The 113,464-nt window shown below is 73.6% G+C and carries 100 protein-coding genes and 6 pseudogenes (1 of these 106 only partly in view); 61 read left to right on the top strand and 45 right to left on the bottom strand.

Going from position 1 to position 113,464, the window contains the following annotated elements; all coding sequences use genetic code 11:
• The 5 genes from ACGF1Z_RS00790 to ACGF1Z_RS00810 all read right to left on the bottom strand — a co-directional run.
• Positions 1-36, bottom strand: the 5' portion of a protein-coding gene (locus ACGF1Z_RS00790; RefSeq protein WP_392998422.1) for a hypothetical protein. 1,290 nt of this gene lie to the left of the window's left edge; the window shows 36 of its 1,326 coding nt (coding positions 1-36); its start codon is at positions 34-36; its stop codon lies beyond the left edge, outside the window.
• Between the two features lie 380 nt (positions 37-416).
• Complete coding sequence (locus ACGF1Z_RS00795; RefSeq protein WP_392998424.1) at positions 417-1,103, bottom strand: HAD family hydrolase; 687 nt, start codon at positions 1,101-1,103, stop codon at positions 417-419.
• 254 nt (positions 1,104-1,357) lie between these two features.
• Positions 1,358-1,846, bottom strand: a complete 489-nt coding sequence (locus ACGF1Z_RS00800; RefSeq protein ID WP_392998426.1) for a flavin reductase family protein — start codon at positions 1,844-1,846, stop codon at positions 1,358-1,360.
• Between the two features lie 275 nt (positions 1,847-2,121).
• Positions 2,122-3,120, bottom strand: coding sequence for a type I glyceraldehyde-3-phosphate dehydrogenase (gene gap, locus ACGF1Z_RS00805; protein WP_392998428.1), 999 nt, complete (start codon positions 3,118-3,120; stop codon positions 2,122-2,124).
• A 267-nt stretch (positions 3,121-3,387) separates the two neighbouring features.
• Positions 3,388-4,344, bottom strand: coding sequence for a GlxA family transcriptional regulator (locus tag ACGF1Z_RS00810; protein ID WP_392998430.1), 957 nt, complete (start codon positions 4,342-4,344; stop codon positions 3,388-3,390).
• 253 nt (positions 4,345-4,597) lie between these two features.
• Here ACGF1Z_RS00810 and ACGF1Z_RS00815 point away from each other — a divergent pair, with 253 nt between their 5' ends.
• Both ACGF1Z_RS00815 and ACGF1Z_RS00820 read left to right on the top strand, forming a co-directional pair.
• Entirely contained in the window at positions 4,598-4,744 is a 147-nt protein-coding gene (locus ACGF1Z_RS00815) for a hypothetical protein (protein WP_392998432.1), read from the top strand.
• A gap of 143 nt (positions 4,745-4,887) precedes the next feature.
• Positions 4,888-5,703, top strand: a complete 816-nt coding sequence (locus ACGF1Z_RS00820; protein WP_392998434.1) for a class I SAM-dependent methyltransferase — start codon at positions 4,888-4,890, stop codon at positions 5,701-5,703.
• Positions 5,704-5,804: 101 nt separating this feature from the next.
• Here the strand turns inward: ACGF1Z_RS00820 and ACGF1Z_RS00825 are convergent.
• Positions 5,805-6,143: pseudogene (locus tag ACGF1Z_RS00825) on the bottom strand (WhiB family transcriptional regulator); the annotation flags it as partial.
• 190 nt (positions 6,144-6,333) lie between these two features.
• On the opposite strand from ACGF1Z_RS00825, the gene ACGF1Z_RS00830 reads away from it, so the two are divergent.
• The 4 genes and pseudogenes from ACGF1Z_RS00830 to ACGF1Z_RS00845 all read left to right on the top strand — a co-directional run bounded on the left by ACGF1Z_RS00830 (position 6,334) and on the right by ACGF1Z_RS00845 (position 11,862).
• Complete coding sequence (locus ACGF1Z_RS00830) at positions 6,334-7,638, top strand: DUF2716 domain-containing protein (protein ID WP_392998436.1); 1,305 nt, start codon at positions 6,334-6,336, stop codon at positions 7,636-7,638.
• 170 nt (positions 7,639-7,808) lie between these two features.
• Entirely contained in the window at positions 7,809-9,773 is a 1,965-nt protein-coding gene (locus ACGF1Z_RS00835) for a hypothetical protein (protein ID WP_392998438.1), read from the top strand.
• A gap of 167 nt (positions 9,774-9,940) precedes the next feature.
• Positions 9,941-10,192: pseudogene (locus ACGF1Z_RS00840) on the top strand (saccharopine dehydrogenase NADP-binding domain-containing protein); the annotation flags it as partial.
• 161 nt (positions 10,193-10,353) lie between these two features.
• Positions 10,354-11,862: an APC family permease gene (locus tag ACGF1Z_RS00845; RefSeq protein ID WP_392998440.1), complete on the top strand. Its 1,509-nt coding sequence runs from the start codon at positions 10,354-10,356 to the stop codon at positions 11,860-11,862.
• A 15-nt stretch (positions 11,863-11,877) separates the two neighbouring features.
• On the opposite strand, the gene ACGF1Z_RS00850 is transcribed toward ACGF1Z_RS00845, so the two are convergent.
• A complete protein-coding gene (locus ACGF1Z_RS00850) occupies positions 11,878-12,636 on the bottom strand; it encodes a DeoR/GlpR family DNA-binding transcription regulator (protein WP_392998442.1) in 759 nt (252 codons plus the stop codon).
• 48 nt (positions 12,637-12,684) lie between these two features.
• Here ACGF1Z_RS00850 and ACGF1Z_RS00855 point away from each other — a divergent pair.
• Positions 12,685-12,876 (top strand): annotated as a pseudogene (locus ACGF1Z_RS00855) (DUF4406 domain-containing protein); the annotation flags it as partial.
• 50 nt (positions 12,877-12,926) lie between these two features.
• Positions 12,927-13,601, top strand: coding sequence for an NUDIX domain-containing protein (locus tag ACGF1Z_RS00860; protein ID WP_392998444.1), 675 nt, complete (start codon positions 12,927-12,929; stop codon positions 13,599-13,601).
• Positions 13,602-13,763: 162 nt separating this feature from the next.
• Here the strand turns inward: ACGF1Z_RS00860 and ACGF1Z_RS00865 are convergent, their stop codons facing one another.
• The 3 genes from ACGF1Z_RS00865 to sigK (ACGF1Z_RS00875) form a co-directional block, all read right to left on the bottom strand.
• A complete protein-coding gene (locus ACGF1Z_RS00865; protein ID WP_392998446.1) occupies positions 13,764-14,549 on the bottom strand; it encodes an alpha/beta fold hydrolase in 786 nt (261 codons plus the stop codon).
• A 127-nt stretch (positions 14,550-14,676) separates the two neighbouring features.
• Entirely contained in the window at positions 14,677-15,429 is a 753-nt protein-coding gene (locus tag ACGF1Z_RS00870; RefSeq protein WP_392998448.1) for an anti-sigma factor domain-containing protein, read from the bottom strand.
• Positions 15,426-15,950 (bottom strand): ECF RNA polymerase sigma factor SigK, encoded by a 525-nt coding sequence (gene sigK, locus ACGF1Z_RS00875; protein WP_393000251.1) that lies wholly within the window; start codon positions 15,948-15,950, stop codon positions 15,426-15,428. The genes ACGF1Z_RS00870 and sigK (ACGF1Z_RS00875) overlap by 4 nt, the downstream gene beginning before the upstream one ends.
• A gap of 521 nt (positions 15,951-16,471) precedes the next feature.
• Between sigK (ACGF1Z_RS00875) and ACGF1Z_RS00880 the strand changes: the two genes are divergently transcribed.
• From ACGF1Z_RS00880 to ACGF1Z_RS00890, 3 genes are all read left to right on the top strand, one after another.
• Positions 16,472-18,061 carry a molybdopterin-dependent oxidoreductase gene (locus ACGF1Z_RS00880; RefSeq protein ID WP_392998450.1) on the top strand — a complete coding sequence of 530 codons (1,590 nt, stop codon included), beginning with the start codon at positions 16,472-16,474 and terminating at the stop codon, positions 18,059-18,061.
• Between the two features lie 154 nt (positions 18,062-18,215).
• Entirely contained in the window at positions 18,216-18,800 is a 585-nt protein-coding gene (gene sigK, locus ACGF1Z_RS00885; protein WP_392998452.1) for an ECF RNA polymerase sigma factor SigK, read from the top strand.
• Entirely contained in the window at positions 18,797-19,705 is a 909-nt protein-coding gene (locus ACGF1Z_RS00890; protein WP_392998454.1) for an anti-sigma factor domain-containing protein, read from the top strand. The genes sigK (ACGF1Z_RS00885) and ACGF1Z_RS00890 overlap by 4 nt, the downstream gene beginning before the upstream one ends.
• A 133-nt stretch (positions 19,706-19,838) precedes the next feature.
• On the opposite strand, the gene ACGF1Z_RS00895 is transcribed toward ACGF1Z_RS00890, so the two are convergent.
• Entirely contained in the window at positions 19,839-20,492 is a 654-nt protein-coding gene (locus ACGF1Z_RS00895) for a fasciclin domain-containing protein (protein WP_392998456.1), read from the bottom strand.
• A gap of 388 nt (positions 20,493-20,880) precedes the next feature.
• Between ACGF1Z_RS00895 and ACGF1Z_RS00900 the strand changes: the two genes are divergently transcribed.
• On the top strand, positions 20,881-21,102 hold the full coding sequence (locus tag ACGF1Z_RS00900) for a hypothetical protein (RefSeq protein WP_392998458.1): 222 nt from the start codon (positions 20,881-20,883) through the stop codon (positions 21,100-21,102).
• A gap of 235 nt (positions 21,103-21,337) precedes the next feature.
• On the opposite strand, the gene ACGF1Z_RS00905 is transcribed toward ACGF1Z_RS00900, so the two are convergent.
• The gene (locus ACGF1Z_RS00905; RefSeq protein ID WP_392998460.1) at positions 21,338-21,784 is read right to left on the bottom strand and encodes an anthrone oxygenase family protein; all 447 of its coding nucleotides are present in this window, start codon (positions 21,782-21,784) and stop codon (positions 21,338-21,340) included.
• 91 nt (positions 21,785-21,875) lie between these two features.
• On the opposite strand from ACGF1Z_RS00905, the gene ACGF1Z_RS00910 reads away from it, so the two are divergent.
• A complete protein-coding gene (locus ACGF1Z_RS00910; RefSeq protein WP_392998462.1) occupies positions 21,876-22,454 on the top strand; it encodes a TetR/AcrR family transcriptional regulator in 579 nt (192 codons plus the stop codon).
• Between the two features lie 81 nt (positions 22,455-22,535).
• Here ACGF1Z_RS00910 and ACGF1Z_RS00915 read toward each other — a convergent pair whose 3' ends face one another.
• A complete protein-coding gene (locus tag ACGF1Z_RS00915; RefSeq protein WP_392998464.1) occupies positions 22,536-23,012 on the bottom strand; it encodes an SRPBCC family protein in 477 nt (158 codons plus the stop codon).
• 393 nt (positions 23,013-23,405) lie between these two features.
• Here ACGF1Z_RS00915 and ACGF1Z_RS00920 point away from each other — a divergent pair, with 393 nt between their 5' ends.
• Positions 23,406-23,879, top strand: a complete 474-nt coding sequence (locus ACGF1Z_RS00920; RefSeq protein ID WP_392998466.1) for a hypothetical protein — start codon at positions 23,406-23,408, stop codon at positions 23,877-23,879.
• 148 nt (positions 23,880-24,027) lie between these two features.
• On the opposite strand, the gene ACGF1Z_RS00925 is transcribed toward ACGF1Z_RS00920, so the two are convergent.
• From ACGF1Z_RS00925 to ACGF1Z_RS00935, 3 genes are all read right to left on the bottom strand, one after another.
• Complete coding sequence (locus tag ACGF1Z_RS00925) at positions 24,028-25,014, bottom strand: aldo/keto reductase (protein ID WP_392998468.1); 987 nt, start codon at positions 25,012-25,014, stop codon at positions 24,028-24,030.
• A 130-nt stretch (positions 25,015-25,144) separates the two neighbouring features.
• The gene (locus ACGF1Z_RS00930; protein WP_392998470.1) at positions 25,145-25,429 is read right to left on the bottom strand and encodes a hypothetical protein; all 285 of its coding nucleotides are present in this window, start codon (positions 25,427-25,429) and stop codon (positions 25,145-25,147) included.
• Positions 25,430-25,955: 526 nt separating this feature from the next.
• Positions 25,956-26,888 (bottom strand): hypothetical protein, encoded by a 933-nt coding sequence (locus ACGF1Z_RS00935; protein WP_392998472.1) that lies wholly within the window; start codon positions 26,886-26,888, stop codon positions 25,956-25,958.
• Between the two features lie 355 nt (positions 26,889-27,243).
• On the opposite strand from ACGF1Z_RS00935, the pseudogene ACGF1Z_RS00940 reads away from it, so the two are divergent.
• The 5 genes and pseudogenes from ACGF1Z_RS00940 to ACGF1Z_RS00960 all read left to right on the top strand — a co-directional run bounded on the left by ACGF1Z_RS00940 (position 27,244) and on the right by ACGF1Z_RS00960 (position 31,750).
• Positions 27,244-27,862 (top strand): annotated as a pseudogene (locus tag ACGF1Z_RS00940) (dihydrofolate reductase family protein).
• Between the two features lie 482 nt (positions 27,863-28,344).
• Positions 28,345-28,995: a DUF4360 domain-containing protein gene (locus ACGF1Z_RS00945; RefSeq protein ID WP_392998474.1), complete on the top strand. Its 651-nt coding sequence runs from the start codon at positions 28,345-28,347 to the stop codon at positions 28,993-28,995.
• A gap of 377 nt (positions 28,996-29,372) precedes the next feature.
• On the top strand, positions 29,373-30,647 hold the full coding sequence (locus tag ACGF1Z_RS00950) for a ricin-type beta-trefoil lectin domain protein (protein ID WP_392998476.1): 1,275 nt from the start codon (positions 29,373-29,375) through the stop codon (positions 30,645-30,647).
• A 244-nt stretch (positions 30,648-30,891) separates the two neighbouring features.
• The gene (locus ACGF1Z_RS00955) at positions 30,892-31,041 is read left to right on the top strand and encodes a hypothetical protein (protein WP_392998478.1); all 150 of its coding nucleotides are present in this window, start codon (positions 30,892-30,894) and stop codon (positions 31,039-31,041) included.
• A 319-nt stretch (positions 31,042-31,360) separates the two neighbouring features.
• Entirely contained in the window at positions 31,361-31,750 is a 390-nt protein-coding gene (locus ACGF1Z_RS00960; RefSeq protein WP_392998480.1) for a hypothetical protein, read from the top strand.
• Positions 31,751-31,819: 69 nt separating this feature from the next.
• Here the strand turns inward: ACGF1Z_RS00960 and ACGF1Z_RS00965 are convergent, their stop codons facing one another.
• Complete coding sequence (locus ACGF1Z_RS00965; RefSeq protein WP_392998482.1) at positions 31,820-32,656, bottom strand: endonuclease I family protein; 837 nt, start codon at positions 32,654-32,656, stop codon at positions 31,820-31,822.
• Positions 32,657-33,124: 468 nt separating this feature from the next.
• On the opposite strand from ACGF1Z_RS00965, the gene ACGF1Z_RS00970 reads away from it, so the two are divergent.
• Positions 33,125-34,273: a S1 family peptidase gene (locus ACGF1Z_RS00970; RefSeq protein ID WP_392998484.1), complete on the top strand. Its 1,149-nt coding sequence runs from the start codon at positions 33,125-33,127 to the stop codon at positions 34,271-34,273.
• A 135-nt stretch (positions 34,274-34,408) separates the two neighbouring features.
• On the opposite strand, the gene ACGF1Z_RS00975 is transcribed toward ACGF1Z_RS00970, so the two are convergent.
• A complete protein-coding gene (locus tag ACGF1Z_RS00975; protein WP_392998486.1) occupies positions 34,409-34,849 on the bottom strand; it encodes an SRPBCC family protein in 441 nt (146 codons plus the stop codon).
• Between the two features lie 161 nt (positions 34,850-35,010).
• Here ACGF1Z_RS00975 and ACGF1Z_RS00980 point away from each other — a divergent pair, with 161 nt between their 5' ends.
• The 8 genes from ACGF1Z_RS00980 to ACGF1Z_RS01015 all read left to right on the top strand — a co-directional run bounded on the left by ACGF1Z_RS00980 (position 35,011) and on the right by ACGF1Z_RS01015 (position 41,937).
• The gene (locus ACGF1Z_RS00980) at positions 35,011-35,493 is read left to right on the top strand and encodes a DUF427 domain-containing protein (protein ID WP_392998488.1); all 483 of its coding nucleotides are present in this window, start codon (positions 35,011-35,013) and stop codon (positions 35,491-35,493) included.
• Between the two features lie 35 nt (positions 35,494-35,528).
• Positions 35,529-35,966, top strand: coding sequence for a VOC family protein (locus tag ACGF1Z_RS00985; RefSeq protein ID WP_392998490.1), 438 nt, complete (start codon positions 35,529-35,531; stop codon positions 35,964-35,966).
• A 336-nt stretch (positions 35,967-36,302) separates the two neighbouring features.
• Positions 36,303-36,953, top strand: coding sequence for a hypothetical protein (locus ACGF1Z_RS00990; RefSeq protein WP_392998492.1), 651 nt, complete (start codon positions 36,303-36,305; stop codon positions 36,951-36,953).
• Between the two features lie 793 nt (positions 36,954-37,746).
• Positions 37,747-39,114, top strand: a complete 1,368-nt coding sequence (locus ACGF1Z_RS00995; RefSeq protein WP_392998494.1) for an ATP-binding protein — start codon at positions 37,747-37,749, stop codon at positions 39,112-39,114.
• 1 nt (position 39,115) lies between these two features.
• Positions 39,116-39,523 (top strand): roadblock/LC7 domain-containing protein, encoded by a 408-nt coding sequence (locus ACGF1Z_RS01000; protein ID WP_376633796.1) that lies wholly within the window; start codon positions 39,116-39,118, stop codon positions 39,521-39,523.
• Positions 39,520-39,876 carry a DUF742 domain-containing protein gene (locus tag ACGF1Z_RS01005; RefSeq protein WP_392998496.1) on the top strand — a complete coding sequence of 119 codons (357 nt, stop codon included), beginning with the start codon at positions 39,520-39,522 and terminating at the stop codon, positions 39,874-39,876. Before ACGF1Z_RS01000 ends, ACGF1Z_RS01005 begins: the two co-directional genes overlap by 4 nt.
• Complete coding sequence (locus tag ACGF1Z_RS01010) at positions 39,857-40,477, top strand: ATP/GTP-binding protein (protein WP_392998498.1); 621 nt, start codon at positions 39,857-39,859, stop codon at positions 40,475-40,477. The genes ACGF1Z_RS01005 and ACGF1Z_RS01010 overlap by 20 nt, the downstream gene beginning before the upstream one ends.
• Positions 40,474-41,937 (top strand): cytochrome P450, encoded by a 1,464-nt coding sequence (locus ACGF1Z_RS01015; RefSeq protein ID WP_392998500.1) that lies wholly within the window; start codon positions 40,474-40,476, stop codon positions 41,935-41,937. Before ACGF1Z_RS01010 ends, ACGF1Z_RS01015 begins: the two co-directional genes overlap by 4 nt.
• A gap of 23 nt (positions 41,938-41,960) precedes the next feature.
• On the opposite strand, the gene ACGF1Z_RS01020 is transcribed toward ACGF1Z_RS01015, so the two are convergent.
• From ACGF1Z_RS01020 to ACGF1Z_RS01045, 6 genes are all read right to left on the bottom strand, one after another.
• Complete coding sequence (locus tag ACGF1Z_RS01020; RefSeq protein ID WP_392998502.1) at positions 41,961-43,067, bottom strand: hypothetical protein; 1,107 nt, start codon at positions 43,065-43,067, stop codon at positions 41,961-41,963.
• A gap of 869 nt (positions 43,068-43,936) precedes the next feature.
• A complete protein-coding gene (locus ACGF1Z_RS01025; protein WP_393000253.1) occupies positions 43,937-44,734 on the bottom strand; it encodes an ABC transporter permease in 798 nt (265 codons plus the stop codon).
• A gap of 80 nt (positions 44,735-44,814) precedes the next feature.
• The gene (locus ACGF1Z_RS01030) at positions 44,815-45,921 is read right to left on the bottom strand and encodes an ATP-binding cassette domain-containing protein (protein ID WP_392998504.1); all 1,107 of its coding nucleotides are present in this window, start codon (positions 45,919-45,921) and stop codon (positions 44,815-44,817) included.
• Between the two features lie 414 nt (positions 45,922-46,335).
• Positions 46,336-46,491 (bottom strand): VenA family class IV lanthipeptide, encoded by a 156-nt coding sequence (locus ACGF1Z_RS01035; protein ID WP_376633781.1) that lies wholly within the window; start codon positions 46,489-46,491, stop codon positions 46,336-46,338.
• Positions 46,492-46,534: 43 nt separating this feature from the next.
• The gene (gene lanL, locus ACGF1Z_RS01040; RefSeq protein WP_392998507.1) at positions 46,535-49,207 is read right to left on the bottom strand and encodes a class IV lanthionine synthetase LanL; all 2,673 of its coding nucleotides are present in this window, start codon (positions 49,205-49,207) and stop codon (positions 46,535-46,537) included.
• Between the two features lie 842 nt (positions 49,208-50,049).
• Positions 50,050-50,193 (bottom strand): hypothetical protein, encoded by a 144-nt coding sequence (locus ACGF1Z_RS01045; protein ID WP_392998509.1) that lies wholly within the window; start codon positions 50,191-50,193, stop codon positions 50,050-50,052.
• A gap of 200 nt (positions 50,194-50,393) precedes the next feature.
• On the opposite strand from ACGF1Z_RS01045, the gene ACGF1Z_RS01050 reads away from it, so the two are divergent.
• Genes ACGF1Z_RS01050 through ACGF1Z_RS01060 form a run of 3 tightly spaced genes read left to right on the top strand, consistent with a single transcriptional unit; the run spans position 50,394 to position 54,304 of the window.
• Positions 50,394-52,967 carry an ATP-binding protein gene (locus ACGF1Z_RS01050; RefSeq protein ID WP_392998511.1) on the top strand — a complete coding sequence of 858 codons (2,574 nt, stop codon included), beginning with the start codon at positions 50,394-50,396 and terminating at the stop codon, positions 52,965-52,967.
• A gap of 1 nt (position 52,968) precedes the next feature.
• A complete protein-coding gene (gene amcB, locus ACGF1Z_RS01055; RefSeq protein ID WP_392998513.1) occupies positions 52,969-54,096 on the top strand; it encodes a cyclophane-forming radical SAM peptide maturase AmcB in 1,128 nt (375 codons plus the stop codon).
• Positions 54,080-54,304: a hypothetical protein gene (locus ACGF1Z_RS01060; protein ID WP_392998515.1), complete on the top strand. Its 225-nt coding sequence runs from the start codon at positions 54,080-54,082 to the stop codon at positions 54,302-54,304. Before amcB ends, ACGF1Z_RS01060 begins: the two co-directional genes overlap by 17 nt.
• Positions 54,305-54,375: 71 nt before the next feature.
• Here ACGF1Z_RS01060 and ACGF1Z_RS01065 read toward each other — a convergent pair whose 3' ends face one another.
• Genes ACGF1Z_RS01065 through ACGF1Z_RS01075 form a run of 3 tightly spaced genes read right to left on the bottom strand, consistent with a single transcriptional unit; the run spans position 54,376 to position 56,680 of the window.
• Entirely contained in the window at positions 54,376-55,248 is an 873-nt protein-coding gene (locus tag ACGF1Z_RS01065; RefSeq protein WP_392998517.1) for a hypothetical protein, read from the bottom strand.
• Positions 55,245-55,820, bottom strand: a complete 576-nt coding sequence (locus tag ACGF1Z_RS01070) for a potassium channel family protein (protein WP_392998519.1) — start codon at positions 55,818-55,820, stop codon at positions 55,245-55,247. The genes ACGF1Z_RS01065 and ACGF1Z_RS01070 overlap by 4 nt, the downstream gene beginning before the upstream one ends.
• On the bottom strand, positions 55,817-56,680 hold the full coding sequence (locus tag ACGF1Z_RS01075) for a hypothetical protein (protein WP_392998521.1): 864 nt from the start codon (positions 56,678-56,680) through the stop codon (positions 55,817-55,819). The genes ACGF1Z_RS01070 and ACGF1Z_RS01075 overlap by 4 nt, the downstream gene beginning before the upstream one ends.
• Positions 56,681-56,986: 306 nt before the next feature.
• Between ACGF1Z_RS01075 and ACGF1Z_RS01080 the strand changes: the two genes are divergently transcribed.
• The gene (locus ACGF1Z_RS01080) at positions 56,987-58,594 is read left to right on the top strand and encodes a multicopper oxidase family protein (protein ID WP_392998523.1); all 1,608 of its coding nucleotides are present in this window, start codon (positions 56,987-56,989) and stop codon (positions 58,592-58,594) included.
• A 106-nt stretch (positions 58,595-58,700) separates the two neighbouring features.
• Here ACGF1Z_RS01080 and ACGF1Z_RS01085 read toward each other — a convergent pair whose 3' ends face one another.
• The gene (locus ACGF1Z_RS01085; RefSeq protein ID WP_392998525.1) at positions 58,701-60,287 is read right to left on the bottom strand and encodes a phospholipase; all 1,587 of its coding nucleotides are present in this window, start codon (positions 60,285-60,287) and stop codon (positions 58,701-58,703) included.
• Positions 60,288-60,621: 334 nt separating this feature from the next.
• Between ACGF1Z_RS01085 and ACGF1Z_RS01090 the strand changes: the two genes are divergently transcribed.
• Entirely contained in the window at positions 60,622-61,869 is a 1,248-nt protein-coding gene (locus tag ACGF1Z_RS01090; protein ID WP_392998527.1) for a cytochrome P450, read from the top strand.
• A 144-nt stretch (positions 61,870-62,013) separates the two neighbouring features.
• Here the strand turns inward: ACGF1Z_RS01090 and ACGF1Z_RS01095 are convergent, their stop codons facing one another.
• Positions 62,014-62,436: a MerR family transcriptional regulator gene (locus tag ACGF1Z_RS01095; protein WP_392998529.1), complete on the bottom strand. Its 423-nt coding sequence runs from the start codon at positions 62,434-62,436 to the stop codon at positions 62,014-62,016.
• Between the two features lie 55 nt (positions 62,437-62,491).
• On the opposite strand from ACGF1Z_RS01095, the gene ACGF1Z_RS01100 reads away from it, so the two are divergent.
• Positions 62,492-63,463, top strand: coding sequence for an oxidoreductase (locus tag ACGF1Z_RS01100; RefSeq protein ID WP_392998531.1), 972 nt, complete (start codon positions 62,492-62,494; stop codon positions 63,461-63,463).
• A 437-nt stretch (positions 63,464-63,900) separates the two neighbouring features.
• A complete protein-coding gene (locus ACGF1Z_RS01105; RefSeq protein ID WP_392998533.1) occupies positions 63,901-64,461 on the top strand; it encodes a nitroreductase family protein in 561 nt (186 codons plus the stop codon).
• Positions 64,462-64,688: 227 nt separating this feature from the next.
• Here ACGF1Z_RS01105 and ACGF1Z_RS01110 read toward each other — a convergent pair whose 3' ends face one another.
• The 7 genes and pseudogenes from ACGF1Z_RS01110 to ACGF1Z_RS01140 form a co-directional block, all read right to left on the bottom strand.
• Positions 64,689-65,993 (bottom strand): MFS transporter, encoded by a 1,305-nt coding sequence (locus ACGF1Z_RS01110; RefSeq protein WP_392998535.1) that lies wholly within the window; start codon positions 65,991-65,993, stop codon positions 64,689-64,691.
• 106 nt (positions 65,994-66,099) lie between these two features.
• Positions 66,100-67,014, bottom strand: a complete 915-nt coding sequence (gene bla / locus ACGF1Z_RS01115) for a class A beta-lactamase (protein WP_392998537.1) — start codon at positions 67,012-67,014, stop codon at positions 66,100-66,102.
• A gap of 195 nt (positions 67,015-67,209) precedes the next feature.
• Complete coding sequence (locus ACGF1Z_RS01120; RefSeq protein ID WP_392998539.1) at positions 67,210-68,424, bottom strand: VWA-like domain-containing protein; 1,215 nt, start codon at positions 68,422-68,424, stop codon at positions 67,210-67,212.
• Between the two features lie 10 nt (positions 68,425-68,434).
• Positions 68,435-69,646 (bottom strand): AAA family ATPase, encoded by a 1,212-nt coding sequence (locus ACGF1Z_RS01125; RefSeq protein ID WP_392998541.1) that lies wholly within the window; start codon positions 69,644-69,646, stop codon positions 68,435-68,437.
• Positions 69,643-71,643, bottom strand: coding sequence for an ankyrin repeat domain-containing protein (locus ACGF1Z_RS01130; protein WP_392998543.1), 2,001 nt, complete (start codon positions 71,641-71,643; stop codon positions 69,643-69,645). The genes ACGF1Z_RS01125 and ACGF1Z_RS01130 overlap by 4 nt, the downstream gene beginning before the upstream one ends.
• On the bottom strand, positions 71,640-72,794 hold the full coding sequence (locus tag ACGF1Z_RS01135; protein WP_392998545.1) for a gala protein: 1,155 nt from the start codon (positions 72,792-72,794) through the stop codon (positions 71,640-71,642). The genes ACGF1Z_RS01130 and ACGF1Z_RS01135 overlap by 4 nt, the downstream gene beginning before the upstream one ends.
• A gap of 93 nt (positions 72,795-72,887) precedes the next feature.
• Positions 72,888-72,960: pseudogene (locus ACGF1Z_RS01140) on the bottom strand.
• 589 nt (positions 72,961-73,549) lie between these two features.
• On the opposite strand from ACGF1Z_RS01140, the gene ACGF1Z_RS01145 reads away from it, so the two are divergent.
• The 4 genes from ACGF1Z_RS01145 (at position 73,550) to ACGF1Z_RS01160 (ending at position 80,596) form a co-directional block, all read left to right on the top strand.
• Positions 73,550-76,852, top strand: coding sequence for a S8 family serine peptidase (locus ACGF1Z_RS01145; protein WP_393000255.1), 3,303 nt, complete (start codon positions 73,550-73,552; stop codon positions 76,850-76,852).
• Between the two features lie 191 nt (positions 76,853-77,043).
• The gene (locus ACGF1Z_RS01150) at positions 77,044-77,715 is read left to right on the top strand and encodes a HEAT repeat domain-containing protein (protein WP_392998547.1); all 672 of its coding nucleotides are present in this window, start codon (positions 77,044-77,046) and stop codon (positions 77,713-77,715) included.
• Between the two features lie 3 nt (positions 77,716-77,718).
• Positions 77,719-78,726: a HEAT repeat domain-containing protein gene (locus ACGF1Z_RS01155; protein WP_392998549.1), complete on the top strand. Its 1,008-nt coding sequence runs from the start codon at positions 77,719-77,721 to the stop codon at positions 78,724-78,726.
• Positions 78,727-79,183: 457 nt separating this feature from the next.
• On the top strand, positions 79,184-80,596 hold the full coding sequence (locus tag ACGF1Z_RS01160; protein ID WP_392998551.1) for a hypothetical protein: 1,413 nt from the start codon (positions 79,184-79,186) through the stop codon (positions 80,594-80,596).
• Between the two features lie 359 nt (positions 80,597-80,955).
• On the opposite strand, the gene ACGF1Z_RS01165 is transcribed toward ACGF1Z_RS01160, so the two are convergent.
• A complete protein-coding gene (locus tag ACGF1Z_RS01165) occupies positions 80,956-82,179 on the bottom strand; it encodes a saccharopine dehydrogenase family protein (protein WP_392998553.1) in 1,224 nt (407 codons plus the stop codon).
• Between the two features lie 137 nt (positions 82,180-82,316).
• On the opposite strand from ACGF1Z_RS01165, the gene ACGF1Z_RS01170 reads away from it, so the two are divergent.
• From ACGF1Z_RS01170 to ACGF1Z_RS01180, 3 genes are all read left to right on the top strand, one after another.
• Positions 82,317-83,078 (top strand): TetR/AcrR family transcriptional regulator, encoded by a 762-nt coding sequence (locus tag ACGF1Z_RS01170; RefSeq protein ID WP_392998555.1) that lies wholly within the window; start codon positions 82,317-82,319, stop codon positions 83,076-83,078.
• Between the two features lie 384 nt (positions 83,079-83,462).
• Positions 83,463-83,921 (top strand): rhodanese-like domain-containing protein, encoded by a 459-nt coding sequence (locus ACGF1Z_RS01175; protein WP_392998557.1) that lies wholly within the window; start codon positions 83,463-83,465, stop codon positions 83,919-83,921.
• 45 nt (positions 83,922-83,966) lie between these two features.
• Positions 83,967-84,914, top strand: a complete 948-nt coding sequence (locus tag ACGF1Z_RS01180) for an immunity 49 family protein (RefSeq protein WP_392998559.1) — start codon at positions 83,967-83,969, stop codon at positions 84,912-84,914.
• Between the two features lie 276 nt (positions 84,915-85,190).
• Here ACGF1Z_RS01180 and ACGF1Z_RS01185 read toward each other — a convergent pair.
• Positions 85,191-85,490: pseudogene (locus ACGF1Z_RS01185) on the bottom strand (winged helix-turn-helix domain-containing protein); the annotation flags it as partial.
• A gap of 374 nt (positions 85,491-85,864) precedes the next feature.
• Between ACGF1Z_RS01185 and htpX the strand changes: the two are divergent.
• Complete coding sequence (gene htpX / locus ACGF1Z_RS01190; protein WP_392998561.1) at positions 85,865-86,782, top strand: zinc metalloprotease HtpX; 918 nt, start codon at positions 85,865-85,867, stop codon at positions 86,780-86,782.
• Between the two features lie 5 nt (positions 86,783-86,787).
• Positions 86,788-87,528, top strand: coding sequence for a hypothetical protein (locus ACGF1Z_RS01195; RefSeq protein ID WP_393000257.1), 741 nt, complete (start codon positions 86,788-86,790; stop codon positions 87,526-87,528).
• A 114-nt stretch (positions 87,529-87,642) separates the two neighbouring features.
• On the opposite strand, the gene ACGF1Z_RS01200 is transcribed toward ACGF1Z_RS01195, so the two are convergent.
• The gene (locus ACGF1Z_RS01200; RefSeq protein ID WP_392998563.1) at positions 87,643-88,146 is read right to left on the bottom strand and encodes a GyrI-like domain-containing protein; all 504 of its coding nucleotides are present in this window, start codon (positions 88,144-88,146) and stop codon (positions 87,643-87,645) included.
• 185 nt (positions 88,147-88,331) lie between these two features.
• On the opposite strand from ACGF1Z_RS01200, the gene ACGF1Z_RS01205 reads away from it, so the two are divergent.
• On the top strand, positions 88,332-88,697 hold the full coding sequence (locus tag ACGF1Z_RS01205; protein ID WP_392998565.1) for a TetR/AcrR family transcriptional regulator: 366 nt from the start codon (positions 88,332-88,334) through the stop codon (positions 88,695-88,697).
• Between the two features lie 182 nt (positions 88,698-88,879).
• Here ACGF1Z_RS01205 and ACGF1Z_RS01210 read toward each other — a convergent pair whose 3' ends face one another.
• Positions 88,880-89,725, bottom strand: coding sequence for an SDR family oxidoreductase (locus ACGF1Z_RS01210; RefSeq protein ID WP_392998567.1), 846 nt, complete (start codon positions 89,723-89,725; stop codon positions 88,880-88,882).
• Between the two features lie 133 nt (positions 89,726-89,858).
• Between ACGF1Z_RS01210 and ACGF1Z_RS01215 the strand changes: the two genes are divergently transcribed.
• The 6 genes from ACGF1Z_RS01215 to ACGF1Z_RS01240 all read left to right on the top strand — a co-directional run bounded on the left by ACGF1Z_RS01215 (position 89,859) and on the right by ACGF1Z_RS01240 (position 96,077).
• Positions 89,859-90,434: a TetR/AcrR family transcriptional regulator gene (locus ACGF1Z_RS01215; RefSeq protein ID WP_392998569.1), complete on the top strand. Its 576-nt coding sequence runs from the start codon at positions 89,859-89,861 to the stop codon at positions 90,432-90,434.
• Between the two features lie 275 nt (positions 90,435-90,709).
• Positions 90,710-91,117, top strand: coding sequence for a YciI family protein (locus ACGF1Z_RS01220; RefSeq protein WP_392998571.1), 408 nt, complete (start codon positions 90,710-90,712; stop codon positions 91,115-91,117).
• A gap of 8 nt (positions 91,118-91,125) precedes the next feature.
• Complete coding sequence (locus ACGF1Z_RS01225) at positions 91,126-92,271, top strand: RNA polymerase sigma factor (protein WP_393000259.1); 1,146 nt, start codon at positions 91,126-91,128, stop codon at positions 92,269-92,271.
• An 801-nt stretch (positions 92,272-93,072) separates the two neighbouring features.
• A complete protein-coding gene (locus ACGF1Z_RS01230; protein WP_392998573.1) occupies positions 93,073-93,294 on the top strand; it encodes a hypothetical protein in 222 nt (73 codons plus the stop codon).
• A gap of 343 nt (positions 93,295-93,637) precedes the next feature.
• The gene (locus ACGF1Z_RS01235; RefSeq protein ID WP_392998575.1) at positions 93,638-95,272 is read left to right on the top strand and encodes an ABC-F family ATP-binding cassette domain-containing protein; all 1,635 of its coding nucleotides are present in this window, start codon (positions 93,638-93,640) and stop codon (positions 95,270-95,272) included.
• A 241-nt stretch (positions 95,273-95,513) separates the two neighbouring features.
• The gene (locus ACGF1Z_RS01240) at positions 95,514-96,077 is read left to right on the top strand and encodes a CGNR zinc finger domain-containing protein (RefSeq protein WP_392998577.1); all 564 of its coding nucleotides are present in this window, start codon (positions 95,514-95,516) and stop codon (positions 96,075-96,077) included.
• 20 nt (positions 96,078-96,097) lie between these two features.
• Here ACGF1Z_RS01240 and ACGF1Z_RS01245 read toward each other — a convergent pair whose 3' ends face one another.
• Positions 96,098-96,298, bottom strand: a complete 201-nt coding sequence (locus tag ACGF1Z_RS01245) for a hypothetical protein (RefSeq protein WP_392998579.1) — start codon at positions 96,296-96,298, stop codon at positions 96,098-96,100.
• A 672-nt stretch (positions 96,299-96,970) separates the two neighbouring features.
• Between ACGF1Z_RS01245 and ACGF1Z_RS01250 the strand changes: the two genes are divergently transcribed.
• From ACGF1Z_RS01250 to ACGF1Z_RS01260, 3 genes are all read left to right on the top strand, one after another.
• On the top strand, positions 96,971-98,629 hold the full coding sequence (locus tag ACGF1Z_RS01250) for a TROVE domain-containing protein (RefSeq protein ID WP_392998581.1): 1,659 nt from the start codon (positions 96,971-96,973) through the stop codon (positions 98,627-98,629).
• 116 nt (positions 98,630-98,745) lie between these two features.
• A complete protein-coding gene (locus ACGF1Z_RS01255; protein ID WP_393000261.1) occupies positions 98,746-99,273 on the top strand; it encodes an NUDIX hydrolase family protein in 528 nt (175 codons plus the stop codon).
• A gap of 707 nt (positions 99,274-99,980) precedes the next feature.
• Entirely contained in the window at positions 99,981-101,300 is a 1,320-nt protein-coding gene (locus tag ACGF1Z_RS01260) for a low temperature requirement protein A (protein WP_392998583.1), read from the top strand.
• A gap of 18 nt (positions 101,301-101,318) precedes the next feature.
• On the opposite strand, the gene ACGF1Z_RS01265 is transcribed toward ACGF1Z_RS01260, so the two are convergent.
• Positions 101,319-101,606 carry a DUF1905 domain-containing protein gene (locus tag ACGF1Z_RS01265; RefSeq protein ID WP_392998585.1) on the bottom strand — a complete coding sequence of 96 codons (288 nt, stop codon included), beginning with the start codon at positions 101,604-101,606 and terminating at the stop codon, positions 101,319-101,321.
• A 195-nt stretch (positions 101,607-101,801) separates the two neighbouring features.
• Between ACGF1Z_RS01265 and ACGF1Z_RS01270 the strand changes: the two genes are divergently transcribed.
• The 6 genes from ACGF1Z_RS01270 (at position 101,802) to ACGF1Z_RS01295 (ending at position 108,270) form a co-directional block, all read left to right on the top strand.
• Positions 101,802-102,395, top strand: a complete 594-nt coding sequence (locus ACGF1Z_RS01270) for a TetR/AcrR family transcriptional regulator (protein WP_392998587.1) — start codon at positions 101,802-101,804, stop codon at positions 102,393-102,395.
• Positions 102,396-102,418: 23 nt separating this feature from the next.
• Positions 102,419-103,606 carry an SGNH/GDSL hydrolase family protein gene (locus tag ACGF1Z_RS01275; RefSeq protein ID WP_392998589.1) on the top strand — a complete coding sequence of 396 codons (1,188 nt, stop codon included), beginning with the start codon at positions 102,419-102,421 and terminating at the stop codon, positions 103,604-103,606.
• A 144-nt stretch (positions 103,607-103,750) separates the two neighbouring features.
• On the top strand, positions 103,751-104,488 hold the full coding sequence (locus tag ACGF1Z_RS01280) for a hypothetical protein (protein ID WP_392998591.1): 738 nt from the start codon (positions 103,751-103,753) through the stop codon (positions 104,486-104,488).
• Positions 104,489-104,714: 226 nt separating this feature from the next.
• Entirely contained in the window at positions 104,715-106,400 is a 1,686-nt protein-coding gene (locus ACGF1Z_RS01285) for an FAD-dependent oxidoreductase (protein WP_392998593.1), read from the top strand.
• On the top strand, positions 106,397-107,920 hold the full coding sequence (locus ACGF1Z_RS01290; RefSeq protein WP_392998595.1) for an ATP-binding protein: 1,524 nt from the start codon (positions 106,397-106,399) through the stop codon (positions 107,918-107,920). Before ACGF1Z_RS01285 ends, ACGF1Z_RS01290 begins: the two co-directional genes overlap by 4 nt.
• Positions 107,917-108,270 (top strand): UBP-type zinc finger domain-containing protein, encoded by a 354-nt coding sequence (locus ACGF1Z_RS01295; protein WP_392998597.1) that lies wholly within the window; start codon positions 107,917-107,919, stop codon positions 108,268-108,270. Before ACGF1Z_RS01290 ends, ACGF1Z_RS01295 begins: the two co-directional genes overlap by 4 nt.
• A gap of 141 nt (positions 108,271-108,411) precedes the next feature.
• Here ACGF1Z_RS01295 and ACGF1Z_RS01300 read toward each other — a convergent pair whose 3' ends face one another.
• Positions 108,412-108,987, bottom strand: coding sequence for a hypothetical protein (locus ACGF1Z_RS01300; protein WP_392998599.1), 576 nt, complete (start codon positions 108,985-108,987; stop codon positions 108,412-108,414).
• 207 nt (positions 108,988-109,194) lie between these two features.
• Here ACGF1Z_RS01300 and ACGF1Z_RS01305 point away from each other — a divergent pair, with 207 nt between their 5' ends.
• Entirely contained in the window at positions 109,195-110,478 is a 1,284-nt protein-coding gene (locus tag ACGF1Z_RS01305; RefSeq protein ID WP_392998601.1) for a serine/threonine-protein kinase, read from the top strand.
• Between the two features lie 80 nt (positions 110,479-110,558).
• Here ACGF1Z_RS01305 and ACGF1Z_RS01310 read toward each other — a convergent pair whose 3' ends face one another.
• Positions 110,559-112,037, bottom strand: coding sequence for a glutamate--cysteine ligase (locus ACGF1Z_RS01310; RefSeq protein ID WP_392998603.1), 1,479 nt, complete (start codon positions 112,035-112,037; stop codon positions 110,559-110,561).
• A 105-nt stretch (positions 112,038-112,142) separates the two neighbouring features.
• Positions 112,143-113,435: an MFS transporter gene (locus ACGF1Z_RS01315; protein ID WP_392998605.1), complete on the bottom strand. Its 1,293-nt coding sequence runs from the start codon at positions 113,433-113,435 to the stop codon at positions 112,143-112,145.
• Between the last annotated feature and the right edge of the window lie 29 nt (positions 113,436-113,464).

A 113,464-nucleotide genomic window follows, 5' to 3' on the forward strand; every position in this document is an offset into this window, starting at 1 on the left:
GGGCTCCTGCGCACCGGAGTCGTGAGGTGCGCGCATGGGACTCCCTCCGGGACGAGGCCATCGGGGGCGCGCCTGGTTCCGCTGCTGGGCATCGGTGCCGGCTGCCGGGCACCGATGAGGTCACCCGCTTCCGACCGCCCCTGCTCCTGACGGACCGGCGCGGGCAGATGGAGGGAGCCCGAAGAGGCCTCCCTCCACCGGCCCGCGGTCGGCCCGGCCCCTTCGCGCGGGACGCGAGGGCCGGTGCCGGGGCGGGACCGTGGCTGGTGCCGGCGCCGTCAGGCGACTACCCCCTACGGCCCCGGGCATGCTCGATACGGCCTCGGGCAGGCCGGACGGGCCTCGGGCGTGCTCGGCGCCGGACATGCGGAGCTCGGAGCGGAAGCCGGCGCCAGGGCGGTGGGGGGCCGGCTGCTCTAGCCGCCGGGGAGGTGAAGGCCTCCGGTGTCGCCGAACGGACTGGCATCGAGGTGGGCGAGGAGATCGGCGGGGTCCCGGTAGACGGCCCGGGCCCCCGCGCCCTCCAGGTCTCCCCCGGGGATCCCGCCGCACAGCAGCCCGACGCAGGCGACATCGGCGCGGGAGCCCGCCTGCATGTCCCAGACCGTGTCGCCGACGAACACCGATCCGCGCGCGGGCGCGTCGACGAGGCCGAGGGCGCGGTGCACCGGATCGGGCGCGGGCTTCCCCTCGTCGACGTCGTCGGCACTGGCCGTGGCGGTGATCGCGTCGTCGGCGTCGAGGGCTTTCATCAGAGCGTCCAGTTCGGCCTGTCGTGCGGAGGTGACGAGCACCACGGCCCAGCCGCGCCCGTCGAGCTCGCGCAGCAGGTCGGCTGCCGAGTCCAGGGGCGGCAGCCGGTCGAAGTAGGTGCCGTAGAGGGCGTCGTGCGCCGCTGTCAGCCTGCCGTCGGCGTCCGTGTCCCGGTCCTCGCCCAGCAGATGCGCGAGGAGGTCCTCGCCGGGTAGTCCGATCGCGCGGTGGATGTCGTGCATGGCGACTTCGTGTCCGGCCTGCCGAAAGGCCTCCCACCAGCACGTCACGTGCAGGTGGTTGGTGTCGGCGAGGGTGCCGTCGACGTCGAAGAGCGCGGCCCTGTTCACGGCGGCCTCCAAAAGTGCGGTGCGCGGGCGTGCGCTCCCCGGCCGGCCTTCCCGGAGGAACGCAAGTGCAGGCAGAGCACGCGTGGAACGGCTGCGGAGCCGCTCGGCGTGCGCGTACCCGCCCCGCCCCGTCCCATGCCTCCGGCGCACGGCTGACGGCACGGCCCTGTCGCGCTCGCCGGGCACCAGGTCGCGACGGGGCGACGGTCAAGCGCGTGCCCGGTTCCGGGCGGGGCGCGCCCGTTCCCCGGGGCTCAGGCGGGGTGGCCGGGATCGAGGTCCGTCAGTTCGCTGAGCCGGAGCAGGGGCGGCGGCTCTCCCTCGTACGGCGGACACACCGCTACGGGTTCCAGGAGGAAGCACACGTGGTCGCCGCCCTCGACACGCCGTTCGATCCGGCCGGTGAACCACACCGGGAGCTGTTGCAGCACCGGGCTGCCCCCGTGTCCACGACGCCACGCGACCCGGGCGAACTTGTCCACCCGATCGCCCGTCTCCTCTCCGAAGAGCGCCGCCAGCGCCCGGTCGCCCTGATGGAGCAGGTGCACCGTGAGGTACTCGGCCTCGGACGCGACGCGGTACGTGTGGTTGGCGATCGACAGCCAGACGGCGAACCTCGGCGGATCGATGGAGCATTGCGACACGAAGCCCACCAGACAGCCCGCCCGCGTGGCACCGGACGCGGTCGTGACCACGTACATCGGGCCGTCGAGCACGTCGGTGAAGGGGTCGAGGTCCGTCACGGCGCCTCCTTGCGCTTCCTCGAGTTCCGCATGGTCCGCCGCCCCCTCCTCATCCCGCTACCCGTGGGCGCCGGCCGCCAATCGGCACAGACGCTCCCGCGCCCCGGCGCGGACCGGGGTCACACAGGGCGTGGGCGCGCTCGCGCTGCGGAGCCGTCCGGGCCCCGTCGCTCCGGCCGGGCGCTCCGGCCGGTCCGATCGGCCGGCCGAAGCGTGCCCGCCGTGGGTGCGGGGCCGGGGGGGGCACCGCACGTGGCGTACCGCGCGCCGTCCGGTCAGCGGGCGGCGATGAACTCGAGCGTGTCGATCACGCGGTTCGAGAAGCCCCACTCGTTGTCGTACCAGGCGACCACCTTGATGTGGCGCCCCTCGACCCGGGTGAGGGCCGAGTCGAAGATGGAGGAGGCGGGGTTGCCCGTGATGTCGGACGACACGAGCGGGTCGTCCGAGTACTCGAGGACGCCGGCGAGCCGACCCTCGGCCGCGGTGCGGTAGGCCTCCAGGACGTCCTCGCGGGTCACGTCCCGTGCGACGGTCGTGTTGAGTTCGACGATCGAGCCGACCGGGACGGGGACGCGGATCGAGTCGCCCGACAGCTTGCCGTCGAGGTTCGGCAGCACCAGGCCGATCGCCTTGGCGGCGCCGGTCGTGGTCGGCACGATGTTGACGCCGGCGGCGCGGGCGCGACGGGCGTCGCGGTGCGGGCCGTCCTGCAGGTTCTGCTCCTGCGTGTAGGCGTGCACCGTCGTCATGAAGCCGTGCTCGATGCCGGCGAGCTCGTCGAGGACCGCGGCCAGCGGGGCGAGCGCGTTGGTGGTGCAGGAGGCGTTCGAGACGATCGTGTGCACGTCCGGGTCGTAGGCGTCGTTGTTGACGCCGTACGCGAGGGTGACGTCGGCGCCGTCGGACGGCGCGCTGACGAGGACCTTCTTCGCGCCCGCGTCGAGGTGGGCGCGGGCGGCCTTGGCCGAGGTGAAGCGGCCGGTGGCCTCCAGGACGATGTCGACGCCGAGCTCGGCCCACGGCAGCTGCGCCGGCTCGCGCTCGGCGAGCACCTTGATCCGACGCCCGTCGACGACGAGGGCGTCACCGTCGACGGTCACCGGACGTCCGAGCCGGCCGGCCGTGCTGTCGTACGCGAGCAGGCGGGCGAGCGTGGCGGGCTCCGTCAGGTCGTTGACGGCGACGACCTCGAGGGCGCTGTCGCGTTCGAGCAGGGCGCGCAGCACGTTGCGTCCGATGCGGCCGAATCCGTTGATGGCGATGCGAGTCATGAGTGGTGTCCCTTTCCCTTGGTCACCAGGCTCGCTCGCGGCCGGCCCCGCTGACAGTGGCGTGATCGCCACGGTTCAAAAGGATCCCGCCACATCCCGCCACAGGGTCCGAAAGCATGCCGCCAGCGGTTTCACCCCCCTGCCCGCCCAGGTCCCGCCGCGGTCGACCAGCGCTTTCGGCACCCACCGCCCGGCGACCCGCCGCCCGCCACCGCCTCCGGCAGCCGCTGCTCTCGGCACCCGCCGCCCCGGCGGTGCCCGGGTCGTTCACTCGCCCCGGGTGAAGGTGCGCCGGTACTCGCTCGGCGTGGTGCCGAGGATGCGCTGGAAGTGCAGGCGCAGGTTCGCCCCGGTGCCGAGGCCCACGTCCGCGGCGATCTGCTCGACGCTGCGCTCCGACCGTTCGAGGAGTTCGCGCGCCAGGTCGAGACGCGCCCGCATCACCCACTGCATCGGCGTGTAGCCGGTCTCTTCGACGAAGCGCCGGGAGAAGGTGCGCGGCGAGACCCCGGCCTGGCGGGCCAGCGTGTCGAGGGTGAGGTGCTCGCCGAGCCGGTGCAGAGCCCACTCGCGGGTGGTGGCGAACCGCTCGCCCAGCGGCTCGGGGACGCTGCGGGGCACGTACTGGGCCTGGCCGCCGCTGCGGTAGGGGGCGGCGACGAGGCGCCGGGCCGCGTGGTTCGACGCCGCCACTCCGAGGTCGCCGCGCAGGATGTGCAGACACAGGTCGATGCCGGAGGCGGCGCCGGCCGAGGTGAGGACGCTCCCCTCGTCGACGAACAGCACGTTCTCGTCGACCTGGACGAGCGGATGGCGGGCCATGAGAGCCCGCGTGTAGTGCCAGTGCGTGGTGGCGCGCCGGCCGTCGAGCAGACCCGTGGCGGCCAGCGCGAAGGCACCCGTCGAGATCGCGGCGAGCCGTGCGCCCCGGTCGTGCGCGGCGACCAGAGCGTCGACGACGGCCTTCGGCGGGTCGTCGCGGTCCGGGAACCGGTAGCCGGGGACGAAGACGATGTCGGCCCAGGCGAGTGCTTCGAGGCCGTGGGCGACGTAGTAGGCGAGGCCGTCGCCGCCGGTCACGAGGCCGGGTGTCGCCCCGCACACCCGCACCTCGTACGGCATGCTCGCGCGGGTCGTGAACACCTGTGCGGGGATGCCGACATCGAGCGGCTTCGCACCGTCGAGGACGAGAACGGCGACGCGATGGAGGCGGGAGGCTGGCACAGGAGGAGGTTACGCGGGAGGTGACGCCGGGGCCTCCGGGCTGGTCGCCGACCGGCCGGAGGCGGAACCGGGGACGGGCCGCACGCCCCGCCCGAACGGGACCGCCGCCGAGCCGCGGCGTACGACCTCGCCCCACCGCCCGTCATGACCCCGGCAGCGGACGGCCGGTGCGCACCGCCGACGTCGAACGTGGCGGGCATCCCCGGCCCCTCAGCGGGTAAGCGAGCCCCAAGCACACCCAGAGGAGGACGACATGGCCGGATTGATCACGCGTCTCAAGGAGTACACCCGCACCCCGCAGGGACAGCGCGCCGTGGAGACGGTCCGCCGCGCCGCCGCCGACCCGCGCAAGCGCGACCAGGCGCGCCGGCTCCTCGGACGCCTGCGCGGGCGCAGATGACGGGTGACCGGCGCCGGTGACGGCTGACGGGTGCCCCGTGACGGCGGCGAGTGCCGCGTACGGGCCATGGCCTGGAAGGCGCCGGCAAGCGTGGGCGGGCTCGAAGCCCGCCCACGACCAGGTTCGCCCCTACCCTGTGCGGCATGCGCGATGACACGCCCGACGAGGCGCGCCGTGTCCGTCTGAGCCGGACCTTCGACGAGGACGCCGAACTGTACGACCGTGCCAGGCCCGGGTATCCGCCCGCGCTCTTCGACGACCTCGAAGCGCTGGCCGGCGCCGGTCCCGGCGCCCGCGTTCTGGAGGTGGGGGCGGGCACCGGCAAGGCGACCGTGCCGCTCGCCGCCCGCGGGTGCCGGATCACCGCCGTCGAGCGCGGCGCGGACATGGCCGCCGTAGCCCGACGCCGTCTCGCCGGGTCCGGGACGGTGGAGGTCGTGACGGCGGACTTCGAAACCTGGCCGCTGCCGGACGAGCCGTTCGACGTGGTCGTCTCGGCGACGGCGTTCCACTGGATCGACCCCGCGGTGCGGATGGTCAAGGCCGCCGACGCACTGCGGCGCGGCGGGGCTCTCGCCGTGGTCGCCACGCAGCATGTGGCGGGCGGCAGCGAGCAGTTCTTCGCCGACGTCCAGCACTGTTACGAGCGTTTCGACCCGGCGGCGCGCCCGGGGCTGCGGCCTCCCGCCGCGAAGGACGTCACGGCCGCGGACCACGCGGACGAGGTCGCTCGCAGTGCGCGGTTCGGCCCGGTGCTCGTCCGTCGCCACGAGTGGGACCTGGCGTACTCCACGGCGCAGTACCTGGAGGTTCTGCGGACGTACTCCAACCACCGGGCCCTGCCGCCGGAGGCACTCGAGGGACTGCTGGGCTGCGTCGCCGCGCTGATCGACGGGCGGTACGGAGGCCGGATCACCAAGCGTCATCTCACCGAACTGCGGGTGTCTCGAGCGTGGTGACGTCACGTCACGGGACGTCGGTCCGCTGTGCGGGGCTCCGGCTCGGGCGCCGTGGTGACGGCCCATCACGAGGACGGTACCGGCGGCGCGTGGGCTCCGGCTCAGGCGAGCCGTCGCCGGGAGCCCGGAACGTCAGCGTCGTACTCCCGCCGGGCCTCGTCCAGCAGCCGGGCCCAGGACCGCACCGTCGGTCGGCGCTTCAGCAGGGCCCGGCGTTCGCGCTCCGTCATCCCGCCCCAGACGCCGTGGTCCACGCGCAGATCGAGCGCGTACGCAAGGCATTCGGCCTTCACCGGACAGCCGGTGCACAGTGCCTTCGCGCGGTTCTGCGCCGCGCCTTCCACGAACAGGTCGTCCGCTCGCTCCGTCCGGCACAGGCCCGACGACATCCAAGTGGTTTCCACACGTCCCCCCCATCCCCGGCACGCCGCGTCTGCTCCGCCGCGACGTTCGACAGAGCAGGCACGCTACGGAGGCAAGTGCCGGAGGTCTACAGCTCGTTCCACCGTTCGCCCCATCGAGTGACCCCTTCGGTCCGCCTCCGGTCGGTCTCCGGCCGGAGCCCCGCGGATCTGCCCCCTCGGAGAAACCGGCTGCCGGTCGCAGCCGGCCCACCGTAGGCTGACGATCATGGAACGGTCGGAGCAGGCCAGGGTGTGGGGCGCCTATGTGGTGCAGGAACGCGGGCGGGTCCCCGAGTTCCCGCCGACGGGCGCGGTCGTCGAGTCGGACGGACCACTCGTACGGATCCACTACGGCACCCACGGCACGGTCGACCACCGGCCGCTGGTGACGACAGGACGCCGTGAGCTCGCGGACCTCGTCCGGCGTCAGCAGGAGGCCTTCGCCGCGCGCGGTGAGCCGGTCCGGTGGAAGGTGTACGGGGCCGATCCCCCGCTCCTCGCCGAGGAGTTGGAGGCGGCCGGGTTCATTCCTGACCCGCAGCAGTCCTTGTTGGTGTCGGAGTTCGCGGCCATGCCGCAGGGGCGGAGGCGGGGTCGGGTGCGGTCCGTCGTCCCCGACGCGCGGATCCGCGAACTGGCTGCCGCCGGCGGCCCGCACGCGAGACCGCTGGCCGAGGTCGAGGCCGACGGCTGGGCCGCGTACGGCCGGTCCGGTCGAGGGGAGACCGTGATCCTGGGCGGCGCCGACCGGGTGCTCGCCGTCGGCTGGGCCGGGCGGGCGGCGGACTCGGACTTCGTCGTGATCGGCGGGCTGACCGGACCCTGCCCCGAACTCGTGGCGGGCTTCGCCCCGCTGGCGAGGAAGGCCTACCTGATGGGGCGCGACGCGCCGTACTGCGTCGCCGAGGCGGCGGGCGACCTGCGCACCGCGCTGTCGCAGGCCGGGTTCGTCGAGCTCACGACGGTGCGTACCTACCGGTGGGCCCCGGCCTGCGAACCGGCGGGGACCCGGCCGGTCCGGGAGATCCGCGACGGGAAGGGCGGGGGCGGCCTGTGGCAGCGGCTCTACGACGAGTTCGGCTTCCGTCCCAGCACGCGCGCGTTTCCCGGGATCGACGAGCCGGTCCCGTCGGTCACCTGGTCGCTCGACGTCCTCTACCGGCCCGACCGGACGGTGGACGACGACCGACTGGACTCCTGCGAAGCGGTCGTCAGGGGCGCGCTGCGGGACCTCACCCGGCCCGGCGACCTCCTGAGCTTCCTCGACTGGCAGCACACGGGCTACGCCTTCGACCCGCACCGGGTCGGCGGACCCGGCATGCCGCCATGGCCGGGCGACGCCTACCCCGACGGGGACTACTACCTCAACGTGCATCCTGATCTGCGGTTCGGCACGTTCGGGCATCCCTGGGAGCACACCCTCTGCGTCTGGGGCGAGGACCTCCTCGCCGCCGTCGAAGGTCAGCTCGGCACCCTCCTGGGTGTGCCGCTCCGGCGCCGCGACCGCGGGGTCCCGTCCGCCGGGGCGTAGGTCCCCTGGGCACCACAGCGGCGGTCTCGGGCACGGCCGCGGAGGTCCGTGGTCCGTGCGCCCCCGCGTCCCGGTACGACGGGTGTCCGGCTGCTGCCCCGTGACGGATCCGGGCGAGGCCCGGTCACAGGTCCGGGGTGACGTCGCCCAGGCAGGGTCGTTTCCTCGGTATGCAATTCCTTCCGACGAACGGCAGCCGTGACCGCACCACCTCGATACCCGCCCCGCGACCGCCGTCCCGGGACGAGGCCGAGGCCGCACTCGTCGAGCACTACGCCGACCTCGTACGGCTGGCGCATCTGATCCTGCCTCCGGGCCTCGGCCGCCATCGCAGGGTGCTCGCCGCCCACGCCCTGGTCCAGCGCAGCCTCGGCCGGGTCGCCGGTGGCTTGCGTACCGGAACGGACCGGGAGGGCGCCGCCCCCGCCGGCGGGAGGTCCCGGATCCCGGCGGCCCGCACGGGCGAGGAGTCCGCCCGGTCCGCCCACGAGCGGCTCCGCGCCCGAATCGTCCGCGACGCCCTCCGGCCGCCGCTGCGGGTGTCGCGCGGCGCGGCGCTGCCCAAGGCGCTCGGCCTGCGTGTCTTCCCACGGGCCGGCGGAACGGACGAACTCGCCCTCGACCGTGCTCTCGCGGCGGCCGCGCCGGCGACGCGCGCGGCCCTCGGCCTGACGGTGCTGGAGGGCCTCGCTCCCGCGTCCGTCGTCGCCCTGCTCCGCGGGGCGGGTGCGCCCGCGCCGGAGCAGGCCGTGGAGGAGGCCGACCGGCTCCGCGGGCTCTGCTCGCCGGACATGGCCGAGCTGCTGAGGCGACCCGAGTTCGATCCCTGCACGGTCCATCTGCGGCCGACCGATCTGCTGCGCCGTGGCAGGCGCTTCCGCGTGACCGCCCTGGTGTGCGGCGTCGCCCTCCTCGCCGGGACCGCCGTCGGCGTCGTGGGCAGGTCGCCCGCGCCTCCGCCGCGTTCGGCGGTGTCCGAGGTCGCCACGGGGTCGGCCCTGGTCCGCGTCCCGGCCGAGCGGTGGGCCGACTCCTCACGCGTCGACTTCACCGCCTGGCCGGCTCGCGGAGACCGGACCGGCGACGAGGTCCTGATCCGGCGGGCGTTGGCCGCCTGGACCGGCGGCGGTCCCCCTGGCATCGGCTCCGCGCCTCCCTCCCTGCTGTACGCGGGCACCGTGGACGGGGCGGCCGTCGTCCTGCTGCACACCGGCCGGGAGCTCGTCCGCTACACGGATCGCCCGTCCGGGGACGGGCCGCCGTCGGTGGTGCGGACCCGGGCCGACGACAGCGACGTGACGACGGCGGCGGCCGTCACCCTCTCCCGTACGGGCCACCGGACCCGCTATCTCCTCGCGCCCTGGGTGGCGCAGGCCGGACGGCGGGACCTCCGCAATGCCGGGTCCGCCCTGCGCTCCCTCCAGGTGGCCGCGGACGGCACCACCGAGCCCGTGACGGACCCGGAGCCGGCGGCCCCCTCGCCGTGCGGCGGCGTGACGGTCCTGCAACTCCGCTCGTCCACGCGGATCGTGGAGGACCACGCCTTCCTCGTGGCCGATCTGGGCGGGCTCGTCCCGGCTCACCTGACCTGGACGCCCCTGCCCGTCCCCGGGGACCCGGCGCGGCGGCCACGCGAAGCCACGGGCCCTCTCGGACTCGCGGCATGGACGCACTCGGCGTGTTCCCTCGCCCGCCTCCGGGACAGTGGCGTCCGCTCCGTCAACCGCTGGGAGTTCGCCGCACAGACGCTCCCCGAGCACGCGGGACGCGCGTTGTGGATCTGCGCGCGGGCCGACACCTGGGACGGGCGGGGACGGGCGGTCGTCACCCTGGAGGTGCCGGGACGGACCGTCCCCGTCACGACCGTGCGCGACACCGCCGCCTGTGGGCGCTTCGGGCAGGACGTCCTCGCCGGGACCTGGTGGTCGGCGCCCGGCGGATCGCGCTACGTCCTGGCGGCGGGCAGCCGGCGGGTCGTGGGCATCGCCGCCGAAGGAGCCGTGCACGCCGGTGCGCGGGGACGGCTGCTCGCCGTACGCGGGAACGGCGGCGCACCCCTCCGGCTCGCCGGAAGACTCCCGGACGGCTCGTCGCTGCCCGGGTGGACGGCCCCTTCCGTGAAGGGCGGCGGGTGAGCGGGCGCACCCGCACACCGTGACGGGTGCGGGCGGGCCGGGCCCCGGCCCGCCCCGGCCGCGCGAAGGCCGCGCCTCGTGGCCGCTCCCGGTCCTGCCGCGGCGGCCGGTCCTCCCCCGCCGGGCACGACGTGCCGGACCGGGTGGGGGGAGGCACCATCGGCTCCATGCGCATCCTCATGGTGGGCGCGGGAGGTGTCGGCACGGCCATCACCAGGATCGCGGCCCGCCGTCCCTTCTTCGAGCACATGGTCGTCGCCGACCACGACCCGACGCGATCGGAGTCGGCCGTCGCCGCTCTGGGGACGGACGGGCCCCGGTTCACCGCGACCGGCCTGGAGGCCTCGGATCCCGCCGCGGTGCGGGCGGCTCTCGCCGGGCACCGCTGCGACGTCCTGCTCAACGCCGCCGACCCCCGCCTCGACCTGCTCGCCGACTACGGGTCGCCGTGGGGACTGCGCGAGCAGTGACGGCTCCGCCCGGCACCGGCGCGCTGCTGCGCATGCACGCCCGATCAAGCCTTCCTACGATGAACATCTGCACGTCGCTGTGCTGGCCGGCTCAACGGGAGCGAGGAAACATGGCCGCCGAGGATGCCGCGCCTGCCGGGCGACCCGTGGGCCTGAAGCCCAACGCGATCGGGTTCGTCGACGCACTCGTCATCGGGCTCAACGCCACGTCACCGGCGTACTCGCTGGCGGCCGTGATCGGCCCCGTCGTCGCGCTCGTCGGGATCTACGCACCCGGCGTCATGGTCGCTTCCTTCGTGCCGATGCTGTTCATCGCATCCGCGTTCTACTACCTGAACAAGGCCGATCAGGACTGCGGCACGACCTTCTCCTGGGTCACCCGCGCCATGGGTCCGTGGGCCGGCTGGCTCGGCGGATGGGCCATCACGATGACCGGCGTCCTGGTGGTCGGCTCGCTCGCCGACGTGGCCGTCAGCTTCGCCCTGCTCGCCTTCGGCCTCGACGGCTGGGTGGACAACACCTTCGTCCGCGAGTCGCTCACCGTCCTGCTCATCCTCCTGATGACGGCCCTGTGCGTGATCGGAACCGAGTTGTCGGCCAAGGTGCAGAACGCCCTCATCCTCGCCCAGGTCGCCTGCCTGCTGATCTTCGTCGGCGTGGCGCTCCACAGCGTCTACGGAGGCACCAGCAAGTACGACGCGGTCGAGCCGTCGTTCGGTTGGCTCAATCCGTTCGGAGCGGGCGGAGCGGCCCTCACCGGCGGGCTGCTCCTCGGTGTCTTCATCTACTGGGGCTGGGAGTCGGCGGTCAATCTCACCGAAGAGGTCGAGAACTCCGCGACCGCCCCCGGCAAGGCGGGGCTCTGGTCGACCGTCATCCTGCTGGTGACCTACGTGTCCGTCGGCTTCGCCGTGGTGGCGTACGCCGGTCCGGCCTTCCTGGCCGACAACGCGGACGAGGAGGAGTTCATCTTCGCCCAACTCGCCACGGACGTCATGGGCGGCTGGGACTGGATCCTGCTGCTCGCCGTCTCCACCTCCGCCATCGCCTCCACCCAGACGACGATCATCCCGGCCTCGCGCACCGCGCTGTCCATGGCCCGCCGCCGGGCCCTGCCCGCCCCGTACGGCCACGTCAGCCGCCGCTTCCGGACCCCTGACGTCAGCACGTGGTGGGTCGCCGCCATCGCCATCGCCTGGTACCTCGTGGTGAGCCACATCAGCTCCAACGCGCTCTTCGACTCGCTCACCGCCCTGTCGCTGCTGATCTCCTTCTACTACGCGCTCACCGGCGTCGCCTGTGTGGTCTACTACCGCCGCCACCTGTTCCGGAGCGTCCGCAACTTCCTGCTGATCGGGCTCGGCCCCCTGGTCGGCGCCGGGATGCTCGCGTGGCTCCTGGCGCGGTCGATCGCGGACATGTCCGATCCGGAGAACTCCTACAGCGGCACCTCGTGGTTCGGCCTCGGGCCCCCGCTGGTGATCGGCATCGGCATCAGCCTCGCCGGAGTGGTCCTCATGTTCGTGTGGCGCCTGCGGGCACCCGCCTTCTGGCGGGAGCGGCCGAGCGTGGTCGACCCGGCCCTGGTCGACACGCACACGCCGACCAGGACGCCCTGAGGCCCCGGCGCGCGATCAGCCGGCTGCCAGGACCGCCACGCCGAGCGCCGTGAGCTGCTGGACGACCGCGTCGTGGGGGTCGGCGTCGGTGATCAGGCCGGTGACCTTCTCCCAGGGCAGGACGCGATACCGCGAAGCCGTGCCGATCTTCTCGGACGAGGCCAGGATGTAGGTGTCCGCGGCCCGCGCGGACAGCGCGCGCTTCATCGCCGCCTCCTCGGCGTCCCCCGTGGTCAGTCCCGCCTCGGGGTGGACGCCGGTGACCCCCAGCAGGCAGAGGTCCGCCGAGACGTTCTGCGCGGCCTCGACCGCGGCGGCGCCGCACGTGACCGCCGAGTGCTTGAAGACGCGGCCCCCCAGCAGGAACAGCTCCGCCCTCGGATGGCCGAGCAGCGCCGCGGCGATCGTCGGGCTGTGGGTGATCACGGTGCAGGCGAGATCCTTCGGGAGCGCGCGGGCGACGGCGAGGGCGGTGGTACCGCCGTCGAGGATCAGCGCACCACCCGGCCGGACCAGTCCCGCGGCCGCCGAAGCGACCTTGCGCTTGCCGTCCGGGGCCACGGTCCGCCGGGCGTCGTAGGCGACCACTGCCGGGGACACGGGCAGTGCGCCGCCGTAGACCCGCTGGCACAGGCCCTCGGCCGCGAGGTCACGCAGATCGCGCCGCACGCTGTCCTCGGAGATGCCCAGCTCGACGGCGACGTCCTTGGCGACGATCTTGCCCTTGTCAGCGAGCAGACGGAGCAGGTGGTCGCGTCGTTCAGCAGCCAGCATTCACATTCCTTCCTGTTCTTGCACGGTTCTGCATGTATGTTAGCGCCCATGACCGACAAGCCCATGCTCATCCTGATCGCCGGGCCCTACCGCTCGGGGACCGGCGGCGACCCGCAGGCCCTGGCGGCCCACCCGGCCCGTCTCGAAACCGCCGCCTGGCCCGTCGTCGCGGCCGGGCACCTCCCGGTGACCGGGGAGTGGATCGCCCCGCCCGTGCTGCGCTCCGTGGGCACGGCCCCCGTCCACCACGACGCGGCCGGGCTCCCCCACCGCACCGTGCAGGAGACCGTATGACCGGGCGCCCCGGCATCGACGTTCCCGACCACCGCGGACGCACCGGGCTCGACCGGGCCGGACGCGACCTGGACCGCAACCCCGGCGTCCGCGTCCGCGAAGTCGAACTCACCTCCCGGGGCTGGCACGTCCTGCGCCGCACCACCTTCGACTACCGACGCCGCGACGGGCGCTGGGAGTCCCAGCAGCGCGAGACCTACGACCGCGGCAACGGTGCCGTCGTCCTGCCCTACGACACGGTGCGCGGCCGGGTCCTGCTCACCCGCCAGTTCCGCTACCCGGCCTACGTCAACGGCCACCCCGACGGCATGCTCGTCGAGGCGGCGGCGGGCCTGCTCGACGCGGACGACCCGGCCACCGCGATCCGACGCGAGAGCGCGGAGGAACTCGGCGTCGTGCTCGGCCCGCTCACCCACGTCCTCGACGCCTACATGAGCCCGGGCTCGGTCACCGAGCGCCTCCACTTCTTCGCGGCCCCCTACACCCCCGCCGACCGGACCGGCAGGGGCGGCGGACTCGAGGAGGAGGGCGAGGACATCGAGGTCCTCGAACCGTCCTTCACCGAGGCCCTCGCCATGACCCGCGACGGACGCATCACCGACGGCAAGACCATCCTGCTCCTGCAATGGGCGGCCCTGCACGGCCCCTTCGCCGAGCGGCGGAACCCGTGAAACCGGGCTCCCACCGGTACGGGCGGCCGCGCGGCGAGCGCGATACCCGGTACGACCCGGGTGCCTTCGGGAGCGACGGGCGTCCGCTGCCCGTACCGCCCTCGCGGCCCCGTCCTCGTGGCGGTGCGGCGAGTCCCGGCCAGGGCTCTCCCCCGGGTGCGTTCACAGCGAACCGAGGAAGCCGCCGACCGCCGCGGCGAACTCCTCCGGGACGGTCTCGTGCACGGTGTGCCCGGCGGGGAGTTCGACGAGCCGGGTACGGGGACGCCGCGCCACCATCTCCTTCGCGTGTTCGGCGCCGAGCACCGAGCTGCGGCTGCCGCGGACGAGCAGGGCCGGACAGTCACCGGCGAGCCAGTCGGCCCAGTGGTTCCCGTTGAGCTGCCGCTGTGAGAGGTCCATGTCCTTCGGGTCGAAGGCAAGGCCCCACCCGTCGGGATACTCCCGTACGGCGTCCCTGAGGTGGCTCGCCGAGGAACCGAGTCCTTCCAGGAGTTCGGCTCGCGTCGGCGCCCGGTGCGGCCAGGACAGAGCGAAGGACACGTCGCCGTCCACCTCGGCGCCGATGTCCTCGACGATCAGCGCGTCCACGAGTCCGGGGAACCGTGCCGCGAGCTGGTAGGCGTTGACGCCGCCCAGGGAGTGGCCGAGCACGGCCGCGCCACGGATCCCCAGGTGCGCCAGCACGGCCGCAGCGTCCTCGACGTAACCGGTGCGGGAGAACTCCGAAGAGCGGTCGGAGAAGCCGTGCCCCCGCTGGTCGGGCGCGATGATCCGCCAGGAGCGGCCCAGTTCCCGGGCCAGGCGCGCGAAGGTACGGCCTTCCCCGAAGTGTCCGTGGAGGGCGAGCAGCGGGCTGCCCGGACCACCGAAGTCGAGGAAGGACAGCAGGCGCCCGGCCACCGTCAAGGCCGCGCGCCTCGGCTCGCCCGGGACCGCTGATGTCATGGGCGTCAGTATGCGGGGCACCGGCGCCCGAGGTCACGGGACTGCCGGGTCCGGTGCGCGGGCGACCCCGCCGCCGGCCCGTCGCAACGGTCCGACGGCGGGCTTGCGGGCGGCGGGCCGCACGGCGTCAGGTCGGCAGCGCCATCAGCAGCAGGGGGGCGGTGGTGGGGTGCCGGGACCCTCCGTCGGGTTCGAGGGTCAGGCCGAGGGCGGTGGCGTCCGAGGGATCGCCGTCGACGAGTACGGTGCCGTCCTGCCGGATGAATCCGGCCGGGCGCATGACGCCGTCGTGGTCCAGCCACAGCTGGTAGGTCCGGCCGGCCGCCGGCGCGGGCAGCCCGCTCGCGGTGAAGACCGCGGCGTTGTGACGCGCGGAGGAGACGACGGTGGTGAGCGCTCCGTTGCCCATCCTCGCGTGAACGGCACGGGCGTCGGGCGCGGCCAGGACGGCGCTGAGAGCGTCGAGGCTCCGTTCGGCCTGCCGGGCCCGCTGCTCGGCGGCCTCCCTCTGCCCGTACTGCCAGGCTGCCACCCCGGCGAGCGGGACACCGGCGGCCAGACAGGCGGCCAGCGCGAAGGAAACGGCCCGGCGACGGCGGGGACCGCCTCGGCCGGCCGCGGGGGCGGTGGCCGTGACCCGCGGGGGCAGTTGACGCACGCCGTCGAGGGCGGCCATGGTCCGCTGCCTCAGGGCCGCAGGCGGCGCCTGGGCGATCGCACCTGCCAGCCGGGCCGCGGTCGCCTCGAACTCGGCGACCTCCTGGCGGCACGCCTCGCACTGCTCGAAGTGCTCGGCGAAGGCCTCCCGTTCGGTCGGGTCGAGGGCGTGGAGCGCGTAGGCGGCCGTGAGGGTGTGCACATCGGAGTGGTGTTGTTTCACGAGGTCACCCCCATGCAGTCGCGGAGCCGGATGAGCCCGTCGCGCATGCGTGTCTTGACGGTGGGAAGCGGAGTGCGCAGGGCCTCGGCGACCTCGCGGTAGGTCAGCCCCTGGTAGTAGGCGAGGGTCACCGCCTGGCGCTGAAGCTCGGTGAGTCCCCGCAGACAGCGACGGACCTGCTCGCTCTCCAGGCGGGTCTCGACCTGCTCGGCGACCTCGTCGAAGGCGGTGTGGTGCTCGCGAGCGGCCTGGCTCTGCTCCCGGTCCGTCGCCGCCTGGGCCGAGCGGACCCGGTCGACGGCGCGCCGGTGGGCGATCGTCGCGACCCAGGCGGTGACGCCGCCGGCCTCGGGCCGGTAGCGCGCGGCCTGTCGCCACAGCTCGATCATGACCTCCTGGGCGACCTCTTCCGACTGGGCCCGGTCCCGCACCACCTTGAGCACGATGCCGAACACGAGCGGAGCCACCGCCTCGTACAGGACCGAGAAGGCCTCCTTGTCGCCCCGTGCGACCTGGTCCATGACGGCGGCGAGGTCGCCGCGTCCGGTGTCGGGGGCGGTGAACGGGCGCGGCTGGCTCACCGGCCGGGCTCCGGTCGTGGCGACCAGACGGAGGAGCGGCCGGTTTCGGCCGGCCCCGGGCGGGGTGTCCATCGCATGCGCTTCCTTGTCCTTCGGGGTGGGCCGGCCCCCTCGCGAAGGGGCGCGGGCACGGATCCGTGTGGCATGTCCGAGAGGTCTTCGGAGCCCGGGCGCGGACGGATGGGAGGGGAACGGCGCTGTCCCGGCGGTGGGCGGGGGCGCTGCGGCTGTCGTCGCTGACGTCGCCGGCGGTCGGCACGGCATCGGCATCGGCATCGGCATCGGCGTTGTAGACGTCGTGGCCGTCGTGGCGAGAACGGCGGGTGCGACGGGTGCGACGGGTGCGACGGTGAGAACGACAGCTGCTGCGATGCCGGGGGCCGCCGACATCGCCATCGGCACCGTGGGCGTTCTCCCCCGTCCGGACCCATCCGGCGGTCGGCGGTCACCGAACTGGCAGCGTGAGCACCTTCCGTACGACCGCGACCAGGGCCGCCCGAGGCGCCCTCTCCGGTCTTCTGACCGGCTTCACCGCCCTGGCCGTCGCCGAATGCGTCGCCGGCCTCGTCCGGCCCGCAGCCGGGCCCGTGACCGTGGTCGGGGGTGCGGTCGTCGACCGCACCCCGGCCGCCCTGAAGGACTTCGCCGTCCGCACCTTCGGTGAGAACGACAAGGTCGTCCTGCAGCTGGGCATCGTCGTCCTCCTGGCCCTGTTCGCCGCCGGCCTGGGCATCCTGTCCCTGCGCCACCGACGCACGGCCGCTGCCGGAGTCCTGCTCTTCGGGCTCGTCGGCGCGGCAGCCGCCCTCGACCGGCCGGATTCCGCGGGGCTCGCCGACGCGCTGCCGTCGCTCGCCGGCGCGGTGGTGGGTCTGGGGGTCCTGTACGTCCTGGGGGCGCAAGCCGCCCGTACCGGCCCGGCCGCCCGTCCCGCCTCCGGCACGGGGGCATCGGGGGCGGCCTGGAACCGGCGAGGTTTCCTCGCGACCGCGGCCGTGACGGCCGTGTCAGCCACCGGAGTCGGGGTGCTGGGGCGCTTCCTGACCGATCGCCGCGCGCAGGGCGCCGTCGCCTCCCGCGCGGGCGTCGTCCTTCCCGCGCCCGCCTCACCCGCTCCGCCCGTGCCTCGCGGCGCCCGGCTCGACGTGCCGGGCCTCAGCGCGTTCACCACGGCCAACAGGGACTTCTACCGCGTCGACACCGCACTCGTCGTCCCCAAGGTGGACGCCGGGACCTGGCGGTTGCGGATCCACGGCAAGGGCGTCCCCCGCCCGCGCTCCTTCACGTTCGCCGATCTCCTGGCCCGCCCCCTGGCCGAACGGGACATCACCCTGACCTGCGTGTCGAACGAGGTCGGCGGCCGCTACGTCGGCACCGCCCGCTGGCTCGGCGTTCCACTCGCCGGCCTGCTCGCCGAGTGCGGGGTGAAGCCGCCGTCGCGGGGCGGCCCGGCGGATCAGCTGGTGGCGCGTTCCGTGGACGGCATGACGCTGGGCTCGCCGGTCGAAGACGTCATGGACGGCCGCGACGCGCTCCTCGCCGTCGGCATGAACGGCGAACCGCTGCCCTTCGACCACGGCTTTCCCGTCCGCATGGTCGTCCCCGGCCTGTACGGATACGTCTCCGCGTGCAAGTGGCTCACCGACATCGAGCTCACCACCTTCGACGCCTACGACCCGTACTGGGTCCGGCGCTCCTGGGCCCGGCGCGCGCCCGTCAAGACCCAGTCCCGCATCGACACTCCCCGGCCCTTCGCCCGCCCGGCCGCGGGCCCCGTGACGATCGCCGGGGTCGCCTGGGCCCAGCACCGGGGCATCAGCCGCGTGCAGGTCCGCGTCGACGACGGGCCCTGGCAGGACGCCGACCTCGCGTCCCAGGACACCGCGGACACGTGGCGCCAGTGGTCCTTCCCCTGGACGGCGACGCCGGGCGGGCACACCCTCAGTGTGCGTGCCACCGACGGCACCGGCCGGGTCCAGACCGAGCAGCGGACCCGCACCGTGCCGGACGGGGCGAGCGGCTGGCACAGCGTCTTCGTCAGCGTCAGCTGACCGTGCCCTCGTGATCGTGCGCTCGTCGTCGTCCGCTCGCATCCGGGCCCGTCGCGTCGGTCCGATGAGGCCGCAGCGGTCCGATGCGGTCCGATCCGGACGACGTACCGCTCCGAACTCCTCTTGCGTACGCTCGGTGCGGAAGGATGGAGCCGTGACAGAGCGCGCCCGACAGAAGACGCCCCCGGGCCTCGAAGACGATCTTCCCTCGCTGATGGGGAAGGTGGCTCAGGGCGACCGTGAGGCCTTCTCGGGGATCTTCACGGCGGTGTCCGAGCCCGTCCTCGGCACGGTCCTGCGTGTCCTGCGGGACCGGGCGATGTCCGAGGAGGTCGCGCAGGAGGTCCTGGTGGAGGTCTGGCGGACGGCGCCGCGCTACGACCCGGGCCGGGGATCCGTACTGACCTGGGTGCTGACGATCGCCCATCGAAGGGCGATCGACCGCGTCCGGTCGGAGCAGGCGGCGTCGGCGCGTGAGGAGCGCGTGGCGAGACTCGGCCGCGAGACCGAGTTCGACGAGGTGGCGGAGGAGGTCGAGGCCCGCGAGGAGCGCGCCGCCGTCCGACGCTGCCTCGACGGGCTGACCGAGCCGCAACGGCAGTCGGTGACGCTCGCCTACTACGCCGGCCTGACCTATCGCGAGGTGGCCGAGCGCCTCTGCCAACCGCTGGGCACCGTCAAGTCCCGCATGCGAGAGGGACTGATCCGACTGCGTGACTGCATGGGGGTGACGGCATGACGCCGGATGATGTGCACACGCTGACCGGGGCCTACGCCCTGAACGCACTCGGCGACGACGAGCGCGCGGAGTTCGAGGAGCACCTGGCCGACTGCGCCGCGTGCGCCCGCGAGGTGCGGGAGCTCAGGGCGACGGCAGCGCGGCTCGGGCTGGCCGAGGCCGCACCGGTGCCCCCCGCGATGGAGGCCGCGGTGATGCGGCGGATCGCATCGGTGCCACAGCTGCCGCCCGACCCGGTGGAAGACCCGGCGTCCCCGTCGTCGGCAGGTCCGGAAGCATCGCCACGGCAGCGAGGACCGGCGCGTCCGGAGGAATCCGCCCACCCGGCGTCGTCGGCGCGACCGGTGGACTCGGCACAGCAGTCGGCGCGACCGGCCGGCGAGCGGGAAGGGGCCGCTGCGCGGAGCGGGGTCATCGGGCGCGGACCGCGCCGGGTCCTGGTGTGGGCGCTGGCGGCGAGCGTGGCCGGGGTGGCCGCCCTGGCCGGTACGGCGATCGTGCAGTACCGGGCGGCGGAGGAGGCCCGACAGGACGCGGCGCGCGTCGAGCAGGCGGCGAACGAGGTCGCCGCCGTCCTGGCGGCGCCCGACGCCCGGCTCGCGGCGGCCCGTCTGCCGGACGGCGCGTCGGGCACCGTGGTGGTGTCCGACAGCCGCGATCAGGCGGTGTTCACGGCGACCGGTATGGCCCGCCCGCCGCGGGGCAAGGTCTACCAGTTGTGGTTCGACGACGGGGGCACGATGCGTTCGGCGGGCCTGATGGATCCGGACAGCACCACCACCGTGACCCTGCTCGACGGGCCGGTCGACCGGGCGACCGGTGTGGGGGTCACCCTCGAACCGGCCGGCGGGTCACCCGAGCCCACCACCGCTCCCCTGGCAGTCGTCGCCTTCCCGGCGGCGTGAGAGACGCGGCCGGAACGACGCGTACACCGTGGAGCGTGCCGCACGGGCAGGTGGCCGTACGCCGTGCGGCCGTACGGCCCAGGAACCCCTCTGGGCCGTACGGCTGCGCGTCACGACGCTCTCTGAGGACGCGTCACTTCGGCATCAGGACGGTGTCGACGATGTACACGGTCGCGTTCGCGGTGGGCACGTTGCCGCAGACCACCTTCGAGGTGCCGTTCACTGTGTAGTCCTCGCCCGAGCCCTTGGTGGTGAGGCTGCTCTTCTCCAGGGTGTCGAAGGTGCCGTTCTCCAACTGCTTCGGGGTGAGCTTCTGGCCCACGACGTGGTACGTGAGGATCTTGGTGAGCGTGGCCTTGTCGTTGAGGACCTTGTCGAGGTCGGCCTGGGGGATCTTGGCGAAGGCGTCGTTGGTGGGCGCGAAGACGGTGATGTTCTCCGCGTTGTTCAGGGTGTCGACCAGACCGGCCTTCTTCACCGCGGCGACCAGGGTGGAGAGGGCCGGGTTGTTCGAGGCGGCGGTCGCCACCGGGTCCTTGGCCATGCCGTCGAAGGAGCCGGATCCCTCCTTGGGCACGGAGGCGCACGCCGGTCCGAAGGGGCCGGACATCGCCATGTCGGCGCTGGTGTCCGCGGACGGCGAGTCCGGTGCCGCCGGGGCCTTCGAGGTCGACTCGGAGCCGGACGCCGAGTCGCCGCCGGCGTCGGAGCAGGCGGCCAGGGCGAACGGCAGGACGGCCGCTGCGGCGATGGCGACGGCGGAACGACGGACGCGAAGGGTGTTCATGGTGCTGTCTCCTTGAGGGGCCTGCCGGCAGGCCCGGGTCGGGGGCGCCTCCAGGCGGTCGGCCTGGCGCGTGCTCACGACCTGGATTCGCAGTGGACCGGCTGCCGGATGGGTCGTTCACCCGGACGAATGACCCGCGGTGAGTCCGGTTGTCGTCCGCGGGCCCGGCCCGGAGCCTTGTCGTAGCCGTCTCGATCGCGGCACCGAACCGTCTGGCCTGCGGAGATACGCGCTCACTCCGTCTCGTGGCGGGCCGGCCCAGGCGCCAACGGTCGCCGCCGCCACCTCCTGACGCGACGTCAACGGGCGGGGCGCCGCATGCTGTCCGGGCACCCACCGAGCCGACCGTCCGCGTGACCCAGGCCCGGCCGTGGTCGTTCCTCCGGACATGAAGAAGATCATCACTGCTGCGATGCTCACCCTCACCGGCATCGCCGTCGCGACTCCCGCGCACGCCTCGGGCATCGGCAACGTCGCCTCCGCCCTTCCCGTCGACACCGGGGCCGTCACCAAGACCCTGCCCGTCAAGCCGGAGGAGATGAGGCCCGACGGCGACGGGCTCATCCCCGTCGGTGGCACCATCAAGAACCTCCACGCAGGCAGGCCCTGACCGGCCGGGCCGACCGGTGACCGTCTCCGACGGGCGCCGGGCGCGGCGCCGCGGACGCGCCCGGTGCCGGAGGGCGGGCCGGACCTTCATGAGCGTGCCCCGCCGCGGGGGTGGGCAGGGGCGGCGGGGCGGGGGCGGGCGACGGAGCGGGGCACGAGGACCTTCCGTCCGGAGAACGGATCGGTCCGGGCCGCGAGTGGGGTGGTGCGCCATGGCCCCGCGTCGGTCCGGCGGCTCAGACGAGGGCCGCGACCAGCAGGGTGAAGGCGGCGACGATGACGGCGACGCGAGCGTAGTGATAGCGGTCCCAGCGGTTCATCTGCTCCTTCCAGTCGTCGGGCCGGTTCTCCGGGGTCCAGGTCTTGCCGCGGTTGTTGATCGGGACGAGCAGCAGGATCGACATGATCACGCTGACGACCAGCAGTGCGGCGGCGATGACCACGAGACCGGTGCCGGGGTCGCTCCACGCGGCGGCCGCCCATACGGCGCTCAGGACGAGCGAGCCGATGTACCAGACGGGCATCAGGGCGCCGAGCATCCGGCCCCCGTGGGAGCGGGCGAGTTGGTCGGCGTCCCCGGGGAGGGCGTCGAAGATCCGGTTCATGACGAAGGCGACGGCGAACTCCACTCCCACCATCAGGCCGACGACCACGGTGGTGAACACCTCGAGCGCGTTGAGCATGGCGACCCCTCCAGGTATCTAGCATTGCTAGTCGATGAGGCAACGCTAGACCTGCTCATGCTCGATTGTCTAGCGGTGCTAGAATTTCTGCATGTCGGTACAGGAACGCAAGCAGCGTGAACGGGCGGAACGCGAGCGCCTCATCGTGGCCACGGCCCGCGAACTCGCCGAGCGGCAGGGCTGGGACGCGGTCACCACCCGCCGCCTCGCCGAGCGCATCGAGTACAGCCAGCCCGTCCTCTACAGCCACTTCCGCGGCAAGCGGGAGATCATCGGCGCCGTCGCGCTGGAGGGTGCCGCCGAGCTGGCCGTGGCGGTCCGGGCCGCGGCCTCCGCCGCGGACGGCCCTCGCGCCCGGGTCACCGCCCTGGCCCGCGCCTATCTCGACTTCGCCGAGCACAACCCGGCGGTCTACGACGCCATGTTCCAGCTCGACGGCGGCCTGCCGTTCGCCCAGGACGACACTCCTGAGCCGCTGAAGAACGCGTTCGCCGCCCTGCTGGAGAACCTCGCCGAGGTCGCGGGTGACGGCGTCCACACGGGCCTGTTCACCGAGATGTTCTGGGCCGCTCTGCACGGACTGGCCACCCTGACCCGGGCGCGACGACTCCCGCCGGAGGACGCCGAGCGCAGGGTGGAGCTGCTGGTGGACCGTCTCGCCGTGGTCTGAGCCCACCACTCCGAGCCCGCCCGCCGCCGGCCTGCCACCGTCCCGTCGCCCCGTACCGCAGGTCCCCGGGACGCCGGCGCATCACCGTCCGGCGGCACCTGACAGGACGTCACCCGAGCCGGCATGCTGCTCGCGAACGGCGATCCGGGCGAGCTTGGTGAGCATCATGCCGTTGCGGATGGAGACGAGGTAGTCGACGGGAAGTCCGTGCATGCGGGTGCCCGGGCCCCGCAGAGGATGCCATTCCAGCAGGAAGAGCGTGTGCCCGCCCCAGGGGATCAGGTTCATGGCGATGCGGGCGGCCCCGAAGGGATCGGCCTTCGCCTCCAGCTCCAGACGGCGCCCGGGCTCGCAGATGCGGACGACGCAGGTGTCGTCGAGGGTGAGCGGACCGGCGCCCACCCGGACCCGGAGCCGGGCGCCGACCTCGGGCCACTGCGGGTCGACGGCGATGACCTGCTGCGTCCCCGAGACCCACTCGCCATAGCGACGGCCGTTGGCGAGCAGGCTCCACACCAGGGACGGCGGGCTCAGGATCAAGCGGCGATTGCGGGACACTGCGGCCGCCTTCTTTCGTCACGTCGGGAAGGGCCTCCGTAGCCTCGGCCGACGCTATCCGCAACGCACCCTCCCGGCACGCACAGCGGACCGTGTGTCGGCCGCGACGTCCACGACAGGGGTGACTTGACGACTCCCCGCGCTGCCGACGGACCCCGCGAACCGCTCCCCCGCACCCACCCCCCTTACGCCGAAGCCCGACCTGCACCGTGCCCGTAATCGTCGAAGAGGTCCGCGAAGCCCTGCAGGGACTCCGCAGGGGCCCGGCAGGAAGAGACCGCTGAACGGCGCCTTCGCTGAAATCCGCTCGCCCAGGACGCATCGTGAGGGGAACCATGGACGCGTGACGTCACCCGAGCAGCGGCCATCGCTCTCCGGAGGTAGAAGGGCGCAATGGACACCGCCGTACTCGAGCAGATGCTGGACGAGACCTTCGATCACGCCGTCGTGCACCACGGATACACCAATTACATGCGTGACTACGAGGTGATCGTCTACCTGACGGCTGATCCCCGTACCGGCATCGCACCGACCCACCTGCGGTACCTCTTCCGGTACTGCGTCGAGGCCAGGTGCGAGACATCGGTGCCGGCGGAAACCTGGCGGGTTTCGCTGGACGACCGGCTCATCGACCACGAAACCGGTGCCGACCTCGACGGATACGTCTGGGGTGTGAAGTGGCACGCCCTGTACCCCGGAGCCGGACTCCTTCCCGAGTCCGAGGCGACCCGCCGATGGTCAGAGGCCCTCGGGATCGACTTTCACGAAGTGCGCATCCAGACCAACGCACACAACGTGACCTTGGTCTTCTCCGACCTTCAGGTGAGCAGGGTCCCGGTCGGCTACGCCGCGTTCGACACGGAGTAGGGATCAGGCACGTCCCTGCGACGACCCGTATCCGGCACACCGTCCAGGAGAAGAGCGGCAGCAAGGCCGCCCGCCTGCGGACAGCCGGCTCGGGGCGAGGGTTCCGGCTCGCGCTCGGCGCGGGAGGGCGAAGGCGGCCGTGGTCGGTTCAGTTGTCGACGAAGGTCAGGCTGGTCTCGTCGTAGCGGGTGCCCGCGACCAGCTCGGGCGGGGCGGCCGCCTCGATGGCGGCCAGGTCCTCGGCCGACAGCTCGACGGTCAGGGCCGCGAGGTTCTCCTCCAGGTAGCGCCGGCGGCGGGTGCCGGGGATCGGCACCACGTCGTCGCCGCGATGCTGCACCCACGCCAGGGCGAGCTGGCCGGTGGTGATCCCCTTCGCCTCGGCGAGCTCGTTCAGCTTCGCGACGATCGCCAGGTTTCGTTCGAGGTTGCCGTCGGCGAAACGCGGCTGGCTGCGCCGCACATCGGTCTCGGCCAGCCCTTCGACGGAGCTGTACTGTCCGGTCAGGAAGCCGCGCCCGAGCGGGGAGAACGGGACCAGGCCGATGCCGAGTTCCCGGCAGACCGGCGCGATGTCCGCTTCGAGGTCGCGGGTCCACAGGGACCACTCGCTCTGCAGCGCGGCGATCGGATGGACGGCGTGCGCCCGTCGGACGGTGCGCGCGCCCGCCTCGGAGAGCCCGAGGTGGCGGACCTTCCCGGCCTGCACGAGCTCCGCCATCGCGCCCACGGTCTCCTCGATCGGCACGTGCGGGTCGACCCGGTGCTGGTAGTAGAGGTCGATGTGGTCGACGCCCAGCCGGCGCAGCGAGGCCTCGCATGCCTCCCGTACGTAGGCGGCGTCGCCGCGCACCCGGGTGGGCTCGCCCAGACGGTTGGCGAAGCCGAACTTCGTGGCCAGGACCACCTCGTCGCGGCGCCCGGCCACGGCCCGGCCGATCAGCTCCTCGTTGTGGCCGGCGCCGTAGAAGTCGGCGGTGTCCAGGAGGGTGACCCCGAGGTCGAGCGCGTGGCGCAGGGTCGCGATGGACCGGGCGTCGTCCGAGGCGCCGTAGCCGTGGCTCATGCCCATGCACCCCAGGCCCTGTGCGGAAACCGTCAGGTCGCCGAGGTGTCGGGTGGGAAGTCCGTTCATGCTGCTGCCTCCTGAGCTCGCGATCATGCCCAGGACGCTAGGGGTTGGAGCGCACTCCAAGTCAAGTGCGCTCCGGGAGGGCCGACCGCCGGGGGCGGAGGGCTGGGGATGCAGCGCGGCTCCGCCGCCGCTACCCCGCGGCGACGACCTTTCCGGCCGTGACCTGAGGGCGGTTCGGGAGCAGCTGCGCGAGGTTGTCCCGTACGAAGTCCGCCGCCCGCTCGACCGATTCCTCGGCACCGGCCCGGTCCTCGAAGACGCTGGTGGAGAGCATCACTCCGTCCCCGGCGTCGACCCAGTAGTACGCGACGAAGCCGGGGACCTGGCGGAGGAGGGGAACGAACCCCTCGTCCACCAGACGTCCGGCCTCGGCCGCGTCGGTCACCCCTTCGTATCGCCGAATGACTGCGTACACAGTTGTTCTCCTCGTGGATCCGGGGTCACCTCGTTCCCGTGCGACGTACCCTCCCCGGGCGCCGCTCGCTCGGGGGGCCGCCGGAAGTGACCCGGATAGGCGCAGGGGTGGAAGGGGCGACGACGGGCCCGGCTGCTGCCTGAGGCCGCGGCTCACGCAAGCGAGGCGATAGCTGCATCAATGCAACAAATAGAGCATGCGGATCAGACAGGGAGAAAGAAATCAGGTGGTGTAGGCGGTCGAATCGAGGGCAGGCGGGCGATGAGCGACTGGGACCGCTCGCACCGCCCGCCTCGTGGCCTCCCCCGACCGCGAGACCGGCGGCCTGCGCAGGGCCCGCACCCACCAGGGTGCGGGCCCTGCGCACGTCTCCTCCCGGCATCCGGAGGCGCACCGGCGCCACCCCTCCGCCTGCGGGCGCCGTAGCGCGCCCGACACCGACGCGCCGATCCCACGAGTCCCCGGCCTCGGGGACCGCGGGGTGAGCCGGCTGCCCGTCTCACCCGGCCCCTCGCGCACGCCGGGGCTACGGCCCTGCGGGCGGGAACGCGAGACCGGTCGGGGTGTGGAGGCCGGTCGACAGGACGGTGATCTGGCCGCCACCCGTCTCCCGGACCCGCACCACCCGGTCGTGGAAGCCGTCGGCGATGTAGAGGCCGCCGCAGCCGTCGAGCGCGAGGCCCAGCGGATCGGAGAGGTCTTCGGTGGCGACCGTCGTCTGACGCCCGCCGTCGGCGGCCACCCTCACCACACGGTTGTTGCCGCTGTCGGCGATGTACAGGTCGCCGGCGGGGTTCAGGGCGAGCCCCGTGGGCTGGGAGAGACCGGCGGTGGGCACGGTCGACTGGCCGCTCCCGTCCGCGGCCACCCTGACCACCCGGTCGTTGACGAAGTCGGAGACGTAGAGGTTGCCCGCCGCGTCGAGGGCGAGCCCCCAGGGATGGAGCAGGCCGGTGGTGGGGACCGTCGTCTGCCCGCCGGACGCGGCGATCTTCACGACCCTGTCGTTGAAGCTGTCGGCGACGAACAGGTCCCCGCCGCGGCCGACGGCGAGCCCCAGCGGGCGCGAGAGCCCATCCGTCGGGACGGTGGACTGGCCGCCGCCGTCCGGGGCCAGGGACACCACCCGGTTGTTGCCGGTGTCCGAGACGTACAGGCGCCCGTCGGCGTCCCACGCCAGGCCGGTCGGCCGAACGAGGCCCTCGAAGGGCGCGGTCGTCCGGCCGCCACCCGCCGGCAGGACGACCACCCGGTTGTCGCCGTAGTCGGACACGTACAGGGACGCTGCGGCATGCGGCCGTCCGGGCCCCGCGTCGGTCGCGCCCGCCGCCCCGGCCGGCAGCGCGTACAGGGCCAGGAGGCCCGCCGCCGTGGCCAGCCGGCGGACCCAGCGGCGTACCGCGGTCCCACCGAGGGACGGCGTGGCCGGCACGCGAAGACCGGCCGTCGTACGTTCCATGACTCACCCACCGCATCGACCGGCCGGCCCGCTGCCGCGCCTGGGCCGAGCTTAGGAAACGGCGTCGGCCGTGACGCGGACCACGCCGTTCACCCGCCGACGGACCACTCCGATGCCCGGATGACCGAGGGGTCCCCGCCGCATGACGAGCGCCCTGCCCGTGCCCCTCGGAGGACCCGGGGCCGCTGTGTCCCCGCGGCCCGGCCGTCGTTGTGAGGGCATGGCATGGCCCCCTCCCCTCTCCTGCGCACCCGCACCCCGGCCCCGCACCGACGGCCCGCGGGTCGCCCGCCGTGCCGGCGGACGGCGACGGCCGTGGCGAAGGCCCCGGGCGTCGCGGCGGGGCGGTAACCGCATGACGCGCGTCGTCGCCGACATCTCGATCTCGCTCGACGGATTCGTCACCGGGCCCGATCCGGGACCCGGGACCACCGGACTCGGCACCGGCGGGGACGCCCTGCACGCATGGGCGTTCTCCGACGGCCCCGACGGCCGGCGGCCGCCGGCCGAGGGGACGGCCCGCTCCGGCGCCGTCGTTCTCGGCCGCCGTCTCTTCGACCTCGTCGACGGGCCGGACGGCTGGGACGACACGACCGGTTACGGGGCCCGGGAGGTCGGCAGACCCGCGTTCGTGGTCGTGACGAGTGCGCCGCCGCAGGCGGTGCGTCTGACCGACCTCTGGACCGGACCTTCGTCACCACCGGTCTGACGGACGCCGTCACCGTGGCGCGCGAGCGCGCCGAGGCGGCGTCGAGGGCCTCGGGCAGGGAGCTCGGCGTCGTTCTCATGGGGGGCGGCGCCACGATCGGCTCCGCCCTGTCGGCCGGGCTGGTCGACGCACTGATGCTGTACCTGGCCCCCGGCGTGCTGGGCGCCGGGACGCCGCTGTTCACCCGGGGACACCCCTCGCACTGACACAGCGGAGCGTGAGGGCGACCTCGACCGCGGCACATCTCACGCACGACGTGCTCTGAACGGCGCGGCGAGGGTCGGCCCCGGCCGTCCGGACCAGGATCACCGACCCCTCGCCGTAACGGGCGAGGCGTCCGGGGCGGGTGGGGCCCCGGAGGCGCCACCCGTTGCTTCGCGCCAGAACAGGGCGCCCCATGAGGCGATTGTTGGCCTGGCACCACCCTGCCCCGCGGCGTCCGGGCTCCTAGCATTCCAGCACCCCCGCCGGTACCGGCGAGGACACGTCGGCGCCACGCTTGGCATGCGCATGATGCTTCAACCGTTGCCGGCTGCACCACCCTTCTGCAGGACCCTTCGGCACGACGGTGCCGCACGGCCCGTTTCGCGATCCGTCCGTACCGCGCTCCGTCCGTACCGAGATCCGCCGCACCACGTCCCGTGACAGGCATCCGCACCCGTGGCGCCCGAACCGCTCCCCCGCCACCAGGCGCCGCCGTGCGCCCGCGCCCCGCCTGGCACCCAAGCTCTGGATGGGAGAACGAACATGAGAGTCCCCCTGCTGGCCGGCGCAGCGAGCGCCGCACTGTTCGCCTCGGCCCTGCCCGCACACGCGGGCCCGTCGTCGATCGTCGACCCGCCCCCGGACCGGATCGTCATCGACATCGCCACCGTGAACGGCTCCGGCTGTCCCCTGGGCACCGCCGCCATCGCCGTGTCCGAGGACAACACCGCCTTCACCGTCACCTACAGCGAGTACCTGGCACAGGTGGGCGGAGACTCCGCCCCCACGGCCGCCCGGAAGAACTGTCAGCTCAGCCTCGTGGTGCACGTCCCCCAGGGCTTCACCTACGCCGTGGCCAGCGCCGACTACCGCGGGTACGCCTCGCTGAGGCCCGGCGCGAGCAGCACGGAGAAGGCCTCGTACTACTTCCAGGGCTCCCCGAGCACCGCCTCGCGCACCCACGCCTTCCGCGGACCCTACGAAGACAACTGGCAGGCCACCGACGACACCGACTGGGCACAGCTCGTCTGGGCCCCGTGCGGAGTGCAACGGAACTTCAACATCAACACCGAGCTCCGCGTCAACGCCGGCACGTCGAACCCGGCCCAGACCAGCTACATGACCATGGACTCCACCGACGGCGACATCAGCACGATCTACCACCTCGCATGGAAGGAGTGCCCCGGACGGTGAGTCCGGACCCTCGGCCTGCCTCGGTGCGGCCGGCCGGGGGTGCCGCCCGGGCGGGGGGATCCCGCCCGGGCACGGGCGCCGGCTCCCGGGCTCGCGCCCGAGGGTCAGATCGCCTCCCGCCCGCTCACCGTCGGCGGCTCCCGCATCCGCGGGCACGATCCACAACGTTGCCTCCCCCAAGGAGAGTTCAGGTCGCGACAGGGCCCTCTTCCCGCGTGTCCCCACCCTTGACGGGCCCTTAACTTACTTCTTAAATCATGGGGGCAAGGAATGAGCCGGGCTTTTCCGACGACGCTCGACATGTCATGGGCATGCCTTGAATGCCCTGGCCTCGGAAAAGCACACCCCTCCCCCCACACCCCGACGGAAGTGAGAGCATGCACTCCTCCCGCCCACCCCGCCGCCGCCTCGGCAAGGGCCTCGCCGCCCTCGCCGGCGCCGCCCTGCTGCTCGGTATCGCCGTCACGTCACCCGGTACCGCCGACGCCCCCGACACCCGCGTCGCCCCCGCGGCCCAGGCCGCCACGGTCACCTTCAACGAGGACTTCGACGGACCCGCAGGCTCCGCCGTCAACAGCGGCCGCTGGCAGATCGAGACGGGCGACAACGTCAACAACCACGAGCGGCAGTACTACACCGCCGGGGCGGCCAACGCCGCCCTGGACGGCCAGGGCCATCTGGTCATCACGGCGCGGCGCGAGAATCCCGGCAACTACCAGTGCTGGTACGGGCGTTGCGAGTACACCTCGGCGCGGCTGAACACCTCCGGCAAGTTCACCGCACAGTACGGTCGGGTCGAGGCCCGCATGAAGGTGCCGCGCGGCCAGGGCATGTGGCCCGCGTTCTGGATGCTCGGCAACGACATCGGTCAGGTCGGATGGCCCAACTCCGGCGAGATCGACGTCATGGAGAACGTGGGATTCGAGCCCTCCACGGTCCACGGCACCCTGCACGGCCCCGGTTACTCGGGCTCCGGTGGCATCGGCGCGGGCTACACGCTGCCGGGAGGCCAGGCGTTCGCCGACGCGTTCCACACCTTCGCCGTCGACTGGGCGCCCGAAAGGATCACCTGGTCCGTGGACGGGACGGTCTACCAGACCCGTACGCCCGCCGATCTGGGCGGCCGCACCTGGGTGTTCAACAAGCCGTTCTTCCTCATCCTCAACCTGGCCGTCGGCGGCTACTGGCCCGGCGACCCGGACGGCTCGACCGCCTTCCCGCAGCAACTCGTCGTGGACCACGTCCGCGTCACCACCGGGGACGCCCCCGGCACCGGCGGCCGCATCACGGGCATCGGCGGGAAGTGCGTGGACGTGGCCGCGGCGAACCCGGCCAACGGCACGCCCATCCAGCTCTACGACTGCAACGGAACCGCGGCCCAGCAGTGGACGGTCGGTTCCGACGGCACGATCCGCGCCCTCGGCAAGTGCCTCGACGCCGCCTCCGGCGGCACGGCGGACGGCACGCTCGTGCAGCTGTGGGACTGCAACGGTACGGGCGCCCAGCGCTGGGCCGTCAGCGGAGCCCGGGACATCGTGAACATCCAGGCGAACAAGTGCCTGGACGCGACGGGCAACAGCTCGGCCAACGGCACGCGGCTCCAGCTGTGGACCTGCAGCGGTGGCGCGAACCAGAAGTGGACGGTCGGCTGACCGGACCCGGCCCCCCTGCGGTGCGCTCCACCCGCTTCGCCCGCACCACCTGCTCCAGTCGCCCGACGCCTCTCGCGGTGGTCACCGAAGTGACCACCGCGAGAGGCGTGTCCGGACCTCCGGCGAGCTCGCCCGCGGCCTCCGGCCCCGACATCGCCCGCGCTCTCGTCCCGGCCCCGCCCGCCCGCGTCCCGGCTCGTCCCGATCACCGGAACGTCGATCATCCGGCCACGGAACGTGAGCCATGTTGGGCACCCGTGACGCCTCGTACACGGCCCCCGGCATGATCTCCGCGGCCCCGATCCAGGCCGTGGCCGACGCGCGTCCCGAGCGGACCCGTGCACGCCTCGAACCGTACAAGCGGGCCGCTGACCAGCACGGATTCTTCTTCTAGCCCGTTCCGGCGGGACGCCGGGACCCCGTTCCTGAAGAGAGTTATTCAGAGGCGATGCCTGTATGCAATTTTTCATACCCTTGCTTACTCGACGGTATATATGTTTACTGACGGCGGCGTTCCGGCCTCAGACACCATGAGGGCAACCCCACGTCCTCGCCGAACAGCCACCCAGTGCGCCACTCCTCCTCGGCGCACCCGGGTGATGGGCACGGTTCTCGAATCGGCTGGACGCCGCGGCGGCCTCGGTCACCCCTTCACCGAGGCCGCCGCGTCCCGACCTCGATCAGAGCTTCTCCACCCCTCGGAAGTGACGAGCATGCCCCAGACCGCCGCCCTCACGCGCAGTCCCGACTGGCCCCTCCAGGTCAAGGCTCCCGGCACGCACGACTGGGAACGCAGCGCCAAACGGTGGCTGAGGGACCTCCTCCCGGCGCGCTACGGCAGCTACGTGACGCTCACGCGCCATCCCGCGCTCCTCGTCCGCCACGTGCAGCTCCAGCTGCAGCACGAGATGCGCGCGGTGCGCGCGGCCCTGCAGACCAGCCGCGTCGAGCTTCCGGCGATCGGCGTGTCCGAGACGCTCATAGAGAACAGCATCCGGATGTACGCGATGGAACTCGAACAGCTGGGACGCCTCTCCCGGGGCGTGCGTCTCGTCTCCGAGGCCCTCCTCGGGCGGGCGCCGGGCGGCCGGCCCCGGTACTGACCGCGCCGGAACGCCGGGCGCCCCGGCCCGTGGGGCACGGACCGAGGCGCGGGGCGGGGCGGGGGATGGCTACGGCCAGATCTCCTTCACCCATTCCGGATGGTCCACGAACGGGTTCCGGTTCTTCTGGATGCCGTAGATCTTGTCGTTGCGCGCCTTCTCGAACGCGTCCGGCGGGTCCTGCTCGTGCCACCGCTTCAGCACCGACAGACGGCCCAGGGACGGCGCGGAGCCGTTGCCGACCCGGTCGTTCGGTTCGAGGTCGGGATGGCCGTCGCCTCCGTCGTACCGGACCCCCATGTACAGGATCATGCGGGCGACGTCGCCCTTGACCGCGTCACGGGGCTCGAACGAGTCCGCGTCGGCCGAGCTGCCCGGGGCCTCGTCGACCGGGTCGCCGCCCTCGTCGAAATCGAGGTTGCCGCGGGCCGCGTTGACGGACACGTCCTCGGGCCGCAGGTGGTGGAGGTCGGTTCCCGGGCCGTTCGCCGTGCCGAAGTCGCCGTGGGACTTGGCCCAGACGTGCTCCCGGTTCCAGTCGTCGGCACCGCCGCCGTTGGACCCCTTGGCCTGCGAGCGGCCCGAATAGAGCAGGACGACGTTCGCCGGATTGTCCGGGTCCTCGTCCGTGGTCTTCAGGGCGTCCCAGACCTCGTCGTACGTCAGGGTCGTCTGATTGCTGATGATCGTGTGCACGGCGGACCTGAGTTCGGCACCGGACTTGCCGAGCGCCCCGTCCCAGTAGGCGTCGTCCAGCGGTGTGGCGGCGCGGCCCGGCGGGTCGGCCGGACCGGACGACGGCGGGCCGCCGGCGGCGAACGCGGCTCCGGGTACGGCGAGGGCGGCGACGGCGGCCAGGGCCAGGACGGACCGCCGCCTGCGGCGGATCCTGCGGTGAGCGGACATGGTGTGGGGGGTGTCCTCTCCTTCTCGGCAGGCACGCGCGAGCGGCGTCGTGCGACGCCCGGCGGACCTGCATCGACGGGGGTGTCATGCTTCAGGGTCATCGAGCTTGTCATGTCCCGCGCATGCAGACATGGACGCGCCGCACCCATCCCGTGGCGACACCGTGAAGGGGTGACCGCCCGTCACACCCCGGGAACCGGACGGGCGGAGTCGCCGTTTCGCCGCCGGACCACCGGCGGACGCGGCCAGGGGGCCCGGGGAGCGGCCACGGGCTCACTACCGGGGGCGGCCCTGCCGGGGGGGGCGACCCTGCCGGGGTGCGCCGTCCGGACGGGACAGCCGTCCGGACGTAAGCTGCGCGACGGCCGAAACCTGGTATGGACCTGACAAGCCCAGAGCCGCTAGCGTGGCGTCCGCGCTCATTGAGAGCGCTCTCAGCGTTTGGCTCCCCCCACACCAGGAGGTCCCGTGAAACGCACCACTCCCCTGCGCGCAGCCGTCGCCGCCTTGCTTCTGACGGTCGGTCTGGGCGCCACCCAGGCCGGCGTGGCGAGCGCCGCGCCGCTTCCGGAGCCCGCCCGTCCGTCCGCGTCGGCCGGACTGCTCGACGCCATGCGGCAGGACCTCGGGCTCACCGCGGCGCAGGCCGAGGAGCGGCTGCGCGCCGAGAAGGCGGCCGTCGAGGTCGAGAAGGCCGCCCGGAAGCGCACGGGTGCCGCCTACGGAGGTTCGTGGTTCGATGCCGCTTCCGGCCGGCTCGTCGTCGCCGTGACCGACCGCGCCGAAGAGGCGGAGGTGCGGGCGCTGGGCGCCGACACCCGGCTCGTCCGGCACAGCGCCGCCGCGCTGGACCGCACCAAGGCCCGCCTGGACAGCCTTCGCGCACCCGCCGGAGTGGCCGGCTGGCACGTCGACCCCAGGAGCAACAGCGTCGTGGTCGACGTCGTACGCGCCGAGCGGGAGACCCCTGCCGTGCGGTCCTTCGTCGACCGGGCCCGGGCCGGCGGTCCCGTCACCGTCGCCGAGACGGCCCAGGCGCCCCGTACGTACGCGGCCGGCACGGTCGGCGGCGACCCGTACTACACCGGCAACGTGCGCTGCTCGATCGGCTTCTCCGTGTACGGCGGCTTCGTGACGGCCGGTCACTGCGCCCAGGCCGGTGCGGCGGTGCGCGGCTGGGACGGCTCCGCGATGGGCACCTTCCAGGGCTCGACGTTCCCCGGCGACGACTACGCGTACGTCTCGATCCACAGCGGCTGGTGGACCGTGCCCGTGGTCCTCGGCTGGGGCACCATCCCCGACCAGCTGGTGCGCGGCTCGGCCGAGGCTCCGGTGGGCGCGTCGATCTGCCGTTCGGGCTCGACCACGCACTGGCACTGCGGCACCGTCCTGGCCAAGAACGAGACGGTCAACTACAGCCAGGGCGCGGTGTACCAGATGACCAAGACCAGCGTCTGCGCCGAGGGCGGTGACTCCGGCGGTTCGTTCCTCAGCGGCGACCAGGCGCAGGGCGTCACCTCCGGCGGGTGGGGCAACTGCTCCTCCGGCGGCGAGACGTGGTTCCAGCCGGTCAACGAGATCCTCGGCCGGTACGGTCTGCGGCTGCACACCGCCTGAGGCGGGCCCTGCGACCGGGTCCTTCCGGGCAGAGGGCCCGGAGGGACCCGCCGTGCGTGCTCCCCGTCAGGTCCCCACGGGCCGGGCGGGGAGCCCGTCCTTCGCGTGACCGGCGCGCCCCGGGCCGGCCACCGGCTACGGGAAGCGCGCGGCGACGGCGATCGGAAGGCGCGCCGCGGTCTCGTCCGCGAGCCGGTCGAACTCCGCGCGCAGGAACGGCGAGGCGAGGCGCGCCAGCCCCTTGAAGCGCAGGGTGGCCCGGTAGGTGAGGCGGGTGACCGCGTCCGACATGGCCACGAACACCATGTCGTCGGTGGTGGCGGCGGTCTTGTTCTCTCCCTCGAAGACCAGCCGGTCGCCGGTTCGGGTCACCAACCGGTAGACGAGTTCGGTCTCGCGCCCACGGAACCGGGAGGTGTTCCGCCAGCGCGCCCCCACCCCGACGGGCCCGTCGCCGATGCGGACGCACTTCACCGTCCCCGGGTCCCATTCCTCCGCGTGGGCGAAGTCCTCCAGATAGGCCACCAGGCCGTCGAGGGGTGCGGCGACGACGACGGTCCGCTCCACGATGATCACCGCAGCGACCTCCAGCTTCCTGCCCCGCGGGGCTCCGGACGAGCCTCGGACACCCCTCCTTCCCGCGGACGGACCTCATCGGATGCACGCGACCGCATCCGCCGGCCGGGCCGCCGCGGAAGAAGGGGAGAAGGACGGCGCACCCACGGGAAGGACGCACGATGAACGACGTGACGGCCGCAGCGAGGGAGTCCGTCTGGGACTACCCGCGGCCCCCGCGCGTGGAGCGCGACACCCGCCGGCTGACGGTCGCGGTGGGAGCCCAGGTGGTGGCGGACACCCGCGCCGGCCTGCGGGTCCTGGAGACCAGCCACCCCCCGGCCTTCTACCTGCCCGTCGAGGACGTGCGCACGGAGTTCCTGCGCCCCGGAGCGGGCCGGTCCCACTGCGAGTGGAAGGGGGCCGCCTCGTACTGGCACGTCGTCGTCGGCGACCTCGTGATCCCCCGGGCGGCGTGGAGCTACGAGGAGCCCCGCGAGGCGTACGCGGCCCTGCGGGGCCGGCTGGCCTTCTACCCGTCCCTGGTGCGCTGCACGGTCGACGACGAGGTGGTGACGGCCCAGGAGGGCGACTTCTACGGAGGGTGGATCACGAGCGGGATCGAGGGACCGTTCAAGGGCGGGCCCGGTACCTGGGGCTGGTGAGCCGGACGGCCCACCGGCGGCACGAGGAGGCAATGATGAGCACGGTCCGAGCAGTCGAGGACGGAGGGGCCGTCGGCGGCCAGGTCGCCGACCTGCACGCGTATCTCAGCTACCGGGACACCGACGCCGGTCTGGCCTGGCTCTCGGCGGCCGGGTTCCGGACCGTACGGCGCGAGGACACGGAGGACGGCGCGCTCACCCATGCCGAGGTGCGGTTCGGGGACGTCGTCCTGATGGTCGGCCGCGCGCACGACGCGTACAGCAGGCCGGCCCTCTACGGCGTCAGCACGGGCAGCGGCCTCTACCTGTGCCTGCCGACGCCGTCCGCGGTCGACCAGTGGTACTTCCGCGCGGTCTCGGCCGGCGGGGTCCCCGTGATCGAGCCCGAGGACACGCACTGGGGCGCCCGCCGCGCCCGGGTACTCGACCCGGAGGGCCACGAGTGGAGCGTGGGGACGTACCGGCCGGGGTGAGACGCCGCGCGTCACCTCGCCGGGGCCCCGATCACCAACACCGCCGTCGACGGGCTGCCCCGCACGGGGCCGGCGTGGCAGGGGGGTGATCGCCTCTACCGCACGGCAGTTCGGCGCCGCCCTCGGGATCGCCGTCGCCGGTGGTCCGGTCACGGGCGTCGGCCCGGCGGGGCTCGCCCACGCGTCCCGTCCGGGCTGGATCCTGGTCACCGCCTGCGGTGGACCGCTCTTCCTCGTGGCCCATGGGTCGCGGCCGAGAGCCGCGACCGGCCGAGAGCCGGCGGCCTCCGCTGCCGCCGGCCCCGAGGGGACAGGCGCCGAAGGCACAATGGGACGGTGAGCTTCGCCGTACACGCCCGCCGCGTCCGTGACGAAGGCCTGAGCCCGGCCCTTCGTGGTGCGGCCCTGGGCAGCGCCGTCGTCCTGTACCGCCCGTTCGGTTTCACCTGGACGCACGCCTACCTGGCCCGGTTCGGGGACACGCGCCGGGACCCACGGGCCATGGTGCGGGCCGTGGACGTGCTGGAGCGCAGCCGGAACGCGCGGAAGGCCGAGTGGGCGGAGTTCTCGCGACGCCGGACCAGGGAGAAGCACGAGACGCACCGCCGCACTCCCTCGGCGGAGGACCGGGCCTGGATGCGGGCTCCGCGCTGGTCGGGCCGCGATCTGCACCACGCCCACCGGGCCATGGTGCTGCGGTGGTCCTGCCTGCCCGTGCCTCCGGCCGCGGAACTGCGCCGTGAGGGGCTGACGGAACTGGACCGGGCCGTGAGCGCCCAGGTCGACGCCTATCTGGCGGCGGACCGGCCGGACCCCGAGGCCTCGGCGGTCATGGGCGGACTTCTTCCCCGGCTGCGCGAGGCCGCGGCGCGGACCCGCGGCTCGCGGTCGAGGAGTCTCCTGGAAGCGCACGCCGACCGGCTCCGGATGACGGCCGAGCTCGTCCACTGGGACCGCCCCCCGGCTGACCTCTGGCCGGCCCCTTAGGGAATTCCGCCGGTTTCCGCAAGCGTTTGTTCTTTCTCTTTCGAGTGAATTCCCTTGCCGCACCGGCGGAATGCCCGCGAGGTTGCCGGCGCCGGAGAAATCCCCCGGCTTCCCGTGCCGCTCCTGCACGGGTGCATCCACCCCGTCCGGACGACGCCTCGAACGGATTTGTCGACAGAGACGGCTTCACGCCCGGCCCTTCGGCCATGGGCAGGCGTCGCCGGCCGCGAGGCGTGGGGCGGGAAACCCGCGCCACGGTCGCCCGGCCCCAGCTCCGTGGCGGTGCGCCCGGTCACGCCGGGGGCGCGGGCGCGGCAGGGGAACCTCTCCGGCCTCGGCCGTGACTCGCCCGGCCGTCCGGCCGAAACCCGGGCCACCAGATCACATCCGATCAGTTGATGCCCTTTTCAGAACACAAATCTGTCACTACGCGAGCGTGAATCGATTGAAGGGAACCTTCCTTTCGTCGAGGTCACACGCGAAACCCCAACTGACTATGCTCCCCACATGTGTTGCGCCGCGCCGCACGGCGAGCGCTCACGAAGACGGTCTCCTCGCGGGTCGCCTTCGAGAGCGTTGACGCATTCGATCGAAATGATGTTCCTTTGGCGCGTCGCACCAGTTCAGTCCGTTCATTCCAGACTGTTTAGGGACAACCTTTATGGTTCGTGCAGGTTCAACCTCCAGAGCCCGGCCTCGTGCGACGGCTCCGGTGTGGCTCATCCCGCCGGGAGTCGTGGCCTGTGCCTTCGCCATGGGGTTGCTCGTCTCGCCGGCGCAGATACGCACACCGATGGCAGGCTGGGCCGCCGTCGCGGTGTCCCTCGCGGCCGTCGGCTCGGCGGTGACCGTACGCCTGTCGCGCTCGGCGGAAGCGGCCCGGCACACCAGGGCGGCGGCCCGGGCTCGCGAGGCCCACGCAGAGCGCGAGGCGGCGCTGCTCGGGCGCCTGGCCGACCAGCGCACGACCACCGTGTGGCTGGCCGAGTCGCTCCTTCCCGCCGCCGTCGCCCGTCTGCAGAAGGGTGACCCCGCGTCGGAGATCCTGCAGTCCGTCTCCTTCGGAGTGCACCTCGACGACGAGTTCGCCGAAGCCCTCCGAGGTGCTCTGCGCACGCTCCTGGAAGCCGTGGAGGCCGAGGAGAGCACGCGGGACTCCTCCCAGCGGGCGCTCGTGGCCGTCGCACGACGGGTCCAGGCGATCGTGCACCAGCTCGCCAAGGACCTCCGGACCATGCAGATCATCCACGGCACGGACCTCGTGCTCTCCCGCGGCCTGCAGGACATCGACCACCGCAACGCGCTCATCGGACGCCTCGCGGCCAGCATCGCGGTCCTGGGCGACGCCCGGCCCGGACGGCAGTGGTCGAAGCCCATTCCGCTCTACGACGTCCTGCGGGGCGCCATGTCGCGCATCGTGGACTACCCCCGGGTGAAGCTGCAGTCCGTCACCGAGGCGGCGGTGATCGGTCCGGGGGCCGAGCCGCTGATCCATCTGCTCGCCGAACTGCTCGACAACGCGACGACGTTCTCGCCGCCGCACACCCCGGTGGAGGTGAGCGCGATCGAGGTGCCCTCCGGCATCGCGATCGAGATCGAGGACCGCGGGGTCGGACTCACGGAGGAGGTCCGCCAGCGCATCGCGCGGGTCATGGCGGACGCGTCCTCGGGCCGCTTCCTGGCGGGCCTGGGCGAGGTGACGCAGCTCGGTCTGCCGGTCGTGAGCAGGCTGGCCCGCGAGCACGGATGCGAAGTGGACCTGCGGACGTCCGCGTACGGAGGCGTGCGGGCCGTCGTCCTCGTGCCCCGGCGCCTGATCACCACGGTGGAGCAACTCGCGGTGAGACCCCCCGAGCCCGCCCGGAGGGGCATCGGCGGACCCGTCCGCCCGCGGCCGGCCCCGGTGGCCGTGAGCGAACCCCCGGTGCGCTCCGGCGAGGTCCCGAAGACCGTCAACGGACTCCCCCGCCGGCGCCGGGAGTCGCCCGTCCCGCCGCCGGTCGTCCGCACGGGCCCCACCCCGTCCGCAACCCCCCTGTCCCGGAGCGCCTCCGGCTCGGCCCACCAGCCGGGACTGATGTGGGAGGCGTTCAACGGTGACAGGACGTCGGGCGCCGAACCCTCCACTCCGTACAGCCAGCCGTCTGATGAGGTCGACTAACATGCAGCCACTGCCCAACATCGACTGGATGCTCAACGAGCTCGTGGGCGGCGTGCCGCACGTGCGGCACGTCGTCGTCCTGTCCTCGGACGGCCTCTGCATCGGCCAGGCCAACACGGCGCCCGACACGGCCGACGCGATCGCCGCCGCTTGCTCCGGGATCCAGAGTCTGGCCAGGGCCATCGCGCAGATGTTCCCGCACGGGGACGGATCGACGCGCATGGTCGGGATCGAGGCCGACGGCGGCTACTTCTCCCTGATGGCGGCCGGCCCCGGCGCGTACCTCGCGGTGCTGGCCGACCAGGAGGTGGACGCCGGACTGCTCGGCGACCGGATGCGCACCCTGGTGGTCCGGATCGGCCGCCACATGACCAGCCCGCCTCGTGAAGACGTCCGGCAGGCGATGTGACCTCGGAGAACCAGTCCCCTTGGGACGAGGGAACTCCCGTACCGCTCTACGTCATCACCGGCGGCACGGGATCCTCGGCCAAGGCCTTCGACCTCGTCACCCTGATCGCGACGAGGTCCGAACCGGAACCCTCGATGCAGCCGGAGCAGGCGGCCATCCTCTCCATGTGCGAGTACCCGCTGTCGGTGGCCGAGGTCTCGGCCTACCTCGGTCTGCCGTTCAGCGTCGTCACGGCGCTGCTGTCGCAGCTCGTCGAGGACGGGCGCGTCGAGGCGATCGCACCCGTGCCCGTCGCGGCCTGTCCCGACCGCGGCCTGTTGGAGGCGGTGATTCATGGACTACGCAAGCTCTGAAGGATTCCGGAGCGGGCCACGCGACACCGACGTGCTGCTGCCCCTCGGAGCCCGGGGCGTGAAGGTCGTGGTCGTCGGCGGCTTCGGAGTCGGCAAGACGACCATGGTCGGCACGGTCAGCGAGATCCCTCCCCTCACCACCGAGGAGACGATGACGCAGGCCGGCGTCGGGATCGACCACAATCCCGGCGCGGCCGGCAAGAACACGACCACCGTCGCCATGGACTTCGGCCGGATCAGCATCAACCACGAGTTGATCCTGTACCTGTTCGGGACCCCGGGGCAGGAGCGCTTCTGGTTCCTGTGGAACGGGATCTTCGAAGGCGCGCTCGGGGCCGTGGTCCTCGTCGACACCCGCAGGATCGAGGTCTGCTTCGAGGTCGTCACCCGCCTCGAGGACCGGCGCGTCCCGTTCATCGTGGCCGTCAACGCCTTCCCCGAGGCACCGCAGTACTCCGTAGAAGAATTGCGCACGGCTCTGGCCCTCAGCGACTCGGTCCCCCTCGTCACCTGTGACGCACGGGACCGGGCGTCCTGCCGCGACACCCTGCTCTCGCTGATGGTCTACCTGTGCACCCTCGCCGCCCAGGAGAGCGTATGACCCTGCCGCACCCCGACCACATCACGGAGAACTCCGGCCTGCTCCCACCGCCGGGCTGCCCGGCCCACGCGGCCACCGGGCCCGGCGGGGCGGTCCGGCTCTTCGGCCCCGACGCGGAGACCGACCCCATGGGCCTGTACGAGGACCTGCGTGCCGCCCACGGGCCGGTGGCGCCCGTCCTGCTCGACGGCGACGTACGCGCCTGGCTCGTCCTCGGCTACCTGGAGAACCGCGACGTGGCGACGCGTTCCACCCAGTTCTCCCGCGATCCCCGGATCTGGCACGGCTGGAGCAGCGGGGAGATCGACCCGGCCACCTCCCCGCTCATGCCCATGATCGGCTGGCGTCCGGACTGCGTCTGCGCGGACGGCGAGGAGCACCAGCGCCTGCGCAGTGCGGTGACCGCCTCGCTGGACCAGTTCGACCACCGTGGCCTGCGGCGCCAGATCAACCGCTTCGCCCACCAGTTGATCGACTCGTTCTGCGAGAGCGGCGAGGCCGAACTCGTCGGAGCGTTCACCGAGCACCTGCCCATGCTCACCCTGACGCACCTGCTCGGCATGTCCGACGAGGGGACCCCCCGGCTCGTGCACGCCGCGCGTGACCTCTTCAAGGCCACCGAGACCTCGCTCGCCAGCAACGAGATCGTGGTGGAGAGCCTCGAACAGCTCGTCCGGGCGAAGCACGTGCGGCCGGGCCAGGACATCGCCTCCGCGCTGCTCGCCCACCCCGCCGGGCTCACGGACGAGGAGGTCGTGCAGCACCTGCGGCTCGTCCTGCTCGCCGGGTACGAGACCACCGCCAACCTCATGTCCAACGTCCTGCGGATGGTGGTCACCGACCCCCGGTTCCGCGGGTCGCTCGCCGGTGGCCAGATGACCCTGCCCGAGGCCGTCGAGCAGGTCCTGTGGGACGAGCCCCCGCTGATGGTGTGCCCGTCCCGCTACGCCAAGGGGGACACGACCCTCGGCGGGCAGTTCATCAGGGAGGGGGACATGCTCCTCCTGGGCCTGGCCGCGGGCAACGTCGACAAGGCCATCCGGCCGGACCCCTCGACGCCGGTCCACCACAACCGCGCCCACCTGTCCTTCAGCGCCGGCAGCCACGAGTGCCCCGGCCAGGACATCGGCCGCATCATCGCCGACACGGGCATCGACATCCTGCTGACCCGGCTGCCCGACATCGCCCTGGGCGTCCCCGAGGGGGAACTCACCTGGCGCTCGTCCACCTGGGCCCGTCATCTCACGGCCCTGCCCGTGACGTTCGCCGCGCGTCCCCCGCGGAACCAGCAGGTGCCGGTTCCCCTCCCGGCGCCGCCGCCGCGGAGCGGTCCGGCCTTCTCCACGCCGCCGGCGCCGGTGGACGCGCCCGTGCCGGGAACCGCGCCCGAGTCCCACCGGCGGCCCGGCGTCGGGCCCTCGTGGTGGGCGCGCCTGCTACGGCGCCTGCTCGGGCGGTAGTTCCCCCGGTTCCCCCGGCTCCCTCAAGGCTGGGCGTCGGCGCCCAGCCCCACGGCCGATGGGGACACCGGTGAGAAGGTTTCGGTGTCCCCTCGGTGGCCCCGTTCGGGCGGCGGGTCCGCGGAGACGTACCGCGGGGCCCCTGTGTACCAGGCGTAGAGGCCCGACAGAAAGCTGCAGGCGCCGTCGAGCCACGCCTCCAGCTCGGCCCTCTCCTCGTGCTGCAACCGGGAGCGCCCGTCCAGCAGCACGGACTCGTCCCGTCGGAGCTGCTCGAAGTCACGCATGCGGGTGTTCACCAGGTGGACGGCGGCGGGGACGGCCTCCCGGAGGGGGATGCCCAGCGACGTCGCGATCACCACGACGAGGTTGTTGACGTCGCGTTCCTCGTTCACCTCGCGTTCGTAGGAGGCGATGTCGTTCGCCAGCCCCATGACGTCCATGAACGCGGCCAGTAATCCACGCATCGTCCGACCGTTCCGGATTCGCTCGGGTATACGTGCGCCGGTCGAGAGTTCGACGGAATAGGGGGCGGTGTGAGCGGCGAAGCTCTCGCGCCGGAAGGGCGCGTAGTCGATGAGATGGGGAACACGACCGGAACGGCTGTTGGCCAATTCCTCGACGCCGGCGTCGATGTACCTCGCCACCGCCCGGTTGAACTCCTGGCGCCAGTGCGCCAGTCGCGGAGGAAACAACTGCTGCTGGAGGTCGGCGATGCCGCGTTCGACGGCGTTCACCGGTTCCGGCAGAGGTGTGCCCGCCTCCGGATGCAGAAAGGCGTGGAGCCGGGCGGTGAATGCGAGCGCACCGCGGAGGTCGCCGGTCCGTTTGAAGGCCGACGCGAAGTAGTCGTCCCATGCCAGGGCCCAGATGTTGAAGCGGTGATTGAGCCGGAGATCGGCCGGCGACGCGTCGGGAAGGGTCCAGGCGGTGAGTTGGTCGACCGTCATGGCCTGAAACTGTCGCCGGGTCCATATCGCCTGGCCCGACGGGCGTTCTTCGTCGCCGTTCACCATGCCCATTTCGCGCGCCCAGATCTCGCTCTCCGCGCGCAGTCCCGGCAAGTGCGGATTCACCCGCAGAGGATGAGGCATCCACAGTTCTGGGAGCTCGACGGCATGCGTGGTCATGGTCACTCCATCTCCCTCGAAGTACAGGGCGGGCCGCGGCTCCTCCGTCCCCTCCGAGTCGACTGCCGGTTCGACGCCAGGGCAGCCTTACCCGCGCCACGCCACGGACGGCCGGAAATGCCCCCCAGGGCGCCGCTCCAAACCTGCCCCCGTGGCGCGTTCGGCAACCCCGGCTTCGGCGGGAAGTGACACCCGACCGGGCGCCAGACCGCATACTCCCGGCGCGTGAACGGTCGGCCCGGCGCGTGAACGGTCGGCTCGGCGGAGTCCGGCGTACCACCTCGGGGCCGGGGAGCCCCCGGCTGTGGCGTGTCCGCGCGGCAGACGGAGCCGCCTTCACGGACCGCTCGGCGCACCGGCCCGCTGCCCCCGGACCACGCCTGGAGGGATGCCGGTGGCCGGGTCCGTCGCCCGCGACCGGCCGTCAGGTCGCTACGCGGTCGAAACGAAGCCGTACGGAGCGCCCTCGGTCGCCGCCCGGAAATCCGGTCCGGTCATGCCGGACCGCGGAGAGGGCGGAAACGCGGACGGCACCCCCTGGGGGCGCAGATCCCTGGGGGCGACGTCGTCATCCGCCCCGACGACCTGCGGCCTGGAGCCGCGGCACTCCGCCCGCCTGCTGCGGGGCGACCCGTGCGGAGGCATGAACCAGCTGTGCGCCCGCGCAGCCCCCGGGGGGTGACCCTCGGCCCAGACCGCCCTCTCGGCCACGAAGTGCACCTCCCGGCCGACCCCGGCCGCACGGCCCACGCCTGATGCTGGGGCGTACCGCCCCTGGCTGCCGCCAGGACGACGCAGCCACGGGGCCGCCTCGCCCGGCGGAGGCCGGTCCGGGGGCGCCGCCCTCGGACCGAGCCCGGGGGCTGGGGTCATTCGGGGCGGCTGAAGCGGTGCGCGGCCCAGAGCAGGGCAGCGACCCCGGTCACCAGGAGGACCGCGGCTTCGAGGGGCAGCGCGGGCTGCCGGCCGAACCACTCGATGCCCGCCACGGGCGCCTGTTCGGGGACCCGGAGCGCGATGGAACGGCGCAGCAGGTCCACGCCGTAGGCGAGCGGATTGCCCGCCGCCAGTGCACGGGCCCAGCCCGGCAGGCCTTCGAGCGGGAAGAAGCCGCCCGAGAGGAACAGCAGCGGCATCATCACCAGGCCGAGCAGCATGTGGAACAGCTCGGCGCGGCCGAGGCTCACGGCCAGGGCGAGCGACAACGCCGTGATGGCGAACGAGGCCAGGATCATGCCGGCGAGCAGCAGCGCCAGCAGAAGCGGGTCGTACGGCAGGCCGACCGCTCCGGCGAGGGCGAGAAGTACGGCGCCCTGGACCGCGGCGACCGCGGTGCCGCCGGCACAGCTGCCCAGGAGCAGGGTGGTGCGGCGCACCGGGGCCATCAGCAGTTCCCGCAGGTAGCCGCTCTGCCGGTCGGTGATGAGGCGGATGCCGACCATGATGGCGGGCGTCTGGACCGTCATCATCAGCATGCCGGGGAACAGATAGGTCTGGTAGCCGACGCCCAGCGCGGAGGTGGGGATCAGGGCGGCCAGGCCGCCTCCGAGGACGAAGAGGTAGAGCACGGGCTGGATCAGCATCAGTGCGGTGTGGGCGGGCTGGGACGACAGGCGCAGCAGATCGCGGTGGACCAGTGCGTGGATCGCGCGCAGCTCACGGCGCAGGCGGGCGGGCGGCGTCGGATCCGGGGCGTCGGAAACGCCCGGGGTGCCGGGGGCCGCCCAGGGCCGGGGGGCCGGTGTCGTCACAGGCCCCCCTCGGTCGCCGCCGTCATTCCGTTCGCTTCCGCGGGCACCTGGTCGGTACGTGCGGTGTGGATGCTGCGGCCGGTGTGGTGGAAGAAGACGTCGTCCAGCGTCGGCGGGGTCGCGGAGGCCGCGCGCACGGGGATGCCGTGGGCTTGCAGGGCCGCGCACAGGCGGGGGATCCAGGAGCTGCCGTCGGGCACGCGCAGGCTGATCCCCTCGCTGTCCAGCGCCGTGACGGTGCCCGGCGGGGCGGTGCGGCGTACGACGTGCTGCGCGGCCGGGTCGTCCCCGGTGCGCAGGACCACCCGGTCGTCACCGATGGCGGCCTTCAGGGCGAAGGGGGTGCCCTGGGCCACCAGACGGCCGGCGTCGATGATGGCGAGGCGATCGCAGTTCTCCGCCTCCTCCAGATAGTGGGTGGTGACGAAGAGCGTGGTGCCCTGCCGGTCGCGCAGCGCGCGCAGATGCTCCCAGACCTGGGCGCGGGCGTGGGGGTCGAGTCCGGTGGTCGGCTCGTCGAGGAACAGGACCCGCGGTGCGTGCAGCAGGCCGCGGGCGAGCTCCAGGCGGCGCCGCATGCCGCCGGACAGGGTGCGGACCGGGGAGCGGCGCCGGTCGGTCAGCCCGACCGCCTCGAGCGTCTCACCGGCGCGCCGGCGGGCGTCGCGGCGGCTCATGCCGTAGAGGCGGGCGTGGATGTGCAGGTTCTGTTCGGCCGTCAGGTCCGGGTCCACCGCGCTGTGCTGGAAGAGCATCCCGACCCGTCGGCGTACCTGGTCCGGTCGGCTGAGCACGTCGGCGCCCGCGACCGTGGCCTGTCCGGCGGTGGGCCGGGCGAGGGCGCACAGGAGGGCGATGGTGGTGGACTTCCCGGCGCCGTTGGGGCCGAGGAAGGCGAAGGTCTCGCCCTGGAGCACGTCGAGGTCCAGGCCCCGGACGGCGTGGGTGAGGGTGCCGTCCGGGCCGGGGAAGCTCTTGACGAGACCGCGGGTGCTGATGGCGTACGCCGGCTCGGTGGCGGACCGCGTGGCGTCCGGGCTCGTGGTGGCCGCTGTCAGGAGGGCGGCCTGAGCGGGGGCGTCGTCACCGGCGGGTGGCTGCATGGGCGGTTCCTCGTCTGCGGGTGGTCGTCCGCGGGCACGGCGTGCGCCGGCGCGGGGCGAACGGCGTGGCTCGGGGCACCGAGGCGGCCGTGGGGCAGTGGTGCTGTGCGGCGGCGGGCCTCCGCCGTGGCCGGCGGGCCGGCGGAGGGCTTCGGGCATCCGGGGCCGGGTGGGCGGCGGGCCGGCGGAGGGCTTCGGGCATCCGGGCCGGGGCGGGGGCCTCCGTTCCGGCCGGTGGCCGCCGGGAGGGCGGTCACCGGCCGGAGGAGGAGCCCCTTCGTCTCGCCCCGCCGGGTGTCGAGGAGGGGGCACCGAAGTGTCCCGTCCTCCGGGGGGAAGCCGGTGCGCGGCGTACCGTCGACGAACCGGTCGTCATGCGTCCGCCGAGCACCGGCGAAGGGGCTTGCCGTCCGGTCAGGCGCAGCTGACGCCGATACAGACGGTGTTGAGCAGCGTCAGCAGGCCGACGCACTCGCAGGTCGCGGCGAACGCCGCTCCGTCGGCGCCGACCGGGTCGGTCTCCGGAAGGGCGTGCAGGTGAGCCAGCAGTTCGAGGTCGCGGTTCTCCATGGCTTTCTCCTTCTCTCTGAGATGGCGGCAGGTTCCCTGCCGCTCAACCCGGCTGCTCGGTCAACCAGAGCCGGGGGTCTGTGTGGTGGGTCCGCAGGAGGAACGCCAGGATTCCTGCGGACCCGTCGCTCCAGCTCGTCGAGACGTCCCCGTATTCGTTGGGGAAGACGACGTGACTGTGGCGGTGGGCCCGTTCGGAGACGATGAGACGGGCCAGGTCCTCGGCCATCGCGCGGTAGGCGGGATCTCCCGTGGCCGCGGCCATGTCGAGGAGGAAGTCGCCGTTGCCGGCGAGTCCGTGGCACTGGGTGAGGGCGGCGCGGGAGGCGCGCTCCACGACGGCCCGTGCGGCGCCGCGGGCGAGATCGGCGTACCGGTCGTCCCCGGCGGTCTGCCAGAGCCGGAGCAGGAAGGTGCCGATGCCGGCCGAGCCGTGGCACCAGTACGGGGCCGTGGGGACGTCGCCGGACTGCGCGGGCCACTGGGCCGCCTGGCCGACCGTCACGGCGTCGGCCACCAGTTCCTCGCCGGCCGCCACGGCCAGGTCCAGGTATTCCTTGCGGTTCGCGACGGCCGCGGCGGCGAGGAGGAAGCACCCGATGCCCGACGTGCCGTGCGCGAAGCCCAGATAGCGTTTGCCCGCTTCCTTGGCGACGGCTTCCGCGGGGACCGGCCAGCTCACCCCGGACGGCTCGGGCCGGGCGGCGGCGGCCAGCCGGTCGGCCGCGGCGACGACGAGTTCGGCGAACCGCGGGTCACCCGTGCGCTGCCACAGGTGGGCGGCGGCCAGTCCGCTGCCCGCGACGCCGTGGGTGATGTCGTGGTGGGGCGTCGGCTCCTGCGGGGCCAGGGCCAGCGCCGACGCGTGGTCCATGAGCGCGCGGTCGGCGACGGCGCGTCCGGCGTCGTACAGCGCCCAGGCGGTTCCCCTGCCGCCGAAGTGCAGGCCGGGCCGGGTGGACCGGGTGTCCGTGCGGGCCGCGATCCAGTGGCCCGCGGTGGCGATCCGCTCGGGGAGGCGTGGATCGCCGGTGAGCTCGAAGTACCGGGTCAGGACCGCCAGGACGCCGGCCGCGCCCTGCTGGACGGTACAGGGGTCGGTCTCCCCCGCCGTGGTGGACACCGGCCACAGGCGCCGGTCGTCCTGCGGCGTCATCGAAGCGAGGAGGTGGTCGACGATGCCCTCGATCGCGAGCGGCGTCGCGTCCGGTCCCCGGTCCTTCGGGACGGGCCGGGCGTCGTGGTGCTCCGCGTGCTCCCGCCCGGTCGCGCGGAGGGCCGTGCGCGCCCTGGCCGGGTCCCAGCGGTCGCCGGGGTCGTCCCTCATCAGCCCGAGGATCGTCTCGGGCAGGCCGTCCGGCAGGCGGAGCGTCGCCTCGCAGGCCGCCAGCCAGTCGGCGAGCCGCTCCTCGGCGGGGCGTGCGGCGGGCTCCTCGGGGAGCAGGTTGGGTACCTTCCCCGTGAGCGCGAAGCACAGGGTGGCGCCGAGGCTGTAGTAGTCGGCCGTCGGTGAGACGGGGGCGCCGGCCAGGCGCTCGGGGGCGCTGAAGCCGGGGGTCCCCACCGTGGTCGGAAGGGCGTCGTCGTCCTCGAGGACGGCGAGTTCCAGGTCGATCAGGCGCAGTTCGCCGTCCGGGCCGACCATGATGTTGCCGGGTGTGAAGTCCCGGAGGACACAGCCGCGGGCATGGGCCGCGGCGACCAGGTCCACCAGGCGCCCGGTCAGCGGGAGGGCTTCGGCGGCGTAGCGCTCGCTGCCGACGTCGCGGAACCGCTCGGCGACCCAGTTGCGCAGGGGGATGCCGGGCACCTCCTCCTGGGCCAGGAACAGGTGCCCCCCGTGCTCGAACATCGCGAGGGGCTCCGGCGCCAGGCCCGTTCCCCTGAGGTTCTCCAGCGTCCGGGCCTCGGCGCGGAGCCAGTCGCGTACGTCGCTGCCGAAGGCGTCCGCCTCCACGTGGGGCCGGGCCTCCTTGATGACGACGGGTGCGCCCGTGGTGACGTCCGTGCCCCGGTAGACGCCGCCCTTGTTCGTGTGGCGGATCGCCTCCCGTACCGAGAAGCGGCCGCCGAGCAGCACCGGGGAGCTCGCCGCCTGTTCCGTGCGCGGCGGGGCCGGCACCGAGGCGGGGAAGGGGCTGACCGCCCAGGGCGGCGGAGCGTACCGGCCGGTGCGTACGTCCTCCACAAGATTGCCGTCCGGGTCCTCGATGACCCACACCAGCAGACCTTCGTCCGACAGCTGCCGCCGGCCGACGAAGGCGCCGTAGCGGTAGTGCACCAGGCTGTTCGCGGCGTAGGGCTGGTCCGACAGGATCCGGGGGCCGGCGAGCCCTGCCGTGGCCCGGTGCAGGTCCGCCGCGATGCGGGCCGCGTCGGCGTCGGAGCCGGGATAGACGGTGATGAACTTGCCCGAGCTGCCTCGCGGGGTGGCACGGGAGTTGAGCGCGCTCACCTTCTCCAGGGACCGGGCGAACTTGAACACCGCCTCTTCCCGCAGGAGTACGTCCAGGGCCTTCGCGAGCACGGCCGGCGCGGAGGCGGTCGTCGCCGAGACGTGCAGCTTCCAGCCCTGCTTGCGGCGGGTCGCCGACAGGGGGGTGAGGCGGCACCACATCTCGTCCGCGTCGGTGGTCCAACGCGCGCCGGCACCCGTGGCGTCCAGCGCCCGGCGGAGCAGATCTTCGAGGTCGACTTCGGTTGCGTGGCTCGTCATGCCTGTCCCTCTCAACGGCGAGGACCGCTGGTTGGAATATGCCTTCGGTAAGGAGAACGTATAGCCCCGGGGCCGTCGGACAACACACGATCCGAAGAGCGCACGGTGTCATCAAGGCGCCGAAGGTTGCTCACCGGCGCAGAAAGGAGGCACACGGGAGCGTTGGGCGTGAAAAATCCCCCGCGCGCCCTCCGGACGTGTAACGGAAGTGACTGTGGAGAAGGAAAGGAGCCAGGCTTCTTCGCACCCGTTCCCCTGGTTCCTGCGGATATCGAATCCACGCGAACGCCATCGACGGACTGGCTCCGGATTTCCGGCAGAGCTTTCCCTGCAGGCCTTCATTGACGACGGAGATCAGTCCGTATGCGACTCCCCCAACGACCGTTCCCCGTTTTCCGATTCGATCACCGCATTCCCTACGGAAAACGGTCGATGCCGCGTGAACGCTCTCGGCTCGGCGCTTCCGCCCTAAAGCTTTCCTGCTGTCGACCCATCGGTAAAGAGCTCGATTCCGCCACGCCGTCAACCTGCTACGGAACGTGACCCGATCCGTAGCCCCGATTCGCGATCAGCCCCCTGAGCTGCACCCCACCCCAGCTATTCAATCGTCAACGATTCCCGGCCGGCCACCCGGAATCGGCTCAAAAACAGACCCGGCGCTTTCCGGACGGATCATTTCAGGAACGGCCGGGAATTACCGGACGGTAGGCTTCACGTCGGCGTGAGGCCCCCGCCTCGCGCCCCGGTCGGGGCTTTCGGGAAGCCCTCCCGTTCGATCGCGGTTGTCCCGCCCGGGTGGCGGCCTCGTGGCCGCGGCCCGGGCCCGGGCATCACGGCGCTCCTCAACGGTGCAGAAGCCAGGTCGTGATCGCCTCGGTGGCGCCGCTCGCCGCCGCGAGGCCGATGAGCCGCACAGCGGCGAGCAGCCGACGGCGCGTGCGCCGTCGAGCGGTCCGGACCTCGGACGCAAGGGATTCGGTGGACATGGCGTCTCCTCGGCAGAGGTGTCCAGCCGCTTGGACGAGGCCGGACGAGGCCTCCAGGACATGACTTCCGAGGGGTTTCCGACCAAGGGACTGACGGCTGACGGCGCGCCAATTAGCCTCGTGGAAGGGCTGGTCGCCGACTTTCCGGCGCCGGTCCGGGCCGGAAGCGCCGGGAACAGCGATGACAGGAGGTCCCGGGGTTGGCGGGGAGGGCGGATCGGCTCTGGCAGGAGCTCGGAGCGCTGTACGACGCGGCGGGGAGGCCGACCCTGAGCCGGCTCGTGCGCCTCGGACGCACGCAGCGGCCCCCGGCCGCCGTGGCGGACTCGACCCTCAGCGGCTGGCTGCGCGGGCAGACCGTTCCGGGCCCTGGACACACCCGCTACTTCCTCGTCATGACGGCCTATCTGCAGAGCGAGGCCGCACGCGCCGGGCGGGCCCACCCCGCCCACCCGGACCACTGGTGGCGGGAGCTTCTCCTCCAGGCGCGCCGGGAACGGGACACGCGGCGGCCCGCCCGGGGCACGTCCACCCCCGAACGCCGCCCGGACGGGGCCGAGGAGGGCCCGGCCGTCCTCCCCTCGGCCCCGGCGCGACGGGCGGTGCCCGACGCGCTGTCCGCGCTGCCGCGCCCCGGAGCGGGCTTCGTCGGCCGCGACCGCGAACTCCACCGGCTCCTGACGCTGCTGGACCCGTCCAGAGCGGACCCGTCCGGATCCGGCACGACCGTGGCCTCGCCCGTCGCGGTCTCCGGGCTCGGCGGGGTGGGCAAGACGTCCCTCGCGCTCCGCGCCGCCCACGAGGCCCGTCGGCGGGGATGGTTTCCGGGCGGAGTCCTCTTCGTCGATCTGCACGGGGCCGAGGCAGACCCCGTGACCCCGGACAACGCCGTCCAGACCATGCTGCGCGCGCTGGGAGTCGAGCCCGAGCGCACACCGCCGACCCCGGACGAACGCGCCGGACTCCACCGGTCCCTGCTGGAGCGGATAGCGGCAGAGCGGGGCCCCGTGCTCCTGCTCGCCGACAACGCCGCGACGTCCTCGCAGATCCTGCCGCTGCTGTCCGGCCACCCCTCCCACCGGACCCTGCTCACCTCCCGCAGCGTGCTGACCCAGCTGGGCGCCCACCAGCTCCGGCTCGGCATGCTGGCCCCGGACGCCGCACTGGAGGCTCTGGACACGGCGCTCAAGGCGGCCGACACCGACGACCGGCGGGTGGAGCGGGACGACGCGGCCGCGCGGAGGGTCTGCGTGTTGTGCGGGCACCTTCCCCTCGCCCTGCAGATCGCCGCCGCCCTGCTGGTCGCCGACCCGGGCAAGCCCGTCGCCGAACTCGCCGAGGAGCTGGAGGACATGGCCACCCGCATGGAGTTCCTCGACGACGGTGAACGCGCCGTCGAGGCCGCGTTCGACCTGTCCCGGGAACGGCTCACGGCCGACCAGTGCCGTCTCTTCCACCTGCTGGCCCTCGGCCCGGGACCGCATGTGTCACCGGAGACGCTGACGGCGAGTCACGGGGGCCGGGTCCCCGTCCGCGCCGTCGAGGCCCTCGTCCGGGCTCATCTGCTCGAGCCGAGGGACGCGAGCGGACGGTGGCACATGCATGACCTGGTGCGCACCTACGCCATGGCCCGGGCGCGCGCGGACTCCCGTCTGGAGGGCGAGTTGGACGACGCCCGCGCACGGCTGCTCGACCACTACATCACCCGGGCGGGTGGGGCCAGGGAGCAGCTCCTCAGCGCGATGCGCTCCACCGCCCCCGGAGGGTCGTCCGTCCGCGCGGAGGCACTCGTCTGGCTCGACGCGGAGCGCACGTCCCTCGTCGCGGCGGCCCACTGGGCGGTGCAGGCCCGGCACGCCCCCCAGGCGGTCGAGCTGGCGCTCCACCTCGGGGAGTACTTCGGCTGGCGCCGGCTCCATGACGACGCGGTGGCGGTCTACGAGCACGCTCTCGAAGCCGCCCGGGAACTGAACGACAGCCTCGCGGAGGGCAAGTGCGCGAACAACCTCGGAGTGAGCCTGCGCCACATGCGCCGCAACGACGCCGCCGTGGAGACCTTCCGTGCCGCGCTGTGCGCCTACGCGCGCGTCCCCGGCACCGAGACCGGTCAGGGGCGCACATGGCAGAACCTCGGCAGCGCCCTCTCCCAGCTCCACCGGTTCGACGAGGCGGTCGACGCCTACGCGCAAGCGGTCCGGATCGCCGAGGAGACGGCCGACGCGCACGCGCTCGGCCGCGCCGAGAACGGCCGGGCGGGCGTGCTGATCAAGCAGGACCGGCCGGCCGAGGCGCTCGTCTGCCTGCACCGGGCACGGGAGCTCCTGCCGCAGATCGAGGACCCCGTGCTGGAGGGGCTGGTGCACAACCACATCGGCCGCGTCCTGCGCCGCACCGGCCGCCTGGAGGAGGCGGAGCACGCCCACCGCAGGGCCCGGGACGTGTTCCTCGCCATCGAGGACGCGGAAGGGGAGGCCACCTGCCGCAACGACCGCGCCCTGGTCCTCGCGGACGGCGGCCGCTTCGGCGAGGCGGTGGCGGAGCAACGGGCTGCGCTGGCCGTACTGCACGAGGTCGGGGCACGCTGGCGGGAGGCGACGGTCAGCCACGACCTGGGACTCAGCCTTCAGGGACTGGGGGACCTCCAGGAGGCCGCCGCGGCCTTCCGGCACGCCGCGTCGCTCTTCCGGGAGGTGGACGACCGGCACGACGTGGGCCGGTGCGAGGAACGGCTGGCCTCGATCGACGCACTCGTCGCGCGTACGCGGGAGGCCTGACATGACGGACCTCCCGCGCACCGTCGCGCCCGCCGCCCTGTCCACCACCGCGGCGCTCCTCTTCGTGCAGCCGACGACACTGTGCAATCTGGACTGTTCCTACTGCTACCTGCCCGATCGCGCCCGGGCCCGGACGATGCCGGCCGAGGTCGCCGACGCCGTGGCCACCGGGGTGCGCCGGTGGGCGGATCGGCATCCCGTTCACGTCCTCTGGCACGGCGGTGAGCCGCTCACCGTGGGCCCCGCGCGCTTCGAGCGACTGCTCGACAGGTTCCGGGCGGCCACGCCCCACCCCGTCACCCACGGCGTGCAGACCAACGCGACGCTGATCGACGACTCCTGGTGCGAGCTGTTCACCCGCCGGGCTGTGCACGTCTCCGTGAGTCTCGACGGCCCCCAGGGGCGCAACGCCGCGCGGGTCGACCGGGCCGGCCGCGACAGTACGGCCCGCGCTCTGGACGGCATCCGCGCCCTGCGGACCCACGGGATCCCGTTCAGCGCCATCGCCGTCGCGCCTCGCCCCTCCGCCGCGGCCGCCCGCGAACTGTACGACTGGTTCGCCGAACTCGGCTGCACGTCCCTGGGGGTCAACCTCGTGGAGCGCAAGGGGGTCCACGTCCGTACCGAAGTCGCCCGGGACGCGCAGGTGGTGGATTTCTGGGCCGCTCTCACGGCCCGCACCGAGTCGGACGGGCGTCTGCGCATCCGTGACATCGACCACGCCCTTCGTTTCGTGCGCCGCGCCCTCACACCGGCGGGTGCCCCACCGGTCGGCCGGCCTTACCCGCTCAGCCCCATGGTGGCCTGGAACGGCGACGTGACGCCGATCGGCCCCGAGCTCGCCGGTTTCTCCTCGCCCGACCACGGGCGGTTCACCGTCGGCAACGTCCTCGACGGCGGACTGGCGGAGGTCACGGCCCGTGCCCGGCACGTTCCCTGGGTGGCGGAAGCGATGCGCGGTGTCTCCGCGTGTCGCGCCCAGTGTGAACACTTCGCGTTCTGCGGGGGAGGCAATCCGGCCAACAAGTACTTCGAGACCGGACGATTCGACGTCACCGAGACCGCGCACTGCCGCGCCGGCAGGAAGGCGCTCATGGAAGGGATGCTGCACCATGTCGCACAGGGATGAGCCCCGGGACCGCACCGGCCTGGCCGAGCGCATCGAAAGCCTCCGGGACCGGCTCACCGAGCTCGCCGAAGGCGTTCCGGACCCGGAGCGGACCGGCGCCTGCCACAGCTCCGCCGGGGACGCTCCGAGCGATTACGAAGGGCCACTGCGGGAGGAGCGGAAGCCCCCGGAACCCCCGACGACGGACGACGACTCGACCGAGGAGTGACCGAAGGGCGAGCGCTCCTCCCTCCCGAGCGCGCCGGGGCCGGTCCCCCCGGCGCCGGGACTCCTCGCTGTCTACGGTGCCGGAGGGGCCTCGCCCACCGGCCGGGCCGGAGCGTGCCGGATGGTCTCGGTGCGCTCGGGCAGCAGCAGTACGGAGCCGACGAGGAAGCAGAGCGCGCCGACCAGGGTCGTCGTGTCGGCTCCGGTCGGGTCGTACACCGCGCCGGTGACCGGGTCGATGTAGCCGGCCACCGCGGAGATCCCGAAGGCGACGGACCCGACGAGGTTGGCCAGGGTGATCCACCAGGCCCAGGACCGCGGCCGCCAGGCGGTCCAGCCGTGACAGGTCTCGTACCAGGCGAGGAAGCCGGCGACGAGGAAGCAGACGGAGCCGATCGCGTCGGGACGCCAGACGTGCTGGTGGGCGGTGGTCGCGGACAGGCTGCTCCCCATCGCGACGCCGGTGCTGACGTTGAAGTACAGGGTGCCGACCAGTTGGGTCGCGGTGGCCCACCAGTCGATCCGGCGGGGCTGGTAGGCCAGGATCCGCCGGCGGGTGGGGTTCAGCGCCGCCGGGGCGGCGTCGACCGCCTCCCGGTAGGAGAGGTACGCCGCCGCGGTGAAGAACAGCGATCCGACGAAGTAGGTGACCGTGTCCCGGCGCGGCCCGACGGCCTCGGTGTAGCCGGGTACCGAGCCGACGGCGAACAGCAGCGACCCGATGGCGAACAGCACCGCGATCCACCAGCCGCGGGCGGCGGGTGCCCACCAGGTCGAGCCGGCGGCGGGCCGCTGGTGCTTGCGGTGGCGGCGTGACTCCCACCGGACCACGGCGCCGTCCGGGCGTACGTGGTCGACGAAGGTCCACGGGGCGCCGGCGGGCCCGTCGCCACGCTGCTGCCGCGGAATCGGTGACCCCTGTCCGCTCGGTCCGCTCGTCGTCATGGTCTCTCCCCTCCGTCCTCGACGGCGTGGGAGCCGGTCCTGCGCCGCCGGCCGCGGCGCACCGCGCCCACGAAGATCTTGACGGCGAGGCCGAGGACCACGAGGTCGGCGAGCATCTGGACGGTGACCACCAGCCGCGCCGTGTCGTCCTTGGCCGTGATGTCGCCGAAGCCGACGGTGGAGAACACCGTGACGGTGAAGTAGAGCGCCTCGGTGTGGGACAGCGGCCCTCGGAAGCTGCCGGGCGACAGTACGGACAGGGCGACGTAGCTCGCGGAGAAGAGCAGCAGGAAGAACGGGATGCTGATGGCCATGGCTTCGGCGGCCCGCAGCCCCGGATGCCGGGCGTGCAGGATCGAACGGACCTGGACGGAGACCAGGGCGACGAAGCCCGCGAGGCCGACGAGGAGCATGGTGAGGGTGGTCGCCGTGGAGGAGTGGTCCAGCGGCAGGAGGTAGTACAGGGCCACCAGGGCGGTGACCGACACGACCACGCGGACGACGGTCCAGACGATCCTGCGGGCCGGGGGTCCAAGGTGTCCCTCGGGCACGGCCTCACCACCGGGAGTCACGACGACCGCCTCAGCCTCGTGACGGCGGCCCGGAAGGACATCCCGCGGTCCTGCCACATCATGCCCGTGGCCGCGCCCAGGATGATCACCACTCCGATCGCGATGAAGAACGACATGAGGGCGAAGACGACGCCGATGGGCCCGTACTTCCGGTCGTAGCCGGTCACCATGCCGGAGAAGATGAAGTGGAAGACGACCAGCATGCCCATCCACAGCACCCCGGTGGCCACGGCGCACGGCACCAGCCCGCGCCACGCGATCCGCCCCGCCAGCAGGAACCACATCGTGAACCACCAGAACGCGACGAACGCGGGGACGTTGACGATCCACCACAGCACCGGCGCCCTGTCGTAGAACCCGTGTCCCACCACGCTGCCGAGCGCGGCGCAGCCCACGACCACGCCGAGCCAGGCCAGGGCCCGCGCCCCGTCCCGCAGCCCTCGCGGCCGGACCTGGAACATCTGCTGGTAGAGCTTCTGGAGCGAGCCGGCGGCGGCGAGGCCGCCGAGCACGAAGAACACCCACGACAGTCCGGTGACCGCCGCCGAGGTCGCCGCGGTGGAGGCGAACAGATCACCCATGTCGGCGGCGGCCTCCTTGCTCAGCCCCAGCCGACGGGTCAGTCCCGAGACCGCCGAGCGCCCGGCCAGGGCGGAGGTGACGAGCATGAAGGGGACCGCGCACAGCAGCAGCGTGGCCGCGAGCAGGATGGCCTGGTTCAGGAAGTCGAACGCGTCCAGCCTCCGCCACAGGTACTCGGCCCACGACCCCGCGTACTTCGCCCTGCTCCACTCGGTCGCCGCCCGGGCGCGCCGGGCGCTCCGCCCGGCCGTCCTCCGGCCGGGTCTCCTGTGGGCCACCGCCTCGCCCGGCCGTGTCGCGTGTTCGTGCCGCGGTCCGCCCGATGCACTGTCCCTCGCCCGCATGACGCGTCCTCCAGGGCTGATCACCCCGACCGCGCGGGACGCCCGTGCGGCGGCGACCCGCGCGCTCGGGGCCGCGGTCCTGCATCCACGGTCGCACGGCTGCCAGGCCGTGTCAGATCTTGAGGAGCGGGGAGCCCCGCGGCAGTGGCCGGGCGGCCGTGCCGCCGTCCCTGCACGCCCCGTGGGGACTGCGGTGCGCCACCCGTGGGTCACGGTCGAATTGATCTAGATTGCCCGCTTATGGGATCACGTAGTGGAATCAGTCGCCGATCGGTCCTGAAGGGCATCCCCCTCGGCCTGCTGGGGGCGGCGTCGGACGGGGCCTTCGCCGGGGGCCTGGCCGTCGCGGCCCCGGCGCCCTTCCCGCAGCCGGTCGTCTCGACCGCGAGCCGGGCGGTCGGCCGAATGCCCGGGGTGCTCGCCCAGACGCTCGACGTCCGCTTCACGGACACGCTGGTTCCCGGGTACGGACAGGTCACCACGCGCGCGTACAACGGAGCGATCCCCGGGCCGACGCTGCGCCTGCGCGCCGGGGACACCCTGCGGCTGACGCACGTCAACGGGCTGCCGCCCAATCAGCCCCACGAAGGCGGTCACAACAGGCCGCACGACGCCAACAGCTTCAACCTGCACACCCACGGGATGCACGTCTCCCCGTCCGGGCACGCCGACAACGTCCTCCGCGCGTTCGAGCCGCGCACCGCCGACGAGGTCGCCGCCGGTGCCCCGGAACCGCGGTACGCGACCACCATCGACGTGCCGGCGGACCACCCGGCCGGCACCTACTGGTACCACCCGCACCTCCACGGGGCCACGGCCGAGCAGGTCGTCGGGGGCATGACCGGTGTGATCGTCGTCGAAGGCGACGTCGACGAGGTGCCGGAGATCAGGGCGGCCGCCGACATCGTCGTCTGCATCAACGAACTCAAGATCAAGGACGGCAGGATCCCCGCCTTCACCGCAGGCAACTGGATGAACGGCGTCCCGTCCACCTTCACCGTCAACGGCGCGGTCAACCCCACCCTCACCCTCCGCCCGGGCGAGGTCCAGCGCTGGCGGCTGGTCGGCGCCACCGCGTTCACCGCGCTCCCGCTCAAGGTCACCGGCCCCGGCGGCGAGCTGACGATGCACCAGATCGCCCAGGACGGCGTCACCTTCCCCGCTCCGGTCGCCCGCGACGTGGTGGCCCTGGCGATGGGCAACCGCGCCGACGTCCTGGTCCGCGGCGGCGCGGCCGGGACCTACGAGCTGCGGGCCGACGGCGTGGCCGGGCCTCTGATGACCGTCGAGGTGACGGGAGCGCCCGTCGAGCCGCCCATGCCCCTGCCGACCGTGCTGCCGGCGGGCAAGCGCTTCCTCGACGAGCGCGAGGTCACCCACCCCGAGGCCACCCGCGAGGTCGTCCTGCATGCCGACCCGGGCGTCTTCACCGGAGCGTTCCCGACCGCCTTCCGCATGCTGGGGACCCACGCGACCCCGGCGGCGAACCCGGACGGCGACCTCACCCGCGACCCGGCCCACGGCCTGTTCGACCCCGGCTACGTGAACCACACCCTGCGACTCGGCACCGTGGAACGGTGGACCGTGCGCAACGACGAGCCCCGGGCGACCTCCAACCACCCCTTCCACCTGCACACCAACCAGATGCTCGTCACGCACCGGAACGGCGAGCGGCTCGACCCGCCGGTCTGGCACGACACCATCGGACTGGCGGGCGGCTCCCCCGGCGACTCCGTCACCTTCCTGGTCAAGTACGAGGACTTCACCGGCCACGCCATCGCGCACTGCCACCACCTCCATCACGAGGAACTCGGCATGATGCAGCTGGTCGCCTACGTCGAACCCTGAGCACCGGGCGGGGCGGGCCGGCGTCACGGGCGCGCGCCCCGGGCCGGCGTCACGGGCGCGCGCCCCGGGCCGGCCGCGCGCGCCGGCCCGGGGCGCCGGAGGGGTGTCAGCCCTGGCAGACGCCGCGCGTGTAGTCGTACGTGGCGGTCGCCTGCGAGTACTTCCACTGCGGGGCGAGCAGCCCGTCCGCGAGCCGGCGCGCGGCGGCGGGGCTCTCGATCACGTAGCCGAAGTCCTGGAGCCAGGAGGGGTAGAGGTTCTTCGAGCCGATGGAGAAGGCCGCGTCGTCCACCGAGACCAGCTTGTGGTGCTGGGCGTAGGGCCTGCCGTCCGCCCAGGTGGGGCTGTCGGAGGCGCGGAAGGTCGCCAGCTGCAGGTTCCGGCACATCGCGGCCCGCGCCTTCGGCTCGTCACCGGTCAGGGCCGTGAGGCGGCCGCGCAGGGCGTCGCTCACCTCGGACAGCGACCTGATCTGCGAGTAGCCGCCGCTGCCGATGGTGCCGCGGTTGGCCGGGTCGCTGACCACGATGCGCACCTTCACTCCGGCGGCGAGCTTCGCGGCGAGGGTGTCGTAGAGCCGTATGTCGTAGCGGGGCAGCGGCGGGCAGGTCGCGTTCATGTCCTGCTGCGAGATCTCGATGTGGTCGGTCGCGGAGGCGACCAGGGCGCGCAGGGCGCTCTCCTCCGGGTTGACCGTGTCGTAGTCGCGGTCGGCGTTGGTGTAGTCGTGCACGCCGAATCCGCAGGTGGTGTCGGAGGCCGTCGGCAGGGCGGGCCGGAACGACGAGGACGGGTCGCTCCGGCGGATGCCGACTCCGAGGCCGCCCACCGCGAGGGCGGGGACGTCGCCGTCGGCGGGCGGGGTGGCGGACCGGGGCAGGGTGGGAAGACAGCCGGCGCCGTGGGAGGAGGCGAACCAGACGCTGGTCCAGCTGCTCTTGTTGCGGCACGTCCAGTCCCACAGGGTGTCGAGGTAGCGCCCGGCGGAGCCGGCGGCCGGCCCGGACAGCGCGAGGTCGACGTCGTTCACCGGGTGGGCGGTGTCGAGGTAGTCGTCCTTCCAGCTGTTGATCCCGCCGGTGACGACCGAGTCGCCGTCCACCACGAGCAGCTTGGAGTGGTTCCAGGAGAAGCCGGTCTTCGAGGTCGTCATCGAGGCCACGTTGAGGGTGACGCCGGCAGCCGCCGGGCCGAGCTTCGCGACCAGCTCGTCGCGGTAGGAGGACGGGATGACGTTGGCGTGGTAGACGGGTGCGGCGCCGACCAGGATGCGGACCTGGAGCCGGTTGCCCTTCCGCGTGGCCTCCTTCAGACCGGCCACGATCGCGTCCTGGAAGCCGCCGTCGGGAAACGGAGCCAGCGTGGAGATGTCCACGCTCTGCCGGGCGTTCGCGATGTCCTCGCGTACCTTCTCCAGGAGGCGCCGGGAGCCGGAGCGGTCGGCACAGGTGGGGTCGCCCCAGCAGCCGGGGGTCTGCAGGAGCCAGTCGCCACCGCCGGGAGCGGAGGCGCCGAGCCGGTTCCCCGCCGTGCGCTCCCAGACGGAGCCCTCCAGGCCCGGGGACACCTGGCGCAGGGCCTGTTCCACCGCATCCAGGTGCGGGGTGGGTGCGTCCGCGAACGCGGGGGCGGCGGACAGCAGCAGAGTGGAGAACGCGAGAGGCAGGGCCGTCGCGCGGAGGGTGCGTACCACGGTGGTTCGGTTCCTTGCTCGGGGGGGGTGGCTCGGGCCGAGGCAGCTCCTTACGAGCCCTCGACCTTGATCAACTCGCGTAAGTTACCAGCACGTAGGCACCGGTTCACCCCAACCCACAGCACTTTCGGCCGATATCGCGCACTGCGCGCCGACCGCCGCACCCGGGACCGTTCTCCGGGAGAGCGACAACGACACCACGGCGGCGTCCGGGCCCTTCCGCGACGGTTCCCGCATCCGGCTCGGCGACGGGGACGGCGGTGGGGACTTGTGCAACCGACCCTCGGCACCGCACTGTTGGCCGGTATTCGTTCATACGGTCAGGAGTCCCGGTTTGTCCTCCCCCACCCCCGCTCCCGCCCACGTCGTCGACCCCGCCGGCGGGTGCCCGCACGCCCTCAACGCCGAACTGCGGGCCCGGGGGCCCGTGGCGGACATCGTCCTGCCCGGCGGAGTGTCCGCGGCGGTCGTCCTGGGGCACGACGCGCTCAAGGAGTTCCTCTCCCACCCCGACGTGGCCAAGGACGCCCGCCACTGCCCCGCCCTGCACGACGGGACGATCCCCGCGGACTGGCCGCTGCGGGTGTTCGCCAACGCCCAGGGCATGCACACCGCCGACGGAGCCGACCACCGCCGGCTTCGCTCCCTCGTCGGCAACGCCTTCACCGCCCGTCAGGTGGAGCGACTGCGGCCACGCGTCGAGGAGTTGACGGCCCGTCTCCTCGACGACCTCGGCCGTGCCGCGGCCGAGGACCCGGACGGCATCGCGGACCTGCGCACCCACTTCGCGCTGCCGCTCCCGATGAGCGTCATCTGCGAACTGCTCGGCGTGGACCCCGAGCACCGCGCCCGGCTGCACGACCTCACCTACACGGTGGTCATCGCCACCGACACCACCCCGGCGGAGGTGATGGCCGCCGTACGCGAGCTCGTCGAGTTGCTCGGTACGGTCGCGGCCGCCCGCCGGGCCGCCCCCGGAGACGACCTCACCAGCGCCCTCATCTCCGCCCGCGAGGACGACGGCGACCGGCTCAGCGAGGCCGAACTCATCGGCACGATGCGCCTGATGCTGGTGGCCGGCCACGAGACCACCCTCAACCTGATCAGCAATGCCGTGCGGGCCCTCTGCACCCATCGGGACCAGCTGACGCTCGTCCGGGAGGGCAGGGCCACCTGGTCGGACGTCGTGGACGAGACGCTGCGCTGGGACGGACCGGTCAGCTGGTTCCCCTTCCGCTACCCCACCCGCGACCTCACAGTCGGCGACACCGTGATCCCGCAGGGCACGCCGGTCCTCGCCGGCTACACCGCCGCCGGCCGCGACGAGGCCTTCCACGGACCGGACGCCGACCGTTTCGACGTCACCCGGCCCGGCGCGGCCCGGCACCTCTCCTTCGGCCAGGGGGCGCACTACTGCGTCGGCGCCCCGCTCGCCCGCCTGGAGGCCACGATCGCCCTGGAGCAGCTCTTCACCCGGTTCCCGGACCTCGACCTCGCCGTTCCGGAGGCGCGACTGCCCCATCAGCGCAGTTTCATCGGCAACAGCGTCGAGGCGCTCCCGGTCCGCCTGTTCAGGGACTGAACAGGACACCACGCCGCCCGCCGCGGCGGGGAGACACCTCCACGCCGCGGCGGCCCGGCCGGAGGTCGTACGGGCGCGGGCCGGCCGAGGAGCCCTTGCCCCGCCGAGGCGTCGTGCCCCGGTGGCGGGCTGTCCGCGCCTGCCTCAGGCGGTGGGGTCCCAGAGTCCGCCGGCCTCGCCGCGGGCGAGGTGCTCGGCGTAGACACCGGCCTTCCAGGCGATGAGCGAACGGCACTCCTCCAGCGCCCGGATCTGTGCGTCGACGCGTTGTCGATGGGCGTCGAGCAGGTGCAGGCGTTCCTCCTCGTTGCCGGGCCCCTCCCGCACCAGGCCGGCGAACAGCTTGAGGTCGGCCAGCGGCATGCCCGACTCCCGCAGTCTGACGCAGATCAGCAGCCAGTCCACGTCGGAGGAGGTGTACCGCCGCCGGCCGCCCGACGTGCGGTGGACCGGCCCGACCAGCAGGCCCTCGCGCTCGTAGAAGCGCAGGGCGTGCACGCTGAGCCCGGTCCGTTCCGCCACCTCGCCGATGCTCAGCGGCTCCGCGGGGATCTCGGCCGTCGTCATGCGACGCAGTGTAGGGCTTGATCTAGACCTTGCTCCAGATCGTAGCGTCGACGGCATGACCACCACTGATCAACAGCCGCTCGGCTCTCCCTTCTCCGCTGCCACCTCCGCCGCGGAGGTCACGGACGGCCTGGATCTCTCCGGCACGACCGCCCTGGTGACCGGCGGTTACTCGGGCCTCGGGCTGGAGACCGCCCGGGCCCTCGCCGCCGCGGGGGCCCGGGTCATCGTTCCGGCACGCCGTCCCGGCACCGCCCGGACCGTCCTCCAGGACGTGGCGGGCTGCGAGGTCGTCGCCATGGACCTGGCCGACCTCGGCAGTGTGCGCGCAGCCGCCGCGGAGATCACCGACCGGCTCGACCGCCTCGACCTGCTGATGGCCGTCGCGGGCGTGATGGCCACCCCGGAGCGGCGGGTCGGGCCCGGCTGGGAGAGCCAGCTCGCCGCCAACCACTTCGGGCACTTCGCGCTCACCGGCGAGCTCTATCCGCTCCTGGCCGCCGCGAACGGTGCGCGGGTCGTGGTGAACAGCTCCGCCGGGCATGTCCTGACCGGCATCCGCTGGCACGACCCGCACTTCCGTACCGGTTACGACAAGTGGCTGGCGTACGGTCAGGCGAAGACCGCCAACTCCCTGTTCGCCGTCCACCTCGACGCCCTCGGGCGCCACGACGGCGTCCGCGCGTACGCCCTCCACCCGGGCAAGATCATCACCGGTCTCCAGCGGGAGATGAGTCTCCGCGAGCAACTGGACCGCGGGTGGGTGGACGAGCACGGCAACGTGATCGGCTCCGGCTTCAAGACCCCCTCCCAGGGCGCCGCCACCGGACTGTGGGCGGCCACGTCGCCCCTCCTCGACGGACTCGGCGGGCTCTACCTGGAGGACTGCGAGGTCGCACGCGTCTCCGGGCCCGAGCAGTCCATGGACGACGGCGGCGTCCGCGAGCACGCCCTCGCTCCCGACGCCGCCGCACGGCTCTGGGAGATGTCCCTGGCGGCGACCGGGACCGCCCCGATCCCCCGGTGATCCCGCGGCGGACCCCGCCTGCCCCTCGCTGTGGGCCGCCGCACTCCCTGCCGGGAACGCCCACGACGACAGCAGCGGTCCCCCACCGGAGCTGCCGGTCCACCCGGCCGGCGGCAGGCCTCCGGAGCGGTGGGCGGCGGCGACGTCATCCTCGTGGGCGGTCCCGTCCGAAGTCATCACCGCCTCGTTGGCGGCCCGCCGTTCGGCCCGCTGCGCGCCCGCGCTCGCGGGCCGGAGGCGGCACCCGGCGCGCAGCCCACCAGGTCGAGGGCCGGCCGGGCCGGCCCCGGCCGCTCGGCGTCCGTCGGCCCGGCGGCGGTGAGCGCCGCCGGGCCGACATCCGCGGGCGCACCCGCGCCACCGGGTCCGGGACGGGCTCCCGTCCGATCGCGGCCCCGTAAGGAATACGCCTGTGCGATGGGCGGTTGCAGCGGGACATGCGACGTGATCCCGAGCCGGCCGACGGCATCCATCCTCTGCTCGCGGGACGGTTCAGCCCCTACCGGTTCGACCCGTCGGCCGCCGTGGACGACCGTTCGCTGGGGCTGCTGCTGGAGGCGGCGCGCTGGGCGCCGTCGGCCGGGAACTCCCAGCCCTGGGGCTTCTTCACGGGCCGGCCAGGCGAGCCGGACCACGAGCGGGTGCTTCCTCACCTGGCGCCCAGCTCGGCACGCTGGGCGACGGACGCCGGTCTGCTCGTCGTCACGCTGGCGCGCCGGCACGTCGGTGACACGGAGCTGCTCTACTCCGAGTTCGCGGACTACGACCTGGGGCAGGCCATCGCCCACATGACCGTCCAGGCGCAGGCGATGGGGCTCGCCGCCCACCAGTTCCGGGCCTTCGACCTGGAGGGCCTCACCAAGGAACTGGGCCCGGCCCCGGGCTGGGCGATCGTCTCCATGGTCGCGCTGGGGAAGTCCGCCGACGAGCGGCCGGAGGGCCGCGACCGCCGCAGCGTCGCCGAACTGCTGTCCGCCCCCTGGTCACTGACGAAGTAGCCCGGCGGCCAGCCGGTGGCGTGACGTCCCGCCCGGCTCCCGGCGCCTGGCCGCACGCTCACCGCGTGGCCCCGGTCACGGCACGGGATCACGGGATCAACGGGGTCACGGGGGGATTCACGGGGCCACGGGGTCACAGTATCAACGGGCGCACCGGGTACGAGGGCGGGCTCCGCCGCGCGGTCGGCCGCACCGGTCACCGCGGGCCCCGAGCTGCGCGCGGGGCTCTACGTTCCCGAAACGCCCTGCCGGTCGGCCTCCGGCAGCGGGGATCCGCCCGGCCCCGGTGGTGCGGCGTCGTCCCCACCGGGCTTCCCGGGGCGGGTGCGCTCGGCCCATGCGGCGACCGGAGGTCCTGCCGCGCCGAGGCCCGCGAAGAGGACGCCGAGGAACAGCCAGCCCGTGTGTCCGAGCCCGAGGACCGCACCCGTCAGCACCACGGGGGCGAGGGCCTGGCCCGCGTCGAAGCCGAGGCCGAAGAGGCCCTGGTACTGCCCCTGGGCGTGGTCCGGGGCGAGGCCGAAGGCGAGCGCGTAGCCACCCGACGACTCCCAGACCTCCCCGACGCTGTGGATGCAGACGGCGAGGACGGCGAGGGCAGGTGCGACCCACGCGGGAACGTCGGCCGTCAGCGCCATCAACGGGCAGCTGACGAGGAACAGCAGCCCGGCCAGGCGGAAGGCGCGGCCCCCCTGTCGAGGGGTCTCCACCGTGGAGCCGAGCCTGCTCTGGAGCAGCACGCAGACGCCGCTGTTGATGGCATAGACCGCCGCCACGGTCCAGCGCGGTGCGTCGGTGTGGGCGGTGAGCCAGATCGGCAGCAGGAGGGAGACGGTCTGGTACTGCAGGCCCATGGCGCTGTAGAGCGCGACGAAGGACACGTACGGCCGGTCCGACAGGACGGACCACCGGCGGTGCGCCGCGGGACGGGGCAGCGGGCGGTAGCGGGGAACGCCCAGGAGCGCGATCAGTCCAGCGCAGGCGAAACTGGCGGCGTTGGCGAGGATCAGGGCGGTGTAGGCGGGGCGGGTGTCGATCTGGATCGCGACGGCCGCTCCCAGGGTGCCGACGACGACGCCGAGGTTGACGAAGGTGCGGAGTCTGGCTCTGAAGGCGGCGGGGCGTTCACCCCCCGCTCGCGCGACGAGCGCACCGCCCGCGGCGCCGCCGCCCGCGGCGGCCAGCCGGTCCAGGGTGGCGACGAGCGTGAAGGCGAGCCAGCCGTCGATGAGGACGAAGGCCGCCATCGTGGCGGTCTGCAGGGCCAGGCTCGTCAGCCAGATCCCCCGTGGCCCGTACCGGTCGGCCAGGTTTCCCGCCGGTATCCCGGCCGCCAGGCCGACGAGTCCGGCGATCGTGAGGCCGGCTCCCACCTGGGCGGCGGGCAGTTGCACCACGAGCGTGAAGTAGAGGACGGCAGCGGTGTTGAAGAGGCCGTTGCCCACCCGGCTGACGAAGGCGGCCCCGATCAGGGCCCGCTGCGGACCGGAGTCCGGCGCGGAATCGCGCTTCCCCACCCCCGCCCCGATCATGACCGTCACCCTAACAGGGAGCCTTGCGGGCGCGATCGGGCCGCCGCGCACCTGAGCGACGACCGGGCGGTCGCGCACGGGCGACGGTCGTGGGGCGGGAAGGGCCCTACGGACCGTGACGCCCGTTCCGCCCCGTCAGGGCGGCGACGACGGCCGCGGTGGCCTGCGCGATGAGGCGGTCGTCGTGTTCGGCCTTCGGGGCGGCCCGGCTGGACAGGACGGCGAGGACGATCGGTGCGCGGTCCGGGGGCCACAGGATGCCGATGTCGTTGCGGGTGCCGTAGTCGGCGGTGCCGGTCTTGTCGCCGACCTGCCAACCGGTGGGCACACCGGCGCGGATGACGTCGTCGCCCGTGGTGTTGCGCTTGAGCCAGTCGACGAACAGCGCCTTGCCTTCGGTGTCCAGGACGTCGCCGAGGGCGTAGGCGCGCAGGTCGGTGGCGAGGGCTCGGGGCGTGCTCGTGTCGCGCAGGTCGCCCGGGGTGGCTTCGTTGAGCGCGGTTTCGTAGCGGTCGGCCCGCGTGGTGGCGTCGCCGATGCCGGCCAGGGCGGCCTGGAAGCCCTTCGGGCCGCCGAGGACGCGGAACAGCAGGTTCCCGGCGGTGTTGTCGCTGTGGCGCACGGCCGCGTCGCACAGCGCGCGCAGCGTCATGCCGGTGTCGACGTGCCGTTCGGTGATCGGGGCGTGGGTGACGAGGTCGCCCCTGGTGTAGCGGACGACTCGATCGAGCGTCCCGGGAGCGTTCTCCTTCAGCACCGCCGCCGCGGCCAGCGCCTTGTAGGTGGAGGCGTACGCGAAGCGCTCGTCGGCGCGGTGCGCGAGGACGCTCCCGTCGCCGGTGTCGACGGCGTGGACGCCGAGTCGGGCGTCGAACCTCCGCTCCAGCCGCACGAAGACGTCGTCCGTCGGCGTGGCGGAGGGCTGGGAGGTGGCATCGGTCTTCTCCACGTCGCAGCCGAGCATCGGGGCGAGTGCGGCAGTGGACAGTGCGGCGAGCGAGGCGCGTCGGGTCAGGGCCACCGGTAGAACCTGTTCGTGGGGAGATGCCGTCGATCCGGCATCCCGAGGCTACCCGCTACGCCGGTCCGCGTGCCGAGGGTGGCGTCGGACGGCCCGGGGCCTCGCGTACGGAACGCCTGGAGGTCACCGCTCCTCGTCGGCGGCCCACCCGGGTGGGCCGCCCGGAGGGGTCGGCGGGAACGGGCCGTGCGGTGGTCAGGCCGGCGTGATCCGTACGGTCTCCGCCCAGGCCGGGGGCTGCGGCGCGTCCGCTCCGATCAGGGCCACGATCAGCCGGCAGGTGACGGGTTCCGGGGGCCAGGGCGTGTGGCCGTCGGTGAGGACGACCACGATCTGCGGGGGTTCGGGCGCGTCGAGCGCGGCCCGGATGCCGACGGTCATGTCCGTTCCGCCGCCGCCGGCGAGTTCGACCTGGTCGACGGCGGTGACCCGGGCGACGGCCTGGACGTCGGCGTCGCAGGCGAGGACGGCGACCCGGTTCCCGCCGATGCCGACCTCGCGCAGCACTCCGGAGATCTCCGCGAGGGCCGCGGCGAGGTCGTCGTCGCCCATGGATCCGGAGGTGTCGACGACGACGGCCACCCGGGGCAACGGCCGGCGCAGGCTGGGCAGCACGACCCGGCCGCCGAGGGCGGGGGTACGGCGCGAGGGGCGCCGGTAGGTGTAGTCGACGGCGCCGCCGGCCCAGGCGGCGGCCTCCCGGACGGCGCCGGTGAGGGCCTTGCGCCAGTCGACGACGGGTTCGAGGGTCTGTTCGGCCCAGCGCCGCCAGCCGCCGGGGACCGAGCCGCGGGAACGGTGGTGGGAGCGGATGGCCTCGGCGGTCCGGCGGCGCAGCGCCTCGGCCTCGACGGGGCTCAGACCGCCGACGGTGTCGGGGCCGCCCGCTTCGAGGTCCCAGGGGGCCGGGACGCCGTGGGCGCCCGATCCGCAGTCGAGCGCGTGCGGCGGGGTGGCCGGGATGCCGGGCACGTACTCCTCGAAGAGGCCGCCGTCGGGCAGGCCGAACAGGCCCGGCACCATGCGGCCTTCGGGAAGGCGGAGGCCGTCGGCGAGCAGGTCGTCGTTGATCTCGCAGTCCTGGGCGATGTTGATCCGCAGCCGGTCGCGCTGGTCGGCGGCGGGCAGCTGCCCGGCCCGGCCGTGGTGGTCGCGCAGGAGGTGGGCGGCCTCGTGGATCCACACGCCGGCCAGTTCCTCGATGGCGGTGGCCGCGACGAACTCGGGTGCGACGTAGCAGCGCCAGTGGCGGTCGACGGCCATGGTCCGGACCCGGTGGGAGGGGACGACCGTCAGGGCGTAGAGGGCGGAGGCGAGGTACGGGCGCGCCTCGGCCGCCCGGTAGCGCGCGGCGAGCAGCTTGGCGCGGTCCAGCTCCGCTGCGGGGCCGCCGCCGGGGGCCGGGTGCACGGCGGGCGCCTCAGCGCGCGCCGGGCAGCGCGCCGGCGAGCTGGAGCAGTTCGAGGAAGGCGTCGATGCCGGGCGGGATGGGCCAGTCGGGCTCGCGCATGACGGCGAGGTCCCGGGCGGCGCGGGCTGCGACGTCGGGGACTCCGGCGTCGACGGCCTTGGCGAGGACCTCCCAGCCGGCCTCCCAGCGCGGGCGGGTGGGCTCGCTCTGCACGGCGGCGACGACGGCGATGAGGAACGCCAGCTGGCGGTCGCCGCGTTCGGGCAGGGCGAAGGCCGACGGGTCGGCGAGCACCCGGTCGGGGTCGGGCAGGTCGAGGTTCTCCAGGTACGACAGGAGCTCGATGCCGGCGGCCTCGCCGACGGCGCCGATCACGGCGGCCGCCGTCGCCTGCTGCCCGGCGCCGGAGGCGTAGCCGGTGGCGAGCAGGCGCAGCGCCGCCTCCCAGGAGCGCGGCGAGGGCCAGGCGCGGCCGCGGCCCTCGGCCTCCTTCGGCAGGTGGTGGACGAGGCCGGGGCGGGCGGTCAGGAAACCGGAGATGACGCCGCGGGCGCGGGCGACGGCGCCGGAGACGCGGGCGGGGTCGACCGTGGGGAGGGCGGTCTCGGGCCAGGTGCCGGCCATGCCGCGGGCGACGGTGCGCGGGTCGTGGGTCCAGTCGAGGTGGACGAAGCGGTTGGCGAGCGGCGGGCTCAGGTGCCAGCCGTCGGCGGCGCTGGAGGGCGGGTTGGCGGCGGCGACGATCCGCACCGGCTCGGGGAGGGTGAGGCTGCCGACGCGGCGTTCGAGCACGACGCGCAGCAGGGCGGCCTGCACGGCGGGCGGGGCCGAGGACAGCTCGTCGAAGAACAGCAGGCCGTGGCCGGTGCGGGCGAGCCGGACGGCCCAGTCCGGCGGGGCCATCGGCACACCGGTGGCGGCCGGGTCGTCACCGACGATCGGCAGGCCGGCGAAGTCGGAGGGTTCGTGGACGCTGGCGACCACGGTCTCCAGCTCCACGCCCAGGGCGTCGGCGAGCTGGAGCATGCCGGCGGACTTGCCGATGCCGGGTTCACCCCACAGCAGGACGGGCTGGTTGGCCGTCACGGCCAGTGCGAGGGCTTCCAGTTGCCGGTTGCCGGAGGCCTCGGTCCTGGTGGCGCGCAGGCGGGCGTTGAGCGCGTCGGCTGCTGCGAGGGGCGCGGGGACGGAGCCGGCGCGGGGCGTGGAGGCGTTCGTCATGCGGAGGTGTCCTCGTCCTGGGCCGCGGGGCGGTTGGGGTCGTCGTCCTGGGCCGCGCGGCCGTTGGGGTCCTCGTCCTGGCCCGCGCGGCCGTTGGGTTCGTCGGCCGGGGCGGCGGGCCGGGCCGGGCCGGTTGGACCGATGCCGCCGAAGGGGTCGGCCTCCCGGGAGGACCGGGATGCGTCGAGCGGGTCCAGGCCGGGCACCCCGGCCCAGCCCGGATCCTCGTCCCCGTCGGGTTCGTTCCGCTCCTCCAGGTACTCGTCGTACCACTCGGAGCCGATCCCCGGATGCTCCTCGTCCACGCGGTGACGCAGGAACGCCAGGTCGGTCCGCTGATAGCGGCGGATCACCTGGGCGAGGGAGAGCTCCATCTCGTCGACGACGTCGATGCGGGCGCCGGCGTCGAGGAGGTCGCGCACCAGCCGGGGCGACCCGCCCTGGGCGACGGCGAGTTGCAGCGGCGTGTGGTGCGCCTTGTCCCGGGCCTCCACGTCCAGTCCGGCGGCGAGCAGCCGGGGCAGCAGCTCCCGGTGGTCGAGCAGGTGCAGCAGGTGCAGCAGGCTGCGCCCCTTGCGGTCGCGGACGTGCGGGTCCCAGCCCGCGTCGAGGAGCGCGGTGACCGCGGGCGTGTCGCCGTGCTGGACGTGGGTGAACAGCTCGCGCCGCTGGTCCCGCAGCGCACGGGGCAGCCGGCCCTCGCCCGTCGTCCACGCGAGCTGGGTGGCGAAGCAGCCGGAGATGGTGCCGCCGAAGGCGCGCAGGGCCTGTTCGCGCTGCTGCTCCTGCTGCGTGTGGGGGACGTCCAGGACCCCGTTCCGGGAGATCACCTCGTGCCAGGCGCCGCCGCAGCGGACGCGTACCGGCTCGGCCGCCCGCGGGCCGGCCGGGCCGACGGCGGGGGCCGCCCCGGGGAACAGCGCGGCGGCCACCACCGGATGGAGCTGATCGGGGCGGATGCGCCCCGCGCGCAGCAGGGCGATGTCGGGGAGGGGCTGCCAGACGTACGAGGGCAGGAGCGGGAGGCCCTCGTCCTGGCCTCGCTCGCGGCCCTCGATCCGGACGGCCGGCCCGGCTGCGTTCGCGCCGTCGTGGGTGACGCGCAGATGGGCGCGCCAGAGCACGGGCAGGCGGAAGCGCGTTCCGCGTCCGGCGTCCGACAGGAGGCGGAGTTCGGGGGCGAGGCGCGTGAGGTCGGCGGAGCCGTGCGCGACGAGTTCGGCGACGTCGAGCTGCCGCGCGGCGTAGCGGTTCTGCGGCGGGGGTGGGGGTGTGAGGTCGAGGTCCAGTCCGGCGGCGGCGTAGGCCTCGACGTGCGCTCCGCGGGCCCGGAGCACGGCGATCCATTCGGCGTGGGCGGCCGGGTCGGCGGGTCCCGGGTCGGTGTCGGGCAGTTCGTCCGGGGTGAGCGGGGTGCCGTCGGGGTGCAGGAAGGGCAGGCGGCCGGTGGTGGCGGGGCCGGCGCTGAGGCGCAGTTCGCCGGTGCGGCGGGCGTCCCAGAAGCGGCGGGCGCAGGTCCAGTCCTCGGTGGCGTAGGCCACGCCGTGAAGGCTGTCGCTCGTGCCGGCGGGGCGGCCGGGCGCGAGGTGCAGCCGCAGCCGCTGGGGTCCTTCCAGCATCGGCAGGTTGGTGACGGACAGGATGGGTCCGGCGGCGCCGTAGACCGCGAGGACGGTGCGCCGGCACGGGGCGAGGGTGCTGCGGCCGCCGAGGGAGCGCGGCAGGTGCCAGCGCAGCAGGTCGGGGGCGAAGTGGCGCAGGTCGTCGGCCAGGAGGGCGGCGACCCCGGGGCCGTACCGGTCGGCGACGCGTGCGGGGTCGAGGTCGTCCGGGACGTCCACGGCGGCCGCGGCGCAGGCCGCACGCCAGTCGCCCGCGAGCCGGGCCTCGGTGGCGCGCTCGATCATCCAGCCGGGCACGGCGAAGCGGCGGACCCGGGTCCAGTCGGCGGCGTCGGCGGGTGAGAGGGCCGCGGGCGGCGGGGTGGGCCGGCTCATCGGTAGAGGCTGCCGATCGCGCGCAGGTCGGGGTGGGTGGGGCGGGGCGGACGGAGCCGCTCGGTGAACGACCGCTTGACCCGGCGGGGCAGTCCGGGGCCGAGGCCCACGTATTCGAGGTGGTGCCCGGCGTCCAGGGAGGCGAGCAGCGTCTTCGCGCCGCGGCCGGTGATGCCGGTGTGGCGCAGTTCGAGGCGGCGCAGGGGGCTGCCGGGCAGGGCCGCGGCGAGGGCGTGGGCGCCGGTGTCGCCGGTGGCGTTGCCGGGGGCGCCGAGGCTGCGTTCCGACATGGTGCGGCCGAGGTCGAGGGCGTCGATGCCGTCGAGGGCGTCCGCGAGGGCCGCGGCGCCGGAGGGGCCGATGCCGTTGCCGCCGAGGCCGAGCCGGACGGGGCGGTTCGCGTCGGTCGCGGCGGCCAGCACCGCCACGCCCGCGTCGCCGAGGTGGTTGGCCGGGACGTAGAGCTCGCGGACTCCGGCGTCGCGGACGAGTGCGGCGAGCAGCGGTGCGTCGGCGGCGGTCAGGCCGTTGCCGCCGAGGAAGAGACGTTCGAGCGGGGTCTCGCGGTCCAGGAGCGCCTCGAGGACCGCCCGGACGCCCTCGGCTCCGATGCCGGAGTTGACCAGGTCGAGGGTGCGCAGGGCGGTGTTGCGGCGCAGGAGTCCGGCGAGGGTGCGGGCGCCGGTCGCGCCGAGGGGGTTCCGCTTGAGCCAGAGGGCGCGGACGGTGGTGTCGTCGGCGAGTGCCTCCGTGAGGCTGGTGACGCCGGCCGGGCCGATGCGGTTGCAGCCGAGGTAGAGGGTGTGCACGGCATGGCCGGTGCCGGCGCGGCGCGCGGCGGTGAGGGCCTCGGCCAGGGGGCGCAGGCCCTCGTCGCCGAGGGAGTTGGTGCCGAGGAGCAGATGGGCGGCGTGCGGGGAGGCGAGGGCCGCGGGGGCGAGACGGGCGGCGCCGCCGGGGCCGAGGCCCTGCTTGCACAGGTCGACGCGGCCGTCGGGGCGCAGGGTGCCGAGGGGGAAGGTCTCGTCGTCCGTGACCGCCCGGTCGTCCGCGAGGCGGTCGAGCAGCGGGGCGAGCCGTACGGGGTCGGCCAGGGGCGGATCGGGGTGTTCGATCGCCGGGCAGCGTACGGGCGTTGTCGGCTGCGTCATCACCACTCCACCGGTCTGTCGCCGGGGACCGGCGTTCCGCTTCGACTGTCACGGCGTCGAGAGGTCGGGGACCCCGTCGACGTCAAGTAGGCGCAAGACCGGTCGGATTCGAACCGACGTCCTCCAGCTCGATGCGTGGGCGCGACGACCTCTGCGCTACGGCCTTGCTTCGGATGATCATAGCCACATTCGCATGCGAGTTCGATACCCCGGCGGTGTCGGCCTGGGCGCCGCGGACGCGTGGCACCGGGGCCCGCCCCCGCGCGCCACCCCGCCGCCGGCCTCTGAGCCCTGCCCTCTGTTCGATCACGCGCGCGCGAACGGGAAGGGGTTCATGTCCGGAACGGATCCGGCCATTGGGAGGCGTGTGTTCCGGCCCGGTGGGCCCGGACCCGGGAGCAGCGCGCCGGCCTGCCCCGGAAGGCGATCGGATGGCTCCGCCGTGCGTCGCTGTCGCGCAAGGATCGCGTGGCTGTCACACGTTGGTCACACCCCCATCGTGGTGCGATCGCACACGCCGCCGTCACGTTGTCCGGAAACCCCGCGCCCCGCCCCCGCACTCCCCCAGCGGCGTTGATCGCCCGCTTCTCGCCCTCACATACTGCGCTGACCAGCGGCGGGCGCCGTGACGCCCCACGACTGGAACCACTCACACCACCCCGTCCCAAGCTCCTGGGGGAGACTTGCGCACACACGTGCAGAGAGCACGCGTCCTCGGCATCGCAGCGGCCGCGTCCGTGGCCCTGATGGCAGGCATGACCGGCCCCGCGACCGCCATCGCCGCGCACACGACGGCCGCACCGGACCTTCCACGCCCCGCCGGTGACGAGCGGATCCCGCTCGTCACCGGCGACCGCGTCGTGGTGAACTCCACGGGCCGGATGGTGGGCTTCGAGTCCGCCCCGGGCCGCGAGCACATACCCGTACAGGTGCAGCGCACCGGCGACCACACCCTCGTGGTCCCGGGCGACGCGCAGCGCCTGATCGCCACCGGCAGGTTGGACCAGCGCCTGTTCGACCTCGCCGTCCTCACCGATCCGCGGCTGCGCAAGAGCCACCGCGACGGGCTCAAGCTGATCGTGCAGTACGCGGGGGGTGCCACCGCCGCACGGACCGAGGTGCGTTCGGCCGGCGGCACCGACCTGCGGCGTACGTTCCCGACGATCGACGCCGACGCCATCCGCACGTCCCCGGACGAACTCGCCCGGGTGTGGGAGGCGCTGACCGACCGGCAGCGGACCGGCGCACGCGCCGCCGCCCCCGGCATCGCCCGGGTGTGGCTGGACGGGGTGAGCCGCGCGAGCCTGGACCGCAGCGTCCGGCAGATCGGCGCCGACCGGGCATGGGCGGCCGGTTACGACGGCAAGGGCGTCAAGATCGCCGTCCTCGACACCGGTGTCGACAAGACCCACGACGACCTCAGGACCCGGGTCGTCGGCGAGAGGAACTTCTCACCCTCCGCCGACGCCGTGGACCGCGTCGGGCACGGCACCCACGTCGCGTCGATCGCCGCCGGTACGGGTGCCAGGTCCGGGGGCCGGTTCAAGGGCGTCGCCCCCGGGGCCGAGCTGATCAGCGGGAAGGTCCTCGACGACGAGGGCTACGGGGACGACTCCGCCGTCATGGCGGGCATGGAGTGGGCCGCCGCCGAGGGCGCGGACGTCGTCAACCTGAGCCTGGGACACGGCGACAGCCCGGGCGTCGACCCCCTGGAGGCCACGATCGACCGGCTCTCCGCCGAGAAGGGGATCCTGTTCGCCGTCGCGGCGGGCAACGACGGCGAGGCCGGCGCGTCGACGGTGGGCTCGCCGGGCAGCGCGGACGCGGCGCTGACGGTCGGAGCCGTCGACAAGGACGACCGGCTCGCGCCCTTCTCCAGCACCGGCCCGCGCGTCGGCGACGGCGCCGTCAAGCCCGACGTGACCGCACCCGGCGTCGCCGTCACCGCGGCGGCGGCCCCCGGCAGCGCCATCGACACCGACCCCGCCACGCCGCATCCCGCTCCGGGCTACCTGCAGATCGACGGCACGTCGATGGCGACCCCGCACGTCGCGGGCGCCGCCGCGATCCTGAAGCAGCGGCACCCCGACTGGAAGTACGCCGAACTCAAGGGCGCGCTGGTCGCGTCCGCCGAGGGAGGCGCGAACCTGACCGCGTTCCAGCAGGGTTCGGGTCGCGTCCAGGTCGACCGGGCGCTGTCCCAGAGCGTCGTCGCCGAACCCGTCTCGCTGAACTTCGGCACGGCGCAGTGGCCGCACGCCGACGACCGGCCGCTCACCAGGAAGATCGCCTACCGCAACCTCGGGACCGTCGACGTCACCCTCGACCTGGCGGTGTCCACGCTGGACCCGGCGGGCAAGGCCGCCCCGGCCGGCTTCTTCTCGCTCGGCGCCCCGAAGGTCACCGTGCCGGCCGGCGGCACGGCCGAGGTCGATCTCGTCGCCGACACCCGGATCGGTACCGCCGACGGCACCTACTCGGGCTACGTCACGGCCACCGGCGCGGGCCAGACGGTGCGCACGGCCGCGGTGGCCGTACGGGAGGCGGAGTCGTACGACCTCACCATCCGCGCCGTCGGCCGCGACGGCGCCGACGCCCAGAACTTCTCCAGCACCCTGGTCGGCGTCTCCGGTCCCGCCGCGGGCTTCGGTGCCCGCGTCGACAACGAGCCGGGCAGCCACACGATCCGTGTGCCCAAGGGCGCGTACACCTTCAACACGGCCGTCTACCAGGACCCCTCGGACTACACCAAGGGCACCGACTGGATCGCACAGCCGAAGCTGGACGTCACCGGAGACATGACCGTCACGGCGGACGCCCGCACCACCGAGCCGGTGGACCTCACCGTGCCGGGCATCGACCGGGCGGACTACGCCGGCACGTACTACGAGCTCGCGACCGACATCGGACGCGTCGGCAACGGCTGGGTCCTCCGGGGCTTCACCGGCTTCCGCACCGCCCACCTGGGTCCGGCCGTCACCGACGGCACCCTCCTGCAGACCTGGGACGCGCACTTCCTCAAGGACGCCACCAGCCAGTACTCGGTGGCCTACGGCGGCCCGGCGCGCACCGTCGCGACCGGTTACACCAAGCACGTGAAGGCGAACGAACTGGCCACGCTCAAGGTCGGTCTCGGCGCCTCCGTCCCCGGGAAGAAGGCGCTCGCCTCGCCGTTCGCGCATCTGCCGGGCGCGCCCGAGGGCAACGGGTTCTCCGCGCCGCAGGCGGCGCCGGGCGCGCGCACCTTCTACGTCTCCACCTCCGACCGCGTCACGTGGGTCACCAAGTTCACGCAGGCGGGTCCGCCCGACGAGTGGGGCTACCCGGCCTTCGAGGGCAGCTACGAGATGACGCGGCCGCAGCGCTACGAGGCCGGGCGGACCTACCGGGAAGACTTCAACACCGGTGTCTTCGGCCCTCTGCTGAGCGAGAACGCGGGCGTGTTCCGCACGGCTCCCGACCCGGCGACGGGCGAGCAGAAGCTCGTCGGCTCGCTGCCGCTGTTCGCCGACGGCAAGGGCCACGCGGGGCTCGCCCCGTACGCCTCCGCCACGACGACGCTCTACCGCAACGGCGTCAGGATCGCGGCGAACGACGACCCGCTGACCGGTGAGAAGCCCTTCCCGGTCGGCGCCGAGGACGCGGAGTACCGGCTGACGACCTCCGTGGAGCGCCCGGCGAGCCTCGCCGCGGCCTCCACCCGGATCGACGCCGGATTCACGTTCCGGTCCCGGCAGGTCGCCGCCACGACCGCGCTGCCGGTCTCGACGGTGCGCTTCGCGGCCCCCGTCGACCTCGCCTCCCGGGCCCCGGCGCTCGCCCCGGTCCTGGTCCCGGTGACCGTGCAGGGCTCGGCGGCCGGGCAGAACCTCAGGTCGCTCACCGTGTCCGTGAGCTACGACGACGGAAAGACCTGGCAGACCGTCCCGGTGGTGGGCGGCCGGATCGGTGTGAAGAACCCGGCGAAGGACGCCGCGATCTCGCTCTCCGCCAAGGTCACCGACAAGCAGGGCAACACGTCGACCCTGACCGTCCACAACGCGTGGTACGGCAAGTGACGTAGGCCCTGAGCGGCCCCGCCCGACCCGGCGTCACCACTCTTGTGGTGGCGCCGTTCGGCCGTCACCGGCCGGGCGTCGGGACGCCATGTCGCGGGCGAGGTCGCCGGGCCGCGAGGACGCGTCCGGCCGGGCCGGCTTGACCTTGACACGGTGACAAGCCCTTCACTGCATGCCGAGGAGGTGGTCCCATGACGATCACGACACAGGAAGCCGCCGTGGCGCGGACACTCGGGGCGCTGGAGGACGGACGCCCGTCCGTACGGCTGCGGGCCGCGCTGGCGGCCGGCACCACACCGGACCCGCGCTTCGTCGACGGGCTCGTCGAGCGGTGCGGGGTCGAGCCCGAGTTCTTCGTCCGCGACATGCTGACCTGGGCCCTGACGCGCCACCCGGTGTCCCTCACGCTCCCCCGGCTGCTGCGCGCCGTCCGCTCCCCCCGCCCGCAGGCCCGCAGCCAGGCGCTGCACACCCTGTCCAAGATCGGTGACCGGCGGGCCTGGCCGTCGATCAGCCGGGAGCTGCTGACCGACGCCGACGACGAGGTGGCGCGCAGCGCCTGGCGGGCCGCGGCGCTGCTGGTACCGGAGGGTGCGGAGTCCGCGCTGGCCGTGGTGCTCTCGACCCAGCTCGGACGGGGTGACCGGGAGACGCAGCGGAGTCTCAGCCGTGCGCTGGTCGCGCTGGCCGAAGTGATGGTGCCGGCCGTGCGCGCCGCGGCCGCCGGAGCCGGTCCCCGGGTACGGGCCCATGCGCTCGCCACCGAGCGGCTGCTCCGTGACCCGGACAGCGACTTCGGGTTCGCGATCGAGGAGGCGAAGCGCGTCGTCGCCCTCGGCCCCGCCGGGCAGGCGGGACAATAGGGCGTGTTGATCGGTGAGGTGGCGCGAAGGTCCGGGGTCAGTGCCCGCATGCTCAGGCACTACGAGAAGCTCGGCCTGGTGCGCCCGTCGGGGCGGACGGGCTCGGGCTATCGGGAGTACGCCGGGGAGGACATCCGGCGGATCTTCCACATCGAGAGCCTGCGCTCGCTGGGCCTGTCGCTGCGCGAGATCGGGCTCGCGCTCGACGACCCCGGGTTCACGCCCGCGACGCTCGTCAGGGATCTGGTCCACCGGACACGCGAACGCATCGCCGCGGAGACCGAGCTGCTCCACCGGCTGAGCCGGATCGAGTCGGCGGAGCCCACCGACTGGCAGGACGTGCTCAAGATCGTCGCGCTGCTGCACGCGCTGGCCTCCCCGAACGCCGACACACGCCAACGCGCCGCACTGACCTCGGCCGAGGAGCCGCCGATCCCGGTCGAGGCCCTGGTCGACGCCGCGCTGCGCGAGGACGACCCGAACGTCGCCGGAGCCCTTCGGTGGGCGTTGGCGCGATCCGGGGCCGACGACGGCCCGGCGCTCCTGGCGAGGGCCCTCGCCTCGCCGCGGGCCACGGTCCGCAGCCGGGCCGTCCAGGCCCTCGCCGAACTGCCCGGCGATCGGGCGGCCCGTCGGCTGCGAGAGGCACTTGCCCACTCCGACACCGCCGTCCGCCGGTACGCGGCGCTGGCGCTCGGGGCACGCGGCGGAGCCGAGGCGATCCCCACCCTCGTCGACATGATCGTGGAGGGATCCCACGACACGGACGCGGCCGACGCGCTCGGCGCGCTGGCGAACGACGCCACGGCCGCGGACCGGATCGCCGCCCGCCTCGTCGGCCACCTCGACAGCCCCGCCACGGGATCACCCGCACGCGGTCGGCTCACCCAGGCGCTCGCCGGCATCCCCGGTCCGATCGCGTCACGCGCGCTGGAGGAGCTGTCGCACGACGAGGACCGTTCCGTCGCACTGACCGCGCAGTACCTGATCCGGCTGCGCGACACGGAATGAACGTCCGTGCGGCCGCCGCCGGCGCGGGAACCGCGGCCGCCATCGGGGTGGAGGCAGCCCCCGGGACCGGCGGTCCGCCCGCCCGCAAGGCCCGGCACCGGAGCGAGAACCCGAACGCGCGCACGTCAACCTGACGCCTCGCGATTCACCCCGTCGGATGGCGCAGGGTCGTCACGCCGTGGTGGCATCCGGTCAGCGCGGGCGGTGTGCCAGGGGGCGCCGGGTCCGGAGTGGGAGAGGAGGCGCGCCGGGGGGCGCGGGAGCGGCCGGACGGGCCGTGACCCAGGGTGCCGGCGCGCGCAAACCTCCCCGTCAGGGGTGGCCGGGACTCCTTCGACGCGCCTGTACGTCCGCCGGGGCGGGGGGTGAGCCTCGGAGCGATCCCGGCCCCGGCTCCCCCACCGCACACGGTGTGGGTCGTGGGCCCCCGCACCGTCGACAGACCGGAGACGTCAGCATGAGCACACCCCCTCCCGCCCCGCTGCGGGTCTCCCTCGTGAACGGCAGCTTCGAGCAGCCCTCCGTGACCGACATGGCGTTCCTGCCGGACGCCTCCCAGACGCAGGCCCCACGGAGCGTCCCGGGCTGGCTCACCACCGCGACCGACCACATGATCGAGTTATGGCACTCCGGATTCAACGGCGTGCCGTCGGCGGAGGGCGAGCAGTTCGCCGAGCTCAACGCGAACCAGGTCTCGACCCTCTACCAGGACCTGCCGACCACTCCCGGCACCAAGCTGTACTGGCGCCTCCACCACCGCGGCCGGCAGGGTCAGGACACCATGGCCCTCGACATCGGCGCCCCGGGCAGCGTGGTCGAGCAGCGCACCTTCACCGACGGCAACACGGCCTGGGGCCACCACACCGGCACCTACACCGTCCCGGCCGGGCAGACCGTCACGCGCTTCGCCTTCCGCTCCGTCTCGGCGGCCGGCGGCAACCGCGGGATCGGCAACTTCCTCGACGGCGTCTTCTTCGGCACCGCACCGCACGTGGTGCTCACCAAGACCGCCGTGCCGGCCGGCCCGTTGGACGTCGGTGACGTCGTCACCTACCAGATCACGGCGACGAACGAGGGCGGCGGCGCCGCCGAGCGGCTCACCCTCACCGACGTGCTGCCCGCCGGGACCGCGTACGTGCCCGGTTCCCTGCGCGTCGTCGACGGCCCGAACAGCGGCGCGAAGACCGACCGGGCGGGGGACGACCAGGCCTCCTACGACGCCGCGGCCCGTGCGGTCGTCTTCCGGCTGGGCACCGACGCCTCCGCCGCACAGGGCGGCAGCCTGGCCGACAGCGCGGCCCTGCCGGGCGGTACGACCGTCGAGTACCGGGTCGTGCTCGGTCCGGAGACCGCGGGGACGCGCGTCGCCAACACGGCGACGGCCGCCTACGAGAACCGGCTCGGGCCCACCCCCGAGTCGCTCACGGCCACGTCCGACGAGGCCGTCACCGAGGTCCGGCCGGCCGCGAACCTGGACGTGACGAAGGCGGCCGACGCCACCACCGTGAGCGTCGGGCAGACGGTCGGCTATCGCGTGACCGTCCACAACGCCGGTCCCAGCCCGGCGACCGGCGTCACCGTCACCGACCGGCTCCCCGACGGACTCGTCTTCCTCTCCGCCGACCCCTCACGCGGCACCTACGACCCCGGGGCCGGGCAGTGGACGGTCGGTGAACTCGCCGTCGGCGCACGCGCCACGCTCACCCTGCGGGCGAAGGCGACCCGCACCGGCCGGATCACGAACACCGCCTCCGCCACCGCCGTGGAGAAGGACCCGGACCCGACCGACAACGCCGACTCGGTGACCGTCTGCGTCGAACCGGCGCCGTCCTGCTGCGACCCCTGCCCGCCGCGCACCCAGGTGCATTGACCCGCGGCGTCGGCGACGCGGGTGAGGGGTGGAGGTCCGGGAGACAGGCCCGGCCGTCACACTCCCCGAAGGGTGCCCGGCAGGGGGAACGCGGAGCGCCTCCCGCGGCGTAGGCCCCTGCGCGGGCCGCCCCGGTGAGCAGCCCGCGCAGGGCGGCCCGCGCAGGGCAGCCCGCGCAAGGCGGCCCGTCTCCCCCCGGACGGCCCTGACACGGGCGGCCGGGGCGATCGGCGCACCGGTCGGGTGCGGACGGTCCCGCCGAGGGAGCCCCGGCGGCGGTCACCGGACCCGGGGCGCCGACCGGTCGGCCGGCCCTGCCCCCGTCGGCCGGCCCTGCCACCGTGGGAGGTCCGGGCGGGTCAGTGCCCCTCGCGGAGCCCCCACGGGGACTCGTACGCGGTGAGCAGGTCGAGGAACGGGCGGGGCGGCAGGGCCTCGGGGCCGAGGACGCCGCTGCCCTTCCACGTACCGTCCGCGATCAGTTCGAGGGCGATCACCGGGTTGACGGCCGTCTGCCAGACCACGGCCTGGGAACCGTACTCGCGCATCGACCACTCGTTGTCGACGACGTGGTACAGGTAGACCTCGCGGTCCGCCCCGTCCTTCGTCCCCCTGACCCACGTACCCGCGCAGGTCTTGCCCTTCATGCGGTCGCCCAGCGTCGCCGGGTCGGGCAGACACGCGGCCACCACGTCCCGCGGAGAGACGGCGACCGGCCCGTCGGGCCCGGGGACGGTGACCTTCGCGGTGGCGTCCAGGCCCAGCTCGTGGAGGGTCTTCAGCTTGGCGATGAAGTCGTCGCCGAGGCCGTACTTGAACGTCACCCGCCGCGCCCCCACCCAGCGGGGTATCAGCAGCACCTCCTCGTGCTCGACGTTGACGCACTCCACGGGGCCGATGCCGTCGGGAAAGTCGAACACCTCCGGCTCGCTGAACGGCGCCGTGGTGAACCACCCACGGTCCTTCTCGTAGACCACGGGCGGGTTGAGGCACTCCTCGATGGTGGTCCAGATGCTGAAGGAGGGCGCGAAGTCGTAGCCGTCGACCGTGAGGTTCGCGCCGTCGCGGACGCCGATTTCCTCGATCTCGTCGAAGAGCTCCTCGGCGGCGTAGCGGGCGAAGACGTCCGACAGGCCCGGCTCCACTCCCATGCCGACCAGGGCGAGGCGCCCGGCCTGCTCCCAGTCCTCGCTGCGGGCGAACTGCTCGTCGCCGAGCTTGACCCCGCACTGCGCGTACGGCTCGGTCGCATGCGGCACGGACAGCGACATCGCCATGTCCACGTAGTGGGTGCCGGCCGCGAGCGCGGCGGTGAAGAGCGGCATCACGAAGCGCGGATCGGTCGCGTTCAGGAGCACGTCGCACCGCTCCTCGACCAGGACGCGGCGTACCGCGTCCTGGTCGGAGGCGTCCAGGCGCCGCGCGCTGAACCGGCTGCCCCCGGGCCCGAGCGCGGCGACGGCCGCCTCGGCCCGGGCCAGGTCGTAGTCGGCGACGACCATGTGGGCCAGGAAGTCACGGCGGGCCGCGATACGGGTGACGGCGGTTCCGACGCCGCCCGCACCCACGAGAAGTACGCGCATGTCACACACCAATTCCTTCAGACGGTCCGGGCGACGGCGCCCGGGGGCATCCCGATGCAACACGACCTCGGACATCAAGGTCTACGGCGTTGGCATAAGCTCGCAGGGGTGTCGAACGGACGCGAAGGGAGGGTCCTGTGGCGAAGAAGGTGGTTCCGGAGGCGGAACGACGCAGGCGGCGGCCGACCCGGCAGGGCACGGTGCTGTCGGAACGGCTGATCGTGCAGACCGCCCTGCGGATGCTGCGCGAGCACGGCAGCGCCGGACTGACCGCCCGCCGGCTGGGGAGCGCCCTGGGCGCCGACCCGAGCACCCTCTACCGGTACTTCGCCGGGCTGGACGACCTGACCCGGGCCATCGGCGAGGAGCTGATGGGCCGGGCGCTGGACAGCTGGGCGCCCACCGGGACGTGGCGCGCCGACCTTCACGCCCTCGGCCTGGCGATCCACGCCTCCTATCTCGCCCATCCCCAGGCCGCGCTGCTGACCGCCAGCCGGGTCACGGGCCGGCCCCGGGAGATCGAGGTCGACGAGACGATCCTCGGATTCCTCCGCGGGGCTGGCTTCGGCGACGCGGACGCGGTCGGGGTGTACCACGCGTTCATCGACCTGGCCCTGGCCTTCGCGGCTCTGGACGCGGGAGCGCTGGCGATCAAGGACGAGGCCCGGGCGGCCGACGAGGACATGTGGACCACCACGTACGCCCGGCTCTCCCCCGCGACCCACCCGCACATCGCCGCCACCGCGCAGCTGCTGGCCGACCGGATGAACGAGAGCGCCTACCCGGTCGTCCTGGACACCCTCCTGGACCGGGCGGAGGCGCGGCTGGCGGCCGTGCGGAGCCGCGGTACGGGGAAGGGAGGACTCAGGGAGCAGCGGGTGTCGGAGACGGGAACCTGAGCGCGGCGGGAGCCGGCCCGGGATCCCGCTACGGGGCCGGGGCCGGGAGCGGGAATCCGAACGGCGCACGGCCGGCACGCGAACCGGGACGCAACCGGGCCCGGGAGCGGGACCCTGCGCCGAGGCCGCACGGGGACCGAGCGGCGAACGAAGCCTCCTGCGGGCCGGGGCCGGCGGATCGTTGCCGCAGCATGTCGATCGCGTGGCGACGCCGCCCGGCGCCGGAGCGAGGGCCGCCCAGGCGCCTGGCATCCGGGACAACGGCCCCGGCACCGCCGGCCGGGACCACCCCCGTCTCCGCCAAGGGCAGGTTCCCATGAGCGCTCCCCCACCTTCCCCCTCGACGAGGCACTGCCACGCCTCTCCGAACTGAGCGTCGTCGACGTGCGGACCCCCGGCGAGTTCGCCACCGGGCATCTGCCGGGCGCGGTCAACATCCCGCTGGACCGCCTCGAGGCCGGTCTGGCGGATCTGCGACAGGCCGCCGGGAGGCGACCGCTCCTCCTCGTGTGCGCCTCCGGCGCCCGTTCCGGGAGGGCGGCCGTGATCCTCGCCTCCCGCGGGATCGGCGCGACGAGCCTGGCCGGCGGGACCCGCGGCTGGAGCTCCGCGGGTCACCCGCTCGCGCACCCGCCCGGCCCGGTACGGAGCGTCTGGGCGATGGAGCGTCAAGTGCGCTTCACCGCGGGTTCGGTGGTGCTCCTCGGTCTGCTTCTGGGCCTGTCGGCGTCGATCGCCGGGGGCCTGGTGTTCTCGGCGCTCACCGACACCTGCGGCCTGGCGGTGGTCCTCGGCCGGCTCCCGTGGAACCGGCGGGGAAGGGGCGATGTCCGACCCCGCTGATAGCGTGCCGCCGCCGGTCAAGATCATCCGTGGAAGGCGGCAGGCGTGCGGGAAGTGGCACAGCACGAGGTGAGCGAGAAGCGCGTCACCGAGGCGCTCGACGGCATCGGGAGGAGGGCCTTCGGCCACTGGCACAACATGCGTTACGGCTCCTTCGGCCTCGACCGACTGCGGGACATGCGTGACGACCTGCTCGATCACGTCGCCGCTCGCAGTCTGAGCGTGCCCGAACTCGACGATGCGTCACGCGTCGCGCTGCGGACCGCGGCGGAGTGCTCGCTGGGGGTGATCAGCCTGGGCTGCTATCCCAACGGCGACCAGGAGATCGTGTTTCCGCTGGTCGGCGAGGAGCTGACGAGCGAGGAGACGGCCTTCGCGGACATCGTCGACGAGGCGCCCACGGCGCGGACGTGGCTGGACACCTTCGCGGCCGTCATGGTCAGCGGCCTGGTGTGGGACCGGCAGCGGGTCATCGGGCTGCTGCTCCGGGAGGACTACGCGCCGTCCATCCGGGACGGGCTGCCGTACGCGACGCTGACGTCGGCCTCGGAACCGGCCGACCTGGCGGCCATGGACGCGCTGTGCGGCTACCTGACCCGGGCGAGCGGGCACCTCCCCCGCGACTGGCCGGCCGTCCCGCTGCGCAAGCCCGCTCCCGAGGAGCGCGCCGAGGCAGCCCGGCGACTGGACGTGGCGGGCGAACTGACTCCGGACCAGCGGCTGTTGCGGGTCCTGCTCGACGACGAGCAGACCGCCTTCGAGCAGGCCCTCGTCAACCGGCTGGTCGCGCACCGGGAGAGCCTGGACGCGGACCCGGCCCCGCGGACCCTGCTGCCTCTGGAGCCCCTCGCCCTGGCGGCACTCGCGGTCCAGGTCCACGGGTGGGAACTGCGCGTCCGCTCCGGCTATCTGCCGCAGGGCATCGTGGGCCGCACCGACGCGCTCCAGCGAGGCGGCGACACCGGACGGAACGACCTCGGCCCCGCCCGGTAGCGGAGGTCGACCGATCCTTCATGCCGCGTGCGGCTCGTGGCCTCCCCCTCACGGCTCAGGAGCGCACGGCCCACGCCTCACGGGCCCGCGGATCGGGGCCCGCACGCACGGCTCACCGCGCGGCACCGCCGCCGGGTCGCTCACCCGCGCGCTCCGCGAGCGGGACCGTTCGCGCGGGACGCGTACGCGCGCACGTCGGCGTCCGGGTCGCGGGTGGCCGCCGTGAGGGCGGTCCGGGCCGCCGGGGCGGTGCGGTGGGCGAGGAGGGAGAGGAGGGCCCTGCAGGCGTTCGAGGCCGTGCGGGTACTTCTCGCACACCACCACGGTCCCCACGCCGGGCTGCCGCTCGACCAGCCGTTCGCCGCGCAGCAGGTCCAGGGCCTGACGCACGGTGTTGCGGCTGGCCCGGTGGTCCGCGGCGATGGCGTCCTCCAGGGGAAGGATCCGCTGGGGGAAGCCGCCCGTCAGGATCTGGTGGCGCAGCAGATCGGCGAGCTGTCGGGCCCGGTCCGCACGCAGCCGTCGGCGGCGCGCGGCGGCGACCGGGCGGGCTGCGGGGGTGGGTTCGGCTGGCATGGCAGGGAACGTACCCGGGGAGCGCCCAGGGTGGTGTTGCCACAGTATTGCGCCACCTGACACCCCGTGGACACTGCTCTGACCTGCGGTTTCACGGAGGATGCGACGAGATCCGCCACATGTGCGTCCACAACGTGGACGACGACCACCCACCATGCGGCCGGGGCGCCGAGGGAACGCCCGCACCACCCAGGGCGGGGGCGGGGCGGCCCGACGGGCCCCTGGCGCCGGTGCGGGCGGGGCCCGGCGCCGGGTGGGGCGGGGCTTCGTCCGTCCGTTCCGGCGTAGGGGGAGCACACTGGCAGGAGGGGGCGGAAGGCCTGCCCCGGCCGGGGTTCGGCCGGTCCCGCCCACTCGCGGAAGAGGGTGCGCGGATGCCCAGAACCCGGTCCTCGTCCCGCTCGCGCTACGCCCCCGACCGGGGGCTCGCGACGCGCATGGCGACGACGATGTTCCTGATCGGTCTGCTGTACGTGGTGTTCGTCGGCGTCCTGCTGGTCCTGCTGCGCGGATCCTGGCCGATCATCCTCCTGATCACGGGAGCGCTGTTCGTCGGGCAGTTCTGGTTCAGCGACCGGATCGCCGCGCTGGGCATGGGGGCCCGCGAGGTGACCCGCGAGGAGGCTCCCGAGCTGCACGGCACCGTGGACCGGATCTGTGCGCTGGCCGGCATGCCGAAGCCGAAGGTGGCCGTCGCCGAGAGCGACGTGCCGAACGCGTTCGCGACGGGCCGGGGCGAGAAGACCGCTCTCGTCTGCGTCACGACCGGCCTGCTGCGGCGCCTGGAGCCGGACGAGCTGGAGGGGGTCCTCGCGCACGAGATGTCGCACGTGGCGCACCGGGACGTCGCGGTCATGACCATCGCGTCCTTCCTCGGCGTCCTCGCCGGGATGATGACGCGGGTCGCGCTCTACAGCGGTCTCGGCCGCAGCCGGGACAGCACCATGGGCCTCGCCGTGCTTCTGGTTCCCGTGGTCAGCGCCGCCGTCTACGTCGTCAGCTTCCTGCTGACCCGGGTGCTGTCCCGCTATCGCGAACTGGCCGCCGATCGCGCCGCCGCGCTCCTCACGGGCCGTCCGTCGGCGCTCGCCTCCGCGCTCACCAAGATCAGCGGCGAGATGGCCCGGATCCCGGCGAAGGACCTGCGCAAGGCGGAGCCGTACAACGCCTTCTGGTTCGCGCCGGCCTTCTCCTCCAAGGAGAGCCTGAGCCGCCTGCTCTCCACCCACCCCACCCTGGAGCAGCGGCTGGAGCAGCTCACGCGGATCTCGGCGCAGCTCGGTGGGGCGTGACGGCGGTGGGGCTCCTCGACAGCATCCTCGGCCGCAGCCGCCCCGTGCGGCCCGATCTGGACCGTCTCTTCGGGCTGCCGGCCGCGGCGCTCACCCTCCAGGCGGGGACGGGTCTCGTCCCGGCAGGCGCCGGGTCGGTGTGTTTCGCCGCGGTGGAGGGCGGGGCCTTCGCGCGTCTGAAGGGAGACGTGCGGGATGTCCTCGACCTCGGGGTGGCGCCCGCACCCGATGAGGGCGCGGGCGGAGGCGAGGGCCGGGGCGCGGGGCCGGGGGCGTACCCCGTGACGTACAGCTCCGACGCGTACGGCTACACCTGGCTCACCGTGCGGCGGCCCGCCGAGGACCTGATCACGCTGGTCAACGACCTGCACGCGGTCAACGCGCTCCTCGAGGAGGCCGGGTTCGGGCCGAACCTGCTCTGCTCCCTGACCTCCTTCCGCGCTCCGGCGGCGGGGGCGCACGGCCCGGAGGCTGACGGGGGCCGGACGGAGGGCTCGTGGTCGGACGATCCGGCGGCCGGAGGGCAGCGGGCGCGCGACCTCGCGCTCGTGTACCTGTACAAACGCGGCACCTTCTATCCCTTCGCACCCCGCACCGATCGCGCCCAGAGCCGCGACAACGTCCTCGAACTGCAGGTCAGGGGGCTGCTCGCCGGTGACCTGGCGATGGAGCCGGACATGGAGCGGTGGTTCCCGGTCTGGGGTGCGCCGGGGCTCGGCGGGGCGGAGGGGCTCCCGGGAGCGTGATCGCCGCGCGGTCGGCCCGCACGGCGCCGGCGGCGGAGGCGTGCGCGCCCGGCGTCCATCGGCGCCGGGGCGGCGTGCGGGAGGCGCTCGCCCGGAACGGACAGTGCGGCGCCGTCAGTCGGCGATCGGCCAGTTCAGTTCGGTGCGCAGCTCCCGCGGGTCCATGTCCGGCGTCGGCTGCGTCACGTACACCTCCCACCGGTCCTCCCCGCCGCGCAGTCCCTGCGCCCTGATCCAGGCTCCGAGTCGCTCCCAGGACTCCGCGAGGCCGTCGAACCCGCCCCGGTGGGTCACCCGTGCGACCCGCCCGCCGGGCAGCACACCGGTGGCCACTCCGTCCTCGGCCCGCACCTCGCGTCCCGTGACGAATCCGACCTCCAGGTTCAGCTTCTCTCCCGGTGCTCCGTGATGGAGCCCGAAGGCGGCGCTCTTCGGGGGGACCTGCTGCCGGTGCAGCACCCGGCCGAGGGCCCCGAAGGCCCCATCGAAGAAGGTGCGCAGTTCGTCGAGGGCCACGACGCCGCGCACGACGGCGGTGATCTCGGGTTCGAGTTCCACGAGCCGGGGCTGCTGCTCGGGGTCCGGGGTGGTGCTGTCGTGGTCGCTCTGCATGCTCATGTCCCTCCGACACTCCGATCCGCGTTGACGGCGTACGGGGAACGTACCGACCGGACGGACGCCGCACCGGGTCGGCGCGCCCGGAGCCGCGACGACCCGGTGCGGCGTGCGGCCGGCGCCCGGGCGAAGGGGCCGCGGCGCGGAGATCCGGCCCACGGGTGCCGGTTGATACGATCCCGCATCATGTGGGGAAACGACACCCCGCCGGGGGGTCCAGGCCGGGAGGCGGGCAGCGCCGCGGGAGGGAACGCCGGCAGGCCTTCCTCGACGCCGCCGCCACGGTGCTCGCCGAGCAGGGGTACGAGGCCGCCACGCTCAAGGCGATGGGCGAGAAGGCGGGCATTCCCACCGCCTCCGTCTACTACTACTTCTCCGACCGTCACGAGGTCGAGGCCGAGCTCATGCAGGGCCACATGGGCGCACTGCGGGAACTCATCGACGGCCTTCCTCCTCTGCTGGCTCGGCAGCGCACGTCCCTGGCAGCGGACCGCACGGGTCCGGCGAACCACGGGCGGGCGCCCGGCGGACGAGGGGCAGGTCATGGCTCCTGACCGTGGCGCCCCTCAGGCGGGCGCCGGCTCCGACCGGGGTGGCGCCACCGGATGAATCCGCGTCCCGAACGCCCGTCGGGACGATTCGCCATCGGACGGCGAGGGCGTCGTCCGGGGTCGTCGCCGGTCCCGGGCGGCGCCCGGACCCCGGCTCGGACTCCCAGGCCGGGGCCTGGAGCCGTTCAGCGGACCCAGCCGCGGGTGAGGGTCCGGACGGCCGAGCCGTCGAGGTCGGCGAGGGTGGTGCCGACGAACTCGCGGGCCCAGTCGGAGGTCTGGACGCGGAACGGGGGCGCGTCCGCGGTCAGGGCCTCGACGATCGGGGCTGCGGCCTCGAACGACGTCTGGGCGTTGCCGAAGGACGTCTGGGTGCGGGCGAGGTACGCCTGGAGTGCGGGGGCGTACGGTCCGGCCGCGGCGAGCATCGCCGGGATGTCCAGACCGATGTTGGCGACGAACTCGCTCGCCACCGCGCCCGGTTCGATGACGGTGACGTCGACACCGACGGTGGCGGCGACGGGGGCGAGCGACTGCATGAAGCCCTCGACGGCGAACTTCGCCGCACAGTAGGCCTCGTTGAAGGGCTGCCCGACCGCGCCGCCCACGCTGGTGACGGTGATCACGCGGCCCTGGGACGCCCTCAGGTGGGGCAGGGCGGCGCGGGTGGCGGCGACGACGCCGAAGAAGTTGACCTCCATGGCGGCACGGACCTCGTCGAGGCTCATCTGCTCGATGGTGCCGACCTGGGCGGCGCCCGCGTTGTTGACCAGTGCGTCGAGGCGCCCGTGCTCGGCGATCACCTCGTCCAGGCCGGTGGCGATCGTGTCGGGCTCGACGACGTCCAGGCGCTTGACCTGGATCCGGTCGGTGACCGCGTGTTCGGCGGCCGTCTTGAGCAGGGTCTCGGCCTTGCCGGTGTCGCGCATCGTGGCGACCACGGTCCAACCGGCCCGGGCCGCGGCCACGGCGGCGGCCAGGCCGATGCCGGAGGACGTACCGGTGATCAGGACGGTCTTCTCGCTGGGCATCAAGGGGTCTCCTCGTCTGTCGGAACGGAGCGCCCGGGCCGATAACCGGGGAACTCCCCATTTACCTCGGGAGGCTAACCGGGGAACTCCCCGGTTGTCCAGATAGACTGGGATCCCGACGAAGGGAGCAGCCTTGACCACCCAGCCGAGCGTCTTGCGCGCCGATGCCCGCCGCAACCGGGAGCGCATCCTCGAAGCGGCCGTCCGCGCTTTCGCCGAGAAGGGCGCGGACGTCCCGATCGACACGATCGCCAAGGCCGCCGGCGTCGGCTCCGCCACGCTCTACCGCCACTTCCCCACCCGCGAGGCGCTGGTCGAGGCCGCCTACCGCAACGAGCTGGCCCGGGTCTGCGACAGCGCCGCCGAGCTGCTGGCCGGCCTCCCGCCGGACCGGGCCCTGCGCCTGTGGATGGACCGCTTCATCGACTACCTGGCCGCCAAGCAGGGCATGGCCGACGCCCTGCGGGCCGCGGTGGCGTCCGGCGCGGACCCCTTCGCCGAGACCCTCGACCGGCTCAGCGCGGCGATCGGATCCCTGCTCCGGGCGGGAGCCGAGGCCGGCCTCCTGCGTGCGGACGTCGACCCCTTCGACGTCGGCCTCGGCCTCTCCGGTGTCGCGCTGATCACCAGTTCCCCTGCCCAGCGGGAGCGGTCCGGCCGCCTTCTCGACCTGCTCCTCGACGGGCTCCGGCACGGGGCGCAGGGGTAGTCCCCGGCGGTGGTGCGCCGCCCGCGGGCCCGTCGCGCGCCGGCGCTTCTCGTGGCCTCGGGTCCCCGGTGGGCGCCCGTCGGCATGCCGGAGCCGACCGGGAAGCCGCCCTCGGCCCGCGAGCAGGGTCCCGACGCCGTGCCACGGCGGGCCGTCCGGGCCCGGCCACGGGAATTCCCCGGAGAAGTCCGGACGGCGATGTCGAGAAGCCGCGTCCGGCTCCGTCCCAGGGGTGAACGCGGCCAGAATGGGTCGCACCACCGAGGAGGACCACCATGGCGAAGTACCTGCTGCTGAAGCACTACCGCGGCGCCCCGGCCCCGGCCAACGACGTCCCGATGGACCAGTGGACCCCGGAGGAGATCTCGGCGCACATGCGGTACATGCACGACTTCGCGGCCCGGCTGGAGAAGACCGGCGAGTTCGTCGACGGTCAGGCCCTCGCCCCCGAGGGAGCATGGGTCCGCTACGACGGGGAGGGCCGCCCGCCGGTCACCGACGGACCCTTCGCCGAGACGAAGGACCTCATCGCCGGCTGGATGATCATCGACGTCGACGGCTACGAACGGGCCGTCGAGCTGGCCGGGGAGCTCTCGGCCGCCCCCGGGGCGGGCGGGAAGCCGATCCACGAGTGGCTGGAGGTACGCCCGTTCCTGGCCGCTCCGCCCACCATCACGGAGTGACGTCACCGATGGACGAGGTTCTGCTCAGGAGCCTCACACCGAGCGTGCTCACCGTCCTCGTCCGCCGCGGAGCCGACTTCGCGGCGGCCGAGGACGCCGTGCAGGACGCGCTGGTGGAGGCGCTCCGGGTCTGGTCGGCGGACCCGCCGCGGGACGCCAAGGGCTGGCTGGTCACGGTGGCCTGGCGCAAGTTCCTCGACGCCACCCGGGCGGACGCCGCGCGGCGGCGGCGCGAGGATCGCGTCGAGGAGGAACCCCCGCCCGGGGCGGCGCCCGCGGTGGACGACACGCTCCAGCTCTACTTCCTGTGCGCCCACCCTTCGCTGACCCCGGCATCGGCGGTCGCCCTCACGCTGCGTGCCGTCGGCGGGCTCACCACCCGCCAGATCGCCGAGGCCTACCTGGTGCCCGAGGCGACCATGGCGCAGCGCATCAGCCGGGCCAAGCGGACCGTCGCCGGGGAACGTCTCGACCGCCCCGGCGATGTCGCCACCGTGCTGCGCGTCCTCTATCTCGTCTTCAACGAGGGCTACTCCGGCGACGTCGACCTCGCCGCCGAGGCCATCCGGCTCACCCGGCAGCTCGCGGCGCGCATCTCCCATCCCGAGGTGGCCGGGCTCCTCGCCCTGATGCTGCTCCACCACGCCCGGCGCCCCGCCCGGACCGCACCCGACGGCAGCCTGGTGCCGCTCGCCGAACAGGACCGCGGCCGGTGGGACACCGCGTCGATCGCCGAGGGCGTCGCGATCCTGCAGGCGGCCCTCGCCCTCGACAGGCTCGGCGAGTTCCAGGCCCAGGCCGCCGTCGCGGCACTCCACGCCGACGCGCCCACCGCCGAGGAGACCGACTGGGTGCAGATCGTCGAGTGGTACGACGAGCTCACCCGTCTGACCGACAGCCCGGTCGTCCGGCTCAACCGCGCCGTGGCCGTCGGGGAGGCCGACGGGCCGCGCGCCGGGCTGGCGGCGCTCGCGGCACTGGACGCCTCGCTGCCCCGCCACACGGCGGTGGCGGCGTACCTCCACGAGCGCGACGGCGACCTGGCGACGGCGGCGCGCCTGTACGCCGAGGCGGCCCACCGGGCGCCCAACCTCGCCGAGCGCGATCACCTCACCCGCCAGGCCGCCCGCCTCAACGCCCACCGACGCCCCTGACGGCACCCACCCCCGGGGCCTCCCGCGGCGCGGGGCACACACCCTTCGCACGGGGCGCCCCACCCACCCCGGCGCCGTCCGGGCCGCCCGCGACGTGCGCGGGGCACATCGGCTCAGGAGCCGGGCGTCCGGGAAGGGCCGCCGGGCCGGGCCCGCTGCTCGTCGCCGGCACGGGCGACGAGCAGCGGCTGGAAGAACCCCGTCTCCCCGGGCAGCCGCCACTCGACGTCGACGAAACCCGCCTCGGCGGCGAGGGCGGAGAGCCGGTCCCGGCCGAGCGCCCAGTAGGTCGTCCGGCGGACCTGGACGGCCGAGGCCTCGCCGGCCCGGGCGCCTGCCTGCGCGCGAACAGCCCGCGAACAACCCGCGCCGACGCTGCCGTTCGGCGCTCGTGGGCCGGGGGACGGTCCTCTTCGGGGCCGGTGTTGCCAGGACCTCGTGCACGGCGGAACCTGGACCGCCTCCTCGCCCCGGTGGCATGATCGGTCTCCATGACAGCCATCCGAAAGGCCCATGCCGCGTAGACGGCCCAGCGCGCTGCGCACCCGAGGAGCGGGACTCCTCCCGCTGTGCGCGGGAATCAGGCCGTGGTGGGACGGCCGGATCCGTGAATCCGGGCCCACGCGCCTCACGGGGCTTTCCTCCCGGACGGTCGCCGCGATCCATCGTGCGGAGCGTCGACGCGCGTACGACGAGGGACTGTGGCCCGGCGCCACCCGATCGGCTCTCGACGCCTACCGCAGGTTCCTCTCCCTCCCCGGCCGTTACGTGTATCTGCGTCGTCCCCACTGCCCCTGTGAGGTGTGCGAACGTGAGGAGAACGTCGCGCTCGCCCGGGACCTGCTCGATCTGGTCGTCCGCAGGCTTCCTCCCCGTCCACGCCGGGATCTGGAGTCCCTCCTGGCACCGATGGACGACGAACTCCGGCGCAGGACGCTCCCCGACCCGTTCGCCTACCGGCATCCGCACCGCAGAGGAGGCTGGTGGCACCGGCGCCTCTATGACGAGACCCCTCTCCTCTGACGTCCCTGAGTCCACGGAGGCACCCGCTCGCGTTTGCCGGTGCCGGTGCCGGTGCCGTGCACCCGCACGGGCCCCGCACGGCCGGGGTACGGCGACACGCCGGACGGCGCGGACGGCGCGGAGCATGACGGGACGGGCTGTTAGGGTGTCGGCGACCTGATTCTTGTATCGAGGAGTCGCAGACGTGGCGGGTGACGACGACATCTCCGGGTGAGACCCGGATCTGACGGCCACCGGGCGTGCCGAGGAAGCGCCGCCGGAGTGGCCGGTTCGTCGTACCCCTTCACCCCCCGTCTGCCCGGGGCGGAGCTCTGCCCGCCCCCCGCCCTCACGAGGTCTCCCCATGTCCGACGCCACCGTCGTCTGCTCGAACCTGTCCTTCTCCTGGCCCGACGACACCCCGGTCTTCCAGGACCTGTCCTTCACCCTGACCGGCGGCAGCACCGGCCTGGTCGCCCCCAACGGATCGGGGAAGAGCACCCTGCTCAAGCTGATCGCCGGCGAACTCCGTCCCACCGGCGGCTCGTTGTCCGTCGGGGGCACGCTCGGCCACCTGCCGCAGAGCCTCCCCCTGACCGGTGACCTCACGGTCGCCGAGGTGCTCGGCGTCGCCGAGGTGATCCGCGCCCTGGACGCCGTCGAGTCCGGTGACGTCGGCGAGGAGCACTTCACCACCATCGGCGACGACTGGGACATCGAGGAGCGCACCCGCGCCCAGCTCGACCGTCTGGGCCTTGCCGGTCTCGCCCTCGACCGCACCCTCGGCACCCTCAGCGGCGGTCAGATCGTCTCGCTCGGCCTCGCCGCGCAGCTGCTCAAGCGTCCCGACGTCCTCCTGCTCGACGAACCGACCAACAACCTCGACCGCGAGGCCCGGCACAGGCTGTACGAGGTCCTGGCGGACTTCAACGGACTCCTGCTGCTCGTCGCCCACGACCGCGCCCTGCTCGACCGCATGGACGGCATCGCCGAGCTCGGCAGCTCGCGACTGCGGTTCCACGGCGGCAACTTCACGTCCTACGAGGAGTCCGTGCGAGCCGAGCAGGAGGTCGCCGAGAAGAACGTCCGCAACGCCGAGCAGGAGCTGAAGCGGGAGAAGCGGGAGCAGCAGCAGGCTCGTGAACGTGCCGAGCGCCGGGCGAGCAACGCCGCCCGCAACCTGAAGAGCGCCGGACTCCCGCGCATCTTCGCGGGCACCATGAAGCGCGGAGCCCAGGAGTCCGCGGGGCGGGCCGGCCAGCTCCACGCGTCCCGGGTCGGCGAGGCCAGGGCACGGCTCGACGAGGCCGGCCGGGCGCTGCGCGAGGAGCAGCGGATCACCCTGGAACTGCCCGACACCCAGGTGCCCGCGGGACGCGACCTGTTCTTCGGCGAGGGGATGCAGGTCCGGCACGACGGCGAGGCCGTGTTCGCGGAAGGGGGCGTCGACCTCTCCGTACGCGGGCCCGAGCGCATCGCCCTGACCGGCCCGAACGGCTCCGGCAAGACGACCCTGCTGCGGCTCGTCACCGGCGAACTGGGCCTGGACGAAGGAGAGGTCAAGCGCGCCGACGGTCGCGTCGCCTATCTCTCACAGCGTCTGGACCTGTTGGATCCGGACCGTACGGTGGCCGAGAACTTCGCGGCGTTCGCTCCCGAACGGCCGGAGGCGGAGCGGATGAACCTGCTCGCGCGCTTCCTGTTCCGCGGTGCCCGGGCCCATCTGCCCGTCGGTGTGCTCTCCGGCGGCGAGCGGCTGCGGGCCACGCTGGCCTGCGTCCTCTGCGCCGAGCCCGCTCCGCAGCTCCTGCTGCTCGACGAGCCGACGAACAACCTCGACCTGATCAGCGTGGGGCAGTTGGAGAGCGCACTCGACTCCTACCGGGGTGCCTTCCTGGTGGTCAGTCACGACGAGCGGTTCCTCGCCGCGATCGGGGTGACCCGCTGGCTGCGGCTCGCCGACGGCATGCTCGGCACGACGTCAGCCCCGACGGAGTGAGCCCGTGGGGTCCGGGTCCCCGGGTGCGACGCCTCGCGCCGGGGACCCGGACCCCACGGGGCGGGGCATGCCCCGCCGTGCGCCGAGGAGCTCGTGTCGCCGCCGACAGGCGGCCGGCCCCGCCCCTCGGCGTGCGAAGTGGTCTCGCCCCGACGAGCAGCCGGCCTCACGTCCGCCACACAGGGCCCCCGGCAAGCGCCCGGTCTTGCCTCTCCGCGCCGTCACCCGTCAAGATGGTGACGTGAATCGTGACCATGTCTTCGTCTGCGGGCACCCCGTGCTCGACTTCGCGGCCACGCTGCGGGCCCAGCGGTCGGCGCGCTGCGAGATGCTGGCGACGCCGGAGCGGCTCAACGCCTGGTACCTGGAGTCCGGACTGGTGGACACGATCACACCCGCCGGCGAGGACGACGTCCGGGACGCGATCGCGGTCCGCGAGGCGGTATACCAGCTGGTCACCGGTCGTCGTCTCGGCGAGGGCCTCGACCGCCAGGCCGTGGCGGTGCTCAACGCCGCCGCGCGCCGGGCCCCGGCGACACCGCAGCTCACTCCCGCGGGCCGGCACACCGACGCGACGCCCGCGCAGGCCCTGGCCACTCTCGCCAGGGCGGCCGTCGAGCTGCTCAGCGGCCCGGACGTCCCCCTCCTCAAGGAGTGCGGCAACCCCGAGTGCACGCGCGTCTACATCGACCGCTCGCGCGGCATGCGCCGGCAGTGGTGCGGGATGGAGTCCTGCGGCAACAGGATCAAGGCGGCCGCCTACCGGGCCCGGAGGAAGACCACGCCCGGGACGGCCGGCGGCTGACCGGCCGTCCCGACCGCTCCCTACAGCCCCATGTCGAGGGCCAGGCACGCGGAGTACTTCCACGAGCCCGCGGGGTCGTACCCGGCACCGGCCCCACCCGGTGCGCCGTCGACCTCCTCGGTCATGTCCTCGAAGCGGACGTGTGCGGGAAGGCTTCCGTAGCGCGCCTGCCGTGCCGCTTCCGCAGCAGCGGCGTCCGCGGGGCGTTCCTGCTTCTGCATGTTCGTGCTCCCCTTCCGTGCGGTGTCCTCTCCGGCCGCCGCCGTCGCACCGTCGGCGGCGGCCGGCCCGGCGACGGGCCTCCGCTAAGGCGGTCGGCGCCGCCTGACGCAGGTCATGGCCGAGGTACGCGGTGACGCCGCGGGCGGGGCGAGGTGCCCCCGCCGCACGCTGCCGAGCCCGAGCCGTGGGACCGGCCAGTGGACACGTCGACTTCCTCCTCCAGCTTGTCACCAGTTCAACCGGTGACGCAAGGGCACGCCCTCCGCGATCGGCGCATCCGCCCGCCACCTGCCGGGCAGGGCGTCGCCCAGGGCGGCACGCCTCGCCGGAGGCCGTCCCGGGCGTCCGGCGCCCACCGCGGGAAAACCCTTTGGCGGCCGGATCCGGCGTCGCTACGGTGAAGCCCACAAAGCACCTCCCGGTGCGCGGGCAGGCGGCTACTTCCTCCCAAGAACCATGCCGCAGGCCACTTCTGATCTCGGGAGGCACATGGCGGCGGGGTGCCCGGTGCGCAGGCCGGGGATACTTCCACTGTTCATGGGGCGGTCGCGGGTTCGAATCCCGTCCGGCGCTTCGGGCGCCGGTAGCTCAGCGGCAGAGCACCTTGTCTCCCCTGCCGATTCGATCTCGGGCACCCTCCGCCATGCCTCCCCTCCACACGTGAGGGGCCGATGGCTCGCTTCAACCTCCGCGGCACCCGTCCGGCCGCCGGCTCGCCGGTGACCACGACCGGTGGGCGGACCAGGACCCACGAGGGCGCGAGCGCCCTTCTCCGCGATGCCAGGAGCGAGCTCTTCCTCCTGTCCGTCGCCCACACCGTCGGCACCGACGCCTTCTACGAGAAGGCGGCGGAACGCGACGACCGGTTCACCGCCCTCGTACGGCAGCTCGCCGTCGAGGACCCCACGTGGACCTCCGAACTGCTCGGCTGGCTGCGCCGCGACGGCAACATGCGGACCGCCTCGCTCGTCGGCGCGGCCAAGTTCGTCAAGGCCCGGCTCGACGCGGCCCCCGGCGCCGGGGCCGTCACGGCCGGCGCGCCCTGGTCGAACCGCTCGGTGGTCGACTCGGTGCTGCAGCGAGCCGACGAGCCCGGTGAGCTCCTCGGCTACTGGACCGGCCGGTACGGCCGCCGCCTCCCGAAGCCGCTGAAGCGCGGTGTCGCCGACGCCGTGCGACGCCTCTACGACGAGCGGTCCCTGCTCAAGTACGACACCGACGCCCGGAGTTACCGCTTCGGCGACGTCCTGGAGCTCGTCCACGCCGCGCCGCACCCGGACAAGCCGTGGCAGGGCGAGCTGTTCCGGCACGCCATCGACCGGCGGCACGGTCGCGGCGACGCCGTCCCGCCGCGCCTGCGGACGCTCGCGCGGCGGGCGTCGCTGATGGCCCTGCCCGTCACCGAGCGCCGCGGGGTGCTGCACGACCCCGTGAAGCGGGAGGCGCTCGCGGCGGCGGGAATGACCTGGGAGGCGCTCGCGGGCTGGCTCCAGGGCCCGTTGGACAAGGACGCGTGGGAGGCCGTCGTCCCGTCCATGGGGCTGATGGCGCTCGTCCGGAACCTGCGGAACTTCGACCGGGCCGGCGTCTCCGACGAGGTCGCCGCGCAGATCGCCGCCCGTCTGGCCGACGCCGACGAGGTACGCCGGTCCCGCATGTTCCCGTTCCGCTTCTGGGCCGCGTACAAGGCCGCGCCGTCCCTGCGCTGGGGCCACGCCCTGGAGCAGGCGCTCGGTCACTCGCTCGCCCAGGTGCCCGCGCTGTCGGGCCGCACGCTGATCCTGGTCGACCGGTCGCCGTCGATGTTCCCCGGCTACGGCTACTCGACGCCGAACCGGTCCGACATCCCGCTCGCCGAGCAGGCCGCCGTGTTCGGCGTGGCCCTGGCCGTGCGCGCCCAGGCGCCGACGCTCGTCGAGTTCGGGCAGAACTCGCGACGGATCGACGTACCGCGCGGGGCGAGCGTGCTGCGCCTCGTCGACGGGTTCGGGCAGATCCCCGGCACCGACATCCCCTCGGCGGTCAGACAGCACTACGCCGGTCACGACCGGGTGGTCATCGTCACCGACGAGCAGACGCGCCCCGGCTGGCTGCCGTCGAACTGCCACGGGTACGGCGACGGCATGCCCGAGACCCTCATCGACGACCTCGTCCCGAAGCGCGTGCCCGTGTACATGTGGAACATGGCCGGCTACCGCGAGGCGGCCATGCCGTCCGGCGGCGCCAACCGGCACGCGCTGGGCGGCCTGACCGACGCGGCGTTCCGGATGATCCCGCTGCTCGACGCCGGCCGGGACGCGCACTGGCCCTGGGAGTCCGCACGGGACTGACACCCGGCGTCCCGCAGGGCACCCGCGCCTCGTCGGCCTGCCCGAACACCCGGTCGGCTGACACGCAATCAGTGCCGAAGTCCCTTCAGGGAAAGTACGATCAAGGGATGTCCGACATGACCGAGACCACGCCCGGCTGGCTGAGCACCGACGAGTTGCACACGGCCAGAACCCAGGTGCCGATCCTGTACGTCGAGGCCGTGCCCGTACGGGTGGACGACAGCGGCGAAGTCACCAGCATCGGACTGCTCCTGAGGATCGGCGCCGACGGAACGATCAGCCGCACGCTGGTGTCCGGCCGCGTCCTGCACCACGAGCGGATCCGTGACGCGCTGCTCCGGCACCTGGAGAAGGACCTCGGCCCGGTCGCGCTGCCACGGATCCCGGCCTCCCTGCAGCCCTTCACGGTGGCCGAGTACTTCCCCACGACCGGCATCACTCCGTACCACGACCCGCGCCAGCACGCGGTGTCGCTCGCCTACGTCGTGCCCGTCACCGGAGACTGCCGCCCGCGACAGGACGCCCTGGACCTGGTCTGGCTCAGCCCGCAGGAGGCGGCCTCTCCCGCCGTGCAGGGCGAGATGCCCGGGGGGCACGGGGTGCTCCTGAGGCAGGCGCTGGCCCACGTCGGACACGTCTACTGAGCGACCGTACGGAGGCGCACACCGAAGGGCCGGCCGCCTGATCGAGGTGGCCGGCCCTCCGCGCGCTCCGGGGTCCGCCGGGCGGGCGGACACGTGCCCGGGGTACGGGCGCACACGGCGCGAGACACGACGTCAACCGCGCGCCCTCGTGCGCCGTCACCGTGTGCAGGGTTTGCCGTGCGGCGGTCCGCGCGAGCCCGGGGACGAGCGCCTGCCTGGTGGTGCGGGCGCCGTCCCGCGCCGGGCACCGCCGCGACGAGCCGTGCCGCCGGCCGGGTGGCGAAAGGCGTACGCGATCTTGCCTTAGGGTCGGCCCGGGCGTCGCGAGAGATCCTTCGCCCGTGCCGGGCCATGCGGGCCCGGCGGATCGGACGGCGGGCTCGCCCGCTCACAGGAGGCTTGCATGGACCGCGGCATGCCCTGTCGTGACCCTCGGCCCACCTCGACGGGACCCGGCGGCCCCGCCGTCGCGCGGGCAGCAGCCGGACCGGCGCGATGAGCTGGTGGGGGTGGCTGCTCGTCACCTGGCTCGTCCTCCAACCCGTCCTCGCGCTGCTGTGGCACCTTTTCATGCGGAACCGCAAGCAACAGGATCCCGAGTGACGACCACGCGGAGCTCAGGTCGCTCGGCCCAACCGGGTGTTCGTGGGGCGAGCCGCCGCGGTTCCTGACCGCGCGGACCCGCCGGGTTGGGCATCGTGCCGGAGATGAACCATTCCGTTCCCGGCGGCGACGCCGACGCGCCCAGCGCCCCCAGACTCGCGCACAGCCGCGTGCCCATGACGGGGCGTGACCCGCGCGAGCGCGGTCGGGTCTCCACTCCCCTGGAGCTGCTCTTCGACCTGACCTTCGTGGTCGCCGTCGGCACCGCGGCGTCGCAGTTCGCCGAGATGCTGGCGGCGGGACACGCCTGGCAGGCCGTGGGGGCCTTCGTGCTGGCCATGTTCGCGATCAGCATCGCGTGGATCAGCTTCAGCTGGTTCGCGTCGGCGTTCGGCACCGACGACTGGCTGTACCGGGGGCTGACCATGCTCCAGATGATCGGGGTGGTGGTCTTCTCCCTCGGGATCCCCGCCATGTTCCACTCCGTGGAGGAGGGCGGGCATCTGGAAGTGCGGGCCATGGTGATCGGCTACGTCGTGATGCGCGTCGCGATGGTCTTCCAGTGGTGGCGGGCCGCTCGCGAGTCCGCGCCGTTCCACGCCGTCGGCATGGCGAACATCCGCTGGACCGTGATCGCCCAGGCGGGATGGATCGCCGTGGCGTTCGCCGAGGCGCCCACGGGGGTGGTGCTCGGGGCATTCGTCGTGCTCGGGGCGCTGGAGCTGCTGCTGCCGGTGCTCACCCAGGGGGCGTCGGGCGAGACCCCGTGGCATCCGCACCACGTCGCCGAGCGGTACGGGCTCTTCGCCATCATCACCCTCGGCGAGGGGGTGGTGGGCACGGTCGCGTCGTCCGGGGACCTGCTCGGCGGCGCCGACGGGACGCAGTGGACCGCGAACGCCGTGGCCGTCGTCGTCGCCGGGGTCGGGCTCACCTTCGGCATGTGGTGGGTGTACTTCGCCACCCCGTTCGGCGACATCCTGGTGCACCGGCGCAGCCGCGGCTATCTCTTCGGTTACGGCCACATCCCGCTGTTCGTCGGCGTGGCGGGAGCCGGCGCCGGTCTGCACGTGGCCGGGCTGCACCTGGAGCACCACGCGGAGCTGGGCGACGCGGCGGTCGTCCTGTCGCTCGCGGTCCCGGTGGGTCTGTACCTGCTGATGGTGTATCTGCTGCACACGCTGCTGATGTCCGCGGCGGACCGCTTCCACCTGCTGCTGATCTCCCTGACGATCGGTGTGCTGCTGACGGCGGTGCTGCTGTCCGCGGCGGGGGTGGCGACGTCCGTGTGCCTGCTGGTCGTGATGCTCGCCCCGTTCGTGACGGTGGTCGGCTACGAGACGGTCGGGCATCGCCACCAGCGGCGGATGCTGGAGCGGATCGCGGCGGCGCGTCCGCCGGGCGAGGGTCTCGGCGGGGGCTGACACCGGCCTGCGGGCGGGTCACAGGCGGACGGTCGGCGCGACCGTCACCTCGTCCCCGGGCGACAGCCGGGACGGGGTGCGCACGGCGTTCTTGAGCGGCAGCAGGGAGCCCCCGTCCTTCGGGAAGAGCGAGGTCGTGAAGGCCGACGGGCCGATGCGGGCCTCGACGGGGATCACGCCCCATCCGTACGTGACCGGCGCCGCGACCTCGCGGATGTCCGCGGACTGCTCCTCGGGGACGGGGACGAAGAAGTACGGGGACGGCCCTCGCCATTCGATGACACGGCTGGTGAAGGCGATATCCACGGGCGTTCCGTTCGGCGCGGAGGGCAGAGCCCGCTCAGCGTACGCGCCGTCGCTCTCGCCGGAACGGGAGGATGGGGCTGCCGATCCGGTGCCGCCGTTCCGAGGTGCCAGTTGCCTTAATGGTGCAGGGTGGTGCCTAATAGGTGTAGGCAAACGCCTTGAAGGACGAGACAGGTGGACAGAGAGGAGCGAGGCGTGGCGGCACGCGTAGGGCTCACCGCGGACGGGCTGGTGCGGACGGCCGCGGATCTCGCCGACGAACTCGGCTTCGACCGGGTCACCGTCTCCGTACTGGCCCGGCACGTGGGAGTGAAGCCCGCGAGTCTCTATTCGCACGTGAAGAGTTCCGAGGACCTCAGGACCCGGATCGCCCTCCTCGCGCTGGAGGAGATGGCCGATCTGGGCGCCGCCGCGCTCGCGGGGCGGGCGGGCCGGGACGCGCTGGAGGCGTTCGCGGAGGTGTACCGCGACTACGCCCGGGCGCATCCCGGGCGCTACGCCGCCGCCCGGCTGCCGCTGAGCCCGGAGACCGCGGCCGCGAGTGCGGGACCGCGGCACGCGCGCATGCTGCGGGCGATCCTGCACGGCTACGACCTGACCGAGCCGGAGGGGACGCACGCCGTACGGCTGCTCGGCAGCGTCTTCCACGGCTACGCGGACCTGGAACTCGCCGGGGCCTTCGACCACAGCGCCCCGGACAGCAGGGAGAGCTGGGCCAGGATCATCGACGTCCTGGATCTCGCCCTGCGCACCTGGCCGGCCGGCGGCGAGCCGCACCGGCAGTCCTGACCCGAACGACGACGAGCGAGCCCATGAACTCCGAACCCGCCCCGATACCCGCCCTCACCCCCACGCCCGTCGACCCCGCCCTCGTGCACGGGGCGCTGGAGCTGGAGCGCACGGCGGCCGGCCTGCTGCCGCATCGTCTGCCCGCCCGGGCCCGCGCGCAGAACACCGACCCGCAACTGGCGATGGCCGAGGCGCAACCGTCCGGAGTGCGGCTGAGGTTCCGCACCCGGGCGACCGTCGTGGAGCTGGACACCCTCCCCACCAAGCGGGTCTATCCGGGGGCTCCCCCGCGCCCCGACGGCGTGTACGAGCTGTACGCCGACGGGCGGCTCGCGGCGAGCGCGGTGGCGCGGGGCGGCAACGTGATGACGGTCGACCTGGCCACCGGCAGCGCGCGGACCGAACCCGGACCGGTCGCGACGCTGCGCTTCGCGGGGCTGTCCGGCGCCGAGAAGGACGTGGAGATCTGGCTGCCGCACAACGAGACGACCGAGCTGGTGGCCCTGCGGACGGATGCTCCCGTGGTGCCCGTCGGCACGGGAGACCGCCGGGTGTGGCTGCACCACGGCAGCTCGATCAGCCACGGCTCCGACGCGGCCGGACCCAGCACCACCTGGCCCGCCCTCGCCTCCCGCCTCGGCGACGTGGACCTGGTGAACCTCGGCTTCGGCGGCAGCGCGCTGCTCGATCCCTTCACCGCCCGCGCACTGCGGGACACCCCCGCCGACCTCATCAGCCTCAAACTCGGCATCAACCTCGTCAACACCGACCTGCTGAGGCTGCGCGCCTTCGGCCCGGCGGTGCACGGCTTCCTCGACACGATCCGCGAGGGGCATCCGACGACACCGCTGCTCGTCGTGTCGCCCATCCAGTGCCCGATCCACGAGGACACACCCGGCCCGACGCTCCCGGACCTGTCCGCCCTGAGCGAGGGCCGCCTCTCCTTCCGCGCGGCCGGTGACCCCGCCGACACCACCACCGGCAAGCTCACGCTGAGCACCGTGCGAGCGGAACTGGCCCGCATCGTCGCCCGGCGCTCGGCCGACGACCCCCACCTCTTCCACCTCGACGGCAGACTCCTCTACGGCCCGGCCGACGCCACCGCACTCCCCCTCCCCGACAACCTCCACCCCGACGCCACCGCCCACCGCCACATCGGCGAGCGCTTCGCCCGGTACGCCTTCGCCCCGGGCGGACCGTTCGCACCCTAGGAACCGGCACGACCGCCCGGGACGCCGGGGACGCCGGGGACGGCAGTCTGTCGTCGGGCGCGCGTCTCGGGGGCGCCTCGCGCGGGCAGGGAATCCCGCAGCGCACCACTGCGCACCACACCACTCGACTCGGGGGAGCACGTCTTGGACGCGAGCATCACGTCGGCACTGATCGGGGCCGTCGCCGTGGGCGGCACGGCGCTCGGCACGGTCCTCGGTGGATGGGTGCAGGCGCGTGGCGGCCAGGCTCAGGCCATGGCCGCTCAGCAGGCGGCCCGGATAGCCGCCGAGGCCTCGCACCTGCAGGCCTGGCACGATCGGCGTTGGACGGTGCTGGCGGCCTACCTGCGCTCGGCGAGCGAATGCCTGGAGGCAGCGGACCGGCTCTACTCGGCCGACTCGCTGCCGGAGGCCCGGCGCCAGTGGTACGCCTTCACCCTCGCGCACGCCGAGGCCGAACTGGCGGCGCCCACCGCGCTGCTCGCTCCGATCGACGACCTCCGCAAGGCCGTGGGGCGGATGTACTGGGCGGCCCAGCTGTCGGCCCCCGGCCACCGGGCCCTCAAGGAGCTGCGCAGGCGGGCGGCGGAAGGGGACGCGGAGGCGGTGCGCGCCGAGGAGGCCGTCGACCGGCTGTGGGCGACGCACGACGGCGCACCGCGTCCGGTGCGGGAGTCGTCGCCGGAGTACGCCCGCGCGAGCCAGGCGCTGGAGGCACTGTCCGGCTTCGGCGGCGAGCCGGCCTCCCTCCTGCTCGGCAGCACGCAGGAGCAGCGGGACGCGGCCCGCAGGGAGAGGGAAGAGCACAAGGAGAACCATCACCAGGCCCGTCGGAAGCTGGTGGCCGCCGCCCGGAACGCGTTCGGGACCGACCGCCTCTGACACGCGCGCCCGGCCGTCCCGCCGGCCGCCGCGCCCGCCGTGAGCGGGCGGGTCGGCACGGGACGCACCTGCGGCACCGGGACCGCGGCCCGTCCCCCGGCGCCGGGGGGCTGCCCCGTGCGGTCGTGGCAGCCGGAGCGGACCCGCTCGATCGAACATACGATGGGCGGGAGCCGGCGCGGGAAGGCGTAGGGCCGCCGGACTGAGCACGCAGGGCGGACGAGGCATGGCACAGGGTGCACAGGGCACGGACGCGGCGCGGGTCGTCATCCTGACGGTGGACGACGACCCGGGGGTCTCCCGCGCGATCGCCCGCGACCTGCGGCGTCGGTACGGCGGCGGCCATCGGATCGTTCGCGCCGAGTCGGGTGAGTCGGCCCTGGAGGCGCTGCGCGAGCTGAAGCTGCGCGGCGATCTGGTGGCGGTGATCCTCGCCGACTACCGGATGCCCCGGATGAACGGCATCGAGTTCCTGGAGCAGGCGCTCGGTGTGTATCCGGGGGCGCGGCGCGTGCTGCTGACCGCGTATGCCGACACCAACGCCGCCATCGACGCGATCAACGTGGTCGACCTGGACCACTATCTGCTCAAGCCCTGGGACCCGCCGGAGGAGAAGCTCTATCCGGTCGTGGACGACCTGCTCACGGCCTGGCGGTCCAGCGACTACCGGCCGGTGCCGGCCACCAAGGTGGTCGGGCACCGGTGGTCGGCGCCGTCCTCGCGGGTCCGCGAGTTCCTGGCCCGTAATCAGGTGCCGTACCGCTGGTACTCGTCCGACGAGCCGGAGGGGCGCCGGCTGCTCGCGGCGGCCGGGGCCGACGGCCGCCGGCTGCCCCTGGTCGTCACCCCGGACGGCACCGCGCTGATCGAGCCGGAGCCGCCCGAGCTGGCCGCCCGGGTGGGGCTGGCGACCACGCCGGCCGCCGAGTTCTACGACCTGGTCGTCATCGGCGGCGGGCCGGCCGGCCTCGGCTCGGCGGTGTACGGGGCCTCCGAGGGGCTGCGGACGGTGCTGGTCGAGCGGTCGGCGACCGGCGGGCAGGCCGGCCAGAGCTCCCGTATCGAGAACTACCTCGGCTTCCCGGACGGCGTGTCCGGTGCGCAGCTCACCGAACGCGCCCGCCGCCAGGCGAGCCGCTTCGGCGCCGAGATCCTCACCGCTCGCGAGGTCACGGGCCTGGAGGTGAACGGCGCGGCGCGCGTCGTGCGCTTCTCCGACGGATCGGCGGTCGCCGCGCACAGCGTCATCCTGGCGACGGGGGTGTCGTACCGGCAGCTCGGCGCGCCGGGCTGCGACGACCTGACCGGGCGGGGGGTGTACTACGGCTCCTCCCTCACGGAGGCGTCGTCCTGCGAGGGTCAGGACGTGTACATCGTCGGCGGCGCGAACTCCGCGGGCCAGGCGGCCCTGTTCCTGGGGCGCGGCGCGAAGTCGGTGACGCTGCTGGTGCGCGGCGACTCGCTGGCGGCGTCGATGTCGTACTACCTCGTGCAGCAGATCGAGGAGTCCCCGCACATCACGGTGCGGCCCCGGACCGTGGTGGCGGAGGCCCAGGGTGCGGGGCACCTGGAACGCCTGGTCCTGCGGGACGTCGGGACCGGTACGACCGAAACCGTCGACGCCCAGTGGCTCTTCGTCTTCATCGGCGCGGCCCCGCTGACCGACTGGCTGGAGGGCACGGTGCTGCGGAACGAGAACGGCTTCATCCTGGCCGGTCCGGACCTCACGCCGGACGGCGGGCCGCCGCCCGGGTGGGAACTGGACCGCCCGCCCTACCATCTGGAGACCAGCGTGCCCGGCGTGTTCGTGGCGGGCGACGCCCGCGCCGAGTCGGCGAAGCGCGTCGCGTCCGCCGTGGGCGAGGGAGCCATGGCCGTGATGCTGGTGCACCGTTACCTGGAGCAGTCATGAGCACACCGGCGCTGCCCTGCGACCCGCACGAGATCGGCTCGCTGTTCCTGTTCGAGAAGCTCTCCCCCGAGCAGCTCGGGCGGCTGTGCACCGAGGGGCGGATGGAGCGCTTCGCACCGGGTCCCGTGTACACCGAGGGGGACCCGGCCACGTGCTTCTACGTGATGGTCGAGGGCACGGTCGTCCTGTACCGCCGGGTCGGCGGCGACGACGTGGAGGTCAGCCGCACCTCGCAGCGCGGCGTGTACGCGGGGGCGATGCAGGCGTATCTGGGCGAGCGGGTCCCGCAGACGTACGTCAACAGCATGCGGGTCACCGAGCCGACCCGGTTCTTCGTGCTGCCGGCGCAGTCCTTCGCGGACATCATGCGGGAGTGGTTCCCGATGGCCGCGCACCTGCTCGAAGGGCTCTTCTTCGGCTCCAGGAACACCCAGCGGGCCATCGGGCAGCGCGAACGGCTGCTGGCACTCGGGTCGCTGTCCGCCGGGCTCACCCACGAACTCAACAACCCGGCCGCGGCCGCCGTACGCGCCACCGCGGCCCTGCGGGAGCGGGTCGGCAAGATGCGGCACAAGCTGGCGATCATCGCCCAGGGCCCGTACAGCCGGGAGGCGCTCGCCGGTCTCATCGAGATCCAGGAGCGCACCGCCGAACGCGTCGCCAAGGCACCGGTGCTCACCCCGCTGGAGGCCTCCGACCGGGAGGACGAACTCGCCGACTGGCTGGGCGACCACGGCATCCAGGAGGGCTGGCGGGTCGCGCCCACCTTCGTCCAGGCCGGCCTCGACACGGACTGGCTGGAACAGGTCGCGGCGACCGTGGCCGGGGACATCCTGCCGGGGGCGATCGGCTGGCTCAACTACACGGTCGAGACCGAGCTGCTGATGGACGAGATCGACGACTCGACCACGCGCATCTCGCATCTGGTGGACGCGGCCAAGCAGTACGCGCAGCTGGACCGCGCCCCGCACCGGGAGGTCGACGTCCACGAACTGCTCGACAGCACCCTGCTGATGCTGTCCGGCAAGATCGGTCCCCGGGTGCGGGTGGTGAAGGACTACGACCGCTCCCTCCCCCGGGTCCCCGCCTACCCGGCGGAGCTCAACCAGGTGTGGACCAACCTCATCGACAACGCGGTGGCCGCCGTCGTGGGCACCGGCGGGGACGGCACGCTGACCGTGCGCACCGCCAGGGAGGGCGACCGGCTGCTCGTGGAGTTCCGCGACACCGGGCCGGGGATCCCCGAGGACATCCGCGAGCGCATCTTCGACCCCTTCTTCACCACCAAACCGGTCGGTGAGGGCACGGGCCTGGGCCTCGACATCTCGCGGCGGATCGTCGTCAACAGGCACCACGGCAGTCTCCACGTCGAGTCCGTGCCGGGTGACACCCGCTTCACGGTACTGCTGCCGCTGACCGGCCCCGTGGCCGACGGGGAGCCGGACCCGGAGGCGGCGCCGTTCACGGAGCCGGCCGGGGCGGCGGATCCCGGATCCACGAGCACAGAGGAGCCCGCATGAGCCCGATCGAAGGAATCGACCCCGGCGTCCCGCCGAGCGGCAGCGTCTGCGCGGAGTGCGAGGCGGCGGGTGGCTGGTGGTTCCACCTGCGCCGCTGTGCCCAGTGCGGTCACGTCGGCTGCTGCGACTCCTCGCCGGGGCGGCACGCCACCGCGCACTGGAAGTCCTCCGGGCATCCGCTGGTGCAGAGCTTCGAGCCGGGCGAGGACTGGTTCTGGAACTTCGCCACCGAGGTCCTCTACGAGTCGGGCCCCGCACTCGCCGCGCCGACCGGTCACCCGGCCGACCAGCCGGCCCCGGGGCCGGCCGGCCGGGTCCCCCGGAACTGGCCGGACCTCCTGCACCGCTGAGACCGACGTCCCGCCGGCGGGACCGGCCCGGACACGGGGACGGGCACCGTGCCGGGGCGTGGTGACAGCGGTGGCACCCGTCGCGCGCCCCGGCCGCCGCCCCGGTGTGCCCGCCGTGTCCCGCTGAGGCACGGCGCGGGGTCAGCGGTTCAGTTGCCGGTAGTGGGCCAGGCGTGAGCCGGCCGCCTGCTCGGTCATGCCGAGGAGTTCGGCGATCCGCGCCATCGGGAGCACCTCCGCGGCGCGGCTGACGAACAGGGCGGCGACGGGCCCGGTGGACGCCACGACGCCCTGCAGCGCGTCGGCGGCCTTGAGGGCGGTCAGCGGGGCGTGGTCGAGGAGCGTGTCGAGGCGGGCGCGGAGCTCGTCCAGGAGAGCGGCGACGTCGTCGGGGAGCGGGACCGCGCGGGCGGCGACGAGGTCCATGTGGGCTTCCCAGTCCCGCTTCGGACCCGGCGTGCCGCGGGTGGGACGGGCGCCGGCCCGGGAATCGTCCCCGTCGACCGCGTAGGTGTGCTCGCCGCGCCAGCCGCAGGTGCACCTCCCGCGGGTCGACGCCGACGACTCGTCGGCGCCCGCCGGCCGTACGTCGGCCGTCCCTTCGTGCGACTCGTATCCCTCACGTACCCAGGGCAGCATCACGGCTTCCTCCGTCTCGACGGTGGCGGACCGCTCCCCGCGGCCGCCGGACACCACGATGCAGACGGGTGACGGCACCCCGCAGGCGATTCAGTCATATGCCAGAGGCAATCGGTTGCGTGCGACGGGCCGCGCGCCCCTCCCTGAGCGCAACGCGCTCCCCCGCCGCTGCCGCACACCTCCACCGGCTACCCGCTCACGGACCCCGCCGCCGGACACGTGGTCGGCGGTCCGCCCCGCCTGCGTCATACTGAGGCGGCTCAACACAGGGGAGACGGGCAGCACATGGAGCACTGGGCGGGCGTAGCGGCCCTACCCGAGCGGATCGGCGCGTACGCCGTGGAACGGGTCTTGGGCGCCGGGGGGATGGGCACCGTCTATCTCGCGCGGTCCCGGGGCGGGCGGGCGGTGGCCGTGAAGGTGGCACGCCCGGAGCTCGCGTCCGACGCGCACTTCCGGGAGCGGTTCCGGGCCGAGGTCGCCGCGGCGCGCAGCGTGGGGGGCTTCCACACCGCGCCGGTGGTGGACGCCGACCCGGAGGCGGCCCTTCCCTGGCTGGCCACCGCCTACGTCGCCGGGCCGACGCTCGCCGCGCTGCTCGCGGCCGAGGGGCCGATGGACGAGGCCCGGCTGCGGCAGTTGGGCGCCGCACTCGCCGAGGCGCTGGAGGCGATCCACGGCTGCGGTCTGGTGCACCGCGACCTGAAGCCCGGGAACATCGTCATGGCCGCGGACGGACCGCGGGTGCTCGACTTCGGCATCGCGCGGGCGCTGGAGTCGAGCCGTCTCACCGCGACCGGGACGGCCTTCGGCACCCCGGGGTTCCTGGCGCCCGAGCAGGCGCTCGGGCAGGAGGTCGGCGGCTCCGCGGACGTGTTCGCGCTGGGCGCGGTACTCGTCGCGGCGGCGGGCGGCAGCGCGTTCGGCACGGGTACGCCGATAGGTCTGATGTACCGGTCGGTGCACGAGCCGCCGAACGTGACCGCCGTGCCGGCCGGGCTGCGGCCGATCGTGGAGTCCTGCCTGGCCAAGGAGCCGGGGAGCCGGCCGACGCCGGCGGGCCTGCTCGACCTCTTCGCGCCGCAGACCGCCTCGTACACGCCGACGGTGGTGGTGCCCCCGTCGGTGCTGGTGCCCCCGGCGGTGGTGGTGTCTCCGCCGCCGCCCGCCTACGCGCCGTCGAACGCCCCGGCGCCGCAGCCGTCCGTCCCTCCGGGGGTCGCCCCGCCGTACGCGGTCCCGACGCACCGGGCCCCGACGCCCTTCGGGCCGCCGGCCGTCCCCGCCGTGGCGTCGGACGCCGACCCGTCCTTCATGGCGGTCGACGCGAAGGCGTCCCTGCTGATCGACTCCGCGGGCGTCTCGCTCGGCGACGACGCCGGTGAGGTGCATCTGTCCTGGGCGGAGATCCGGCACGTCGAGTACACCGCCTGGGGCACGAAGCACCTCCTGGTCACCGTGCACCTGCACGACGGCACCACCCGCCGGTCCCTGGTCGCCGCCCGCAGACGGAGCCGGCTGCAGCAGTGGCTGGAGGACCTGCCGCTGATCCTGGAGTGCTTCGCCTGAGCGGCCGCGGGGACCGCCCCACGGGGCGGGAGCCGTCAACCGGCCGCGCGCACGGCTTCCTTCCGGAGCCGGGCGGGCGGTCAGTCCACCGGCCACGTGTGGCACGGGGCGTTGAGGTGCATGTACTCGACGTACTGGCGGGTCATCCGGCGCAGGGCCTCGGAGCGGTCGAGGTGGGCGATGTCGTGGAGGTGGTGGAACATCTCCGACTGCCAGACGGCGCCGTTGCGGGCGGAGACGCAGCGCTGCTCGACGATCCCCAGAAGGGGCTCGCGCCAGTCGGAGTCGAGACCCAGGCGTTCGAGGCCCCGGTGGGCGAGCGGGAGCAGCCGGCGCAGGACGAGTTCGGTGACCGGGACCTGCCCCATGCCCGGCCAGTAGAGCTCGGCGTCGATGCCGCGGCGGGCCGCCGTGTGGAGGTTGTCCTCGGCTGCGGAGAAGGACATGCGCGTCCAGACGGGCCGGTCCTCGTCGACGAGGGCGCGGACGAGGCCGTAGTAGAAGGCGCCGTTGGACAGGACGTCGGCGACCGTGGGGCCGGCGGGCAGCACCCTGTTCTCCACACGGAGGTGGGGTACGCCGTCGACGACGGCGTACACGGGACGGTTCCAGCGGTAGACGGTGCCGTTGTGGAGGGTGAGTTCGGAGAGTTGTGGGATCCGGCCCCCGTCGAGGGTCGCCGTGGGGTCCTCGTCCTCGCAGAGGGGCAGCAGGGCCGAGAAGTAGCGGGCGTTCTCCTCGAAGAGGTCGAAGACGCTGGTGATCCAGCGCTCGCCGAACCAGACGCGGGGCCGTACCCCCTGCACCTTGATCTCGTCGGGGCGGGTGTCGGTGGCCTGCTCGAACAGGGGGATCCGGGTCTCGCTCCACAGTTCCTTGCCGAAGAGGAACGGCGAGTTGGCGGCCAGCGCCACCTGGACGCCGGCGATGGCCTGGGCCGCGTTCCAGTGGTCGGCGAACGCGTCCGGGGCGACCTGGAGATGGAACTGCGTACTGGTGCAGGCGGCCTCGGGGGTGATGGTGTCGGCGTACGTGCGCAGGCGTTCGACGCCGTCGATCTCGATGAGCAGGTCCTCACCGCGCGCGGCGAAGATCTGTTCGTTGAGGAGGTGGTAGCGGGGGTCCTCCGAGAGCGCGGAGTGGTCGACGTCGGTGCGTTCGAGGGTCGGCAGGGTGCCGATCATCACGAGGTGCGCGCCGACGGACGCGGCCTTCGCCTCCGCGTGGTCGAGGGCGTCCCGGATCTCCCGCTCCCAGGCGTCCGGGCCGCCCGCGGTGAGCCGCCGGGGCATGATGTTGATCTCCAGGTTGAACCGGCCGAGCTCGCTCGCCCAGGCGGGGTCCGCGATGGCGGCGAGGACCTCCGTGCTGCGCATGGCCGGCCGGCTCGCCTCGTCGACCAGGTTCAGCTCGATCTCCAGCCCGACCTGTGGTCGGTCGATCTCGAAGCGTGACTCGCGCAGCATCCGGGCCAGCGCGTCGAGGCAGGCGTGCAGCCGGTCCCGGAAGCGGCGGCGGTCGTCTCGGGTGAACTCCCGCGCCGGGACGTCTCGGCCCATCGGATCCTCCCGCGTCTCGTCGGCACGGATCCTGCATACCCTCAGCCTGCCACCGAGCGGGCTCCCACGACCACCGCGACCGGGCGGACCCCGGTCCCGGGCGGTTCAGCGGGCGTCCTCCCGCACCGGGCGGCGCAGCAGGTATCCGGCTGCCGGGACGATCAGGAGCAGCATCGTGGCGATGAAGACGAGGCCGGCCCCCTCCAGGCCGAGGGGGTCGGAGAGGAGGCCGACGCCGATGACCGGCAGGGAGATGCCGGTGTAGGCGACGACGAAGAGCGTGGAGATGACCGCCGCCCGGTGGGCGGCCGGGGCGGCCTGGGCGACGGCGGACAGGGCGGCGCGGAAGGCGAGTCCCTGCCCGACCCCGCCGACGAGCGCGGCGAGGACGACGAGGACCAGCAGGTCGGCGTAGAGCGCGCCGGCGAGCAGGAGCAGGCCGACGAAGAGGACGGCGCAGCCCAGGGGCAGCGAGCGGGCCACTCCGACCCGGGACACGGCGAGTTGGCCGGCGGTGGAGGCGAAGAAGGCGAGCGCGACGACGAGGCCGGAGACGGCGTGGTTGTCGACGTGGAGGTAGCGGCCGAGGAAGGCTGGGCTGACCGACGTGAACACCCCGAAGAGGGCGAAGCCCACGAAGGCCGCGATCGCCGCCGGCACGAACACGGCTCTGACCTGCGGCGGCAGGGCGGGGCGCTGCGGCCGTACGGTGGCGAGGGGGCGCGGGTCACGCACCGTCTCCGGGAGCCGCAGGAGGACGAGCGCCGAGAGGGCCACCAGGGCGAGGTGGACGACGAAGGGCAGGACCAGCGGCTCCGGCGCGTACTCGGCGAGCAGTCCCGCGAGGAGGGGGCCGCAGCCCAGGCCGCCCATGTTGGCGGCGGTGGCCACGAACGTGGCCCGTGAGGCGCCGCCGGGCGGGGCCAGTTCCATGACGTACGCGGTCGCGGCGCCGGTGAACAGTCCGGCGGAGAGACCGGAGAGCAGCCGGCCCGCGTAGAGCCAGCCGAGGGCGGAGGCGCTCAGGAAGCAGACGGCGCTCGCCGCGGCGAAGCCGAGACCCCAGAAGAGGGCGGGGCGTCTGCCGACGGTGTCCGAGGCGTTGCCGACGAGGAGCAGGACGCCGATGACGCCGAAGGCGTAGACCGCGTAGACGACGGTGACCGTGAGTTCGGAGAAGCCGAACTTCTCCTGGTAGAGCGGGTAGAGCGGGGTCGGGAGCGTCGTACCGGCCATGCAGACGACGAAGACGGCTCCGGCGAGCAGGCAGGGGATCCAGCCCCGCCCGCCCCGGCCCGCGGGGACGTCCGGCGCCTGCGCCCGTGGCGCCGGGGAGCCCGCTCGTGCCGCCGCGGCCCCACCGTCACCCGCGCCGTCGCGCCCGCCGTCATCGATCATGCCGTCGACCGTAACCCCGCGCCCGGCCC

The sequence above is a fragment of the Streptomyces sp. NPDC048018 genome (assembly GCF_043202995.1).
GTDB lineage: Bacteria > Actinomycetota > Actinomycetes > Streptomycetales > Streptomycetaceae > Streptomyces.

Coding starts and splice junctions, on each gene's coding strand:
- ACGF1Z_RS01255 (WP_393000261.1), top strand. CDS start 98,746: ATGACCGAGACCACGCCCGGCTGGCTGAGCACCGACGAGTTGCACACG.
- ACGF1Z_RS00955 (WP_392998478.1), top strand. CDS start 30,892: ATGTTGGGCACCCGTGACGCCTCGTACACGGCCCCCGGCATGATCTCC.
- ACGF1Z_RS00965 (WP_392998482.1), bottom strand. CDS start 32,656: ATGTCCGCTCACCGCAGGATCCGCCGCAGGCGGCGGTCCGTCCTGGCC.
- ACGF1Z_RS01060 (WP_392998515.1), top strand. CDS start 54,080: ATGTCGCACAGGGATGAGCCCCGGGACCGCACCGGCCTGGCCGAGCGC.
- ACGF1Z_RS01030 (WP_392998504.1), bottom strand. CDS start 45,921: ATGCAGCCACCCGCCGGTGACGACGCCCCCGCTCAGGCCGCCCTCCTG.
- sigK (WP_393000251.1), bottom strand. CDS start 15,950: ATGGACCAGGTCGCACGGGGCGACAAGGAGGCCTTCTCGGTCCTGTAC.
- ACGF1Z_RS00865 (WP_392998446.1), bottom strand. CDS start 14,549: ATGACATCAGCGGTCCCGGGCGAGCCGAGGCGCGCGGCCTTGACGGTG.
- ACGF1Z_RS00935 (WP_392998472.1), bottom strand. CDS start 26,888: ATGGAACGTACGACGGCCGGTCTTCGCGTGCCGGCCACGCCGTCCCTC.
- ACGF1Z_RS00900 (WP_392998458.1), top strand. CDS start 20,881: ATGAAGAAGATCATCACTGCTGCGATGCTCACCCTCACCGGCATCGCC.
- ACGF1Z_RS01045 (WP_392998509.1), bottom strand. CDS start 50,193: ATGTCCACCGAATCCCTTGCGTCCGAGGTCCGGACCGCTCGACGGCGC.
- ACGF1Z_RS00860 (WP_392998444.1), top strand. CDS start 12,927: ATGACCGGGCGCCCCGGCATCGACGTTCCCGACCACCGCGGACGCACC.
- ACGF1Z_RS01245 (WP_392998579.1), bottom strand. CDS start 96,298: ATGCAGAAGCAGGAACGCCCCGCGGACGCCGCTGCTGCGGAAGCGGCA.
- ACGF1Z_RS01145 (WP_393000255.1), top strand. CDS start 73,550: ATGACCGGCCCCGCGACCGCCATCGCCGCGCACACGACGGCCGCACCG.
- ACGF1Z_RS01110 (WP_392998535.1), bottom strand. CDS start 65,993: ATGATCGGGGCGGGGGTGGGGAAGCGCGATTCCGCGCCGGACTCCGGT.
- ACGF1Z_RS00985 (WP_392998490.1), top strand. CDS start 35,529: ATGAGCACGGTCCGAGCAGTCGAGGACGGAGGGGCCGTCGGCGGCCAG.
- ACGF1Z_RS01130 (WP_392998543.1), bottom strand. CDS start 71,643: ATGAGCCGGCCCACCCCGCCGCCCGCGGCCCTCTCACCCGCCGACGCC.
- ACGF1Z_RS01250 (WP_392998581.1), top strand. CDS start 96,971: ATGGCTCGCTTCAACCTCCGCGGCACCCGTCCGGCCGCCGGCTCGCCG.
- amcB (WP_392998513.1), top strand. CDS start 52,969: ATGACGGACCTCCCGCGCACCGTCGCGCCCGCCGCCCTGTCCACCACC.
- ACGF1Z_RS01080 (WP_392998523.1), top strand. CDS start 56,987: ATGGGATCACGTAGTGGAATCAGTCGCCGATCGGTCCTGAAGGGCATC.
- ACGF1Z_RS00995 (WP_392998494.1), top strand. CDS start 37,747: ATGGCAGGCTGGGCCGCCGTCGCGGTGTCCCTCGCGGCCGTCGGCTCG.
- ACGF1Z_RS00815 (WP_392998432.1), top strand. CDS start 4,598: ATGGCCGGATTGATCACGCGTCTCAAGGAGTACACCCGCACCCCGCAG.
- ACGF1Z_RS01125 (WP_392998541.1), bottom strand. CDS start 69,646: ATGACGAACGCCTCCACGCCCCGCGCCGGCTCCGTCCCCGCGCCCCTC.
- ACGF1Z_RS00960 (WP_392998480.1), top strand. CDS start 31,361: ATGCCCCAGACCGCCGCCCTCACGCGCAGTCCCGACTGGCCCCTCCAG.
- ACGF1Z_RS01295 (WP_392998597.1), top strand. CDS start 107,917: ATGAGCCCGATCGAAGGAATCGACCCCGGCGTCCCGCCGAGCGGCAGC.
- ACGF1Z_RS00920 (WP_392998466.1), top strand. CDS start 23,406: ATGGACACCGCCGTACTCGAGCAGATGCTGGACGAGACCTTCGATCAC.
- ACGF1Z_RS01020 (WP_392998502.1), bottom strand. CDS start 43,067: ATGACCACGCATGCCGTCGAGCTCCCAGAACTGTGGATGCCTCATCCT.
- ACGF1Z_RS01210 (WP_392998567.1), bottom strand. CDS start 89,725: ATGCCCAGCGAGAAGACCGTCCTGATCACCGGTACGTCCTCCGGCATC.
- ACGF1Z_RS01200 (WP_392998563.1), bottom strand. CDS start 88,146: ATGAGCATGCAGAGCGACCACGACAGCACCACCCCGGACCCCGAGCAG.
- ACGF1Z_RS00850 (WP_392998442.1), bottom strand. CDS start 12,636: ATGCTGGCTGCTGAACGACGCGACCACCTGCTCCGTCTGCTCGCTGAC.
- ACGF1Z_RS00945 (WP_392998474.1), top strand. CDS start 28,345: ATGAGAGTCCCCCTGCTGGCCGGCGCAGCGAGCGCCGCACTGTTCGCC.
- ACGF1Z_RS00905 (WP_392998460.1), bottom strand. CDS start 21,784: ATGCTCAACGCGCTCGAGGTGTTCACCACCGTGGTCGTCGGCCTGATG.
- ACGF1Z_RS01290 (WP_392998595.1), top strand. CDS start 106,397: ATGAGCACACCGGCGCTGCCCTGCGACCCGCACGAGATCGGCTCGCTG.
- ACGF1Z_RS00895 (WP_392998456.1), bottom strand. CDS start 20,492: ATGAACACCCTTCGCGTCCGTCGTTCCGCCGTCGCCATCGCCGCAGCG.
- ACGF1Z_RS01315 (WP_392998605.1), bottom strand. CDS start 113,435: ATGATCGATGACGGCGGGCGCGACGGCGCGGGTGACGGTGGGGCCGCG.
- ACGF1Z_RS01015 (WP_392998500.1), top strand. CDS start 40,474: ATGACCCTGCCGCACCCCGACCACATCACGGAGAACTCCGGCCTGCTC.
- ACGF1Z_RS01160 (WP_392998551.1), top strand. CDS start 79,184: ATGAGCACACCCCCTCCCGCCCCGCTGCGGGTCTCCCTCGTGAACGGC.
- ACGF1Z_RS01135 (WP_392998545.1), bottom strand. CDS start 72,794: ATGACGCAGCCGACAACGCCCGTACGCTGCCCGGCGATCGAACACCCC.
- ACGF1Z_RS01150 (WP_392998547.1), top strand. CDS start 77,044: ATGACGATCACGACACAGGAAGCCGCCGTGGCGCGGACACTCGGGGCG.
- ACGF1Z_RS01065 (WP_392998517.1), bottom strand. CDS start 55,248: ATGACGACGAGCGGACCGAGCGGACAGGGGTCACCGATTCCGCGGCAG.
- ACGF1Z_RS01225 (WP_393000259.1), top strand. CDS start 91,126: ATGGACGAGGTTCTGCTCAGGAGCCTCACACCGAGCGTGCTCACCGTC.
- ACGF1Z_RS01285 (WP_392998593.1), top strand. CDS start 104,715: ATGGCACAGGGTGCACAGGGCACGGACGCGGCGCGGGTCGTCATCCTG.
- ACGF1Z_RS00820 (WP_392998434.1), top strand. CDS start 4,888: ATGCGCGATGACACGCCCGACGAGGCGCGCCGTGTCCGTCTGAGCCGG.
- ACGF1Z_RS01275 (WP_392998589.1), top strand. CDS start 102,419: ATGAACTCCGAACCCGCCCCGATACCCGCCCTCACCCCCACGCCCGTC.
- ACGF1Z_RS01310 (WP_392998603.1), bottom strand. CDS start 112,037: ATGGGCCGAGACGTCCCGGCGCGGGAGTTCACCCGAGACGACCGCCGC.
- ACGF1Z_RS01000 (WP_376633796.1), top strand. CDS start 39,116: ATGCAGCCACTGCCCAACATCGACTGGATGCTCAACGAGCTCGTGGGC.
- ACGF1Z_RS00925 (WP_392998468.1), bottom strand. CDS start 25,014: ATGAACGGACTTCCCACCCGACACCTCGGCGACCTGACGGTTTCCGCA.
- ACGF1Z_RS01100 (WP_392998531.1), top strand. CDS start 62,492: ATGACCACCACTGATCAACAGCCGCTCGGCTCTCCCTTCTCCGCTGCC.
- ACGF1Z_RS01165 (WP_392998553.1), bottom strand. CDS start 82,179: ATGCGCGTACTTCTCGTGGGTGCGGGCGGCGTCGGAACCGCCGTCACC.
- lanL (WP_392998507.1), bottom strand. CDS start 49,207: ATGACGAGCCACGCAACCGAAGTCGACCTCGAAGATCTGCTCCGCCGG.
- htpX (WP_392998561.1), top strand. CDS start 85,865: ATGCCCAGAACCCGGTCCTCGTCCCGCTCGCGCTACGCCCCCGACCGG.
- ACGF1Z_RS01235 (WP_392998575.1), top strand. CDS start 93,638: ATGTCCGACGCCACCGTCGTCTGCTCGAACCTGTCCTTCTCCTGGCCC.
- ACGF1Z_RS00835 (WP_392998438.1), top strand. CDS start 7,809: ATGCAATTCCTTCCGACGAACGGCAGCCGTGACCGCACCACCTCGATA.
- ACGF1Z_RS00845 (WP_392998440.1), top strand. CDS start 10,354: ATGGCCGCCGAGGATGCCGCGCCTGCCGGGCGACCCGTGGGCCTGAAG.
- ACGF1Z_RS01220 (WP_392998571.1), top strand. CDS start 90,710: ATGGCGAAGTACCTGCTGCTGAAGCACTACCGCGGCGCCCCGGCCCCG.
- ACGF1Z_RS01260 (WP_392998583.1), top strand. CDS start 99,981: ATGAACCATTCCGTTCCCGGCGGCGACGCCGACGCGCCCAGCGCCCCC.
- ACGF1Z_RS00830 (WP_392998436.1), top strand. CDS start 6,334: ATGGAACGGTCGGAGCAGGCCAGGGTGTGGGGCGCCTATGTGGTGCAG.
- ACGF1Z_RS01305 (WP_392998601.1), top strand. CDS start 109,195: ATGGAGCACTGGGCGGGCGTAGCGGCCCTACCCGAGCGGATCGGCGCG.
- ACGF1Z_RS00950 (WP_392998476.1), top strand. CDS start 29,373: ATGCACTCCTCCCGCCCACCCCGCCGCCGCCTCGGCAAGGGCCTCGCC.
- ACGF1Z_RS01105 (WP_392998533.1), top strand. CDS start 63,901: ATGCGACGTGATCCCGAGCCGGCCGACGGCATCCATCCTCTGCTCGCG.
- ACGF1Z_RS01035 (WP_376633781.1), bottom strand. CDS start 46,491: ATGGAGAACCGCGACCTCGAACTGCTGGCTCACCTGCACGCCCTTCCG.
- ACGF1Z_RS00890 (WP_392998454.1), top strand. CDS start 18,797: ATGACGCCGGATGATGTGCACACGCTGACCGGGGCCTACGCCCTGAAC.
- ACGF1Z_RS00980 (WP_392998488.1), top strand. CDS start 35,011: ATGAACGACGTGACGGCCGCAGCGAGGGAGTCCGTCTGGGACTACCCG.
- gap (WP_392998428.1), bottom strand. CDS start 3,120: ATGACTCGCATCGCCATCAACGGATTCGGCCGCATCGGACGCAACGTG.
- ACGF1Z_RS01095 (WP_392998529.1), bottom strand. CDS start 62,436: ATGACGACGGCCGAGATCCCCGCGGAGCCGCTGAGCATCGGCGAGGTG.
- ACGF1Z_RS01010 (WP_392998498.1), top strand. CDS start 39,857: ATGGACTACGCAAGCTCTGAAGGATTCCGGAGCGGGCCACGCGACACC.
- ACGF1Z_RS00910 (WP_392998462.1), top strand. CDS start 21,876: ATGTCGGTACAGGAACGCAAGCAGCGTGAACGGGCGGAACGCGAGCGC.